The organism is Silanimonas sp. (assembly GCF_027531545.1).
Taxonomy (GTDB): Bacteria; Pseudomonadota; Gammaproteobacteria; order Xanthomonadales; family Xanthomonadaceae; genus Silanimonas.
The window spans coordinates 1-111,793 of sequence record NZ_JAPZSC010000002.1 but is presented as its reverse complement, the minus strand read 5'-3'; the positions used below and the strand labels follow the sequence as shown (position 1 = coordinate 111,793).

General features: G+C 69.0%; 114 protein-coding genes and 1 pseudogene (1 of these 115 cut by a window edge). 57 read left to right on the top strand and 58 right to left on the bottom strand.

All coding sequences use genetic code 11. The features are described 5' to 3' along the window. The 14 genes from bamA to O9280_RS03140 form a co-directional block, all read left to right on the top strand. Positions 1–174, top strand: partial view of an outer membrane protein assembly factor BamA gene (gene bamA, locus O9280_RS03205; protein WP_343228722.1) — the end only. 2,277 nt of this gene lie to the left of the window's left edge; 174 of the gene's 2,451 nt are visible here — the last part of the coding sequence; its start codon lies beyond the left edge, outside the window; the stop codon is at positions 172–174. 6 nt (positions 175–180) lie between these two features. Then, complete coding sequence (lpxD, locus tag O9280_RS03200) at positions 181–1,212, top strand: UDP-3-O-(3-hydroxymyristoyl)glucosamine N-acyltransferase (RefSeq protein ID WP_298338639.1); 1,032 nt, start codon at positions 181–183, stop codon at positions 1,210–1,212. Beyond that, entirely contained in the window at positions 1,209–1,676 is a 468-nt protein-coding gene (gene fabZ / locus O9280_RS03195; RefSeq protein WP_298338636.1) for a 3-hydroxyacyl-ACP dehydratase FabZ, read from the top strand. The genes lpxD and fabZ overlap by 4 nt, the downstream gene beginning before the upstream one ends. Beyond that, positions 1,673–2,458, top strand: a complete 786-nt coding sequence (gene lpxA / locus O9280_RS03190; protein WP_298338633.1) for an acyl-ACP--UDP-N-acetylglucosamine O-acyltransferase — start codon at positions 1,673–1,675, stop codon at positions 2,456–2,458. The genes fabZ and lpxA overlap by 4 nt, the downstream gene beginning before the upstream one ends. Continuing rightward, a complete protein-coding gene (gene lpxB / locus O9280_RS03185; protein WP_298338630.1) occupies positions 2,458–3,615 on the top strand; it encodes a lipid-A-disaccharide synthase in 1,158 nt (385 codons plus the stop codon). The genes lpxA and lpxB overlap by 1 nt, the downstream gene beginning before the upstream one ends. Beyond that, on the top strand, positions 3,612–4,211 hold the full coding sequence (rnhB, locus tag O9280_RS03180) for a ribonuclease HII (RefSeq protein ID WP_298338628.1): 600 nt from the start codon (positions 3,612–3,614) through the stop codon (positions 4,209–4,211). Before lpxB ends, rnhB begins: the two co-directional genes overlap by 4 nt. Before the next feature lie 151 nt (positions 4,212–4,362). Beyond that, positions 4,363–4,545 (top strand): hypothetical protein, encoded by a 183-nt coding sequence (locus O9280_RS03175; protein WP_298338625.1) that lies wholly within the window; start codon positions 4,363–4,365, stop codon positions 4,543–4,545. A 61-nt stretch (positions 4,546–4,606) separates the two neighbouring features. Next, positions 4,607–8,098 carry a DNA polymerase III subunit alpha gene (gene dnaE / locus O9280_RS03170; protein WP_298338622.1) on the top strand — a complete coding sequence of 1,164 codons (3,492 nt, stop codon included), beginning with the start codon at positions 4,607–4,609 and terminating at the stop codon, positions 8,096–8,098. 105 nt (positions 8,099–8,203) lie between these two features. Further along, positions 8,204–9,163 (top strand): acetyl-CoA carboxylase carboxyltransferase subunit alpha, encoded by a 960-nt coding sequence (locus O9280_RS03165; protein WP_298338619.1) that lies wholly within the window; start codon positions 8,204–8,206, stop codon positions 9,161–9,163. Positions 9,164–9,378: 215 nt separating this feature from the next. Beyond that, entirely contained in the window at positions 9,379–10,506 is a 1,128-nt protein-coding gene (locus O9280_RS03160) for a porin (protein ID WP_298338616.1), read from the top strand. A 14-nt stretch (positions 10,507–10,520) separates the two neighbouring features. Continuing rightward, positions 10,521–10,925, top strand: coding sequence for a phosphate ABC transporter substrate-binding protein (locus O9280_RS03155; protein ID WP_298338613.1), 405 nt, complete (start codon positions 10,521–10,523; stop codon positions 10,923–10,925). Positions 10,926–11,027: 102 nt separating this feature from the next. Then, positions 11,028–12,332: a tRNA lysidine(34) synthetase TilS gene (gene tilS, locus O9280_RS03150; protein ID WP_298338609.1), complete on the top strand. Its 1,305-nt coding sequence runs from the start codon at positions 11,028–11,030 to the stop codon at positions 12,330–12,332. Positions 12,333–12,341: 9 nt separating this feature from the next. Then, entirely contained in the window at positions 12,342–12,584 is a 243-nt protein-coding gene (locus O9280_RS03145; protein ID WP_298338606.1) for an exodeoxyribonuclease VII small subunit, read from the top strand. Then, positions 12,574–13,479, top strand: coding sequence for a polyprenyl synthetase family protein (locus O9280_RS03140; RefSeq protein WP_298338603.1), 906 nt, complete (start codon positions 12,574–12,576; stop codon positions 13,477–13,479). Before O9280_RS03145 ends, O9280_RS03140 begins: the two co-directional genes overlap by 11 nt. Here the strand turns inward: O9280_RS03140 and O9280_RS03135 are convergent, their stop codons facing one another. Together O9280_RS03135 and pmbA are read right to left on the bottom strand one after the other, a co-directional pair. Next, positions 13,480–13,860, bottom strand: a complete 381-nt coding sequence (locus tag O9280_RS03135) for a DUF4870 domain-containing protein (RefSeq protein WP_298338599.1) — start codon at positions 13,858–13,860, stop codon at positions 13,480–13,482. 104 nt (positions 13,861–13,964) lie between these two features. Then, positions 13,965–15,305 (bottom strand): metalloprotease PmbA, encoded by a 1,341-nt coding sequence (pmbA, locus tag O9280_RS03130; RefSeq protein ID WP_298338597.1) that lies wholly within the window; start codon positions 15,303–15,305, stop codon positions 13,965–13,967. Positions 15,306–15,346: 41 nt separating this feature from the next. Here pmbA and yjgA point away from each other — a divergent pair, with 41 nt between their 5' ends. Further along, positions 15,347–16,024: a ribosome biogenesis factor YjgA gene (gene yjgA, locus O9280_RS03125; RefSeq protein ID WP_298338595.1), complete on the top strand. Its 678-nt coding sequence runs from the start codon at positions 15,347–15,349 to the stop codon at positions 16,022–16,024. 32 nt (positions 16,025–16,056) lie between these two features. Here the strand turns inward: yjgA and tldD are convergent, their stop codons facing one another. Genes tldD through O9280_RS03105 form a run of 4 tightly spaced genes read right to left on the bottom strand, consistent with a single transcriptional unit; the run spans position 16,057 to position 23,372 of the window. Beyond that, entirely contained in the window at positions 16,057–17,496 is a 1,440-nt protein-coding gene (gene tldD, locus O9280_RS03120) for a metalloprotease TldD (RefSeq protein ID WP_298338592.1), read from the bottom strand. After that, entirely contained in the window at positions 17,483–21,310 is a 3,828-nt protein-coding gene (locus O9280_RS03115) for a YhdP family protein (protein WP_298338589.1), read from the bottom strand. The genes tldD and O9280_RS03115 overlap by 14 nt, the downstream gene beginning before the upstream one ends. 14 nt (positions 21,311–21,324) lie before the next feature. Further along, entirely contained in the window at positions 21,325–22,806 is a 1,482-nt protein-coding gene (gene rng / locus O9280_RS03110; RefSeq protein ID WP_297866858.1) for a ribonuclease G, read from the bottom strand. Then, on the bottom strand, positions 22,803–23,372 hold the full coding sequence (locus O9280_RS03105; RefSeq protein WP_298338586.1) for a Maf family protein: 570 nt from the start codon (positions 23,370–23,372) through the stop codon (positions 22,803–22,805). Before O9280_RS03105 ends, rng begins: the two co-directional genes overlap by 4 nt. Before the next feature lie 50 nt (positions 23,373–23,422). Here O9280_RS03105 and O9280_RS03100 point away from each other — a divergent pair, with 50 nt between their 5' ends. Next, complete coding sequence (locus O9280_RS03100) at positions 23,423–26,497, top strand: ligand-binding sensor domain-containing diguanylate cyclase (RefSeq protein ID WP_298338581.1); 3,075 nt, start codon at positions 23,423–23,425, stop codon at positions 26,495–26,497. Here O9280_RS03100 and rlmH read toward each other — a convergent pair. The 6 genes from rlmH to leuS form a co-directional block, all read right to left on the bottom strand. Further along, a complete protein-coding gene (gene rlmH, locus O9280_RS03095; RefSeq protein WP_298338915.1) occupies positions 26,494–26,964 on the bottom strand; it encodes a 23S rRNA (pseudouridine(1915)-N(3))-methyltransferase RlmH in 471 nt (156 codons plus the stop codon). The two genes, O9280_RS03100 and rlmH, sit on opposite strands and share 4 nt — an antisense overlap. A 4-nt stretch (positions 26,965–26,968) precedes the next feature. Then, positions 26,969–27,313, bottom strand: a complete 345-nt coding sequence (gene rsfS, locus O9280_RS03090; protein WP_297866968.1) for a ribosome silencing factor — start codon at positions 27,311–27,313, stop codon at positions 26,969–26,971. A 96-nt stretch (positions 27,314–27,409) separates the two neighbouring features. After that, positions 27,410–28,093: a nicotinate-nucleotide adenylyltransferase gene (nadD, locus tag O9280_RS03085; RefSeq protein ID WP_298338578.1), complete on the bottom strand. Its 684-nt coding sequence runs from the start codon at positions 28,091–28,093 to the stop codon at positions 27,410–27,412. A 19-nt stretch (positions 28,094–28,112) separates the two neighbouring features. Beyond that, positions 28,113–29,153: a DNA polymerase III subunit delta gene (gene holA, locus O9280_RS03080; RefSeq protein WP_298338575.1), complete on the bottom strand. Its 1,041-nt coding sequence runs from the start codon at positions 29,151–29,153 to the stop codon at positions 28,113–28,115. Continuing rightward, positions 29,153–29,647: an LPS assembly lipoprotein LptE gene (gene lptE / locus O9280_RS03075; protein WP_298338573.1), complete on the bottom strand. Its 495-nt coding sequence runs from the start codon at positions 29,645–29,647 to the stop codon at positions 29,153–29,155. The genes holA and lptE overlap by 1 nt, the downstream gene beginning before the upstream one ends. Before the next feature lie 5 nt (positions 29,648–29,652). Beyond that, entirely contained in the window at positions 29,653–32,406 is a 2,754-nt protein-coding gene (gene leuS / locus O9280_RS03070) for a leucine--tRNA ligase (RefSeq protein ID WP_298338570.1), read from the bottom strand. Positions 32,407–32,562: 156 nt separating this feature from the next. On the opposite strand from leuS, the gene O9280_RS03065 reads away from it, so the two are divergent. The 10 genes from O9280_RS03065 to O9280_RS03020 all read left to right on the top strand — a co-directional run bounded on the left by O9280_RS03065 (position 32,563) and on the right by O9280_RS03020 (position 43,788). Further along, the gene (locus O9280_RS03065) at positions 32,563–33,852 is read left to right on the top strand and encodes an amidohydrolase family protein (protein WP_298338567.1); all 1,290 of its coding nucleotides are present in this window, start codon (positions 32,563–32,565) and stop codon (positions 33,850–33,852) included. A gap of 76 nt (positions 33,853–33,928) precedes the next feature. Continuing rightward, positions 33,929–34,840 carry a thioredoxin gene (trxA, locus tag O9280_RS03060; RefSeq protein ID WP_298338564.1) on the top strand — a complete coding sequence of 304 codons (912 nt, stop codon included), beginning with the start codon at positions 33,929–33,931 and terminating at the stop codon, positions 34,838–34,840. Positions 34,841–34,899: 59 nt separating this feature from the next. After that, on the top strand, positions 34,900–35,415 hold the full coding sequence (locus O9280_RS03055; RefSeq protein ID WP_298338562.1) for a DUF4442 domain-containing protein: 516 nt from the start codon (positions 34,900–34,902) through the stop codon (positions 35,413–35,415). An 85-nt stretch (positions 35,416–35,500) separates the two neighbouring features. After that, positions 35,501–37,864, top strand: a complete 2,364-nt coding sequence (locus O9280_RS03050; RefSeq protein ID WP_298338558.1) for a bifunctional serine/threonine-protein kinase/formylglycine-generating enzyme family protein — start codon at positions 35,501–35,503, stop codon at positions 37,862–37,864. Between the two features lie 18 nt (positions 37,865–37,882). Further along, entirely contained in the window at positions 37,883–38,530 is a 648-nt protein-coding gene (locus tag O9280_RS03045) for a DUF502 domain-containing protein (protein ID WP_298338555.1), read from the top strand. Beyond that, positions 38,527–39,294, top strand: a complete 768-nt coding sequence (locus O9280_RS03040; RefSeq protein ID WP_298338552.1) for a queuosine precursor transporter — start codon at positions 38,527–38,529, stop codon at positions 39,292–39,294. Before O9280_RS03045 ends, O9280_RS03040 begins: the two co-directional genes overlap by 4 nt. A gap of 3 nt (positions 39,295–39,297) precedes the next feature. Then, positions 39,298–39,819, top strand: coding sequence for a hypothetical protein (locus O9280_RS03035; protein WP_298338549.1), 522 nt, complete (start codon positions 39,298–39,300; stop codon positions 39,817–39,819). A gap of 86 nt (positions 39,820–39,905) precedes the next feature. Further along, positions 39,906–41,729: a DUF885 family protein gene (locus O9280_RS03030; RefSeq protein ID WP_298338546.1), complete on the top strand. Its 1,824-nt coding sequence runs from the start codon at positions 39,906–39,908 to the stop codon at positions 41,727–41,729. Positions 41,730–41,739: 10 nt separating this feature from the next. Beyond that, positions 41,740–42,387: a DJ-1/PfpI family protein gene (locus tag O9280_RS03025; protein ID WP_298338542.1), complete on the top strand. Its 648-nt coding sequence runs from the start codon at positions 41,740–41,742 to the stop codon at positions 42,385–42,387. 72 nt (positions 42,388–42,459) lie between these two features. Continuing rightward, positions 42,460–43,788: a hypothetical protein gene (locus O9280_RS03020; protein WP_298338540.1), complete on the top strand. Its 1,329-nt coding sequence runs from the start codon at positions 42,460–42,462 to the stop codon at positions 43,786–43,788. Between the two features lie 16 nt (positions 43,789–43,804). Here O9280_RS03020 and O9280_RS03015 read toward each other — a convergent pair whose 3' ends face one another. Further along, positions 43,805–44,539, bottom strand: a complete 735-nt coding sequence (locus O9280_RS03015; RefSeq protein ID WP_298338536.1) for a superoxide dismutase — start codon at positions 44,537–44,539, stop codon at positions 43,805–43,807. A gap of 131 nt (positions 44,540–44,670) precedes the next feature. Here O9280_RS03015 and O9280_RS03010 point away from each other — a divergent pair, with 131 nt between their 5' ends. From O9280_RS03010 to O9280_RS03000, 3 genes are all read left to right on the top strand, one after another. Then, positions 44,671–45,414, top strand: a complete 744-nt coding sequence (locus tag O9280_RS03010; RefSeq protein ID WP_298338534.1) for an SGNH/GDSL hydrolase family protein — start codon at positions 44,671–44,673, stop codon at positions 45,412–45,414. Between the two features lie 34 nt (positions 45,415–45,448). Next, on the top strand, positions 45,449–46,534 hold the full coding sequence (pyrC, locus tag O9280_RS03005; RefSeq protein ID WP_298338531.1) for a dihydroorotase: 1,086 nt from the start codon (positions 45,449–45,451) through the stop codon (positions 46,532–46,534). 179 nt (positions 46,535–46,713) lie between these two features. Further along, positions 46,714–47,241, top strand: coding sequence for a PilZ domain-containing protein (locus O9280_RS03000; RefSeq protein ID WP_298338530.1), 528 nt, complete (start codon positions 46,714–46,716; stop codon positions 47,239–47,241). A gap of 10 nt (positions 47,242–47,251) precedes the next feature. Here O9280_RS03000 and O9280_RS02995 read toward each other — a convergent pair whose 3' ends face one another. Continuing rightward, positions 47,252–48,664: an MBL fold metallo-hydrolase gene (locus O9280_RS02995; RefSeq protein WP_298338527.1), complete on the bottom strand. Its 1,413-nt coding sequence runs from the start codon at positions 48,662–48,664 to the stop codon at positions 47,252–47,254. Positions 48,665–48,779: 115 nt separating this feature from the next. Beyond that, complete coding sequence (locus O9280_RS02990) at positions 48,780–50,963, bottom strand: S46 family peptidase (RefSeq protein ID WP_298338524.1); 2,184 nt, start codon at positions 50,961–50,963, stop codon at positions 48,780–48,782. A 193-nt stretch (positions 50,964–51,156) separates the two neighbouring features. Between O9280_RS02990 and O9280_RS02985 the strand changes: the two genes are divergently transcribed. The 5 genes from O9280_RS02985 to O9280_RS02965 are packed head-to-tail and all read left to right on the top strand — an operon-like array spanning position 51,157 to position 57,284. After that, positions 51,157–52,317 (top strand): autotransporter outer membrane beta-barrel domain-containing protein, encoded by a 1,161-nt coding sequence (locus O9280_RS02985; RefSeq protein ID WP_298338521.1) that lies wholly within the window; start codon positions 51,157–51,159, stop codon positions 52,315–52,317. 8 nt (positions 52,318–52,325) lie between these two features. After that, positions 52,326–54,347: a GGDEF domain-containing phosphodiesterase gene (locus O9280_RS02980; RefSeq protein ID WP_298338518.1), complete on the top strand. Its 2,022-nt coding sequence runs from the start codon at positions 52,326–52,328 to the stop codon at positions 54,345–54,347. 50 nt (positions 54,348–54,397) lie between these two features. Beyond that, positions 54,398–55,420: an L-threonine 3-dehydrogenase gene (gene tdh, locus O9280_RS02975; RefSeq protein WP_298338912.1), complete on the top strand. Its 1,023-nt coding sequence runs from the start codon at positions 54,398–54,400 to the stop codon at positions 55,418–55,420. Between the two features lie 34 nt (positions 55,421–55,454). Further along, positions 55,455–55,889: a GNAT family N-acetyltransferase gene (locus O9280_RS02970; RefSeq protein ID WP_298338515.1), complete on the top strand. Its 435-nt coding sequence runs from the start codon at positions 55,455–55,457 to the stop codon at positions 55,887–55,889. Then, positions 55,890–57,284 (top strand): hypothetical protein, encoded by a 1,395-nt coding sequence (locus O9280_RS02965; protein ID WP_298338513.1) that lies wholly within the window; start codon positions 55,890–55,892, stop codon positions 57,282–57,284. A gap of 54 nt (positions 57,285–57,338) precedes the next feature. On the opposite strand, the gene O9280_RS02960 is transcribed toward O9280_RS02965, so the two are convergent. Next, positions 57,339–58,073, bottom strand: coding sequence for a response regulator transcription factor (locus tag O9280_RS02960; protein ID WP_298338510.1), 735 nt, complete (start codon positions 58,071–58,073; stop codon positions 57,339–57,341). A gap of 141 nt (positions 58,074–58,214) precedes the next feature. Here O9280_RS02960 and kbl point away from each other — a divergent pair, with 141 nt between their 5' ends. Both kbl and O9280_RS02950 read left to right on the top strand, forming a co-directional pair. Further along, a complete protein-coding gene (gene kbl / locus O9280_RS02955; RefSeq protein ID WP_298338507.1) occupies positions 58,215–59,429 on the top strand; it encodes a glycine C-acetyltransferase in 1,215 nt (404 codons plus the stop codon). Then, the gene (locus O9280_RS02950) at positions 59,429–59,827 is read left to right on the top strand and encodes an HNH endonuclease (RefSeq protein ID WP_298338505.1); all 399 of its coding nucleotides are present in this window, start codon (positions 59,429–59,431) and stop codon (positions 59,825–59,827) included. Before kbl ends, O9280_RS02950 begins: the two co-directional genes overlap by 1 nt. A 15-nt stretch (positions 59,828–59,842) precedes the next feature. On the opposite strand, the gene O9280_RS02945 is transcribed toward O9280_RS02950, so the two are convergent. After that, positions 59,843–60,628, bottom strand: a complete 786-nt coding sequence (locus O9280_RS02945) for a pseudouridine synthase (protein ID WP_298338502.1) — start codon at positions 60,626–60,628, stop codon at positions 59,843–59,845. A 92-nt stretch (positions 60,629–60,720) separates the two neighbouring features. Between O9280_RS02945 and O9280_RS02940 the strand changes: the two genes are divergently transcribed. The 8 genes from O9280_RS02940 to O9280_RS02905 are packed head-to-tail and all read left to right on the top strand — an operon-like array spanning position 60,721 to position 67,832. Beyond that, complete coding sequence (locus O9280_RS02940) at positions 60,721–61,170, top strand: OsmC family protein (protein WP_298338500.1); 450 nt, start codon at positions 60,721–60,723, stop codon at positions 61,168–61,170. A gap of 55 nt (positions 61,171–61,225) precedes the next feature. Next, positions 61,226–62,182: an acyl-CoA desaturase gene (locus O9280_RS02935; protein WP_298338498.1), complete on the top strand. Its 957-nt coding sequence runs from the start codon at positions 61,226–61,228 to the stop codon at positions 62,180–62,182. Next, a complete protein-coding gene (locus O9280_RS02930; protein WP_298338495.1) occupies positions 62,179–63,420 on the top strand; it encodes an FAD-dependent oxidoreductase in 1,242 nt (413 codons plus the stop codon). Before O9280_RS02935 ends, O9280_RS02930 begins: the two co-directional genes overlap by 4 nt. Further along, a complete protein-coding gene (locus O9280_RS02925) occupies positions 63,414–64,178 on the top strand; it encodes a DUF1365 domain-containing protein (protein WP_298338492.1) in 765 nt (254 codons plus the stop codon). The genes O9280_RS02930 and O9280_RS02925 overlap by 7 nt, the downstream gene beginning before the upstream one ends. 2 nt (positions 64,179–64,180) lie before the next feature. Further along, complete coding sequence (locus O9280_RS02920) at positions 64,181–65,455, top strand: cyclopropane-fatty-acyl-phospholipid synthase family protein (protein ID WP_298338909.1); 1,275 nt, start codon at positions 64,181–64,183, stop codon at positions 65,453–65,455. Then, positions 65,455–66,003, top strand: a complete 549-nt coding sequence (locus O9280_RS02915; protein ID WP_298338489.1) for a DUF2878 domain-containing protein — start codon at positions 65,455–65,457, stop codon at positions 66,001–66,003. The genes O9280_RS02920 and O9280_RS02915 overlap by 1 nt, the downstream gene beginning before the upstream one ends. A 47-nt stretch (positions 66,004–66,050) precedes the next feature. After that, a complete protein-coding gene (locus tag O9280_RS02910) occupies positions 66,051–66,794 on the top strand; it encodes a DUF1295 domain-containing protein (protein ID WP_298338906.1) in 744 nt (247 codons plus the stop codon). A gap of 6 nt (positions 66,795–66,800) precedes the next feature. Beyond that, positions 66,801–67,832: a cyclopropane-fatty-acyl-phospholipid synthase family protein gene (locus O9280_RS02905; protein WP_298338486.1), complete on the top strand. Its 1,032-nt coding sequence runs from the start codon at positions 66,801–66,803 to the stop codon at positions 67,830–67,832. 4 nt (positions 67,833–67,836) lie between these two features. Here O9280_RS02905 and O9280_RS02900 read toward each other — a convergent pair whose 3' ends face one another. Both O9280_RS02900 and O9280_RS02895 read right to left on the bottom strand, forming a co-directional pair. After that, positions 67,837–68,241, bottom strand: a complete 405-nt coding sequence (locus O9280_RS02900; protein ID WP_298338483.1) for a hypothetical protein — start codon at positions 68,239–68,241, stop codon at positions 67,837–67,839. A 151-nt stretch (positions 68,242–68,392) separates the two neighbouring features. Beyond that, entirely contained in the window at positions 68,393–69,478 is a 1,086-nt protein-coding gene (locus tag O9280_RS02895; protein WP_298338481.1) for an OmpA family protein, read from the bottom strand. A 256-nt stretch (positions 69,479–69,734) separates the two neighbouring features. Here O9280_RS02895 and O9280_RS02890 point away from each other — a divergent pair, with 256 nt between their 5' ends. Both O9280_RS02890 and O9280_RS02885 read left to right on the top strand, forming a co-directional pair. Next, the gene (locus O9280_RS02890) at positions 69,735–71,756 is read left to right on the top strand and encodes an NADPH-dependent 2,4-dienoyl-CoA reductase (protein WP_298338478.1); all 2,022 of its coding nucleotides are present in this window, start codon (positions 69,735–69,737) and stop codon (positions 71,754–71,756) included. A 323-nt stretch (positions 71,757–72,079) separates the two neighbouring features. Continuing rightward, the gene (locus tag O9280_RS02885) at positions 72,080–72,574 is read left to right on the top strand and encodes a cell wall hydrolase (RefSeq protein ID WP_298338475.1); all 495 of its coding nucleotides are present in this window, start codon (positions 72,080–72,082) and stop codon (positions 72,572–72,574) included. Between the two features lie 22 nt (positions 72,575–72,596). On the opposite strand, the gene O9280_RS02880 is transcribed toward O9280_RS02885, so the two are convergent. Further along, the gene (locus O9280_RS02880; RefSeq protein WP_298338472.1) at positions 72,597–73,043 is read right to left on the bottom strand and encodes an ion channel; all 447 of its coding nucleotides are present in this window, start codon (positions 73,041–73,043) and stop codon (positions 72,597–72,599) included. A 47-nt stretch (positions 73,044–73,090) separates the two neighbouring features. Further along, on the bottom strand, positions 73,091–74,242 hold the full coding sequence (prpC, locus tag O9280_RS02875; RefSeq protein WP_298338465.1) for a 2-methylcitrate synthase: 1,152 nt from the start codon (positions 74,240–74,242) through the stop codon (positions 73,091–73,093). Between the two features lie 123 nt (positions 74,243–74,365). Between prpC and O9280_RS02870 the strand changes: the two genes are divergently transcribed. After that, positions 74,366–75,481: a linear amide C-N hydrolase gene (locus tag O9280_RS02870; RefSeq protein WP_298338462.1), complete on the top strand. Its 1,116-nt coding sequence runs from the start codon at positions 74,366–74,368 to the stop codon at positions 75,479–75,481. A gap of 11 nt (positions 75,482–75,492) precedes the next feature. Here O9280_RS02870 and prpB read toward each other — a convergent pair whose 3' ends face one another. The 3 genes from prpB to O9280_RS02855 all read right to left on the bottom strand — a co-directional run bounded on the left by prpB (position 75,493) and on the right by O9280_RS02855 (position 78,629). Next, positions 75,493–76,380 carry a methylisocitrate lyase gene (gene prpB, locus O9280_RS02865; protein WP_298338458.1) on the bottom strand — a complete coding sequence of 296 codons (888 nt, stop codon included), beginning with the start codon at positions 76,378–76,380 and terminating at the stop codon, positions 75,493–75,495. 63 nt (positions 76,381–76,443) lie between these two features. Next, positions 76,444–77,430, bottom strand: coding sequence for a malate dehydrogenase (locus tag O9280_RS02860; protein WP_298338454.1), 987 nt, complete (start codon positions 77,428–77,430; stop codon positions 76,444–76,446). Between the two features lie 20 nt (positions 77,431–77,450). Then, a complete protein-coding gene (locus O9280_RS02855; RefSeq protein ID WP_298338452.1) occupies positions 77,451–78,629 on the bottom strand; it encodes an aminotransferase class I/II-fold pyridoxal phosphate-dependent enzyme in 1,179 nt (392 codons plus the stop codon). A 146-nt stretch (positions 78,630–78,775) separates the two neighbouring features. Here O9280_RS02855 and O9280_RS02850 point away from each other — a divergent pair, with 146 nt between their 5' ends. Genes O9280_RS02850 through O9280_RS02840 form a run of 3 tightly spaced genes read left to right on the top strand, consistent with a single transcriptional unit; the run spans position 78,776 to position 81,314 of the window. Further along, on the top strand, positions 78,776–79,531 hold the full coding sequence (locus tag O9280_RS02850) for a hypothetical protein (RefSeq protein WP_298338449.1): 756 nt from the start codon (positions 78,776–78,778) through the stop codon (positions 79,529–79,531). Between the two features lie 5 nt (positions 79,532–79,536). Beyond that, complete coding sequence (locus O9280_RS02845) at positions 79,537–80,733, top strand: M48 family metallopeptidase (protein ID WP_298338446.1); 1,197 nt, start codon at positions 79,537–79,539, stop codon at positions 80,731–80,733. Further along, a complete protein-coding gene (locus O9280_RS02840; RefSeq protein WP_298338443.1) occupies positions 80,730–81,314 on the top strand; it encodes a hypothetical protein in 585 nt (194 codons plus the stop codon). The genes O9280_RS02845 and O9280_RS02840 overlap by 4 nt, the downstream gene beginning before the upstream one ends. Before the next feature lie 56 nt (positions 81,315–81,370). On the opposite strand, the gene O9280_RS02835 is transcribed toward O9280_RS02840, so the two are convergent. Next, entirely contained in the window at positions 81,371–81,877 is a 507-nt protein-coding gene (locus O9280_RS02835; protein ID WP_298338440.1) for a peptidylprolyl isomerase, read from the bottom strand. Positions 81,878–82,064: 187 nt separating this feature from the next. Between O9280_RS02835 and typA the strand changes: the two genes are divergently transcribed. From typA to O9280_RS02820, 3 genes are all read left to right on the top strand, one after another. Beyond that, on the top strand, positions 82,065–83,894 hold the full coding sequence (typA, locus tag O9280_RS02830; protein WP_297867692.1) for a translational GTPase TypA: 1,830 nt from the start codon (positions 82,065–82,067) through the stop codon (positions 83,892–83,894). A gap of 37 nt (positions 83,895–83,931) precedes the next feature. Then, complete coding sequence (locus O9280_RS02825) at positions 83,932–84,711, top strand: sulfite exporter TauE/SafE family protein (protein ID WP_298338435.1); 780 nt, start codon at positions 83,932–83,934, stop codon at positions 84,709–84,711. 64 nt (positions 84,712–84,775) lie between these two features. Further along, positions 84,776–86,404 (top strand): amidase, encoded by a 1,629-nt coding sequence (locus O9280_RS02820; RefSeq protein ID WP_298338432.1) that lies wholly within the window; start codon positions 84,776–84,778, stop codon positions 86,402–86,404. A gap of 330 nt (positions 86,405–86,734) precedes the next feature. Here the strand turns inward: O9280_RS02820 and O9280_RS02815 are convergent, their stop codons facing one another. Both O9280_RS02815 and O9280_RS02810 read right to left on the bottom strand, forming a co-directional pair. Beyond that, the gene (locus tag O9280_RS02815; RefSeq protein ID WP_298338429.1) at positions 86,735–89,485 is read right to left on the bottom strand and encodes a winged helix-turn-helix domain-containing protein; all 2,751 of its coding nucleotides are present in this window, start codon (positions 89,483–89,485) and stop codon (positions 86,735–86,737) included. A 4-nt stretch (positions 89,486–89,489) separates the two neighbouring features. Further along, entirely contained in the window at positions 89,490–89,846 is a 357-nt protein-coding gene (locus tag O9280_RS02810) for a winged helix-turn-helix domain-containing protein (protein ID WP_298338426.1), read from the bottom strand. A gap of 85 nt (positions 89,847–89,931) precedes the next feature. Here O9280_RS02810 and O9280_RS02805 point away from each other — a divergent pair, with 85 nt between their 5' ends. Both O9280_RS02805 and O9280_RS02800 read left to right on the top strand, forming a co-directional pair. Continuing rightward, a complete protein-coding gene (locus O9280_RS02805; protein WP_298338424.1) occupies positions 89,932–91,443 on the top strand; it encodes an NADP-dependent isocitrate dehydrogenase in 1,512 nt (503 codons plus the stop codon). Positions 91,444–91,521: 78 nt separating this feature from the next. Next, positions 91,522–92,382 (top strand): DUF6671 family protein, encoded by an 861-nt coding sequence (locus tag O9280_RS02800; RefSeq protein ID WP_298338421.1) that lies wholly within the window; start codon positions 91,522–91,524, stop codon positions 92,380–92,382. A 39-nt stretch (positions 92,383–92,421) separates the two neighbouring features. Here O9280_RS02800 and O9280_RS02795 read toward each other — a convergent pair whose 3' ends face one another. Together O9280_RS02795 and O9280_RS02790 are read right to left on the bottom strand one after the other, a co-directional pair. After that, a complete protein-coding gene (locus O9280_RS02795) occupies positions 92,422–93,816 on the bottom strand; it encodes a 3-deoxy-7-phosphoheptulonate synthase class II (protein ID WP_298338419.1) in 1,395 nt (464 codons plus the stop codon). A 90-nt stretch (positions 93,817–93,906) separates the two neighbouring features. After that, the gene (locus O9280_RS02790) at positions 93,907–94,422 is read right to left on the bottom strand and encodes a disulfide bond formation protein B (protein WP_298338416.1); all 516 of its coding nucleotides are present in this window, start codon (positions 94,420–94,422) and stop codon (positions 93,907–93,909) included. 120 nt (positions 94,423–94,542) lie between these two features. Between O9280_RS02790 and O9280_RS02785 the strand changes: the two genes are divergently transcribed. Continuing rightward, a complete protein-coding gene (locus O9280_RS02785; protein ID WP_298338413.1) occupies positions 94,543–95,529 on the top strand; it encodes a hypothetical protein in 987 nt (328 codons plus the stop codon). Positions 95,530–95,779: 250 nt separating this feature from the next. Next, entirely contained in the window at positions 95,780–96,358 is a 579-nt protein-coding gene (locus tag O9280_RS02780; RefSeq protein ID WP_298338410.1) for a hypothetical protein, read from the top strand. 26 nt (positions 96,359–96,384) lie between these two features. On the opposite strand, the gene O9280_RS02775 is transcribed toward O9280_RS02780, so the two are convergent. The 29 genes and pseudogenes from O9280_RS02775 to O9280_RS02635 form a co-directional block, all read right to left on the bottom strand. After that, positions 96,385–97,497 carry a hypothetical protein gene (locus O9280_RS02775; protein WP_298338408.1) on the bottom strand — a complete coding sequence of 371 codons (1,113 nt, stop codon included), beginning with the start codon at positions 97,495–97,497 and terminating at the stop codon, positions 96,385–96,387. Between the two features lie 244 nt (positions 97,498–97,741). Next, positions 97,742–98,128 (bottom strand): 50S ribosomal protein L17, encoded by a 387-nt coding sequence (rplQ, locus tag O9280_RS02770; protein ID WP_297876030.1) that lies wholly within the window; start codon positions 98,126–98,128, stop codon positions 97,742–97,744. Between the two features lie 28 nt (positions 98,129–98,156). After that, entirely contained in the window at positions 98,157–99,155 is a 999-nt protein-coding gene (gene rpoA, locus O9280_RS02765; protein WP_297867679.1) for a DNA-directed RNA polymerase subunit alpha, read from the bottom strand. 20 nt (positions 99,156–99,175) lie between these two features. Beyond that, entirely contained in the window at positions 99,176–99,805 is a 630-nt protein-coding gene (rpsD, locus tag O9280_RS02760) for a 30S ribosomal protein S4 (protein WP_297867678.1), read from the bottom strand. An 18-nt stretch (positions 99,806–99,823) separates the two neighbouring features. Next, positions 99,824–100,219, bottom strand: coding sequence for a 30S ribosomal protein S11 (rpsK, locus tag O9280_RS02755; protein ID WP_294064754.1), 396 nt, complete (start codon positions 100,217–100,219; stop codon positions 99,824–99,826). Positions 100,220–100,231: 12 nt separating this feature from the next. After that, positions 100,232–100,588, bottom strand: coding sequence for a 30S ribosomal protein S13 (rpsM, locus tag O9280_RS02750; RefSeq protein ID WP_297867677.1), 357 nt, complete (start codon positions 100,586–100,588; stop codon positions 100,232–100,234). 210 nt (positions 100,589–100,798) lie between these two features. After that, positions 100,799–102,175, bottom strand: coding sequence for a preprotein translocase subunit SecY (gene secY, locus O9280_RS02745; RefSeq protein ID WP_298338903.1), 1,377 nt, complete (start codon positions 102,173–102,175; stop codon positions 100,799–100,801). 25 nt (positions 102,176–102,200) lie between these two features. Continuing rightward, positions 102,201–102,635, bottom strand: coding sequence for a 50S ribosomal protein L15 (gene rplO / locus O9280_RS02740; protein WP_298338402.1), 435 nt, complete (start codon positions 102,633–102,635; stop codon positions 102,201–102,203). 10 nt (positions 102,636–102,645) lie between these two features. Continuing rightward, positions 102,646–102,828 carry a 50S ribosomal protein L30 gene (rpmD, locus tag O9280_RS02735; protein ID WP_297867675.1) on the bottom strand — a complete coding sequence of 61 codons (183 nt, stop codon included), beginning with the start codon at positions 102,826–102,828 and terminating at the stop codon, positions 102,646–102,648. After that, positions 102,821–103,348, bottom strand: coding sequence for a 30S ribosomal protein S5 (gene rpsE / locus O9280_RS02730; RefSeq protein WP_297867674.1), 528 nt, complete (start codon positions 103,346–103,348; stop codon positions 102,821–102,823). The genes rpmD and rpsE overlap by 8 nt, the downstream gene beginning before the upstream one ends. A gap of 95 nt (positions 103,349–103,443) precedes the next feature. After that, entirely contained in the window at positions 103,444–103,797 is a 354-nt protein-coding gene (gene rplR / locus O9280_RS02725) for a 50S ribosomal protein L18 (RefSeq protein WP_297876026.1), read from the bottom strand. Positions 103,798–103,827: 30 nt separating this feature from the next. Beyond that, on the bottom strand, positions 103,828–104,355 hold the full coding sequence (gene rplF / locus O9280_RS02720) for a 50S ribosomal protein L6 (RefSeq protein WP_298338398.1): 528 nt from the start codon (positions 104,353–104,355) through the stop codon (positions 103,828–103,830). Between the two features lie 16 nt (positions 104,356–104,371). Continuing rightward, on the bottom strand, positions 104,372–104,767 hold the full coding sequence (gene rpsH, locus O9280_RS02715) for a 30S ribosomal protein S8 (RefSeq protein WP_298338395.1): 396 nt from the start codon (positions 104,765–104,767) through the stop codon (positions 104,372–104,374). A 117-nt stretch (positions 104,768–104,884) separates the two neighbouring features. Beyond that, positions 104,885–105,190, bottom strand: coding sequence for a 30S ribosomal protein S14 (gene rpsN / locus O9280_RS02710; protein ID WP_297867670.1), 306 nt, complete (start codon positions 105,188–105,190; stop codon positions 104,885–104,887). A gap of 16 nt (positions 105,191–105,206) precedes the next feature. Further along, positions 105,207–105,749: a 50S ribosomal protein L5 gene (gene rplE / locus O9280_RS02705; protein ID WP_297867669.1), complete on the bottom strand. Its 543-nt coding sequence runs from the start codon at positions 105,747–105,749 to the stop codon at positions 105,207–105,209. A gap of 11 nt (positions 105,750–105,760) precedes the next feature. After that, on the bottom strand, positions 105,761–106,075 hold the full coding sequence (gene rplX, locus O9280_RS02700; RefSeq protein WP_297867668.1) for a 50S ribosomal protein L24: 315 nt from the start codon (positions 106,073–106,075) through the stop codon (positions 105,761–105,763). Between the two features lie 15 nt (positions 106,076–106,090). Continuing rightward, positions 106,091–106,459: a 50S ribosomal protein L14 gene (rplN, locus tag O9280_RS02695; protein ID WP_294064773.1), complete on the bottom strand. Its 369-nt coding sequence runs from the start codon at positions 106,457–106,459 to the stop codon at positions 106,091–106,093. Positions 106,460–106,473: 14 nt separating this feature from the next. Then, positions 106,474–106,737 carry a 30S ribosomal protein S17 gene (gene rpsQ, locus O9280_RS02690; protein WP_297867667.1) on the bottom strand — a complete coding sequence of 88 codons (264 nt, stop codon included), beginning with the start codon at positions 106,735–106,737 and terminating at the stop codon, positions 106,474–106,476. A gap of 10 nt (positions 106,738–106,747) precedes the next feature. Beyond that, positions 106,748–106,933 carry a 50S ribosomal protein L29 gene (gene rpmC, locus O9280_RS02685; protein ID WP_297867666.1) on the bottom strand — a complete coding sequence of 62 codons (186 nt, stop codon included), beginning with the start codon at positions 106,931–106,933 and terminating at the stop codon, positions 106,748–106,750. Beyond that, positions 106,933–107,346, bottom strand: a complete 414-nt coding sequence (gene rplP, locus O9280_RS02680) for a 50S ribosomal protein L16 (protein WP_297867665.1) — start codon at positions 107,344–107,346, stop codon at positions 106,933–106,935. Before rplP ends, rpmC begins: the two co-directional genes overlap by 1 nt. A gap of 11 nt (positions 107,347–107,357) precedes the next feature. Continuing rightward, positions 107,358–108,053 (bottom strand): 30S ribosomal protein S3, encoded by a 696-nt coding sequence (gene rpsC, locus O9280_RS02675; RefSeq protein WP_297867664.1) that lies wholly within the window; start codon positions 108,051–108,053, stop codon positions 107,358–107,360. Between the two features lie 10 nt (positions 108,054–108,063). Further along, positions 108,064–108,405 carry a 50S ribosomal protein L22 gene (rplV, locus tag O9280_RS02670; protein ID WP_297876021.1) on the bottom strand — a complete coding sequence of 114 codons (342 nt, stop codon included), beginning with the start codon at positions 108,403–108,405 and terminating at the stop codon, positions 108,064–108,066. A gap of 10 nt (positions 108,406–108,415) precedes the next feature. Further along, a complete protein-coding gene (rpsS, locus tag O9280_RS02665; RefSeq protein ID WP_297867662.1) occupies positions 108,416–108,691 on the bottom strand; it encodes a 30S ribosomal protein S19 in 276 nt (91 codons plus the stop codon). A 6-nt stretch (positions 108,692–108,697) separates the two neighbouring features. Continuing rightward, the gene (rplB, locus tag O9280_RS02660) at positions 108,698–109,525 is read right to left on the bottom strand and encodes a 50S ribosomal protein L2 (RefSeq protein ID WP_297867661.1); all 828 of its coding nucleotides are present in this window, start codon (positions 109,523–109,525) and stop codon (positions 108,698–108,700) included. Positions 109,526–109,537: 12 nt separating this feature from the next. After that, entirely contained in the window at positions 109,538–109,831 is a 294-nt protein-coding gene (rplW, locus tag O9280_RS02655; protein ID WP_297867660.1) for a 50S ribosomal protein L23, read from the bottom strand. Further along, complete coding sequence (gene rplD, locus O9280_RS02650; RefSeq protein WP_297867659.1) at positions 109,828–110,430, bottom strand: 50S ribosomal protein L4; 603 nt, start codon at positions 110,428–110,430, stop codon at positions 109,828–109,830. Before rplD ends, rplW begins: the two co-directional genes overlap by 4 nt. Before the next feature lie 10 nt (positions 110,431–110,440). Continuing rightward, positions 110,441–111,085: a 50S ribosomal protein L3 gene (gene rplC / locus O9280_RS02645; protein ID WP_297867658.1), complete on the bottom strand. Its 645-nt coding sequence runs from the start codon at positions 111,083–111,085 to the stop codon at positions 110,441–110,443. Positions 111,086–111,096: 11 nt separating this feature from the next. Next, positions 111,097–111,408 (bottom strand): 30S ribosomal protein S10, encoded by a 312-nt coding sequence (gene rpsJ, locus O9280_RS02640; RefSeq protein ID WP_028771346.1) that lies wholly within the window; start codon positions 111,406–111,408, stop codon positions 111,097–111,099. Between the two features lie 244 nt (positions 111,409–111,652). Continuing rightward, a pseudogene (locus O9280_RS02635) lies at positions 111,653–111,793 on the bottom strand (elongation factor Tu); the annotation flags it as partial.

Below are 111,793 nucleotides of genomic sequence, written 5' to 3'. Positions count from 1 at the left end.
GTGTGGCGCAACACCCGCGAGTTCGGCTCGGGCGACATCCGCGCCTCGACGGGTATCGCGCTGCAGTGGCAGTCGCCGATGGGCCCGATCTCGATCTCGTGGGCGTCGCCGTTCCGCTCCGAGGAAACGGACCGCACCGAGAACCTGCAGTTCACCTTCGGCGGACAGTTCTAACGGCGGATGGAAGCGACGACCCCGCGCTTCCGGCTGTCCGCGCTCGCCGAACGCTTCGGGCTCGAGTGGCGCGGCGAGGACGCGGAGGTCTGTGGCGTGGCGCCGCTGCAAGCGGAGGCGCCCGCTGGCGGTGCACTGGCCTTCCTCGCCAACCCGGCCTATCGCAAGCACCTTGCCGCCACCCGCGTGGCGGCCGTGGTGCTGCACCCGGCGGAAGCCGAGCACTGCCCGGTACCGGCGCTTCTCAGCGCGAATCCCTACGCCACCTATGCGCGCATCGCCGCGCTGTTCGAGCGCGTGCCCACGCGCCCTGCGGGCGTCCACGCCAGTGCGGACATCGACCCGACCGCCGCCATCGATCCCACCGCGCACATCGGCGCCTTCGTCAGCGTCGGCGCACGCAGCCTGATCGGGGCGGGCGCGGTGGTCGGTGCCGGCAGCGTGATCGGCGAGGACTGCGTGGTCGGCGCGTGCAGTGAACTCGTGGCGCGCGTCACCCTCGTCCGCCGCGTGCGCCTTGGCGAGCGCGTCCGCATCCATCCGGGCGCCGTGCTCGGAGCCGACGGCTTCGGGCTCGCGGTGGATGGTGGCCACTGGATCAACGTGCCCCAGCTCGGCGGCGTGGTGGTGGGCGACGACTGCGAGATCGGCGCGAACACCACGATCGACCGCGGCGCCATCGACGACACCGTGCTCGAGGAGGACGTGCGCCTCGACAACCAGATCCAGATCGGCCACAACGTCCGCATCGGCGCGCACACGGCGATGGCCGGCTGCGTGGCAGTGGCGGGCTCGACGCGCATCGGCCGCTGGTGCCTGGTGGGCGGCGCGGCCGGCATCATCGGCCACCTCGAGATCACCGACAAGGTGACGATCGGCGCCATGAGCCTCGTCACCCATTCGCTGGACGAGCCGGGGGAGTACGCTTCCGGGACGCCCCTGCAGCCCAAGCGCGAATGGCGCAAGAACGCCGCACGTTTCGGCCAACTCGACCGACTCGCCAGAATCCTGCTCAAGAAGAACGATTCCAGCCCATGACCCTGCCCCCCTTCCCGCTCGACGTCCGCTGCATCGAACGCCTGCTGCCGCATCGCTTCCCGTTCCTGCTGGTCGACCGCGTGCTGTCCGTCGAGCTGCGCCAACGCATCGTCGCGCTGAAGAACGTCACCGCGAGCGAGCCGCACTTCACCGGCCACTTCCCTGGCAACCCGGTGATGCCGGGCGTGCTGGTGATCGAGGCGATGGCGCAGGCCGGCGGCCTGCTCTCGATGCTTTCGGAAGGCAAGGCCTGCGCGGAAAACAACGGCCCGAGCCAGTTCTACCTCGTGAAGGTCGACAACGCCCGCTTCTCGAAGATGGTGGTGCCTGGCGACCAGCTCATCCTCGAAGTCACGCTGAAGCGCACCATCCGCAACATGGCCCTCTACGAAGGCAAGGCGCTCGTGGACGGCAAGGAAGTGGCCAGCGCCGAGATGCTGTGCGCGGAGACCAAGGCCGCATGAACGCGAACGCCGCCATCCACCCGACCGCCATGATCGACCCGAAGGCCCGGCTGGACGACGGCGTCTCCGTGGGGCCGTTCACCGTGATCGGGCCGGACGTCGAGGTCGGCGTGGGCACGAGCATCGGCTCGCACTGCTCGATCCTCGGCCCGACCCGCATCGGCCGGGACAACGTGATCCATGCGCACGCCAGCCTCGGCGGCCAGCCGCAGGACAAGAAGCACAACGGCGAACCGACGCAGCTCGTCATCGGCGACCGCAACACCATCTTCGAATTCACCACGTTCTCGCGCGGCACCGTCGACGGCGGCGGCGTCACCACCGTCGGCAACGACAACTGGGTGATGGCCTACGTGCACGTCGCCCACGACGTGGTGATCGGCAACCACTGCATCTTCGCCAACAACGCCACGCTCGCCGGCCACGTCGTCGTGGAGGACTGGGCGATTCTGGGTGGATTCGCGGGGATCCATCAGTTCTGCCGCATCGGCGCGCATGCCTTCGTGGGCATGGGCAGCCTGGTCAACGCCGACGTCGCGCCCTTCGTGATCGTCGCCGACAAGTACGCGGTGCCGCGCGGCATCAATTCGGAAGGCCTGAAGCGCCGCGGCTTCGACGCCGAACGCATCGCGGCCATCAAGCGCGCCTACCGCGCCGTGTTCATGTCGGGCGCGCCGCTGGCCGAGGCCAAGCAGCAGCTCGCGGAAGCCGCCACCACGTCGGAAGACGTCGCCCGCATGCTCGCCTTCATCGAGTCGAGCGAGCGCGGCCTGCTGCGCTGATGCCGCCGCTCCGCATCGCGCTGGTCGCGGGCGAAGCCTCGGGCGACCTGCTCGGTGCCGCACTCGTCCGTGACCTGAAGGCCCTGCACCCGGACGCCGAGTTCGTCGGCGTCGCCGGCCCAGAGATGCGTGGCGCAGGCGTCACCGCGTGGCACGACTGCGAGGCACTCGCGGTGATGGGACTCGTCGAGGTGCTGAAGCACCTGCCACGCCTGCTGCGCCTCCGCCGTGATCTCCGCGAACGCCTGCTCGCCTGGCAGCCGGACGTCGTCATCGGCATCGACGCACCCGATTTCAACCTCGGGCTCGAGAAGTGGCTGAAGCAGCGCGGCGTCCGCACCGTGCACTACGTCAGCCCCTCGGTCTGGGCCTGGCGCGAAGGCCGCGCCGCGAAGATCGGCACGTCGGCCGACCGCGTGCTCTGCCTGTTCCCGATGGAGCCGGCGATCTACGCCAAGCACGGCGTCGAGGCGAGCTTCGTCGGCCACCCTCTCGCGGCGATGCTGCCGATGCACCCGGACCGCGACGCCGCCCGCCACGCGCTGGGCCTCGATGGCGACGGCCCGCTGCTGGCCCTGCTGCCCGGCAGCCGCGGCAGCGAGATCGCGCGACTCGGGTCGGTCTTCCTCGACGCGATCGCCCTGCTGCGCCAGCGCCTCCCGGGCCTGCGCGTGCTGGCCCCGATGGCGAACCCGCGCTGCCGCGAGCGCTTCCAAGCCCTGCTCGCAGCGCATCCCGCCTCGCTCGCCCTGCACGAAGCCCTGCACCTCGTCGACGGCCGCGCGCGCGAGGCGATGGTGGCCAGCGACGCGGTGCTTTTGGCCTCGGGCACCGCAGCCCTCGAAGCGATGCTCGCCAAGCGGCCGATGGTCGTGGCCTACCGCATCGCGCCGCTCACGCACTTCATCGTCAAGGCCTTCGGCCTGCTGAAGGTCGAGCGCTACAGCCTGCCGAACGTGCTGGCCGGCGAATCGCTGGTGCCGGAACGCATGCAGGCGGAGTGCCGCGCCGACGTGTTGGCAGAGGACATCGAGCGCCTGCTGCGCGAGGGCCTGACGCCGGCCCAGCGCCTGCGCTTCGAAGGCCTGCACGAGGCGCTCCGGGCCCCGACGCCGCGCGCTGCCGCCGAAGCGGTGTCCGCGCTGCTGGCGCGATGATCGACCCCTCCTGGACCCTGCCCGGCCTCGCCGGCGTGGACGAGGCCGGCCGCGGCCCGCTGGCGGGCCCGGTGGCAGTGGCCGCCGTGATCCTCGATCCGGCGCGACGCATCGACGGCCTCGGTGATTCCAAGGCCCTCACGGAAGCCCGCCGCGAAGCGCTGTTCCCGCGGATCCAGTCCGATGCGCTCGCCTTCGCGATCGTGCTGGTGCACGCCGACGAGATCGACCGCCTCAACATCCTGCAGGCGACGATGGCGGGTATGCGCCGCGCAGTCGCTGCTCTCGCCGTCGCGCCGTCGCGCGTGCTCGTCGATGGCAATCGCGTTCCACCCGGCATCGGCGCGGACGCCGAGGCCATCGTCAAGGGCGATGCGAAGATCGCCGCGATTTCGGCAGCCTCGATCCTCGCGAAGGTCGCCCGCGACCGCTGGATGCGTGAACTGGACGCGGCGCATCCGGAGTACGGCTTCGCGATGCACAAGGGCTACCCCACGCCGGAGCACCTCGAAGCACTTCGCCGTTTCGGCCCATGCCCGGCACATCGGCGCAGTTTCGCGCCCGTGCGCGCCGCGCAGACCCCGGGCCTGCTCTGAAGCGCCATGACTTCCGGCATTGCGCCAGTGGTCATGCTGACTTTTGTGACTTACCGCACGACGGAAGCGCGTGGAGACTGTCGCCACATCGCCACATCGCCACATCGCCGCATTCCGCGGCGATGCCCCGAGACCCGCGACGAGCCCCGCCATGAACGCCCCCAGCCGCCCCTACCCCACCCACGCCCCGACGCCCAACCCGTCGCCGCGCGCCGAGCACCAGCGCCGCGAAGCGGAGTACCTGGCTCTGCGCCAGCTGGCCGACCGGGTGCAGCGCCTCGACCGCCAGTTGCATCGCCAGCGCAGCTACGCGACGGCCCGCTACGCCGGCTGAGTCAAGCCTTGTCCCGCCGCGGCGGGGCACGTAGCCTGCGGCGTCTGCCCCGGACGCCGCCATGCCGCCCCGCTTCGTCCATCTCAACGTCCACAGCGAGTACGCGCTGACGGACTCGACGATCCGACTGCCCGACCTCGCCAAGCGCTGCGCGCAGCGCGGGCAGCCGGCGGTTGCGCTCACCGACCCGACCAACCTGTTCGGGCTGGTGAAGTTCTTCAAGGAAACCGAGGGCAAGGGCCTCAAGCCCATCGCCGGCGCACAGCTCACCCTCGACGACGGCGAGGCCGTGCAGGGCCGCGTCACCGCCTGGTGCCTCGACCGCCGCGGCTATCTCTCGCTATCGCGCCTGATCACCCGCGCCTACGCCGACGGCCAGCGCGGCGACGTGCTCGGCGTGCGGCCCGACTGGCTGTTCGAGGACCACGAAGGCCTGATCCTTGCGCTGGGTGCCGACAGCCCGCTCGGCCAGGCGTTCAGCGGCGGCCGCGACGACCACGCGGCCCAGCTGCTCGACCGCTACGCGCAGCGCTTCGACGACCGCCTGTACCTCGAGCTGACACGCACGGGGAAGCCTGGCGATGAAGCCTTCAACCGCGCCGCACTGGAACTCGCCGCCGCGCGCGGCCTGCCCACGATCGCGACCAATGCCGTGCGCTTCCTCGACCGCGACGACTTCGACGCCCACGAGGCGCGCGTCTGCATCGCAACGGGCCGCGTGCTCGACGACCCGAAGCGCCCGCGCGACTTCACCGCCGAGCAGTACCTGAAGTCGACGGAGGAGATGGAAGCCCTCTTCCATGACCTGCCCGACGCCTTGGCGAACACGGTCGACCTCGCGGCGCGCTGCAACTTCCAGCTCAACCTCGGCACCTACTACCTGCCGGCCTTCCCGGTGCCGGACGGCGAGACCCTGGACACGTGGATCCGCTCGGAAGCCGAGCGCGGCCTCGCCAAGCGCCTCGCCTCGCACGACCCGGCGGCGGGACTCACCGCGCAGGACTACGCCGATCGCCTCACGCGCGAAGTCGACGTCATCATCAAGATGGGCTTCCCCGGCTACTTCCTGATCGTGGCCGACTTCATCAACTGGGGGAAGGAACACGGCATCCCCGTGGGCCCGGGTCGCGGCTCGGGTGCGGGCTCGCTGGTGGCCTACGCGCTCGGCATCACCGACCTCGACCCGCTGGCCTACAACCTGCTGTTCGAACGCTTCCTCAATCCGGAACGCGTGTCGATGCCCGACTTCGACATCGACTTCTGCATGGACCGCCGCGACGAGGTGATCGAGTACGTCAGCCGCAAGTACGGCAGCGACCGCGTCAGCCAGATCATCACCTACGGCACCATGGCCGCGAAGGCCGTGGTGCGCGACTGCGGCCGCGTGCTGGGGCACCCATACGGCTTCGTCGACAGCGTGGCGAAGCTGATCCCGAACGTGCTCGGCATCGCGCTCGACGACGCGCTGGGAGAAACCGAGAAGGGCAAGACCGACGACACCATGCGTTCGGGCGAGCTGATCGAGCGCTACGCCCGCGAGGACGACGTCCGCGACCTGATGGACCTCGCGCGCCAGCTCGAGGACCTCACGCGTAACGCGGGCAAGCATGCGGGTGGTGTCGTCATCGCGCCGACGCCGCTCACCGATTTCTGCCCGCTGTTCTCGGAAACGGGTGGCAAAGGCGCGGTGACGCAGTTCGACAAGGACGACGTCGAAGCCATCGGCCTCGTGAAGTTCGACTTCCTCGGCCTGCGCACGCTGACGATCATCGACTGGGCGGTGAAGGCCATCAACGTGCGCCGCGCCGCGAAGGGCGAAGCGCCACTCGACATCGCGCGCATCCCGCTCGACGACCGCCCGACCTTCGAACTGTTCAGCCGCGCGCAGACGGTGGCGGTGTTCCAGTTCGAATCCTCGGGCATGCGCAACCTGCTGCGCGAAGCACGCCCCGACCGCTTCGAGGACCTGATCGCGCTGGTGTCGCTGTTCCGTCCCGGCCCGATGGACCTGATCCCCAGCTTCAACGCCCGAAAGCACGGCAAGGAGCAGGTCGAGTACCCCGACCCGCGCGTGAAGCCGGTGCTGGAGGAGACCTACGGGATCATGGTCTACCAGGAGCAGGTGATGCAGATGGCGCAGGTGCTGGGCGGCTACTCGCTCGGCGGCGCCGACCTGCTGCGCCGTGCCATGGGCAAGAAGAAGCCCGAGGAGATGGCCAAGCACCGCGCCATGTTCCGCGAGGGCGCGGCGACAAACGGCATCGACGAAGCCAAGGCCGACGCCGTCTTCGACCTGATGGAGAAGTTCGCCGGCTATGGCTTCAACAAGTCGCACGCGGCGGCCTACGCACTGGTCTCGTACCAGACGGCATGGCTGAAGACGCACTACCCGGCCGAGTTCATGGCCGCGGTGCTGTCCTCCGACATGGACAACACCGACAAGGTGGTGAACTTCCTCGACGAGTGCCGCGCGCTGCAGCTCACCGTGCTGCCGCCGAAGGCGAACCACTCGGCGACGATGTTCGAAGCCACGGACGCCCGCACGATCCGCTACGGCCTCGGCGCCATCAAGGGCGTGGGCACCGGCTTGACCGAAGCCATCGTGCAGGCGCGTGGCGCGAAGGGCCCGTTCCGCGATCTGCTGGATTTCTGCGAGCGCGTCGACCCCACCAAGATGAACCGTCGCGCGGTCGAGGCGATGATCAATGCCGGCGCGCTGGACGGCTTCGCGCCGAACCGCGCCTCGCTGCTGCTGCAGTTGCCCGAGGCGGTGAAGGCCAGTGAACAGGCCGCGCGCTCGGCCGCGGCCGGCCAGGTGTCGCTGTTCGGCGGCTTCGCCGACGCGCCGGTGGCGAAGGTCGACCTGCCGGCCTGCGACGAATGGCCGCTGGAGCAACTGCTGGCCGGCGAACGCGAGACGCTGGGCCACTACCTCAGCGGCCACCCGATCGACCCGTGGCGCGCAGAGCTCTCGGAGCTGGTGAACATCCACCTCGGCGAGGTCGAAGCCACCTGGGCGCAGCGCAAGGACCGCCGCAACGAAGCGACGATGATCCTCGCCGGGCTGGTGGGCAACGTACGCAAGCGCGGCGATGCCATGGCCTTCGCGCAGATCGACGACGGCCACGGCCAGATCGAGCTGGCCTTCTTCCGCGAGGCCTGCACCGGCTTCGGCCACCTGCTGTCGCGCGACCGCATCCTCATCGTCGAGGGCCAGGTGGGCGCGGACCGGGTCAGCGGGGAGCTCTCCATGCGGGTGAAGCAGGCCTGGGACTTCAAGGCGATCATCGATTCCCGGGCGAGGCTGTTGGCGGTCTCCGCCGACCTGCGGGGCAAGGGCGCCTTCGAGCAGCTCCAGGCGCTGCTGGCCGAGTACCGGCCCGGCCCCACCCCGCTGCGCTTGGACATCAAGCGCCCCGGGGCCGCCGGCAGCCTCGACCTCGGCGGCCGGGAAGGGGTGCGGACGGCCTCCGACCTGCTGTCCCGCCTCCGCCACCTGCCCTTCGTCGAGGCGGTCAAGCTCCAATTGCACAAACCCTGGCTGCAGGGCTGAAGGCCCGGGCAACCTGCCCCATGGCCGGCACCCCGCCCCGCCAGCTAGACTCTTTGCTCTAGCGGCCCCGGATGTCTCGGGGAACGCCCTCCAAATTCCAAGCAAATGAATCCGAACTTCCTCGATTTCGAACAGCCCATCGCCGATCTTGAAGCCAAGATCAACGAGCTCCGGCACGCGAGCACCGGCCCGGCCGTGGACATCGAGAACGAGATCCGCGGCCTCGAGGACAAGCTCAAGGCCCGCACCGCCGAGATCTTCGCCACGCTGACGCCCTGGCAGATCAGCCAACTGGCGCGCCACCCGCAGCGCCCCTACACGCTCGACTATCTCGGCCTGATCGCCGAGGAGTTCCACGAGTTGGCCGGCGACCGCGCCTTCGCCGACGACGCCGCCATCGTCGGTGGCCTCGCCCGCATCGACGGCCGCAGCGTCATGGTGATCGGCCACCAGAAGGGCCGCGACACCAAGAGCAAGATCCGCCGCAATTTCGGCATGCCGCGACCCGAGGGCTACCGCAAGGCGCTGCGCCTCATGCAGACCGCGGAGCGCTTCAAGCTGCCGATCCTCACGTTCATCGATACGCCGGGCGCCTACCCGGGCATCGGCGCCGAAGAGCGCGGGCAGTCGGAAGCCATCGCCCGCAACCTGCTCGAGATGGCCGAGTTCGGCGTGCCGATTCTGTGCACGGTGATCGGCGAAGGCGGCTCCGGCGGCGCGTTGGCCGTGGGCGTCGGCGACGTCACCCTGATGCTCGAGTACGGCACCTATTCGGTGATTTCGCCCGAAGGCTGCGCGTCGATCCTCTGGAAGTCGGCCGACAAGGCCAAGGACGCGGCGGAGGCCATGGGCCTCACCGCGCCGCGGCTCAAGGACAACGGGCTCATCGACCTCATCGTCAAGGAGCCGCTGGGCGGCGCCCACCGCGATCCGGCGGCGATGGCCCAGACCCTCAAGACCACGCTGATGGCGGAACTGGCGAAACTCGAAGGGCTGTCGAAGGACGCCCTGCTTGACCGCCGCTACGCGCGTCTGCGCAAGTACGGGGCGTTCGCGTCGGCCTGAGCGACCGCTTGATGGTGCGTTGCAGCACGCCGTGAGGGCGTCCTAGCGACACGATGTCGCACCGCGACAAGGGAATGCTGACGGAATCGCAAAATGGCGTGTCTCGCGTATGAAATGCGGGATAGGCGTCAAGTGTTCGCGTGAAGGCAAACGTTAAAGTTTCGCTGCCCGGGGCCGATGCCCTGTTCGCGTCACCACCTCTCGGAGAATTCTCGATGAAGCGCCTGTTGGCCCTCGGCATCCTCGCCGCCCTTACGGCGACGTCCACTGCGGCACAAAGCGTCCAGATCACCGGTTTCGGCCAGATGGTGGCCGGCACCGTCACCGACGGGACCACCTTCCCGGACTTGGGCTACGACTCGGATTGGGACTTCAAGGACGAATCGCTGTTCGCACTGCAGGTCCGCGGCGAACTCAACGACCAATGGTCCGCCACCGCCCAGATGGTCGCGCGCGGCCGCGACGACTTCGAGCCCGAGTTCGCATGGGCCTATGTCGCCTGGGACGGCGGCAACGGCTGGTCGGCGAAGTTCGGCCGACAGCGCGTGCCGTTCTTCAAGTACTCGGACTTCCTCGAAGTGGGTTACGCCTACCCGTGGCTGCGTCCGTCGGGCGCCGTCTACAACGCCACGTTCAGCAACTTCGACGGCGCCAGCGCCAGCTACGCCTTCAGATCCGGCGACTGGTTCAACAGCATCGGCCTTGTCGGAGGCTCGAACGAAGAGGGCCCGCCGATCAGCCAGAAGGTCGACACTCTGGTGGGCATCTACGTCGACTCGACCTACGGCGACTGGCTGTCCCTTCGTGCCAGCTACCTCCAAGCCGATGTCACCGTCGACATCGACGATCTCGTCCCACTGTTGGACGCGCTGAGCAACAATGGCTTCGCCAACGTGGCTGCTGCCATCGACTACAACAAGGACCCCGCGCAGTTCTTCGGCGTCGCCGCGGAAGTCAACCGAGGGAATTGGCTGATCGGCGGAGAGTTCACTCGAACCACCATCGATAACTCCTCGTACGGTGATCGGAACCAGTACTACCTCGCAGCGGCGTACAGGATCAATGCCTTCACGCCGAACGTCACGTGGGGTCGCCGAGACAACAAGGCGAAGACGCGAACCGTCGACTTGCTGCCCAACGTCCCGCCATTGGCCGGGCTGCGCGCCGCCGTGACCGGCGTCGTGCTCTTGGAGGACTTCGATGCCACGTACTGGAGCTACGGCCTCCGCTGGGATGTGGCCAGCAACATCGCGCTGAAGGCGGACTACACCCAATACACGAACAAGACCCCCATCAGCGCCGATGCGGATTCATTCGCCGTCGGCCTCACCTTCACGTTCTGACCGAGAGGACGACCATGAACCGCTTCTTCATCATCGCCGCCCTCGCCTTTGCTGCTGCCTCGCCGGCCTTCGCCGGCAAGGTGGTGGTCGCCGCGAGCTCCAGCCAAGCCAACCTCGACAAGGCCGGCGTGCAGGCCATCTTCCTCGGCCGCAACACGCAGGTCGGTGGCCAGCCGGCCGTCGTCGTGTTCCAGAAAGGGCCCGTCCGCGCCCCGTTCGAATCGGGTGTCGTCGGTCGTGCCGGCGCGCAGCTGACCTCGCACTGGTCGCGCCTCGTGTTCACCGGCCGCGCCAAGGCCCCGGAGGACCTCGCCGACGACGCCGCGGTCAAGGCCAAGCTGGCCTCGACGCCCGGCGCCATCGGCTACATCAGCGACGGCGCCGTGGACGCCTCGGTCAAGGTGCTGTTCGACTTCTGATCGCGCCCCCGTGGCATCGGCAGCGCCCGCCCCCGAGGCGGGCGTTGTCGTTTCCGGCCCCGCGGTTTGCGTGGGCCGGGCGGCAAGCGGCAGGCTTGCCGGATGGACCTGACGCCCTTCCCCGCCAACGCGCCGAGACGACTGCTCGTCGGCTTCAGCGGCGGGCGCGATTCGACCGCCCTTTTGCACCGGCTGGCGACGCTCCCGGAGGCGCCCTGGGCCGGGCTCCGCGCCATCCACGTGCACCACGGCCTGAATGCCGACGCCGACCTTTGGGCGCAGCGCTGCGAAGCGCAGGCGCGGGACTGGAACGTGGACTGCGCCGTTCGCCGCGTGGCCGTGAAGCGCGAGGGCCGCGGCCTCGAGGACGCAGCACGCCAAGCGCGCTACGCCGCCTTCGACGCGGAGCGTCGCGCCGACGAATGCCTGGTGCTCGCCCACCACCGCGACGACCAGGCGGAAACCCTGCTTCTGGCCCTGCTGCGTGGCAGCGGCGAGCGCGGGCTGTCGGCGATGCGCGACTACACCGTCGATGCCCGCGGGCCGATCTGGCGCCCGCTGCTGGCCACGCCCGCCGAGGCTGTCGCGGACTACGCCACGCGGCACGGGCTGTCGTGGATCGAAGACCCCTCGAACCGCGACGAACGGCTGTCCCGGAACCAGCTTCGGCACACCGTCATGCCGCTGCTGCGTCGGCATTGGCCGCAGGCCGACGCGGCGCTCGCCGCCAGTGCGCGGCGCCTGGCGGAGGCGGACGGCCTGCTGCGGGCGCAAGCGCAGCGGGACCTTGCCGCGGTGCTGGGGCTGCGCGATGACGTGGTCGAGGTGTCGGCCTTGCGCGCTCTTCCGCAGGAACGCGCCACGCGCGCGCTGCGGCTGTGGGCGGAATCGCGGAACCTCCGGCTCACCAGCGATGCGATCCAGCGCGTGCTCGGCGACTGGTCGCGACAGCCCACCGGCCGGGCGCTCCAGCATCCGCTCGGCGAGACCACTCTGCGCCAATGGGGCGGACGGCTCTGGCTCAGCCCACGCGACGCCACCGAGGCCCGCGGCGCTCCGGCTGGCCAATCGTGGGACGGCCGCGCCCCGCTGCGTTTGGGCCACGGCGCCGAAGGCACGTTGCGCCTGCTCGGCGCCGAGGGCTTCGAGGCACCGCTCCGGTGGGTCGCGCGACGCGACGCCCCTGCGCGCTTCCGTGCCGCCGGCGACCGGCACGCCCGCTCGCTGCAGACGCATTTCGCGGCGCTCGGCGTGCCGCCTTGGGCACGTGACACCGTGCCGCTGCTCGTGGACGGGGACGGCGACCTGCAGGCCTTGGGCGATCTCGCCTATGGGGCCGCGCTCGACGCTTGGCTTCGTGCCCACGGCGCGCGCCTGCTTTGGCAGCCCGGCGACCTGCACGGGTAAACTTCGGCCATGAGCCCGACACCGACCCCGCTGCAGGATTTCGAGCGCGCCCTCGATGAACTCGAAGCGCTGGTTCAACGACTGGAAGGCGGCGACCTGAGCCTCGAGGAATCGCTCGGAGCGTACGAGCGCGGCGTCGCCCTTTACCGCCAGTGCCAGGGCGCGCTGGAACAGGCGGAACTGCGCATCCGCCTGCTGGCCGATCCGGCCGACCCGTGCAGCGCGCGCGAGTTCCGCGCCGATGCGGAGTAAGGCCACGCTCGATGCGTGGCGCACCCGCGTCGACGCCGCGTTGGCCCGGCACCTCCCCGACGACACGCTCGAACCCCGAACCTTGCACGCGGCCATGCGCTACGCCGTGCTCGGCGACGGCAAGCGGTTGCGTCCGCTGCTGGTCTACGCCGCCGGCGCCGCACTCGGCAGCCCGCCTGAGGCCGCACACGACGATGCGCTGGACCACGCCGCCGTCGCCATCGAACTCGTCCACGCGTATTCGCTCGTGCACGACGACCTGCCGGCGATGGACGACGACGCGCTGCGCCGCGGCCGGCCCACAGTGCACATCGCTTTCGATGAAGCCACCGCCATCCTGGTCGGCGACGCGCTGCAATCGGAGGCCTTTCTCGTCCTCTCGGCCGCGCCGGCCTCGGCAGACGCGGTGCGCGCCGCGCTGCGCGAACTCGCCCACGCCGCCGGCTCGCGCGGCATGTGCGGCGGCCAGGCGATCGACATGGCGATGACCGGCCAATCGCAGGCGTTGGAGGCCCTCGCGACGATGCACCGGATGAAGACCGGCGCACTGATCGAAGCGGCCGTGGTGATGGGCGGCCTGCTGCGCGGTGCGGACGCCGCGACGATCGACGCCCTGCGACGCATCGGCGCCCTGCTCGGCCTCGGCTTCCAGATCAAGGACGACCTGCTCGACGCCGAGGCGGATTCCGCGACGCTCGGCAAGACCGCCGGCAAGGACGAGGCGCAGGGCAAGAGCACCTACGTGACCCTGCTCGGCCTCGACGGCGCCCGCGCCCGGCTCGATGCCGTGGCACGCGATCTCGACGCGGCGCTGGCGCCGTTCACCGGCAGCGGAAACGACAACGGCCAGGCCCTCGCGGACCTGGCCGTCATGGCCGTGCAGCGCTCGCGCTGATTACTTGATCAGGCGGAGCGCGAAGGGATAACGGTAGGCCTCGCCACCGTTCGCCTTGATGGCCGCCAAGATCGTCAGGACGATCCACGCGATGCCGATCAGCGGCAGCAGCAGGAAGCCGATCAGCACGAAGATCAGCAGCCAGGCAACGATGCCGGCGATGGCCATCGTGATGTTGAAGTTCAGGGCTTCCTTCGCCTGGTCGGCGGCGAACGGCATTTCGTCCTTCTTGACCTGCCAGATGATCAGCGGGCCTAGGATGTTGCCCAGCGGAATGATCAATCCGACCAGCGACGACAGGTGGGCGAACAGGCCCCACTGGCGCTGTTCGGCGGAGACTTCACCCCCGGGGGAGGGCGGCGGCGAAAAAGCGTCGGACATTGGGATTTCCTCGGTGGTGAAAACGCCCGTTCACTGTCGAGAAAAGGTGAATGGCTGTCAAGGAATCCGGCCGTGCCTGAGCCCCTGGAACCGCGGGGGCGACTTCAGCTCCCGGCACCACCCGCGACCGTCATCCGGCCGACCAGCAGGCTGCCGACGGCGGTGGCCGAGCGGCGGTCGATGTCGGCGCCGACGGCCTCGACACCGAGGTACATGTCGCGCAGGTTGGAGGCGATGGTCAGCTCGTCCACCGGGTACGCCAAGGCACCGTCCTCGACCCAGAAGCCGGCCGCGCCGCGCGAGTAATCGCCGGTGACGGTGTTGACGCCCTGCCCCATCAGCTCGGTGACCACGAGCCCGCGGCGAAGGCCCTTCAGCATCGAATCGAAACCCTCGGCATTGGCCGCCACTTCGAGGTTGTGCACGCCGCCGGCATTGCCGGTGCTTTCGAGCCCAAGCCGTCGCGCGGAATAGGTGCCGAGCACGTAGCGCTGCAGCACGCCGCCATCGACCAGGGCCGACTCGCGGGTGGCCACACCGTCGGCGTCGAAATCGCCGCTGCGCCAGCCACCGACGAGATGCGGCCGTTCGACGATGCGGAACCACTCGGGGAACAGCCGCTGTCCCTGCGCGCCGAAGAGGAAACTGGCCTTGCGATAGAGCGCCCCGCCCGACACCGCACCGACGAGGTGCGCGATCAGCGAACGCGCCACCTCGGGCACGAACAGCACCGGGAACTCGCCGGTCGGCGCGCTGCGCGGATCGAGCCGCGCCAGCGTGCGCTCGGCGGCCTTGCGCCCGACCTCGGCGGCGGCTTCCAGCGCCTCCGAGCGCAGGGCCGCGGTGTACCAGTACTGGCCCTGCATCGCCTCGCCGGCCCCGGCGATCAGCGAGGCGCTGATCGAGTGGCTGGTGCTCTTCTCGCGGCCGACGAAGCCGTGCGAGTTGGCATAGACCGACAGCCCCTCGTTGGTCGAAACGGAGGCCCCCTCGGAATTGCTGATGCGCGGATCGAACGCGCGGCCGGCCGCTTCCGCCTCCAGCGCCAGCGCCACCGCGGCGTCAGCCTCGATCGCCCACGGGTGCCACTGGTCGAAATCGCGCGATTCGCGCGCCATGCGGGCTTCGTCGGCCAGCCCGTTCGCCGTGTCCGGCTCGGTGTGCTTCGCGATGGCGCAGGCCATCTCGACCGTCCGCTTCAAGCTCTCGGGCTTGAGGTCGGCGGTGCTGGCGTTGGCTTTCCGCTGGCCGAAGTAGACGGTGACGGCGATGCCGCGGTCGCGCGTGCGCTCGACCGATTCGACCTCGCCCATGCGCACGTTCACGTTCAGGCCGCGCTCGTCGTTGGCGCTGGCTTCGGCCTGGGAGGCGCCGAGGCGCCGGGCTTCGGCCACGGCGAGGGCCGAGAGCTCGGCGAGGCGGTCGAGGGTGGCGTCGGTGGTCACTGCGTTATCCTGTGCATCGTTCAACTGTACGGCCCCGGCGCATGCGCGGACGCGACCACGAAACCGGCGAATTCCTCGACGAGAGCCGCAGCGCGAAGCGGCGCGAGGCCCTTGATGTTCTGGCCATGGCCGGCAAGCTGATGGACACCAGCCACGCCGCACTGGCGCTGCTGCCGATGCCCGAAGAACTGCGCGCGCTGGTGGTCGACTCGCAGCGCATCCGCTCGAACATCGCCCGCAAGCGCCAGACCCAATGGCTGGCGAAGCAGATGCGGCGCGAGGACGACGCCGTGCTGGACACGCTGCGCGCGGCGCTCGAGCACACCAAGGAAGATGCGCGCCGCGAAGCCGCGGCCCTGCATCGCGTGGAGCACTGGCGACTGAAGATCGTCGATGGCGGCGATGCCGGCCTCGCGGAGTTCATCGCGCTGTACCCGATGGCCGACCGCCAGCAGCTGCGCACGCTGGCGCGCAATGCCAAGGCCGAGCGGCTGGCGAACAAGCCGCCGCACAGCTTCCGCGAGATCTTCCGCGTGCTGCGCGATCTGATGGCCGAGGCCGACGAGGGCCGTGGCGACGACGCCGACGCGATCGACGACGCGTTGGAAGCCGAGGCGAACAGCGTCGACCATGGCCTCGAGGACATCGACGAGATCGGTGGCCTCGACGGGCTGGACGAGTACCGGCACGACGATTTCGGCGGGCGCCGCGACGACTGAGGCCGCGCCCACGCGGGGCTCCGCCCCGCGCATCAGGCTTTCGTCCCGCCGACGGTCATCTGCGCGATCTTGAGCGAGGGCTGGCCCACGCCCACCGGCACACTCTGGCCGTTCTTGCCGCACACGCCCACACCGGCGTCGAGCTGCAGGTCGTTGCCGATCATGACCACGCGGTTCATCACTTCCGGGCCGTTGCCGATCAGCGTGGCGCCCTTCACCGGCGCGGTGATCTTCCCGTTCTCGATCAAGTAGGCCTCGCTGGCCGAGAACACGAACTTGCCGGTGGTGATGTCCACCTGGCCGCCGCCGAAGTTGGGCGCGAACAGGCCGCGTTCGACCGAGGCGATCATCTCTTCCAGCGTGTGCGAGCCCGCCGCCATCGTGGTGTTGGTCATGCGTGGCATCGGCAGGTGGGCGAAGCTCTCGCGACGTCCGTTGCCGGTGCGCGCCACGCCCATCAGGCGGGCGTTGAGGCTGTCCTGCATGTAACCCTTGAGGATGCCGTCCTCGATCAGCACGGTGCGCTGGGTCGGCTGGCCTTCGTCGTCGATGTTGAGCGAACCGCGGCGGGCGTCGAGCGTGCCGTCATCGATGACGGTGACGCCGGGGGCCGCCACGCGTTCGCCGACGCGGCCCGAATAGATCGACGTGCCCTTGCGGTTGAAGTCTCCCTCCAGGCCATGGCCGACGGCCTCGTGCAGCAGCACGCCGGGCCAGCCGGGGCCGAGCACCACCGGCATCGCGCCGGCCGGGGCGTCGATGGCATCGAGGTTCACCAGCGCCTGCCGCAGCGCCTCTTTCGCGAGGCCTTCCGCGCGGCCGTTGGCGAACAGTTCGACGTAATCGAAGCGCCCGCCGCCGCCGGCGTAGCCGGATTCGCGGCGCCCGCCCTGCTCGACGATCACCTGCACGTTGAAGCGCACCAGCGGGCGCACGTCGGCGGCCAGCGTGCCGTCGGCGCGGGCCACGAGCACCGTATCGACCGCGGCCGACAGCGAGGCGCTGACCTGCACCACGCGCGGATCGGCAGCGCGCACCCAGGCTTCGATCTCGCGCAACTTCGAAAGCTTGCCCTCGGGCGCGAAGCGGTCGATCGGATCGATGGCCGGGTACAGCGAGTGCCCGGCCACATTGATGCGCTGGCCGCGCGCGGTCTTCAGGCCCTCGCGGCTGATCGCGCGGGCGGCGCGGGCCGATTCCAGCAGCGCCGGCAGGTCGATTTCATCGGTGTAGGCGAAGCCGGTCTTCTCGCCGCTGATGGCGCGCACACCCACGCCCTGCTCGATGCTGTGGGCGCCGTCCTTGACGATGCCGTCCTCGACCGTCCAGCTCTCGCGTCGGCTGTGCTCGAAATAGAGGTCGCCGTCGTCGATGCCAGGGCCCAGCAGTTCGGCCAGCGCGCGGTCGACGTCGTCGAGGCCGAGGCCGGTCGGCGTGAGCAGCGTGCGTTCGGCCAGTTCAAGCGGCGTCATTGCGGACTCCTTCGGGGGTTTCGCGATTGGGGCTGGTGCGGCGCGGGCCGCGTTCGACGACATCGACATCAGGCTCGGCCCACGGACCCTGCACGCTGTACACGGTGCGCGTCGCCTGCTTCAACGGCACCTGCAGGACGGCCTGCGCCACGGCGCCCAGCGCTGCGCCCGCCGGCCCGCCGGTCACGGCACCGATCGCGGGGAGCACGCCGCCGGCCTTGGGCAGCACTTCGACGCGCTGGTCGTATTCGCGCGAGGCCAGCGCGGTCGTGCCGCTCACGTTGATTTCCGCGGAGGGCCCGTCGATGCGGAGGTTGGCGGTGCGCGCATCGCCGCCCTTGAACTCGAAGTCGCCGCTCATGCCGTTGAAGGCGAAGCCCTTCGAGAAGAAATCGCTGAAATCGAGCGTCAGGCGGCGCGGGATCTCGGCGATGGAGACGAGCCCGATGAACCGGCCGGTGCCGGGTTCGACATCGAGCAGTCGCCCGGCGCCGACGTCCACGCGCAGGTTGCCGTCAAAGCGGTCGAGCCGGAAGCTGCCCGGCGAGCCCGGCCAGTCGCCAACCATGCGCGACTTCACCGGCCCCTCCTCGACCATGCCCGTGAAGCCGAGCGCATCGAGCATCCCGCCGAGGCTGTCGGCGTCGAAATCCACCGCGAACCGCGAGCGGGTCTGCCCGCCGATCCGCGTCCAGTCACCGCTGGCCATCACCGTCAGCGCCTCGGACGAGGTGCTGAAGCGGTCCACATGCATGCCTTCCGGCGTCGGGAAGGTCTGCAGCTCGGTGCGACCGAGCCGCGCTTCGCCGAGGCGGAAATCCTCGATCCGGAACTGCAGCGGCGGCAGCCCCGAGGGGTCGGTCTGGTCGACCGCCGGCGTGGACTCGGCGCGGCTGCCGGTCATGGCCTTGGTGTCCATCGGCGGCCAGTGCAGGCGCGCGAAGCGGCCGTCCACCGCGGCACCTTCGGCCGAGGGAACGCGGATCTCGCCGGCGATGGCGGCGCCGTCGAAGCCGACCCACAGCCCCTGGGCCTCGCGCCGCAGACGCACCCGGCCTTCGCCGAAGCTGCGGTCGAGAACGTCGATCGCACCGACCTGGACATCGACGGACTGCAGCCCGCCCTGCCCGGTGCCGCCGCCGGACGCCGCCGCCACCCAGCCGCCGATGTCGAGGCTGGGCACCTGGCCGCGGACGGCGATGCCGGCCTCGGGAATCGGCAGCGGGTCGCCGATGCTTCCGAACTCGGCGACGGCAGCGAACGGGCGCTCGCCGTCGGCCATTCGCCCGCGCAGTTGCATCAGACGGCCCAGTCGCAACTGGAGCGCCCCGGCACTGGACGGCAGCGGAAGGTCGAGGCGCAGCGGCAGCGGCGTGGCCGCACTCTTGCGCAGCGGCGCCGGCAACCCGAGGCGGGTGCCGACGAGGTCGGAACGAAGGCTGAGGCGCGCCGGCGGCGGGGGCGCATCGGCGCGCGCCCGCGGCACGTCGACGCGCACGTTCCACAGGCTACGGCCCTCGAGCCAAGGCTGCAGCCACGCGAGCTCCGGGCTGCGTTCGAGCAACTGCGACGGCGCCAGCGCGGCATCGAGCTGCAGTTCGGCCACGTTCGTGGCGTCACGCACCGTATCGCCCACACGCAAGGACAGCGCGCCCTCGCTCTCGCCGTAGCGCACCGGCAGGGCGTCGGCGAGGAAGCCCTTGTCGGTGAAGGGAATCGCGCCGCTCAGGCCCTCGAAACCGATCTTCCAGCGCGCATCGGCGACGCTGGCGTTGTCGAGCGAGAGCGTGCCGTCCACCGCGCGCGCGCCGAGATCCTTCCGCAAGGGCAGGCGCAGCCGGAGGTCGACCGCCGCCGGGCCGCTGATCGACAGGGCATCGATGTTCGCGCGCTGCGGCGCGTAGAGCGGGCTCTGCATCACCAGCGTGCGCAGGCCGCCGGCATCGCCACCGCCGCGCACCCGCAGGTCGAGCCATGCCGACTTGAAATCATCGATGCCGCCGCTGGCCTCGCCCACCACGGTATCGAGCAGGTTGGCGCGCATCCCGGTGAGCGCCATGCCCGGGCCGGTGAACAGCGCCTCGCCATGGAACGCGGTCGCCGCTGGCCACGCGCTGTTGAACTTGAGCGTGACGTCCTCCAGCGAGACGCGCGCATCGAAGCGTCCGCCGCCGTCGCGGAACGGCCAGTGGTCGAGATCACCGCCCATCGCGACCCGTCCACCACGCGCCTGCCCGGCCACCAGCGCGGTGTCGAGCCACTGACGCACCGGCGGCTTCATCGTGGTCTGCAGCCAGAAGCGCTTCGCGTCCACCACGCTGAAATCATCGAGGTCGGCGGCGAGGTCCAGCGTCGGCCGCGTGCCGTCGCCTTGGAAGCCGAGCGCGAAGCGCGTGTCGATCCGGAGGCCCGGCGCCTCGATGCCGAGCGCGTCGCTGCCGAGGCTCCAGCCCTCGCCGTCGCGCCAAAGCGCCAGCTCACCGCGCAGGCCGAGCGGCAGCACCGGCCCGAATTCCGCCGGCCAGTCGAGGCCGATCGGCGCCCCATCGAGGGCCAGCACGCCCCCGTCGGCGTCGAACGCCACCTCGCCCGCCAGGCTGCGCAGGCCGGGACGCGAGCCGACCGGCGCGAAACCGACGTCTTCGAGCGTCGCCCGACCGGCGAAGGCTCCCGGCAGCGACGCGGGCACCGACAAGGCGCGCACGGTGCCGGACGGACGCGCTTCGGCCACCCACGCGGATACACCGCCCGGCAGGCGGTTGCTGAGGGCGCCGAGGGCCAGCAGCGGCCCCATGTCGATGCGCTCGGCCTCGATCGCGAAGCGCTCGCCACCCGCCATCCAGAATCCGTCGATGCGCTGCTCGCTCGAGCCGTTGGCGAACGTGCCGGCCGGCACGGAGACCTGCCAGCCCCGCGCCTCCAGACGCCATTGCGCATCGAAACCGGCGCGCTCGAAGCGCACGGGCGGCAAGGCCGTACCCACACGCCGAAGGCTCACGCCTTCCAGCGCCGCGCGCACCTGCACGCGGGCGATGCGGCGATCATCCAGCTCCACCCACGCGCCCAATTCGCCTCGACCGGCGAGCGGCTCGACGCCCAGCGCCGCGAGCAGCGGGCCCCATGCCGGCAGATCGACCTGCTCGGCGCCCACCCAGAGGCGTCCGAGGCGGCCGTCGCGGGCGACATCGGCGCTGACATCCAGCGGTGCGCGGCCGTCCGCCGACCACAAGCGGACACCGCCACGAACCTGCGAATCGCTCACGCGCAAGCGGCCATCGATGCGCGGCAGCGTGTGGTCGATGTCCCAGCGCTCGGCGAGGATGCGCAACCTCGCGTCCTGCACGCGCAATTCCCCGAAGCCGGCGAGAACGTCGAAGGGATCGATGCCCGGCCGCGCGGGCTCGGGCAGGCCGCTCATGCGCCAACGACCTTCGAGATCCTGGTGCAAGGTGAGCGACAGCCCATCGACACTCAGCTCGGTCAGCGGCATGCCCGGAAAGAGGCCGGAATACACCGACACCTGCAGGTCGGCGCGCCCGATCGCGAGCTGCCGATCGCCCTCGCCGACGACCAGGCCGTCCAGCGCGAAACGCGGGCCTTGCCGGGTCCAACGGGCATCGAGGCCGCTGAAACGCACCGGCTGTCCCACGCGCTCCGACAGCCAGCGCGCAACCTCGTCAGGATGCTTCTCGACGGCCGGCAGGAACTGGTTCGCCACCGCGACGAGCAGGGCCACGACGATCAATACGACCAATACCCCGTAGCCGCCGATGCGGCGGCAGCGACGCCACCAGCGGCGCGCGACGGAGGCCATGGCTCAGGCGCGGCTCACAGCAGGACGACGTCGTACTGTTCCTGCCCGTATTGCTCGTCGGGCTGGAAGCGGATGGTCTTTCCAAGGAACTCCTCGAGTTCGGCGACGGCGACCGACTCCTCGTCGGTGATGCGCGCGACGACGTTCGGCGCGGCGATGACCAGCAGGCGCTCGGCCTCGAACTGCCGCACCGCGCGGGTCACCTCGCGGAAGATTTCGTAGCTCAAGGTTTCCGGCGACTTCAGCATGCCGCGGCCGCTGCAGGTCGGGCAGGTTTCGCAGAGCTGGTGCTCGAGGCTTTCGGTGGTGCGCTTGCGCGTCATCTCCACCAGGCCCAGCGGCGAGAAGTCGTACACCGTCGTCTTCGCATGGTCGCGCGCCAAGGCCTTCTCCAGCGTGCGAAGCACCTGGCGGCGATGGTCGGCGTCGTGCATGTCGATGAAGTCGATGATGATGATCCCGCCGAGGTTGCGCAGCCGGAGCTGCCTCGCCACCGCCTGCGCGGCTTCGAGGTTGGTGCGGAAGGCGGTTTCCTCGAGGTTGCGCTGGCCGAGGAACGACCCGGTGTTGACGTCCACCGTGGTCATCGCCTCGGTCTGGTCGACCACGAGGTAACCGCCCGATTTCAGCGGCACTTCCTTCTGCAGCGCGCGGGAGATCTCGTCCTCCACGCCGTTCAGGTCGAACAGCGGCCTCTCGCCAGCGTAATGCTCGATCCGCCCGGCCAAATCGGGCATGAACTGGCCGGCGAAGCGCAGCAGCCGTTCATGCGTCTCGCGGGAATCGACCAGCACCCGGTCGATCTGCGTGCTCATCATGTCGCGCAGGGCGCGCATCGGCAGCGACAGGTCCTCGTAGATGCGGGCGCCCACCGGCGTGCTGGCGCTGGCCTCGCGGATCAGCTGCCACGCGAGCCGCAGGTAGGCCACGTCGGCCTCCAGCGCGTCGCGATCCAGCCCCTCGGCATTGGTGCGGACAATGAAGCCCATGCCGCTGCCTTCGGCCAGTTCGGTCACCAGCCCCTTCAGCCGCGCGCGCTCGGTGTCGTCTTCGATACGGGCGGAAACACCGATCACCTTCGAGTACGGCAACAGCACGAGGTAACGCGACGGGATGCTGACCTGGGTGGTGAGGCGGGCGCCTTTGCTGCCGATCGGGTCCTTCACCACCTGCACGACGATCTCCTGGCCCTCGTGCACCAGCGAGGTGATCGACGGCGGCGGCGCCGGCGGCCCCAACTCCTCGCTCTCGGAGGGCTGCACCTGCGGGACGCGGACGATGTCGGAGGCGTGCAGGAAGGCGGCGCGCTCGAGGCCGAGCTCGACGAACGCGGCCTGCATGCCCGGCATCACCCGCTGAACGCGGCCCTTGTAGAGGTTGCCGACCACGCCCCGGCGCAGACTGCGCTCGATGTGCAGTTCCTGCAGCATGCCCTGCTCGGCGAGCGCCACGCGCGTCTCGCGCGGCGTGACGTTGATCAGGATCTCGGCGCTCAAATCGTCACTCCGTGGCGGCGCAGCAGCGCGGCCGTCTCGAACAGGGGCAGGCCCATTACGCCGGTGTAGCTGCCGGAGAGATGGGCGATGAAGGCCGCCGCGCGGCCCTGGATGGCGTAGGCCCCGGCCTTCCCTTGCCACTCGCGGCTGGCGAGGTAGGCGTCGAGGGTCGGTTCGTCCAGCGCGGCGAAGGTCACCTCCGACAGCGACGTGGCCGAGGCCTCGCCGCCGGCGTGGAGCAGCCAAACCACCGTAGCAACGGCATGGGTCCGCCCCGAGAGCCGGCGGAGCATGCGCGCCGCGTCCGCGGCATCGGCGGGCTTGCCGAAGACCTCGTCGTCGAGGATCACCTCGGTGTCGGCGGCCAGGACCCTCGCCCCGGGCACCGAGGCCACGGCGAACAGGCCGGCACCGGCCTTCTCGCGGGCGACGCGGTTGACGTAGTCGAGGGCCGGCTCGCCCGCCTGGCGGACCTCCGGCACATCGACATCGAGGAGGCCGGGCTCGACGCCGAGCTGCTGCAGCAGCGCACGGCGACGCGGCGATTGGGACGCGAGATAAAGCATGCCCCAAGCATAGCCGCCCGTTCAGGCCGCAGGCACGCTAGCCTTACGCCATGGAACGGCAGCCCCCCCAACGCCGACGCGCCCGCTTCGCCCTCTGGTTGGGCGTAGCGCTGCTGTGCGTCAGCAGCGCCGCGCTGGCCCTGAGCGAAGATCGTCGTTTCAGCGACTTCGCCATCGACAACTGGACCGTCGCCGACGGCCTGCCGCAAGTGGCCGTACAAAGCCTCGCGCAGGACGGCGATGGCTACCTGTGGGTCGGCACGCAGTCGTCGATCGCGCGCTTCGACGGCGTGCGCTTCGAAGCCTTCGATCGCCGCCGCACGGGCGGCATCGACACTTCGATGGCGGAATCGAGCTATCGCTCGCGCGACGGCGATGTCTGGTTCGCCAACCGCACGGGGGCACTGCGCCTGCGCCGCGACCGCGTGACGCGCGTGGCCGCCGCGGGCACCGGGGTCCCGGTGCAGGCCATCACCGAATGGCCGGTGGGTCGGATGCTCTTCGGCACGGCGCGCGGCCTGTACGAGAAGGAAGGCGAGAGCCTCGTCCCCGCCGGCCTCGAAGGCCTGGACATCGGTGCGCTGGTGTCCGACGGCCCGGTGCTGTGGATCGGAGCGCGTGGCCGCCTGCTGCGCCGTGAAGGTGAACAGACCCGCAGCATCGCCCTGCCCGGCGGCGAGGACCTGCGCATCACCCACCTCGTCGCCGACGGCCCCCGGCTGTGGATCGCCACGCCGCGCGGGCTCTGGCTGCAGGACGGCGACCGAGCGCCGGCGCCGTTCGCGCCGCTTCCGGAACTGGCCCGCCAACCGATCGAAACCCTCTGCACCGACAGCGGCGGCAGCCTCTGGATCAGCACGGCGCCGCGCCTCTACCGGCTGCGCTCGAACGGTGAACTCGACGCCATCGAGGACGCGCAGTTCGTCCGCAATCCCTGGGTGAACGCCTGTTTCGAAGACCGCGAAGGCAACCTGTGGCTGGGCAGCCAGACGGAAAGCCTGTTCCGCGCCTGGGACGGCCTCGTCACGCGCCTGACCGAAGCCGATGGCCTCGTCGACCCCTTCGTCTGGGCCCTGGAGGACGACGGCCGGGGCGGCGTCCTGGTCGGCACGAATTCGGGGCTCTCCCACTGGCGCGACGGCCGCGTGGAGACGCTCGTCCCCGGGAGCGAGCTGCCGGAAGCGGCGGTCTACGAACTCGCACGGCTCGACGCGGAGCGGCTCTGGATCGGCACCCGCGGCGGCCTGCGCGAGCGCTCGAACGGCCAACTGGGCCTCCCGCGCGGCGCCGAGGCGCTGGAAGGCACGCAGGTCAACGTGATCGCCCCGATGGCGGAGGCCGTCTGGGTGGGCACGTCCAACGGCCTCTACCGCTCAACGTCTGACGACGGCCTGCGCCCGGTCGGCGAAGGCGCCTTCGAAGGGTCGGCGCTGCGCATCCGCTCGCTGCTGCCGATCGACGGCCAGCGCGTGCTGGTCGGCACCGAGGACGGCCTGCGCTACGTCGATGGCGCCCAGGTGAGCGTCCCCGACTGGGCACGCACGCTGCGCGGCCGTATGGTGAGCAGCCTGCTGCGGTTGCCGAACGGCCTGCTGGTGGCGGGGACGCTCGATTCCGGCCTGACCCTCGTGGCCGGCGAGCGGGCGATCACCCTCGATGAGGGCCTGCCCACGATGAATGCGTGGACGCTGCGGACCCACGACGACCACCTTTACGTGAGTTCGATCGAAGGCCTGTACCGCATGCCGCTGTCCCGGCTGCCAGACCCGACGACCACCAATGCCGACGCCGCGCATGGGGCCGACGTGGGGGCGTCGTGGGTGCTGTCGATGGCTGGGCGGAACCAGAGCGGCCAGCGGGCGCGCTGCTGCAACGGCGGCGCCCGCTCGCGCGCCCTGCTCGTCGGCGGCCAACTGTGGCTGCCCTCGATCTCCGGCGTGCTGCGCGTCGACCTCGACGCCATCGGCAGCGGCGGCACGGAACCGCTGGTGCACGTCGAAGCCGCCACCGTCGGCGACCGCCGCCACCCCGCGGATGCCGGCCCACTGGTGCTGGACGGCGAGCTGCGCGACCTGCGCTTCGACTTCACCGCGCAGAACTTCCGCAGCCCGCGCGCCATGCGTTTCGACTACCGCCTCGACGGCTACGACCGGGACTGGGTCGATGCCGGCGACCGGCGCAGCGCGTTCTACACCAACCTTCCCCCGGGCGACTTCCGGTTCCGGGTGCGCGCGCGCGACGAGTTCGGAAAGTCCGTCCAAGCCGGCAATCCGCTCGACTTGCGCGTCGAACCGCGCTGGTCGGAGCGGCCCGAACTGCGCGTGCTCGCCCTCGTGGGTGGCCTGCTGCTGCTCGTGGCCGGCGTGGTGCTGGGCCAGCGCCGGCAGCGTTCCCGCATGGCGCGCCTGCAGACGCTCGTCGATGAACGCACGGCGCAATGGCAGCGCGCGAACGAACGCCTCGAGCAGGCCAACGCCGTGCTGGCCGTCGAAAGCCAGACCGACGCGCTGACCGGCCTGCCCAACCGACGCGCGGTGTTCCAGCAGATGCCGGCGATGCTCGCGCGCTACCCGGAAGGCGTGGTGCTGGCGCTCGTCGACATCGACCACTTCAAGCACGTCAACGACGACTACGGCCACGCCGCCGGCGACACGGTGCTGCGTGATTTCGCCGCCTTCCTGCGCCGGGCGACGCGCGAGGGCGACCTGCTCGCGCGCTGGGGCGGCGAGGAATTCATCATCGTTTTCGGCGGCCTGCGCGAGGACGCGGTCGCCGCACGCATGACCCGGCTGCTCAACGACGGCCACAGCCTGAACTTCGATCTCGGTACGGAACGCCCGCTGACGCTGACCTTCTCCGTCGGCTGGACGCAGCACCCGCTCGGCGCCACCGCTCAGTCCGACTGGGCGCACGCGCTGGAGCTCGCCGACGCCGCGCTCTACCAGGCCAAGGCCAGCGGGCGGAACACGTGGGTGGGCCTCACCGCGGGCCCGCACATGGGCGACGCCGCGCTCGGCGGCCATCCGGGCAAGCGCATCGCGGAACTCGTCGGCGAAGGCCGCCTGCAGTGGCAGAACCTCCGCCCCCGGCTGACGCCGGTGCCCCGCGAGGAGCGTTCGGCCTAGGCGCGGTGGTAGGGATGGTTGCCGAGGATCGAGCAGGCCCGGTAGAGCTGCTCGGCCACCAGCAGGCGCACCAGCATGTGCGGCAGCGTCATCGGGCCAAAGGCCCAACGCTCGTCGGCGCGCGCCCAGACATCGGGCGCATGGCCTTCCGGCCCACCGATCAGGAAGGCGAGATCGCGCCCCTGCTGGCGCCACGCCGCGAGGCGCTCGGCGAGTTGCTCGGAGGTGTAGGGCTTGCCGCGGCCATCGAGGGCGACGACCCAGGCGTTCTTCGGCAGCGCGGCGAGCACGCGCTCGCCTTCGTCATGCATCGCACGGGCGGCGTCGCGGCCTTTGCCGCGCATTCCGGGTGCCACTTCGACGAGTTCCAGCGGGAGCTCGCGAGAGAGCCGCTTGGTGTAGTCGGCGTAGCCGTCGGCCACCCAGCCGGGCGGCCGTTCACCGACGGCGACCAGCTTCGCTTTCAGGCGATCAGGCTTCCGGCGGCTGGTCGCCGACCGTCCACAGGCGCTCCAGCGCGTAGAACTCGCGCACGCGCGGCAGCATCACGTGGACCACCACGTCACCGAGGTCGACCAGCACCCACTCGGCTTCGCGCTCGCCTTCGACGCCCAGCGGCTGGTAGCCGGCGTGCTTCGAGGCCTTCACCACTTCGTCGGCCAGCGACTTCACATGGCGGGTCGAGGTGCCGGAAGCGATCAGCATGTAGTCGCAGACCGAGGTCTTGCCGCGCACGTCGATCTCGACGAGGTCCTTGGCCTTGATCTCCTCGAGCGCCGCGGTGGCGAGCTTCAGGAGGTCGGCGGGGGCCGGCAGCGGGTTCGGCGGCTGCGGCTTGATGACGTGCTGCGGATGCGACAACGGGGCGGTCCTGTGTGGGATGGCGCGGAGTATACCCCCGACCCTCCCGCCTCAACCCGGCGCCAGGTCGCGGTACAGGCCCCGGGCGGCGATCACCGCCGCCACGCCCGCAGGCAGGCCGAAGGGCGGCCGTCGGCCGGCCACGGCCTCGCGCACGGCGGTGGCGCTTTCCGGCTGCAAGGGCAGGTCGAGCACCGCGACGCGCCCGGAAGGTGCCGTGTGGAAATCGGCCGGTTCGGTGGCCCAGCGGCCGTCCAGGGCCGCGCGCAACTCGTGCGAAAGGCCGTCGAGCAGGCTGCCCGGGCGGCGCGCCACCAGCAGGTGGGCGAGGTCGAACAGGGCGCGCCACTCGTGCCAGCTGGTGAGGCCGAGGAAGGCATCGGCGCCGAGGACGAAACCCAGCGGGCGGGCCTCACCGTGCTCCTGCCGCCACTCGCGCAGGGTGTGGACGGTGTAGCTGGGGCCTTGGCGCGCCCCCTCGCGGGGATCGATGGCCCAGGTGCCGACGGTCGGCGGCGGCTCGCCGGCCAGCGCGGCGCGAAGGAGGTCGAGCCGATCGGCGAACGCGGCGCCCGGCGGGCCGCGATGTGGAGGATCCGCAGCCGGCAGGAAATCGAGGTGCGCCGCCCCGGTGGTGGCCAGTGCCGCGCGCGCCACCGCTAGGTGGCCGAGATGGACCGGATCGAAGGTGCCGCCGTAGAGCAGATGCAGGGGAGCAGCGGTGGCGGGCGTCATCCGGCGCGCTCCCGGCCGCTCACTTCGCCAGCAGGGTCATCGCCGCGCGCGGCCGCGCGACCGCCAGCAGCAAGCGCTCCAGCGCGCGCCACGCATCGCCGCTGGCCCGACCCTTGGCCATGCGCTCCACCTCGCCGACAGCAATCGCGAAACGCTCCCAGGACGAGGGCGGATGCCGCTCGAGGGCGCGGGTGTACTGCGCCATCTTCGAATCCCAGAGCTTCGCCGCGCGCATCTCGGCCATGACGTTGCCGCCACGGGCCTTCACCGCGGCGAACCCGGCGATCTTCGTGATTTCGCCCAGCGTCCAGCCCAGCAGGCCGGCCACCTGCTCGCCTTCGCCGCGCAGCGCGGCGAGGATGCGCGGCACACGGGCGGCTTCACCGGCCAGCGCGGCGTCGACCAGCTTGAAGACGTCGTAACGCGAGGCCTCGGCGACGAGGCGCTCGAGCGTCTCGACGTCGATCGGGCCGGCGCCCTTGTCGAGCAGCAGGGCGAGCTTGTCGATCTCCTGCGCGGCGGCCAGCAGGTTGCCTTCGACGCGTTCGACGAGGCGGGCCAGCGCTTCCGGCGTGGCGGCGAGGCCCTTGCGGCGCAGTCGCGTGGCCAGCCAATCGGGCAACTCGTGCGCCTTCAGCGGCCACACCGGCACCATGTGGCCCGTCGCGGTGATCGCTTCGCTCCACTTGCCCGCGTGCTGCCGGCTCCAGTCCTGCGCGGTGATCAGCAGCACGGTGTCGGGCGGCGGGTTCGCGCAGTACTCGCGGATCGCCTCGCTGCCGTCCTTGCCGGGCTTGCCGCTGGGCAGGCGCAGGTCGAAGAGGCGGCGCTGCGCGAACAGGCTCAGCGAGGCGAGGCCCTGCGTGAGCCGGTTCCAATCGAAGTTGCCCTCGGCATCCAGTACCTCGCGCTCGCCGTAGCCTTCGGCCTTGGCCTTCTCGCGCACGGCGTCGGCGCATTCCTGCACCACCAGCGGCTCGCCCCCGGCGATCAGGATCACGGACGGCAGCGCCTGCGCCGCCACCCGCTTCATGAAGGCGTCGGGGCGGATCTCCGCCATCAGTCGGCGCGCAAGGCGAGGTCGACGCGGCGGAGGATCGCCGCCCGCATGTCGCGGCGGAGCTCCTGCTGAATGATCTCCTGCTCGCCCGGGTTGCCGAAAGCCTCGGCAGCCTCGTAGACGTAGTCGCGCGTCAGCTCGACCGTCTGCTGGTCCAAGCGCTTGCCGCCCGCGGCATCGACGAGGTCGAAGGTGACGCGGTAGCGGGTTTCGACCTCGCGCACGGCAACGAAGGCGTCGACCGAGATCGGGCGCGTCTCCCAGCTCTCGCTGGTGATCGCGAGGCGCGCCGCGCCCTCGGCCGAGGCCGTGGTGTTCGCGCCCGCGCGCTGCAGCGAGCGGCGCAGGTCGTCGGCCAGCGGGCTGTAGGGATCGGCCGCGGTCACGGCGATGGCGCCGAAACCCTCGGGCACCTTCAGCGCGCCACGCGGGGCGAAGCCGCAACCCACCGCGAGCGCGGCGACGAGGGCGGGAACGAGGAAGCGAGCGCGCATGCGGGTCATCCGACGACGATGTTGACGATCTTGCCCGGGACGATGATCACCTTCTTCACCGCCTGGCCTTCGATGAACTTCACCACGTTCGGCTCGGCCAGCGCCATCGCCTCGATGGCGGCCTTGTCGGCGGCGGCCGGAACCTCGATGGTGCCGCGCAGCTTGCCGTTGACCTGAACGGCCAGCGTCAGCGAATCGCGCACCAGCGCCGCCGGGTCGACGGCCGGGAAGGGCAGCGTCTCCAGCACCGTTTCCGGGTGGCCCAGCACCTGCCACAAAAAATGGCTCGTATGCGGGGTGATCGGGTTCAGCAGCAGGGTGACGGCCTCGAAGGCCTCCTGCCGCAGCGCGCGGGCGGCATCGCCGGCCTCGTCGTACTTCGACAGGGCGTTCAGCAGTTCCATCACGGCCGCGATGGCGGTGTTGAAGCTGTAGCGGCGGGCGTAGTCGTCCGTCACCTTCTGGATCGTTTCGTGCAGCTGGCGTCGGATCGCCTTGCCGGCGGGCGACAGCGAAGCGGTATCGAGCTTCGGCGCCGCACCCGCATCGACGTGCTTCTGCACCTGGTTCCACAGGCGACGCAGGAAGCGCGCCATGCCCTCCACGCCCGACTCGTTCCAGTCCAGCGACTGCTCCGGCGGTGCGGCGAACATCGAGAACAGGCGCACGGTGTCGGCGCCGTAGCGATCGACCATCACCTGCGGGTCGACGCCGTTGTTCTTCGACTTCGACATCTTCTCGGTGCCGCCGGCAAAGACCTCACGCCCCGAGAAGAGAAGAACTCCCTCAACGCCATTCCTGTCACTCGTATTGATCACCCTCAACCCAGGGGCAAAAACGGACATATAGGGCGTAGAACCTTTCCCCTCAACCAGACTGTCAGCGAGATTCAGTGGAACCACATCGGTCCAATGCGTCTTCGTGCCATCTGCGTGGACGTAGGTAACGACCTTCGCGGGATCGATCCAGTCCTTACTCCCATCGGCATTGAGCGCGTAATACGACGGTGCCACCACCATGCCTTGGCACAGCAAGTTGGTCGCCGGCTCATCGCTGTCCACGTAGCCCGCATCGCGCAGCAGCTTGTGGAAGAAGCGGAAGTACATCAGGTGCATCACGGCGTGCTCGATGCCGCCGATGTACTGGTCGACCGGCAGCCAGTACTTGGCGCGATCGTCCAGCATGTCGGTCGCACCCGGGCAGCAGTAGCGCGCGTAGTACCAGCTCGATTCCATGAAGGTGTCGAAGGTGTCGGTCTCGCGCTCGAAGCGCTGGCCGTTCGCATCGGTGTACTGGCGCCACGCCGGGTTCGACTTAATCGGCGAGGCCACGCCCTCGAAGCGCACGTCTTCCGGCAGCACGACCGGCAGCTGCTCTTCCGGCACCGCGTGAGCGTTGCCCTCGGCGTCGTAAAGCATCGGAATCGGGCAGCCCCAGTAACGCTGGCGGGACACACCCCAGTCGCGCAGGCGGTAATTCACGCGGCGCGTGGCTTTGTCGCCCAGCAGCGCGGCGGCCTTGTCGAAAGCGGCCTTGTAGCCCAAGCCGTCCATCGCGCCGGAATTCACCGTGCGCAGCGACGCGGCGGTCTTGTCGCCGTACCAGTCCTGCCAGCGTGTGGCGTCGTAGCTCTCGCCGTCGACCGCGATCACCTGCGTGATCGGCAGGCCGTACTTGGTGGCGAATTCGAAGTCGCGTTCGTCGTGGCCGGGCACGGCCATGACGGCACCGGTGCCGTAGCCCATCAGCACGAAGTTGGCGATCCACACCGGCACCTTGGCGCCGCTGATCGGGTGGATGGCGAACAGGCCGGTGTCGATGCCGCGCTTCTCCTGCGTCTCCAGCTCGGCCTCGGACACGCCGCCCTGCTTGCAGCCCGCCACGAACGCGGCGACCTCGGGGTTCATCGCCGCGGCTTTCGCCGCCAGCGCGTGCTCGGCCGCCACGGCCACGTAGGTCACGCCCATCAGCGTGTCCGGGCGGGTGGTGAACACCACCATCGGCTCAGACTCGCCTTCGACGGCGAAGCTGATCTCGAGGCCTTCCGAACGACCGATCCAGTTGCGCTGCATGGTCTTGACCGACTCCGGCCAACCCGGCAGCGCATCAAGGCCGTCCAGCAGCTCCTGCGCGTAATCGGTGATCTTCAGGAACCACTGCGGGATCTCGCGCTTTTCCACCAGCGCGCCGGAGCGCCAGCCACGGCCGTCGACCACCTGCTCGTTGGCGAGCACGGTCTGGTCGATCGGATCCCAGTTCACCACGCTGTTCTTGCGGTAGACGAGGCCCTTCGCATACAGACGGGTGAAGAACTGCTGCTCCCAGCGGTAGTACTCGGGGGTGCAGGTGGTGACCTCGCGCGACCAGTCGTAGGCATAACCCAGCGACTTCAGCTGGTTGCGCATCTTCCCGATGTTCTCGTAGGTCCACTTCGCCGGCGCGGTGTTGTTCTTGATCGCGGCGTTCTCGGCCGGCAGGCCGAAGGCGTCCCAGCCCATCGGCTGCAGCACGTTGAAGCCCTGCATGCGCTTGAAGCGGCTGATCACGTCGCCGATGGTGTAGTTGCGCACATGGCCCATGTGCAGCGCACCCGAGGGGTAGGGCAGCATGCACAGCGCGTAGTACTTGGGCTTGGACGGGTCTTCGACGACCTCGAAGGCCTTGGCGGCGTCCCAGCACTGCTGGGCAGCGGCTTCGAGGGCCTTGGGCTGGAAGCCGGTCTCGGCGGTGTCGTTCGGGGCGGTGGATTCGGCGTGCATGGGCTCTCGGCGGGGGCGCCCGCGACGGGCTGCCCGGAATTCGGCAAGCCGCCAAGGGTACCGCAGCGGCTGCGCAGGCCGTAGAGTCGGGCGTCGCGCCATGGGCTGTGCCGGGGCCCGCGGTGAACGTCCCACCGGCGTCCAAGGAGAGTGCCGATGTCGCTTCGCCCGGGCCTGCTGGCCACCGCCGTGCTCCTCGCCCTGCCCCTGCAGGCCGCGCCCACCGCCCTGCAATGCGGCGACGTCTTCGACGCCAAGGCCGGCCGCCTGATCGGCGCCCAGACCATCGTGGTCGATGCCGGCCGCATCACGGCACTCCAGCCGGGCAAGGTGGCGGTGGAAGGCGCCACGACCATCGACCTCGCCGGCCACACCTGCTCGCCGGGCTGGATCGACCTGCACGTGCACGTGGGCCAGGAGTCGAACCCGAACAGCTACTCGGAAGGCTTCCGCCTCGACGACGTCGATTTCGCGCTGCGGGCCACCCTCTACACCCGCCGCACCGTGGAGGCCGGTTTCACCAGCGTGCGCGACCTCGGTGGCGAGATCGCCCCGCACCTGCGTGACGCCATCAATGCCGGCACGATCCCGGGCCCGCGCATCTATGCCGCGGGCAAGTCGATCGCGACCACCGGCGGCCACGCCGACCCGACGAATGGCCTGAACAACACCCTGTCCACGCTGATGGGCCCGCCCGGCCCGACCGAGGGCGTGATCAACGGCGTCGACGCGGCCCGCCAGGCCGTGCGCCAGCGCTACAAGGAAGGCAGCGACACCATCAAGATCACCGCCACCGGCGGCGTGCTGAGCTACGCCCGCAGCGCCGATGCGCCGCAGTTCACGGTGGAGGAGATCCGCGCCATCGTCGACACCGCGAAGGACTACGGTTACACGGTGGCCGCCCACGCGCACGGCGACGTCGGCATGCGCCGCGCCATCGAGGGCGGCGTCACCAGCATCGAGCACGGCACCTTCATGAGCGATGCCACGATGCGCCTGATGAAGGAAAAGGGCACCTGGTGGGTGCCGACGCTCAGCGCCGGCCGCTTCGTGGGTGAGAAGGCCGAGATCGACGGCTTCTACCCCGAGATCATCCGACCGAAGGCGCGCGCCGTGGGCACGCAGATCATGGCGACGTTCCGACGCGCCTATGCCGCGGGCGTGCCCATCGCCTTCGGCACCGACGCCGGCGTCAGCCCGCACGGCGACAACGCCCGCGAGTTCGAGTTCATGGTGGAAGGCGGCATGCCGGCCAACGTGGCCCTGCAAGCCGCCACGGTGAATGCCGCCACCGTGCTCGGCGCCACCGACCTCGGCCAGATCGCGCCGGGCTTCCACGCCGACATCGTCGCCGTGCCCGGCAATCCACTGGCCGACATCAGCCTGACCCGCAAGGTCGACTTCGTGATGAAGGGCGGCCAGGTCGTGAAGCCACTCGCCAACTGACCGCCTTGCAAGCCGGCGCCCCCGCCCCCATCCGTGGGGGCATCGGCGCCTTGCGCCTTTCCCTCGTGAGACTTCGATGATCCGCCTCGACGCCTTCGGCACGCCGCCTGCCTCCGCTCCCACCGCCGACGCCGCGTCGCCGCACGTGTTCGACGTGACGCTGGAACGCTTCGAGGCCGAGGTGCTGCTGAAGTCGAAGGACGTGCCGGTGCTCGTGGACTTCTGGGCCACCTGGTGCGGCCCCTGCAAGACGCTCGGCCCCATCCTCGAGAAGCTCGCCGCCGAGTACCACGGGGCCTTCCTGCTGGCGAAGGTCGATGTGGACAAGGAGCAGCAGCTCGCCGGCTATTTCCAGATTCGTTCGGTACCGACGGTGATGCTGCTCAAGGGCGGCCAGATCGTCGACGGCTTCCCCGGCGCGCTGCCGGAGGGCCAGCTGAAGGCGTTCCTCGCCCAGCACGGCATCACGCCGGCGGAGCCTGCGGCCGAGGAGGCAGCCGCCGAAGCGCCGCCGGTCGATCCGGAAGCCGAGGTGATCCGCCTGCGCCACGCCGTGGCCGATGCCCCGGACGACGGCGCGCTGAAGCTCGACCTCGTGCTGGCCCTGCTGAAAGTCGGTGCCGCCGCCGAGGCGGAAACCCTGCTCGACGCCCTGCCCGCCAACCTCGCCACCGACGACCGGGCCGTGAAGGCCCGCGCGCGGCTGGGATTTGCTGCCCTGCTGAAGGACGCGCCGCCGGCCGTCGTGCTCGAGCAGGCCATCGCCGCGAACCCCGACGACCTGCGCGCCCGCCATCTGCTTGGCGCGCGCTGCATCGTCGAAGGCGATTCGGAAGCCGGCCTCGTGCAGTTCCTCGAAATGCTCAAGCGCAACCGGGCCTACGAAGACGGCCTGCCGAAGAAGGCGCTGATCGATGCGTTCCGCGTGGTGGATGACGAGGACCTCGTGGGCGCCTACCGGCGGAAGATGGCCACCGTGCTGTTCTGAGCTCCACCGTACGCCTGCGTATGGCATGATCCGGCACCCGTTGCCGGCCCCGCACTGCCATGCCGCCCCGCCTCCTACGCCACTTCTTCAACGTCTGGCCGCCGTTCCTGCTGTCCGGTATCCACGTGACCCACCTCGGTGCCGACTGGCGCAGCGCCGAGGTGGAACTCCGCATGCGGCCTTGGAACCGCAACTACGTCGGCACGCACTTCGGCGGCTCGCTGTTCGCCATGACCGACCCGTTCTGGATGATCCTCACGCTGCGCGCGCTGGGCGAGGATTACGTGGTTTGGGACAAGGCCGGCGAGATCGAATTCGTGAAGCCCGGCCGCGGCACGGTGCGCTGCCGCTTCGACCTCACCGACGCAGTGCTCGACGAACTGCGCGCCGCGGCAGCCGGGGGCGGCAAGGTGTTGCGCTGGATGGACTGCCCGGTGGTCGATGCCCAGGGCGACGTGGTGGCGCGGGTGCGCAAGCAGCTCTACGTGCGCCTGAAGCCGCGGGTGCGCCGCGAGGCCGCCGCGGAACGTGACGCGGCTCACAGCCCGCAGGGCAGCACCGCCCCGAGGCCCTGATCGACGCGGATCGGGGCGGTTTCCCCGCTGGACAGGCCATGGACGACGCGCGAAGCTGGCCGCCCATACCCCCCGCCCGACCCGCATGGCCATCCTGCGCTTCACGCCGTCGCCCGACGAGGAGATGTCGCCGGAGGAGTTGTCGGCCCTGCTGACCTCCGTGATGCCGGACATCCCCGGCTACCGGGTGATGCGACGCATCGGCAAGGGCGGGATGAGCTTCGTCTACCTCGCGGTGCAGGAATCGCTCGACCGCCAGGTCGCGATCAAGATCACCGCGCCGGACATCCTCCGCGACGAGATCAGCAAGCAGCGCTTCGAGCAGGAAGCGCGGACGATCGCGAAACTCGAACACCCCTGCATCGTCGGCATCTACGAAGTGGGCCGTTCGCCGCAGGGGCTGATGTACTACGTGATGCCCTACCTGTCGAAGGGGCATCTCGGCCAGCGCGACCTGCGCAACGACGAGCCGCGGATCATCGCCGTGCTGCGTTCGCTGCTGTCGGCGCTGGGCTACGCCCACACGCGCGGCATCGTGCACCGCGACGTCAAGGCCGAGAACGTGCTGTTCGACAATGCCGATCGCCCGGTGCTGGCGGATTTCGGCATCGCCCTGCCGTTCCGCAGTTCGACGCGCATCACCAATGTGGGTTTCGCGGTCGGCAGCGCAGCCTACATGGCTCCCGAGCAGGCCCGCGGCGACATCGTCGATGGCCGTGCCGACCTGTATGCCGTTGGCGTGCTGGCCTACGAGATGGTCACCGGCCACCTGCCGTTCCAGGCCAATGACGCGCTGGCTTTGGCGGTGATGCACGCCCACGACCCGATCCCGCCGCTGCCGAGCAACCGCCGGCATTGGCAGCCCTTCATCTCGCTGGCCATGGCGAAGACGAAGGAGCAGCGCTTTCGCAATGCCGAGCAGATGCTCAGCGCGCTCGACGAGCTGGAGCGCCGGCACCGTCTCGGCCCGGCGGCCGGCGAAGCCACGCCCGAACCGGCGGCGGCTCCGGGTCGCACCACCGGCGAAAGTCCGACCCCCTCGCGGCCCGGCGGTCGCTGGCTGGGCGTGGGCGCCGCGGCGCTGGTGCTCGCGGCGGGTGCGACCTGGTGGACCGCGTCGCGCGATCGGGCGCCTGACTTCCTCACCATCGATGGCAGCGCGCCGACGGTGGTCGACGACCCGATCGGCTCCGTCGCAATCGCTGCGGGGGCCGCGCCCGCCCCGGGGGGCGCCGACGCCACGATGCCGACCCCCGCCGCTTTGGCCGGAGCCACCCCCGCGGATCGCGCCGACAACGCGCCGACGCCCACGCCGACGGCTTCGGCCGCCTTCGTCTCGCAGGCCCTGCCCTACGACCCGCGCGTGCCGGCGGCGCGCGAACTCGCCGCGGTTCAGCGGCAGATCGCGCGGCTGCGCCTGTCCACGCCGGCCGGCGACAACGCCATCGAATCCCTTCTGGCGGCACGCACCCTGGCCCCGCGCGACCCCGCCCTGCCCCGACTGGAGGCCGCGCTCATTGCCGCGTTCGGCGCGCAGATCGACAGAGCCCTGGACGACGACGACAACGCCAACGCGGTCGCGCTGTGGCAGCGCGCGCAGCGCTACGTCGAACAGGCCGAGCTGAAGGACAGTGAGTCCTGGACGACGCTGGTCGACGCGCGGGCCGCCGCCGTGGAACGCCGCTTGGCCAACGCCGCCTCCCGCCGCAGTGCGCGGGAACTGAAGCGCGCCACCGACGAGATCGCGATCTACGGCCTCGACGAGGCGCGCTTCGCCGACACCATCCGCACCGCCCGCGTGGCACTGCTGCCGCGACCGGGCGCCCGCCTCGAAGGCGGCGGGCCGGCGATGCGTCTGGTCACCACGCCGAGCGAGGCCCGGCCGGGCTTCGCGGCGATGGAAACCGAAGTGACGCGCGGCGATTTCCTCGCTTTCGTGCAGGCCACCGGCCGGCCGGTGTCGCGCTGCCGCGGTGGCTTCCTCGAGCGCCGCACCTGGAGTGATCCTGGTTTCGCCCAGACCGCGCGCGACCCGGCGGTGTGCGTCACCGCCGCCGATGCCGATGCCTACGCGCAATGGCGCGGCCAGCGCGATGGCGTGCGCTATCGCCTGCCGACGGCCGGTGAATGGAGCCAGTTGAGCCAGGGCGCCGCGGGCGATTGCGCCGGCACCCGGCTGAACTGCGACCGCCGCGAGGGCACGGTGCCCGTGGGCGACGGCAAGGCTTCGTCGCTGGGACTCGTCGACATCGGTGGCAACGTGCGCGAGTGGCTGGCCGGCGGCCGTCAGACGGCCGGCGCCGGTTGGCGCACCAATGCCGCGCAGGCCCGAGCCGGTGCGACGCAGGCGGTCAGCGACGAACGCGGGCAGGACGACCTCGGCTTCCGCCTCGTGCGCGAGGTCTCGCTCGACGAATTGCTGGACGCTTCGCCCCGCCGTCCACGCTGAGCCCGCTACGATGGCGGTATGCGCAAGCTCCGCACCTGGTTCCTCACCGGCCTCCTGACCCTGCTGCCGCTTTGGCTGGCATGGTTCGTGATCAGCCTGCTGTTCACCCTGCTCTCCGACCTTTCGCGGCCGTGGGTGGGCCCCCTGCTCAACGGCCTCGCCGGCGCGCAGCCGGAGGTGTTCGGCTGGGCCACGCACCCGTGGGTGCTGCCCGTGGTGGCCCTCGTCGGCACCCTGCTGATCATCCTCGGCGTCGGCGCGCTGACCCGCCGCGTGGTCGGCCAGACCCTGCTGCGCTGGACCGAAGGCCTGATCGCCCGCGTGCCGCTGGTGAACGTCATCTACTCCAGCGCGCGCAAGTTGCTCGACCTGCTGCAGCATCCGCCGGGGGGCGGTGCCCAGCGCGTCGTGCTGATCGATTTCCCGCACCGCGACATGAAGGCCGTCGGCTTCGTCACCCGCACGCTGCGCGAGGAAGGCACTGGCCGCGAACTCGCGGCCGTCTACGTACCGACCACGCCGAACCCGACCTCCGGCTACCTCGAGATCGTCCCCGTCGACCGCCTGACGCCGACGCAGTGGACCTTCGACGAGGCGATGGCCTTCATCATCTCCGGCGGTGCGGTGGCTCCGAAGGAAGTGCCCTTCGAAGGGCCGCGCCCGTGACCCTGCTCGACGACCGCGCGACGCGGCTTTTCCTGGTGCTGGCCACGTTCTTTGCGGTCAACGCGGTGCTGGCGAACTTCATCGGCATCAAGATCTTCGCGCTCGAGGACACGCTGGGCCTCGCGCCCTTCGAGTGGTCGCTGTTCGGGCAGAGCGGCTCGCTCTCGTTCACCGCCGGCGTGCTGGTATGGCCGCTGATCTTCGTGCTCACCGACCTCGTCAACGAGTTCTATGGCCGGCGCGGCGTGCGCTTCATCAGCCTGCTATCGGTGGGCCTGATCGTCTACGGCTTCCTGTTCGCCTACGCGGCCATCGCGCTGGTGCCGGCCGGCTGGTGGGTGGGCGCCGCGAGCGCACAGGGCGTGCCGGACCAGCAGGCCGCCTTCGCGGCGATCTTCGGGCAGGGGCTGTGGTCGATCCTCGGCTCGACCGTGGCCTTCCTCATCGGCCAGTTCATCGACATCGCGATCTTCGTGCGCATCCGCCGGCTGACCGGCGAGCGCTGGGTGTGGCTGCGCGCCACTGGATCGACCGCGATCTCGCAGCTCATCGACAGCTTCATCGTGCTGTACATCGCCTTCGTGATCGGCCCACAAGCCTGGCCGACCTCGCTGTGGCTGGCGGTGGGCACGGTGAACTACGGGTACAAGCTGGCGGCGGCGATCGCGCTGATCCCGCTGATCTACCTCGCGCGCCGCGCCTTCACCGCGTGGCTCGGTCGCGAACGCGCCGAGCAGCTGCGGATGGCCGCCGCGCAGGGCTGAACCATGCGCGCCTCGCGCATCGGTGAACGGCCCAAGCCGCGCCAGCGCACCCTCACCCTGAACGCCGGTTTCTTCGTCGGCGTCGGGCTTGTGCTGGCCTTGGCGTGGTGGGTGCACGGCGACGAGCCCCCGGGCCTGCGCGGGGAGCCGGACTTCTCGCCCTTGCGCGGCCAGCCCTTCCTCGTGGTCTACGGCGCGCCGTCGTGCAGCACCTGCATCGAGGAGTGGAAGGCGCTCCGCCCCACGTTGCCCGGCGGACTTCGCGTGGTGCACCTGCTCACCCGCGAAGGCACGGGGCCGGTGGCGGACTCGGCGGCGCTCAATGACTGGGCCGCCCGCCTGCGCGTGCCACGCGCCGCCGTCCTGCCTGCCGACCTCACGCGCAGCACGCTCCCTGCCGTCGTGCTGCGCGACGAGCGCGCGCGCTGGCGATTCGAGCATGCCGGCCCGTGGAATGCCGAGGCCCGTACGCGCCTGGAGCGCGCTTTGCGGCTCGAGGGCGCGCTTCCACCCGCCGCACCGTGACCTCAGGCCCATGCGGCCGTCTTCACGTCGGCGGAAGCTCGGCGTTCCTCGACCTTCCTTGTCGAACGCTGCCGGAGTTCCCCGCCATGCCCTTGCGCCCGCTCACCCTTGCCCTGGCGATCAGCCTCGCCGTCGGCCTGCCCGCCGTTGCCCACGCGCAGTCGACGTCCGCGGCCCCGGCGACCACGACGGCCAGCGAGGTTGTGCAGCCGGCGGATGCCGCCGCTGACGCGCTGTTCGCCGAATACTGGGAAGCCTCGCTGAAGCTCTCGCCGCTGCGCGCCACCTTCGTCGGCGACGCCCGCTACAACGACCAGCTGCCCGACCTTTTCAGCGCCGAGAGCCGCGCCAAGGCCTCGGCCTTCAACAAGGCTTGGCTGGCGCGCGTTGAGGCCCTCGACCTCGACACCCTCTCGCCGCAGCGCCGCCTGAGCGCCGAGATCCTGCTGCGCGATCTCAAGCTCGAGATGGAAGGCGAACGCTTCCCCGGCTGGCAGCAGCCGCTCGACCAGTTCCGCAACGTCGCCGCGCTGTTCGCGCAGCTCGGTTCCGGCACGAACGCACAGCCCTTCAAGACCGTGCAGGACTACGACAACTGGCTGAAGCGCGCCTCGCGCCTGCCGGTGCTGTTCACCACGATGCAGGGCAACATGCGCGAAGGCATGGCCAGCGGCGTCGTGCAGCCGCGCGTGCTGATGCAGAAGGTGATCCCGCAGCTCGACGCGCTGATCAAGGACAAGCCCGAGGACACGCTGTTCTGGCGCCCCATCGCCAACCTGCCGGCCGACATGCCCGCCGCGGAGAAGGAGCGCCTCACGGCCGCCTACCGCGCGCTGATCGCCGAGCAGCTGATGCCGGCCTACCGCGAGCTGCGCCGCTTCGTGGCCGACGAGTACCTGCCGAAGACCCGCGACACCGTCGCCATCTCTTCGCTGCCGGACGGTGAGGCTTGGTACGCCTACCTCGCGAAGGTGCAGACCACCACCGACCTCACGCCGGCGCAAATCCACGACATCGGCCTGGCCGAAGTGGCGCGCATCCAGGGCGAGATGCATGACGTGATGAAGCAGATGGGCTTCGAGGGCAGCCTGCAGGACTTCTTCGTGCACATGACGACGGCGAAGGAGTACGAGTACCCCACCGAAGAGGCGCTGCTCGCCGACTACAACTCGCTGCGCGAGCGCATCGATCTGCGTGCCAAAGACATGTTCTCGCTGGTGCCGAAGGCCGGCTTCGAGATCCGCCCGGTGGAGGCCTTCCGCGCCGCCTCGGCGGCCGGCGGCAGCTACCAGGGCCCGAGCCAGGACGGCACGCGCCCGGGCGTGTTCTACGTGAACACGCACGACCTGCCGAGCCGCAAGAACTGGGACCGCGACGCGCTCTACCTGCATGAAGCCGTGCCCGGCCACCACTTCCAGATCGCGCTGCAGCAGGAGCTCACCGACCTGCCGATGTTCCGCCGCTTCGGTGGCGAGACGGCGTTCGCCGAAGGTTGGGGCCTGTACGCCGAGTCGCTGGGCAAGGAACTGGGCGCCTACGACACGCCGCAGCAGTACTTCGGGCGCCTGCAAGCCGAGATCTGGCGCGCCATCCGCCTCGTCGTCGACACCGGCCTGCACAGCAAGGGCTGGACGCGCGAACAGGTCATCGCCTACATGAAGGCGAACTCGGCGACGACCGACACCGAGGCCGTCTCCGAAGCCGAGCGCTACATCGCCATCCCGGGCCAGGCGCTGGCCTACAAGATCGGCGAGCTGAAGATCCTCGAACTGCGCGCCCGCGCGGAAGAAGCGCTCGGCGACGGCTTCGACATCAAGGCCTTCCACGCCGAGGTGCTCGAAGACGGCTCGCTGCCGCTCTCGGTGCTGGAGGCGAAGCTCGATCGCTTCATCGCGGCGCGCAAGGGCTGAGGCGCGCACCGTGGCCGAAGCGGACGCGCGCCGCCGCGTCGCCATCGTGGTGTTCGACGAAGTCGAGGTGCTCGACTTCGCCGGCCCCTTCGAGGTGTTCTCGGCGCTGCGGCTCGACGAAGCCACGCGCCGCGAATCCGCCTCGCCGTACGAGGTGATCGTGGCCGGTGTGCATCCGGGCCTCGCGCATTGCCGCGGCGGGCTCAAGGTGCAACCCGACACGACCATCGCCGAACTCGATCCCGCCTCGCTCGACACCCTCGTGGTGCCGGGTGGCTATGGCGTGCGGCCGCTGCTGCAGGACCCGGATTTCCTCGCCTGGCTTCGCCGGGCCGCGCCGCAGCCGCGCCGGTTGGCGTCGGTGTGCACGGGCAGCCTGCTGCTCGCGGAAGCCGGGCAACTCGATGGCGTGCGGGCCACCACGCACTGGAAGAGCCTCGAATGGATGGCGCGCGACTGGCCGTCGGTACAGGTGCAGCGCGACCGGCATTGGGTGGTGGACGGGCGCATCGCGACGTCGGCCGGGATCAGCGCCGGCATCGACCTCGCGCTGAAGCTCATCGAAGCCGACTTCGGGCAGGACCTCGCGCGCGCCACCGCCGCGCACATGGAGTACCCGTGGCCGGAAAGCGACGCGCGCCGCCTCCCCGAGGCTTGAACGCCCGGTAGTTGTGATTGCCCGGATCGTCGCGGCGTGGCAGCGTTCCGGCGACCACGGAACCCCCGGCCCATGACCCAGACCCCGACGCCCGCCGCGAACGACACCGGCGACACGCTGCCCCAGCGCACCACGCCGACCTGGGAGATGGAGACCCTGCTCTCCGGCGCGACCGTCTTCGCGCTGTTCCAGGCCTACGCCGAACTCAACGTCGCTGTCTTCTGGCTGTTCGAACGACTGCCGAGCGACCTGGGGGGCATCGTCAGCCCGCTGGGCCTGTACGTGCAGGGCGGCGTGCTCGGGCTCGCGCTCGGCTTCCTCGTGCATCTGCTGCTGCGCGCCGCCTGGGTGTCGCTGGTCGGACTGCGATCGGTGGATCCGGAAGGCCGGCTTCGGGAGAACGAGAACCTGGGGCCGGCGCAGCGCGCCCTGCTCGGCGAGGCGCTCGATGCCCTGCCCCAACGGATCGCGGCGCTCGACGACGCCGCCACGCTGGTGTTCGGTGCGGCCCTGGGGCTGGCCAAGATGATGACGGGGCTCACCCTGACGCTCGGCGCGCTGTTCCTGCTGGCGTATGCCTTCGCGAAGGGGCTTGGGCTCGACAAGCACCTTGTCCCCATCACGTTCGCCTTCCTGGCCCTGTGGATCGTGCCGTTGATGCTGGCCACGATGGTCGACAACCATGCTGGCAAACACGGCCGAGCGGCCCCGCGCTGGGTGATGCCGGTCCTGCGGGGCTATGCGCTGGCGGGATTCACGGCGGACCGCAACCTCGGCACGACCATGGCCACCTACCGCGTGGCCGGGGCGAAGCGGGGCTGGCGGGCCCAGTTCGCCATCGCGGCCATCGTGACCAGCGTCATTCTGGTGGCCCTGCTGGTGCCGGTACTGCAGAACCGCGGCATCGGCGGCCTGCTCGACGGCGATTTCCCGGGCCTGCACGGCGGCGATGCCGGCGCGCTGCGCGCCGCGCACTACCTCGACCGCCAACGCCTCGGAGAGAGCCAGAACGCCCCCGCGCTCACCAGCGATGTGCTCACCGGCCCCTACGCCAAGCTCTGGATTCCCTATGTGCCGGAGTGGCACGACACCGCGCTGGCGCGCTGCACGCCGAAGTCGCGCGAGCGCTGGCTCGCCGATGTCGCGGCCAGCCGCGCCGTGCTCGACTGCCTCGCCGCCTCGCAGCCCATCCGCTTGGATGGTCGGCCCGTCGTTGCGCTGTGGTGGTGGAGCGAGGATGCGCGGCACGATCGCCGCGGCTTCCAGGTGATGATCGACCTGCGGGCCCAACGCACCGGGCCCTTCCTGCTCGAGATCGACCAGCCCGAATCGCAGCGGAAGCTCGATGACAACGCCACGGGCGACGACGACCTGCCGTGGCGCATCCCGTTCTGGCGCTGAACCGCCGCGGCGAGGTTCAGGGCGAGCGTGCGGCGGTCGCGGCGGCGTAGCGCCGGTTCACCTCGTTCCAGTTCACCACGTCCCACCAGGCCGCGATGTAGTCACCGCGAACGTTGCGGTACTTCAGGTAGTAGGCGTGTTCCCACACGTCCAGCCCGAGCACCGGCGTGCCGCGCAGCTCGGCCACGTCCATCAGCGGGTTGTCCTGGTTCGGGGTGCTGGTGATGGCCAGCGTGCCGTCGGCCTTGACGATGAGCCACGCCCAACCGGAACCGAAACGGGTGGCCGCGGCCTGCGAGAACTGCTGCTTCATCGCGTCCATCGAGCCGAAGCCCTGCGTGATCGCCGCCGCCAGCTCGGCCGAGGGTTCGCCGCCCTGCCCCGCCGGCGCCATCACCGTCCAGAACAGGCTGTGGTTGTAGTGGCTTCCGAGGTTGTTGCGCACGCCGGCGGGCTGGGTCGACACGGTCGCCAGCAGCGGCTCGATGGCGCCGTCGCGCAGGGCTGGCACGGTCGCGGAGAGGTCGTTCAGCGCCTTCACCGCGGCGCCATGGTGACGCTGGTGGTGCAGCGTCATCGTCTCGGCGTCGATGGCCGGCTGGAGGGCTTCGACGGCGTAAGGCAAGGACGGCAGCGCGTAAGGCGCCTGCGCGGCGCTCGACGCGGCCGCTGCCGGTGTCGCGGTGGACTGGGCGAACGCGGGCGTGGCGGTGGCCAGCAGCAGGGCGATGGCGAGCGGGGCGAGGCGCATGGGAGGGCTCGATCAGAGTCGGAGACGGAATCGCAAGTGTGGGGGGGCGACGCGTCGGCGCGGCGTGATCCACTCGCCCTGCGGCGCCGTCCAAGGCAGCATGTCGGCATTCCCCCCCGATTGGAGTTCCGATGGCCTGGCGACGCGCCCTGTTCTGGGGCCTGATGCCCTTGGGGGCCCCGCAGGGGCTTCGGCTGAAGCGAACGGCGCCGCGATTCGCGCCTGCGCCGGGGCCCCGCGAGGGGCGCGTCGGCGAGGGCCCGCCGCTGCACTTGCTCGCGATCGGCGATTCGGTGATCGATGGCGTCGGCTGCCCGAGCATCGAGCAAGCCCTCACCGGCCACTTCAGCCGCGAGCTGGCCCAGGTGTTCGAACGCGAGGTGCGCTGGCGTGCACTCGGTCGCACCGGCGCCTGCGTGCGCGAGCTGGGCGAAACGCTGCTGCCCGAGGTGCCCGCCGGCCCCTGGGACCTCGTGCTGGTCTCGGTGGGCGTCAACGATGTGTCCGGGCTCACGCGCAGTGCGGCCTTCGAAAGACGCCTCGGCGAACTCGTCGAGGGCCTGCAGTCGCGTGCGCCGCGCGCCACGGTGCTGCTTTGCGGCTTGCCGCGCATGCAGCACTTCCCGCTGCTCCCCCAGCCCCTGCGCTTCGCGGCCGGACTGCGCGCGCAGACGCTGGATGCGCTCGCCGCCAGGGTGGCCGCGCGACGACCGGGCGTGTTTCACGAGCCCACCACCTACGTGCCGCGTCCCGACGAGTTCGCGCCGGACGGCTACCACGCCAACGCCGCGACGCAGGGGGCGTGGGCGGCAGTGCTGGCAAGGCGACTCGCGACACGCTGGCAACCGTCGCCCTTGACGGCAATGGCAGACTAGTGGCCTCGGCCTTGCCTGCCTTCGCTGACGACCCATGACTCTCGCCCACCACTTCACCCAGCCGGCCTCGGTGCCTGACGGCACCACGCTCACGATCACCCGCCCCGACGACTGGCACCTGCACCTGCGCGACGGCGAGGCGTTGAAGGCGGTGCTGCCGCACACCGCCGCGCAGTTCGGCCGCGCCATCGTGATGCCGAACCTCAAGCCGCCGGTGACGACCACGGCGCTCGCCGCGGCCTACCGCGAGCGCATCCTCGCAGCACGCCCGGCGGGCTCGGACTTCGAACCGCTGATGACGCTCTACCTCACCGACAACACGCCCGGCGATGAGATCCGTCGTGCGAAGGACAGCGGCTTCGTGCATGCGGTGAAGCTCTATCCGGCCGGCGCCACGACGAACTCGGATTCCGGCGTCACCGACCTCAAGCACACGTACAAGGCGCTGGAGGCCATGCAGGAGGCGGGCATGGTGCTCGCCATCCACGGCGAGGTGACCGACCGCGACATCGACGTGTTCGACCGCGAAAAGGTGTTCATCGACGAGAAGCTGATCCCGCTGCGCCGCGATTTCCCCGGCCTGCGCGTGGTGTTCGAGCACATCACCACCAAGGACGCCGCCGATTACGTCGCGGGCGCCGAGGGCGACATCGCCGCCACCATCACCGCGCACCACCTGCTCTACAACCGCAATGCCATCTTCACCGGCGGCATCCGCCCGCACTACTACTGCCTGCCGGTGCTGAAGCGCGAGGTGCATCGCCAGGCGCTCGTCGCCGCGGCCAGCTCGGGCAGCGCGCGCTTCTTCCTCGGCACCGATTCCGCGCCGCACGCCAAGGGTGACAAGGAGTCCGACTGCGGCTGCGCTGGCTGCTACACCGCGCTGCACGCCATGGAGCTGTACGCCAGCGCGTTCGAGGCCGCCGGAGCGCTGGACAAACTGGAAGGCTTCGCCAGCCACTTCGGCCCGGACTTCTACCGGCTGCCGCGGCACGCCTCGCGCGTCCAACTGCGCAGGGAATCGAACGTGATCCCGACCGCCCTGCCCTACGGCACGCAGACGCTGGTGCCATTGGCGGCCGGCGAATCGATGGCCTGGCGCTTCCTCGGCGCGGCCTGAGCCCTCCCCCCCCCCTCAACCCGGACCCTCTGATGCCCGCAGACGCCTCCAACACCAGCGCCATCCCGCTCCGACAGTTGCGCCTGCGTCCCAAGACCCTGCTTCAGGCCTAGCGCATCGGCGACACCGGCATCGCGCAGGAGTGGCAATTCTGCGCCGCGATCGAGGGCAAGGGGCTGATGCTCGCGCCGCTGCCCGGGCAGAAGATGGCGCCGGTCACCGCCGGCGCGCGCTACGGCGTGCAGGGCTTCACCGGCCAGTACGACTTCCAGTTCGAGACGCAGGCCGTCGGCACCTTCGATGCGCCCTTCGTTTACGCGCTGCTGGCGTGGCCGGAGGCCGTGCAGGCGCGCCTGGTGCGCCAGGCCCTGCGCGTGCGCACCCTGCTGCCGGCACAGCTCGCGCCCGTCAGCGCGAAGGGCGAAACGCAGGCGGCCTCGGTGCTCGACCTCAGCGCCGCAGGAGCGCTGGTGGAAACCCTGCATCCCATGGGCGACGTGGGCGACACGCTGCGCATCAGCTTCGTCGTCGATGCCGAAGGCGAGAAGACGCAGATCACCACCGAGGCGGTGATCTGCCATCGCCGCGCCATGGAGGCGCCGAGCCGCGAGCGCCTGGGCCTGAGCTTCCGCGCCCTGCCGAAGACCGAGCGCCTCGTGCTGTCGATCTACCTGAAGGACATCGCCGACACGCTGGACGCCGCCTGAGGCCTGCGGCTCAACGGCCCACCGTGCGGGCCATGTCCGGCCGGGCCAGTTCGACGTCGGCGTCGAAGCGGCGACGCAGTTCGCGCGCCATGGCCTCGCGGGCATCGTCTTCGCCGTGCACGAGCACGGTGTCGGGGCGGCCGCCCACGCGGCCGTACCAGTCGAGCAGGCCGGCCTGGTCGGCGTGCGCCGACAGCCCGCCCACCGTGTGCCGCTTCGCCCGCACCGGCACCTCGCTGCCCAGCACCCGCACGTAGGCCGCACCGTCCACGAGGCGTCGGCCCAGCGTTCCCGCGGCCTGGTAACCGACGAACACCACGTGGTTGCGGTCGAACGGCAGGCGATGGCGCAGGTGATGGCGCACACGGCCGCCGTTGGCCATGCCCGAGCCGGCGATGATGATGGCCCCGCTGTCGATGCGGTTGATGGCCATCGACTCCTCCGTGCTGTCGGTCAGATGCAGGTTCTTCAACCGCAGCGGATGGGGCGTCGTGGCGAAAACGCGCGCCGCCTCCTCGTCGAAGAGCTCCGCATGCCGCTCGTAGACGCCGAGCACCTTGGTGGCCATCGGGCTGTCGAGGAAGATCTGCCAGCGGCCCAGGCCCCAGTCGTCGAAGTGCTGGGCGAACGCGTAAAGCAGTTCCTGCGTGCGGCCGACGGCGAAGGCCGGGATGACGACGTTGCCGCGATCGCGCCACGCTTCGTCGAAGATCTCGCCGAGCTCCGTGACGGTGGCCGCGCGCTCGCGGTGCAAGCGCCCGCCGTAGGTGGATTCGAGCAGCAGCAGGTCGGCGTGCGGCACCGGCGCGGCATCGCGGAGAATCGGCGTGCCCGAGGGCCCGAGGTCGCCGGAGAACACGAGGGTCCGGCGCGTGCCATCCGCGGCGGTCTCGACCAGCTCGACGCTGGCGGAGCCGAGGATGTGGCCGGCATCACGCAGGGTGAGCATGAGGCCAGGGAACAGCGCGGTCGGCGCGTCGTAGTCGATCGCACGCACGTGCTTGAGCGTCTTGGTGACGTCGTCGAGCGTGTACAGCGGCTCGAGCTCCTCCTCGTCGTCGCGACCGCCGCGCCCTTCGTGCAATCGCCGACGCGCGCGCTCGGCGTCGGCCTGCGCGAGTTTCGCCGAATCCTCCAGCATCACCTTCAGCAGGTCGGCGGTGGCGCGCTGGGTCCAGATCGGCCCGCGGAAGCCACGCTTCACCAGCAGCGGCAGGCGGCCGCAGTGGTCGATGTGCGCGTGGCTCAGCACCACGGCATCGATGGTGGACGCATCGAAGCCGAAATCCTCGCGGTTGCGCGCCTCGTCGGCGCGGCTGCCCTGGATCAGGCCGCAATCGAGCAGCACGCGATGCCCGGCGGCCTCGACCTCATGGCAGGAGCCCGTCACTTCGCCCGCCGCCCCGTGGAAGATCACCCGCATGCGCTGTCTCCTTTCGATGCCCCGAGCGTAGCCGGAAACGACGAAGGCGGCCTTGCGGCCGCCCCCGGTGCGAGGCCCCGGGCATGCCCCGAAGGGCAGGCCGGGCGATTGCGGCTCAGCGCGCCTTGGCGGCGTCCTCGAGCTCCTTGACGAACTGCGGCGCCGGGTAGGCGTGCTCCATCGTCCACATCATGTAGCGCGAATCGACGGCGATCATGCGGGTCATCTTCGGGTCGAACACCCAGTTCGAGCTCACCGACTCCCAGTTGCCGTCGAAGGCGAGGCCAACGAGACGGCCACGCGCGTCCATCACCGGCGAACCGGAGTTGCCGCCCGTGATGTCGAGGTCGGAGAGGAAGTTCACCGGCACGGTGCCCAGCGCGGCGTCGGCGCGGTTGCCGTGGCGACGCTCGCGGATGGCGTCGAGCTGCACCTGCGGGGCGTCGAAGGGCTCGGTGCCCGTCGCCTTGGCCGCGAGGCCTTCGAGCGTGGTGAACGGGGTGTAGGCCACGCCGTCGCGCGGCGTGTAGCCCGTCACGTTGCCGAAGGTGATGCGCAGGCTGAGATTGGCGTCCGGGTAGACGTGGCCGCCCTTCGACTTGCGGTAGGCCTGCACGGCGGCCAGGAAGGCCGGACGGTGCAGCAGGCTGTCACCGCCGCGCGACTTCGCCTCGTTCTCGAGGGCGAGCATCGTCGGGTGCAGCGCGGCCGCGAGCTTCACCATCGGGTCGGTGCTGGCGTCCAGCGTGGCCTTGTCGGCCGTCAGCAGCGCGAGGCGCGCGTCGGTGCCTTCAAGCTGGGTGCCCGCGTAGAGCTTCTCGAGGCCGGCCTTGATCGCCGCCTCGCTGCCGTCGCCGACGATCGCATCCAGCGCCGGCACGCGCTGCGCGGCCGGCAGCTTGGCGTAGTGGCCCAGCCAGTAGGCCATCAGCTGCGTCTCCATGCTGCGGGCGTAACGCCGCTCCAGCTGGCGCTGGCCGCCTTCGATGCCCGGCAGGTCGCGCTGCTGGAAGCCCGGCGCGCGTTCGAGATCCGGCTTGGCCTTCTCGACGGCGAGGCGGTAGAGCTGGCGCACGCTGCCCAGCAGTCCCGTGTTGCCGACCTGGCCGAGCACGAGGTCGCGCTCGCGGGTCTCGCGGGCCTTGGCGGCGAGGGCTTCGAGCGCGGCGTGCGCATCGAGAGCGGCCTTCGCATCGAGGCCTTCGGCGCCGGCGGCGCCAGCGCGGAGCCAGTCGAGCACGGCCTGCTCCTCGGCCTGCTTGGTGGCCAGCGCATCGATGCGCTGGAAGCCTTCCAGCTGGCCGTCCCAGTTCTTCATCGCGTTCTGCCAACCGCGGATCGTGGCGGCGTACTTCACCTCCACGTCCTTGTCGGCCTTGCCGGCCGCCTCGACCATCGCGACGACGTTCTTCAGGTGCTGGCCGACGACCGGGTACTGCCACCCGGCGACGTTCTGGAACTCGTCGAACAGCGCGTAGCGGTTGGTCTGGCCCGGATAGCCGGCCACCATCACGAAATCACCGGCCTCGAGCGGCTGGTCGGCGAGCTTCAGCCAGTGCTTCGGCTGGTAGGGCACGTTGTCCTTCGAGAACGCGGCCGGCTTGCCGTCCGGGCCCACGTAGGCGCGGTAGAAGGTGAAGTCGCCGGTGTGGCGCGGCCACATCCAGTTGTCGACCTCGCCGCCGTAGTTGCCGATCGAGGACGGCGGCGCGTAGGCGAGGCGCACGTCCTTGATCTCCATCTGGCGGAACAGGCGGAAGGTCTGGCCGCCGAAGAACGAGTACAGCGTGCAGCGGAAGCCGGCCTCGCTCTCGCAGGCAGCGATCAGCGCCTTCTGCTTGGCCTCCAGCGCGTTCTGGCGCGCGAGGCCATCCGCGGCGCCGGCGATCGCGGCGCGCATGTCGGCGGTGACGTCGGTGATCTGGTCCATCACGAACACGCGCGCATTCGGGCCGGCGGAGACTTCATCGGCCGGCGTCGCGGCGTTGAAGCCCGTGGCCATCAGGTTCTTCTCGGGCGTCGAGTTCAGCTGGATGGCGCCGTAGGCGCAGTGGTGGTTGGTGGCGACAAGGCCGTTCGGCGAGACGAAGCTGGCCGTGCAGCCGCCCAGTGCGACGACGGCGCCCATCGGGTCGCCAGTGAGGTTGGCGAGCTGCTCGGGCGAAAGCTCGAGGCCGGCGTCCTTCAGCGGCCCGGCGATCTCGGGCAACTGCTGGGGTACCCACATGCCCTCGCGGGCGGTGGCGGCGGAGGCGAAAAGCGTGGCCGCGACGGCGGCGGCAAGCGGAAGTCGACGCATGAGGGGTTCCCCGGTTCGGACAATTGGGCGCAGCGGAATGCTTGCGAACGAAACTTCCCGAGTCTAGCCCGGCCCCTCCCCCCTCCCCCCTGCCGGAAGTCGGGGGTGCGATTTCACGCGGCGTGGCCGTCGGCGACTTCCGCCGCTGCGCCAAGGCCTCTACTGTGTCCGCTCAACAGAACGGAGCAACGCGATGGGAATCAGCGGGCAAAGCGTCCTTGCAAGCCTTCTGGTCGCGTCGGCCCTCCTGCCCGAGGCGCGGGCCCAGTCCGCGCCCAGCCCCAGCGACGCCCTCCGCGCCGCGCTGCCGACGATCTGCGCCGGCGCAGTTCGTGACCTCGCGACGCGCTGCGCGGCGCTGGGCGCCTTCGGGTCCGGCGGCTTCGACGGCGCGGCCCAGGCGCAGCGGCTCGGGGAGCTGCCCGGGCATGCACGCGTAGCCGACACGCAAGGCGGCACCTCCGATCCGTCGGCGCCCTGGACCGACGAATCGGCCCAGCGCTGGAGCGTCTGGGCCAGCGTGCTGGATCGCGGCCTCGACCGGCGCGAGGGGCGGATCGAAGCCGGTTTCGAGGCCGGACGCACCGGCCTGCTGCTGGGCGCGGGCTGGCAGCCGTTGCCGACGCTCAGCCTCGACGGCGGTTGGCAGTCCGTCCGCGAGACACTCGACTACACCGCATCGGACGGCCGGCTCGACGCCCGGGTCGACGGCCCACTGCTGGTCGCGGCGTGGATGCCCTCGGCGACCTGGCGCCTCGAGGCCCAAGCGGACTGGAGCGAGGGCCGCCTCGAAAGCCGGCGCCGCGTGCGCTACGCCCTGCCTGGCGGGGAGACCATCGACAGCGAAGCCCGCGCACGCACCGACACCCGACGGCGCGGCGCGGCATTGGCGGTCCGGCGCAACGACAGCTTCGGCGCGATCTCGATCGACAGCGGGCTCGGCATCGACGATTCGCGGGTTCGCATCGCGCCCTACGCGGAATCGGGCGGCGCCGGATGGGCGCTGGCGGTACCGGCGCGCGAGCGCCGCACCCGGCGGGTCCAGCTCGACGCGATGGTGTCCGGCGCGATCTCCCGGCCCTCCGGCGTCTGGGTGCCGAGCGCGCGCCTCACCGCCATCCGCGAGCTCGACGACCCGTCGCGCACCCTCGCCGTCCGCTTCGTGGACGACGCGGGCCGCACGCCGGTGCGCTTCGCCACCGAGGAACCCGACGACCAGTGGATCGACGTCGGCCTCGGGCTGGTCTGGGTGCGCCCCGGCGGCCGCTCGTTCTTCGTCGAGACCCGCCATCGGCTCGGCCACCGCTTCCTACGCGAGCACCAGCTTGCCGTGGGCATCCGCATCGAGCGCTGAGTCCGTCGATGGAAAGCAGCGAGATCCTGGTTTTCCTCAGCATCACGCAGGCGGTGATCGCCTTCGCGATGGCGGCCGTGGCGGCGCAGATGGGCGGCGACCGGCTGCGGATGTCGCGCCGCATCCTCGCCACCAGCTTCGCCGCGCTCGGCGCCTTCCAAGCGCTGTCCATGCTCTCGTTCTGGCTGGCCGGGCAAGGGCCGCAGTGGATCCTGACGCGCACGCTGGTGAGCGCAGCATCGCAGTCCGCCTCGATCATCCATCTCGTCTTCCTCGCCCTCGCGCTGTACCTCACGGTGCTGCGGCAAGGGCTTCGCCCCGGCACCTTCCGCCTGAGCATCGCCGCGGCGCTCGTCATCGGCGTCGCCCTCGCATGGCCCGGCGCCTTCGACGTGGGCAGTGCGGAACTGCGGACCACGCTGCGCGTCGGCGTACGCTCACTGATCACGACCCTGGCCTACGCTGCCCTCGTGGTGCTGATGGCGCGACACCGGCCCATCAGCGGCCGAACCCTCGGGCAATGGCTGGTGGTGGGGTCGCTGTCGATCCTCGCCGCCAGCAATGGCGTCAACGCCGTCACCACCCTCGTAAGCGACTGGCAGGCCTGGGGTGCGGACGTGACGGTGTGGCTGCAGCTGTTCGGCCTCGTCGGCGTGATGGCGCTCGCCATCGCGATGCTGGTGTGGGTGCAGGAGCGCACCCAGGCGATGGCCGAAGCCAAGACGCTCACCGCCGAACGCATGGCGCACTTCGACGAGGACACGGGCCTGCCGAACCGGCACGGCTTCCTCCGGCGCATCGACCAGGGGGCCGCGGGCGGTGCCCCCCTCACGCTGATGACCGTGCACCTGCAGCGCTACCCGATGCTGGAACGTACCCTCGGCGCCGCCTGGGCACGCGAGGCGCTGCAGCGCGTGGGCGAGGCCTTGGTCGCGGGGCGCAGCTACCACTTCCTCGCGATCGGCCGCATCGACAGCGACCGCCTCGCGATCGCCATCACTGCCGACGGTTCGCTGGCCGACGCCGACGTGCTGGCCCGCCGTCGCGAAGTGGAATCCGTCGCCCAGGGCCTCGGCCATCCGGTCGGCGTGAGCTTCGGCTATGCCGTCCGCCAGCAGCGCGAGAGCGTCGAAAGCCTGCTGGCCTGCGCCTGCCTTGCGCAGGAGAAGGCCGAAGCCGCCGGCATGCACATGTTGCGCTTCGAGCCCGAGCAGGCGCGCTCCGACGCCGACGAGGTCGAGATCGTCGGCGCGCTCTACCGCGCCATCGGCGAAGACCAGCTCTTCCTCGAATACCAGGGCATCTTCGACGTCGCCACCGGCCATCTCGATGGCGTGGAAGCGCTGATCCGTTGGAGGCACCCGGTGCAGGGCGTGCTCCCGCCGGGCCGTTTCCTGCCGGCCGCCGAACGCGGCGGCCTGATGGGCGACATCGACCGCTGGGTGCTCGACCGCGTCTGCCGGCACCTGCGCGAACGCCAGGAGGCCGGCCTGCCGGAGGTGCCCGTGGCGCTGAACCTCTCCGCGGCCTCGGTGCTCGATTCCGGCCTGCCCGCGGCCGTCGAGGCGCAGTTGCGGCGCAACCGGCTGCCGCCCGCCCTGCTGGAGCTGGAGATCACCGAATCCGCCGCGATGCACGACCTTGCGCGCGCCCGCGACATCGTCGATGCGCTGCGCGCCCTGGGCGTGCGCATCGCCCTCGACGACCTCGGCACCGGCTATTCCTCGCTGTCGCACCTGCGCGAGCTGCGCGCCGACCGGCTGAAGATCGACCGCAGCTTCATCGGCAGCGGCGACCGCTTCGGCAATGCCATCGCCGCGGCCATCGGCGTGCTCGGCCGCTCGCTCGGCCTGGAGGTCGTGGCGGAGGGCGTGGAGACGCCCGAGCAGTTGGCTTTCTGCCAGACCCAAGGCTTCTCGAAGGTGCAGGGCTGGTTGTTCCATCGCCCGGCGGTCGGCTGGCCCGACGGCCTGCGCATCGCCCCAGCGGCCCAGGGCGCCCCCCGCGAGGGCGGAAACGCGCCGGTATAATCGGCAACCTTCGGGCCGAGGGCCCCGGGAGCACGCTGATGGGCATGATGATGAAGGCGCTGGTGAAGCGCCACGCCGAAAAAGGCATCTGGATGGAAGAGGTGCCGGTCCCGCAGATCGGCCCCAACGAGGTGCTGATCAAGCTCGAGAAGACCGCCATCTGCGGCACCGACCTGCACATCTACAAGTGGGACGAGTGGAGCCAGCGCACCATCACGCCGGGCCTCGTCATCGGCCATGAATTCGTCGGGCGCATCGTCGAACTCGGCAACGGCGTCACCGGCTACAAGGTCGGCGACCGCGTCTCGGCGGAAGGCCACATCGTCTGCGGCGTCTGCCGCAACTGCCGCGCCGGCAAGCAACACCTGTGCCCGCACACGGTCGGCATCGGCGTGAACCGCGCCGGCGCCTTCGCCGAATACATCGCCATGCCGGCATCGAACCTGTGGCCGATCCCCGACCAGATTCCGTCGGAACTGGCCGCGTTCTTCGACCCCTACGGCAACGCCGCGCACTGCGCGCTCGAGTTCGACGTCATCGGCGAGGACGTGCTGATCACCGGCGCGGGCCCCATCGGCATCATCGCCGCCGGCATCTGCAAGCACATCGGCGCGCGCAACGTCGTCGTCACCGACGTCAACGACTTCCGCCTGAAGCTGGCCGCCGACATGGGCGCCACGCGGGTCGTGAACGTCTCGAAGCAGTCGGTGAAGGACGTCATGAAGGACCTCCACATGGAGGGCTTCGACGTCGGCCTCGAGATGAGCGGCAACCCGCGCGCCTTCAACGACATGCTCGACTGCATGTACCACGGCGGCAAGATCGCGCTGCTCGGCATCCTGCCCAAGGGCACGGGCGTGGATTGGGACAAGATCATCTTCAAGGGGCTCACGGTGCAGGGCATCTACGGCCGGCGCATGTACGAGACCTGGTACAAGATGACGCAGATGGTGCTCACCGGCTTCCCGCTGCAGAAGGTGCTCACGCACCAGATCCATATCGACGATTTCCAGCGCGGCTTCGACCTGATGGATGCCGGCATCTGCGGCAAGGTCGTCTGCAGCTGGAACTGACCCGCAGCATCCCCCTCCCCACGAGGCCACGCCCATGTGCTCCGCCTCCAGCGTCCGCATCGCCGTCGACCCCGACCTCGACGGCGAGAAGGCCCTCGCCATCCGCGAGATGCTTCGCGACTACAACGCGCGCTTCATCGGCCGCCCCGACTGGCTGCCGATGGTGATCACCGCGCTCGACGCCGAGGACGATCTCGTCGGTGGGCTGGCCGGCCAGTACGGGTTGGGTTGGCTGCACGTCGACATGCTGGCCGTCTTGCCGGAACGCCGGCGCACGGGCATCGGCATGCAGCTGCTCGACCAGGCCGAACACTGGGCGCGCCAGCGCGGGGCGCTCGGCGTGTACCTCGAAACCATCGAGTTCCAGGCGCTGGGCTTCTACGAGCGGCTCGGTTACCGGCAGTTCGGCCAGCAGGCGGACAATCCGCCCGGTTACACCCGCTACTACCTCGAAAAACGCTTCGACTGAATGCCTTCGCTTCTCCGTGAACCCCGCGCCTGGCTGGCGGCGGGCCTGCTGTTCGCCCATGCCGTTGCCCACGCGTCTGCCCCGGATTGCGGCCCGGATGCCCTTCCCGCGGCGGCGCTCGCCTCGCCCACCCTGCTCGGCGCCGAGGACTTCAGCGCCTCGCCCTGCGCGACCATCGTTGGCGGCATGGCGCAGTTCGTGCTGCGCCCTCACGGCCCGGGCGTGGACGACATCGAGCCCGCCCAGTTGCGCGTCGAAAGCCTCGACCTGCTCGAGATCCGCGCCGTCGAGATGGAGGTGGTGCGCCGCCTGCGCGCCCAGGGCGCGGCCGGCACCGCGGGCCGCGCGGCGGCCTCTTCGCTGGTGCAGACCGGCGAGGCCCTGGCCGGTGTGGTCACCCGGCCAGTGGAGAGCGTCATCGGCCTGCCGGCCGGCATGTTGCGGGTGTTCGGCCGTCGTGCCACGCGCTACGGACGACAGGCCTCCGACCTGGGCGAGCGCGCCTATGGAGCCGTCTCCGACGAGGCCCTGTTCGACGCCAGCCTGCGCCCGCGCGAGGCGGAGCCGCTGCCGCCGGAGCCCGAACCCTGGTGGCAGAAGGGCGGCGGCGTCGCGCTGAAGCTCGGGAAGCGCTGGCTCGGCTACAACGCGGCGCGGCGCGAACTGGGCCGCGAACTGGGCATCGACCCCTACTCCACGAACCCGTGGCTCGGCGCCGAGATGGACCGGCTCGCCTGGTCGGCCCTCGTCGGTCGGCGCGGCGTGGGCTTCGGTCTCGGGCAGGTCGGCGGGGCCGCCGGCACGGTGCTCGGCGAAAGCGGCCGCATCCACCGCATGGTGTGGGAAAAGCCGCCGGAGGAAGTCGAGGCCTGGAACGCGGCGCGCCTTGCGCCGCTGGCCTGCCGTGCCGACGTGCAGGACGCCTTCTTCGACAACTCGCGCTACAGCCCGACGCTGCAGACGCAGGCCGTCGATGCGCTGCTGGAGCTGGCGCCGCAGGGCGGCTGCGAGAGCTTCCTCGGCCTGGCGGCGAGCGTGCAGCGCGAGGCCGAAGCCCGTTTCGTGGTCGATGCGCTGCAGCTGATGGTGGCGGCACGGCCGCGCTTCCCGACGCGTTTCGAGATCTTCGGCGAAGCCCTCGTACTGCGCGATGGCGAGGAGCGGCTGTGGCTGGCGCTGCCCGTCGACCTGCTGCAGTGGACGCCCGAGACCGCCGACTTCTTCGCCGACCCGGCGCTCGCGCGGGTGGCCGACAAGCGCCTGCTGCTCGCGCGCGACGCCAGCCCGCGGGCACGCGCCGCGCTGCTGGCGGACGGTTGGGCCGTGGTGGAGCAGTCGATCGGGCCGGCCCGCGAATTCAGCGTGCGGCAGCCGAGCTTCGACGCGGGGTACTGAGCCGGGAGCGCGATGCCGAACCCCCGGCATCGCGCGGAGCCTCCTTCCGAGGACTCAGCCGACGTCAGCTTCGGGGAGGTCGGCCGGATCGTCGTTGCTGCTGCGCACCAAACGGTAACCGTGCTGGTAAATGCCCTCGAGGCGCCATTCGCTGTCGCCCTGCAGGCCGAGGCGCTTGCGCAAACGGCTCACATAGGTGTCGATGCTGCGCGTGGCCACGTTCGGACCGACGCGCCACACCTGCGAAAGCAGGGTTTCGCGCGAAACCACCTTGCCCCGGCGCTGGAACAGGAAGACCAGCAGGTCGAATTCGCGGTCGGTGAGCTCGATCTGCTCGCCGTGCAGCGTGAGGCGGCGGCGATCAAGGTCGAAGCCGAAGGGCTCGACGTCCTCGATGATGTTGGCGTTGCTGAGCGGCGCGGCGCGACGCATGGCCGACTTGATCCGCGCCACCAGCTCGGCGGCGCGCGCCGGCTTCACGATGTAGTCGTCGGCGCCGGCCTGCAGGCCGGTGACGATGTCGGATTCCTGATCGTTGCCGGTCAGGAAGATCACCGGCAGCGTCGCATTCGTCTGCCGGAGTTCGCGCAGCAGATCGAGTCCCGAGACACCGGGCAGATTCCAGTCGAGCAGCAGGAGGTCGATCGATTCCGGCCCCATGCGGCGACGGAAATCGAGCTCGGTGTCGTAGTGGAGGCAATCCATGCCCGAGTTCTCGATCATCGTCGAGATGATCTTGGCCTGGGTGGGATCGTCTTCGACGAGTCCGATTTGCAGAGTGCGAGACATGGTCCCCTGGGTGACCGGATCGGGAAGTCCGGTTCCGCAACATGTTTTACAAGTGTGAATTGTGTCAAGCACCGGGGGACAACGGAAGACATCCCGGCCCGGGTCCATAATGCCGCCCCCGCCCCGTGCACCCCGATCGCCATGGCCCCGAACACCCCCGTCACCCCCGCCCTCACCCGCTATGCCGCCGAGCTGGCCGAGATCCGCGCCGCCGGCCTGTTCAAGGCCGAGCGCGTCATCACCAGCCCGCAGTCGGCCGAGATCGAACTCGAGGACGGCCGCACGGTGCTGAACTTCTGCGCGAACAACTACCTGGGCCTGGCCGACCACCCGGACGTGATCGCCTCGGCCAAGGCGGCCCTGGACACCCACGGCTTCGGCATGGCCTCGGTGCGCTTCATCTGTGGCACGCAGGACCTTCACAAGCAGCTGGAGGCGAAGATCGCCGACTTCTTCGGCACCGAGGACACCATTCTCTACGCCGCCTGTTTCGACGCCAACGGCGGCCTGTTCGAGCCCCTGCTGGGCGAACCCGACGCGATCATCTCCGACAGCCTGAACCACGCCTCGATCATCGACGGCGTGCGCCTGTGCAAGGCCAAGCGCTACCGCTACGCCAACTGCGACATGGCCGATCTGGAAGCGCAGCTCAAGCAGGCCCGCGCCGACGGCGTGCGCGACATCCTGATCACCACCGACGGCGTGTTTTCGATGGACGGCTTCATCGCGCCGCTGGATGAGATCACCGCGCTCGCCGCGAAGTACGGCGCGATGGTCCACATCGACGAATGCCACGCCACCGGCTTCCTAGGCGCCAACGGCCGCGGAAGCGCCGAGGTGAAGGGCGTGATGGACAAGATCGACATCTTCACCGGCACGCTGGGCAAGGCCATGGGCGGGGCGCTGGGCGGCTTCACCACCGGTCGCCGGGATGTGATCGAGCTGCTGCGCCAGCGTTCGCGCCCCTACCTGTTCAGCAACTCGCTGCCGCCGCACGTGGTGGCCGCCGGCATCACCGCGTTCGACATGCTGGCCAAAGCCGGCGACCTGCGCGAGCGTCTGGCTGCGAACACCGCGTACTTCCGCGCGGAAATGGCCAAGCTCGGCTTCGACATCAAGCCCGGCGTGCACCCGATCTGCCCGGTGATGCTCTACGACGCCCCGCTGGCGCAGAAGTTTGCCGCGCGCCTGCTCGAAGAGGGCATCTACGCGATCGGCTTCTTCTTCCCGGTGGTGCCGAAGGGCCAGGCCCGCATCCGCACGCAAATGAGCGCGGCGCACACCCGCGAACACCTCGACCGCGCCATCGCCGCCTTCGCCAAGGTCGGCCGCGAGCTCGGGGTCATCACGGGCTGATGCGGGCGAAGCTCCGCCACCTGTTCCGCCTTGCCGTCGCCACCGACGCCGAGGCGATGCAGGCGGCCGACGGCGCCTGGACCACGCGCTGCCTGCACTGCCGCACGCGCTTGCAGGTGGCGGCCGATGGCGAGGCGCTCGGCGCAAGTTCGCTGGAGCACGTGGTGCCGCAGGCCTGGTTCGGCCTGCGCGCGGCGGCGGCGCTGACCGCCCAGGTGGGCGACGACCGCGACGATCCGCGCAACCTGGCGGTGGCTTGCCGACGCTGCAATCAGGACAAGGGCAAAGGCCCGGACGCCCGGGGCCCGCAGGACGCGCGCGCCCACGACGTCGTGGCGGCGCTGCTCGCCAAGCGCCTCACGCGCTGGCGGCCGCTACCGGACCGCTCGACGCACTGAGGACCGCCCGACGCCTCAGCCTCGAAGGGCCGCGGCCTCGTCGTCGCTCAGCCTGCGCCAGCCTCCTTTCGGAAGCTCGCCCAGGTCCAGCCCGCCGATGGCGACGCGCACGAGGCGCAGCACCGGGAAGCCGGCGGCCTTCGCGAGGCGACGGATCTGCCGATTCTTCCCTTCGTCCAGCACGACCTCGAGCCACGCCGTCTTGCCGCCGCTCTTCAGCAGGGCCACGGACTTCGCCGACAGCCGCTCACCGCCCTCGTCGAGGCCGGCCATCATCGCTGCGAGCGATTCGTCGCCCGGCACGCCCTCCACCTGGACGCGATAGGTCTTGTCCGGCCCGGTAGCCGGATCGGTGATGCGCGCGGCCCACGCCGGGTCGTTGGTGAACAGCAGCAGGCCTTCGCTGGCCTGGTCGAGCCGGCCCACCGGCGCGACCCACGGCAGGCCGGCGCCGTCGAAGCAGCGGTAGACCGTGTCGCGGCCCTTCTCGTCGCTCGCCGTGGTGACAAGGCCGCGCGGCTTGTTCAAGGCGAGATAGACCCGCGCCTCGGAACCCAGCGGCCGACCATCCACGCAGACCTCGTCCACGCCGGTGCGGACCGGATGCTCGGGGTCGTACACGACGCGTCCGTCGACGCTGACCCGGCCCTCGCGCACCCACGCCGCGGCCTGCGTCCGCGAGGCGAGGCCAGCCTTGGAGATGACGCGGGCCACGCCATGCCGGACGACGGTGCCCTGCCCCTGCGCCTCGCGGCGCGGGCCTCGACCAGGGGCCTTCGGAGGTCGCGGCGTCCGCCTCATCGTCACTCTCCCTTCGGATGCCGTTGACGGTTTCCGCATGTGCGACGCGGCGGCGGAGTGTAGCCTTGGCGCGACTTTCCGAGGAAGCGCCCATGTCCGAACACACTGCCGCGCTGCGCTGGTCGCGCCATGGCCGCGACTTCAGCTACGAGACCTTCTCGCGCGACCATGAACTCACGTTCGAGAACGGGCAGAATACGCTCGCTTCCTCGGCACCCGCCTTCCTCGGCAACCCCGAGGCGCTGAACCCGGAGACCCTGCTGGTCGGCTCGCTGTCCTCCTGCCACATGCTCACCTTCCTCGCGATCTGCGCAAAGCGCAGCTACGTGGTCGACCACTACGACGACGCGGCTTCGGGCCTGCTCGACAAGAACGCCGAGGGACGGATGGCCATCACCCGCATCACGCTGCGGCCGAAGGTCGTGTTCTCGGGCGACAAGCAGCCGACGGCCGAAGAGCTGGCGAAGCTGCACGAGCGAGCGCACGCGAACTGCTTCATCGGCAGCTCGATCCGCGCCGACGTCGCCGTCGAACCGCGCTGAACCTTCCGCCGCCGGTTCACCACGCTCTCACCGCCCGCTCCCCTAGGCTTGCGCCATGTCCGAAACCGCCCCTCCCGCCTCCCTCTGGCGTCGTTCGCTGACGGCCGTCCTGCGCTGGTTCGACACCTCCGCGGCCGACCCGGTGGATGCTGAAGCCTCCGCCCGCATCGACTGGCTGCGCGTCGTCCCCTTCATCGGCCTGCATCTCGCCTGCCTCGGGGTGATCTGGGTCGGCATCAGTCCTTTCGCGGTGGGCGTGGCCCTGGCGCTTTACGCGCTGCGCATGTTCGCCATCACCGGCTTCTACCACCGGTACTTCTCGCACAAGGCCTTCCGGACCTCGCGGCCGGTGCAGTTCCTGTTCGGCGTCGTCGGCGCCAGCAGCGTGCAGCGCGGCCCCCTGTGGTGGGCGGCGCACCATCGCCAGCACCACCGCGCCAGCGACACCGAGCACGACCCGCATTCGCCGAAGCACAAGGGCTTCTGGTACAGCCACATGGGCTGGTTCCTGACCCGCGGGGCGTTCCGCACCGACCTCGATGCGGTGAAGGACCTCGCCAAGTTCCCGGAGCTGCGCCTGCTCGACCGCTTCGACATCCTGGTGCCCGTGCTGCTTGCCGTCGGCCTCTTCCTGCTCGGTGGCTGGCTGGAAACCGCCGCGCCGGCGCTGGAAACCAATGGGCCCCAGCTGCTCATCTGGGGCTTCTTCGTCTCCACGGTGGTGCTGTTCCACGTCACGGTGACGATCAACTCGTTCGCGCACCGCTTCGGCCGCCGCCGCTTCGCCACCCGCGATGACTCGCGCAACAACTGGTTCCTCGCCCTGCTGACCTTCGGCGAGGGCTGGCACAACAACCACCACCACTACCCGGGCTCGGCGCGGCAGGGCTTCCGCTGGTGGGAGTACGACTTCACGTACTACACGTTGAAGGCGCTCAGCCTATTCCGCATCGTCTGGGACCTGAAGCCGGTGCCGGACACCTTCCGCAAGCCGACCGCGGAGGCCGCGTGAGGGTCGCCGTCGTCGGCAGCGGCATCGCCGGCCTGTCCTCCGCGTGGTTGCTCTCCCGCCAACACGAGGTCGTGCTGTTCGAGGCCGAAGCGCGACTCGGTGGCCACACGCACACGCATGACGTCGAGCAGGCCGGGAAGCGCTATCGCGTCGACACCGGTTTCATCGTCCACAACACGCACAACTATCCGCTGCTGACGCGGATGTTCGACGAGCTCGGCGTGGCGTCGAAAGACACGACGATGAGCTTCGGGGCGCAGGTCGAGGCCACCGGCCTCGAATACAACGCCACCAACCTCGACGCCCTGTTCTGCCAGCGCCGCAACCTGCTCTCGCCGTCCTTCATCCGGATGGTGCGCGAGATCCTGCGCTTCTACCGCGAGGCTGGCGCCCTGCTGGCCGATCCGGGCCCGGGGCCGTCGCTGGGCGATTACCTCGAGCAGAACCGCTACTCCACCCTGTTCCGCGACGCCCACCTGATCCCGATGGCCTCGGCGCTGTGGTCCTCGCCCTCGGCGACGATCCTCGACTTCCCGGCCAAGTACCTCGTGCGCTTCATGGACCACCACCGGATGCTTCAGGTGGAAGGCCGCCCGCAATGGCGCGTGGTCGAGGGCGGTTCGTCGAGCTACGTCGAGGCTCTGAAAGCGCGCTGGACGGTCGACGTCCGCCTCGCCTGCCCGGTGCAGCGGATCACCCGCGACGAGGCTGGCGTGACGGTCAAGCATGTCGCCGGCGAAGACCGCTTCGACGCGATCGTCGTGGCCACGCACAGCGACCAGGCCCTGGCGCTGCTCGGCGATGCCGACGCGCTCGAGTGCGAGGTGCTGGGCGCCATGCCCTACCAGCGCAACGAGGTGGTGCTGCACACCGACCGCCGGATCCTGCCCACGCGCCGCAAGGCCTGGGCGGCATGGAACGCCTTCGTGCCGGCCGATCCGAAGGCCGAGTGCTCGGTGAGCTACTGCATGAACCTGCTGCAGGGCCTCGAGTCGCCCGAGCCCTTCGTGGTCACCTTGAACCGCAGCGCCGCCATCGACCCGGCCAAGGTGATCGCACGGATGACCTACCACCACCCGGTCTATACCCACGCCAGCGTGGCCGCGCAGGAGCGCCGCACCGAGCTCAACGGCCGCCGCCACACCTGGTTCGCCGGGGCGTACTGGGGCTTCGGCTTCCACGAGGACGGCATGCGCGCGGGCGTCGAGGCCGCGGCAGGCCTCGGCGTGCGATGGTGAACAGCGCCCTCTACGTCGGCCGCGTCCAGCACCGCCGCTTCGCGGTGGCGAACAACGCCTTCCGCTACCGGATCTTCCAACCCTTGCTCGACCTCGCCGAACTCGACCGCGTGTTCGACCGGCGCTGGTTCTGGTCGGTGAACCGCCGCAACCTCGCCGAGTTCCGCCGCAGCGACTACTTCGGCGATGCCGCCCTGCCCTTGGACGTTGCCGTGCGCCGTCGGGTCGAAGCCGAGCTCGGGCGTCCGGCGCCCGGCCCCATCCGCGTGCTGACGCACCTGCGCTACTTCGGCTACGTGCAGAACCCGGTGAGCCTCTACTACGGCTACCGCGAGGACGGCGAGACCCTCGACTGGATCCTCGCGGAGATCACCAACACCCCGTGGGGCGAGCGCCACGCCTACCTGCTGCCCGCCGAGAAGGCCCAGCGGAAGGGCCGTGCCCTGCACTTCGGCTTCGACAAGGCCTTCCACGTCTCGCCCTTCCTGCCCATGGACCGCCGCTACCACTGGGTGTTCACGCCACCGGGCGAGGACCTGCACATCCACATGGACGTCCTGAGCGGCGATTCGCGGGAGTTCGACGCCACCCTCACCCTGGAGCGGCGCCCGCTGCGAGGCAACACGCTGGCTTCATGCCTCGCCGCGTATCCATTCATCACTGTGAAGGTGGCCGCGGCCATCTACTGGCAGGCCTTGAAGTTGACCCTCAAGCGCGTGCCCTTCCACCCCCATCCCAATCCGGACGCCCGCCTGTGAGCCTGCCCGCCGACGCCCTGCCGAACGAAAACGCCTCATCGGGCAGCTACGAGCGCTGGCTGCGCACGCGCCTGTTCGAGCGCCTCGGCGGCCTTCGCCATGGCACCCTGATCATCAGCGACGCCCTGGGAGAGACCCGCCTCGGCGAGACCGAACCGGCGGCAGGCGCGCCCATCGCGCGCCTGCGCGTACACGACCTCGAGGCCTATGCCCGCATGGCCACCGGCGGCTCCGTCGGCGCGGCCGAGGCCTATATGGACGGCCAGTGGAGCTGCGACGAACTCGTCGACCTGATCCGCCTGCTGGTGCTCAACCGCGATCTGCTCGATGCGATGGAAGGCGGCATGGCCCGCCTGTCCGGCTGGCTGCTCAAGGCCGTGCACGCGTTCCGCCGCAACACCCGCGCGGGCTCGCGCAAGAACATCGCCGCGCACTACGACCTCGGCAACGAGTTGTTCCGCCTGTTCCTGTCCGACGACCTGATGTACTCGTCGGCGATCTTCGCGGATCCCACCGAGACGCTCGAAGCGGCCTCGTTCCGCAAGCTCCAGCGCATCGGCCGCAAGCTCGACCTCAAGCCGTCGGACCACCTCGTCGAGATCGGCACCGGCTGGGGTGGCATGGCCCTGCACGCCGCGAAACACTTCGGCTGCCGCGTCACCACGACGACGATCTCGAAGGAGCAGCACGCCCTGGCCACCGAGCGCGTGGCCAAAGCCGGGCTTTCCGACCGCGTGACCCTGCTGCTCGAGGACTACCGCGACCTCACCGGCACCTACGACAAGCTGGTGTCGATCGAGATGATCGAAGCCATCGGCCACCAGTACCTCGATACCTACCTCGCCAAGTGCGCGTCGCTGCTGAAGCCGGACGGCCTCGCGATGGTCCAGGCCATCACCATCGAGGACCACCGCTACGAGCAGGCGTTGCATTCGGTCGACTTCATCAAGCGCCACATCTTCCCGGGCAGCTTCATCCCCTCCATCAGCGCCATCACCGGCGCGATGGGCCGCAGCACCGATCTCCGACTCGTCTCGCAGGAGGATTTCGGCCCGAGCTACGCCCTGACGCTGCGCCACTGGCGCGAGCGCTTCATGGCGAAGCTCGCCGATGTGCGCGCCCTGGGATACGACGAGCGTTTCGTGCGGATGTGGGAGTTCTACCTCGCCTATTGCGAGGGCGGCTTCCTCGAGCGCTCGATCGGCGTCTCGCAGCTGCTGTTCGCGCGGCCGATGAACCGCCGCGACCCGTGGATGCCCGCGCCCGAGTCCGTGTGATGCCGAAAGGGTTCCTCATCGCGAACGTGCTCGGCTTCCAGGCCGTGTGGTTCGCCAGTGTCATCGGCGCCGCGAACGGCCTGCCGTGGGCCGGCCCGCTGGCCGCCATGGTCTACGCCGCCGCCCACTTCGCCTGGACGCCGGACCGGCGCGGCGACCTGCGCATGCTCGCCATCGCCGTGTCGATGGGCGTGGTGGCCGACTCGCTGCTGGCGGCCACCGGCGTGCTGGCCTTCGCCAGCCCGTGGCCGTGGGCAAGCGCCGCGCCGGTGTGGATCCTCGCGATGTGGGCCGGCTTCGCGCTCACCTTGAACCACTCCATGGCCTTCCTGCGCGGCCGCTGGCTGATGGCCGCCGCCTTCGGCGCCCTCGGCGGCCCCCTCGCCTACTGGGGCGCGGCACGTGGCTTCGACGCCGTCGAATTCGGCCTCGGTTTGCCGATCGCGCTGGCCGCGCTCGCCGTGGTCTGGGGCGTGGCGATGCCTGCCCTTTACGCCCTGCATCGCTCGGCGCCCGCCGCCGCCGCGAGCGAGGGCGCGGCGGCGTGAGCTTCTGGACCATCATCCTGCTGACGTGGGTCGGCGCCGCGGCCGGTATGGCGGCCGTCTGGGCCTTCTCGATGCGCGTGCGCAACGCCGGCTGGGTCGACGTGGCCTGGGCCGGCCTGATGGCGCTGGCGGCGATGTTCGCCGGCCTCGCCGGCGAGGGTGATGAATTGCCGCGCGGCCTGGTCGCCGTGTTCGGTGGCGTCTGGGGTTCGCGACTGTGCCTGCACCTGATGCATCGCGTGCTGCGCGAACCGGAGGACGGCCGCTACCAGGCCATGCGCGCCGCCATCGGCGATTCCCCGCTGCGCTGGTTCGCGTTCTTCCAGGTGCAGGCGCTCATCGTCGCGTTGTTCGCGATCCCCTTCACCGCCGCCGCCTCGGGAGACGCCGACGGCATCGACCCGATCATGCTGCTTGCCGTGGTGGTGTGGATCGTCGCCATCGGCGGTGAAACCCTCGCAGACCGCCAGCTCGATGCCTTCCGCAGCGATCCGGCCAACAGGGGCAAGCTGTGCCGCGTGGGCCTTTGGGCGTGGTCGCGCCACCCCAACTACTTCTTCGAGTGGGTGCACTGGTTCGCTTACGTGCTGCTTGCCTGGTGCGGCCCCCACTTCTGGTGGAGCCTGCTGGGCCCGGTGGTGATGTTCGCCTTCCTGTGGCGGGTCAGCGGCATCCCGTGGACGGAGGCGCAGGCCCTGCGCAGCCGCGGCGACGCCTACCGTCGCTACCAGCACGAAGTCAGTGCATTCTTCCCGTGGCCGCCCAAGGCGTCCGACCCTTCTTCGAACTGAGAACCCATGGCGCTGATCGATCTGTGCGAACGCGGCCTCGTGCCCGACTTCCTGACCCGCTACGGCATTCGCAAACTCTGCGAACAGCGCCTTCGAGACGAGCATGACGGCGACCTCGACCGCGCCGATGCCCGCTTCCGCACCCTGCTCTCCGAGCTGCGCTCCAGCCCGATCGCCATCGAGACGGCCGCCGCCAACGAGCAGCACTACGAAGTGCCGACGCGCTTCTTCGAGCTCAGCCTCGGCAAGCGCCTGAAGTACTCGGGCTGCTACTACCCGGACGGCAACGAGACCCTCGACGAGGCCGAGGAGAAGATGCTCGCGCTGTACGGCGAGCGCGCCGAGCTGAAGGACGGCATGCGCATCCTCGAACTCGGCTGCGGCTGGGGCTCGCTGACGCTGTGGATGGCCGAACGCTTCCCGAACTCCCGCATCACCGGCGTCTCCAACTCACGCACGCAGCGCGAGCACATCCTCGCGCAGGCCGCGGTGCGCGGCCTGGCCAACGTCGAGATCATCACCACCGACGTGAACCGGCTCGACCTCAGCCCGGAGACCTTCGACCGCTGCGTGTCGATCGAGATGTTCGAGCACATGCGCAACTACGACACGCTGCTCGGCAACATCGCGCGCTGGCTGAAGCCCGGCGGCAAGCTCTTCGTGCACATTTTCTGCCATCGCAGCCTGATGTACCCGTTCGAGACCGAGGGCTCGGACAACTGGATGGGTCGCTATTTCTTCACCGGCGGCCTGATGCCCAGCGCTGACACGCTGCTGCACTTCCAGAGTGCGCTGCGCATCGAACAGCGCTGGGTGCTGTCGGGCATCCACTACGAGAAGACCGCGAACCATTGGCTCGAGAACCAGGATCGCCACGCCGAGGAAGTGCATCGCGTGCTGGCCGAAACCTACGGCGCGAAGAACGCCGCGGTGTGGGCGCAGCGCTGGCGGATGTTCTGGATGGCTTGCGCCGAGCTGTTCGGCTACGCCGGCGGTTCGGAGTGGGGCGTCGCCCACTACCGCTTCGTGAAGCGCTGATTCCTCAGCAGGACGTCGTCGCCGTCGGCTGGCAGGCCTGGGCGGTGGCCGCGGCCGGAGCGGCGGCGGCCGGCTCGCTTCCGGCGGGCTTGCCGGTCGCCACGCGGATGCCGCGGGCCTTCATCCACGCATCGAATTCTTCCGCGGTCATGCGGCGGCCGTTCTGCGTCATGTCGAAGCGGTAAGGCGAGTTGTCGTGCGCGGTGCGCGGCACGTAGCCGCCCGGCGCCGAGGCGGCGGGCGCGGCCGCCACCGGCGGGCGGATGCGCTCTAGGAAGGCCTGCACCGACACCGGCGACTGGGACGGCTTGGCAGCAGGGCCACCGGAAAGCTCAATCGCCGGCGCGGCGTGGACCGTCGATGCGGCGAGGACCGTCAGGGCGAACGAAAAGACGTGGCGACACGCCATGGCGGTAACTCCGTGCAACTGAACGTGGGCGGGAGCTTACGCAGCGTGACGAGGTGCGGCAAGCCAAGGCCGCGGAGGCCATGCCCGACGAACGACGCACAAAAGAAAAGCCCGGCTTTCGCCGGGCTTTCCTGCCTTGCCGGAGAACGCCTTAGTTCTGGACGTTCAGCTCGGTGCGGCGGTTCTTCGCACGACCCGCGTCGGTGTCGTTGCTGTCGATCGGACGGGCTTCGCCGTAACCGGTCGGGCCGTTCAGGCGGGCAGCGTCGACGCCGTTGCTGGTCAGGTAGTCGAACACCGTGCGGGCGCGGCGCTCCGAGAGGCCCTGGTTGTAGGCGTCGGTACCGACCGAGTCGGTGTGGCCGGCGACTTCAACCTTCAGCTGCGGGTACTTCTTCAGGATGTCAATCGCCTCGTTGAGGATCGTCACCGCGTCCGGACGCAGGGTGGCCTGGTCGAAGTCGAAGTTGACGCCCTTCAGGTCGATCGTCAGCGGCACGGCGCAACCGTCCGGACCGATGGCCTGGCCGGCCTGCGAGCCCGGGCACTTGTCGACGCAGTTGTTGACGCCGTCACCGTCGTCGTCCTGCGTTTCGCAGCTGGCGACCGGAGCCGGGGCCGGAGCGGGCGCCGGAGTCGGGGCCGCGGCGGCCGCCTTCGGGCCCAGCGGCACCAGCAAGATGGCCTTCACGTACGGATCAACGAAGTAGTCCTTGGTACGTGCGATGCGGCTCTGGTCGTCGAAGACGGTCAGCGCACCAGCCTCGAGACGAACGCCGACATTCTCGTAATCGGCCTGGAGTCCGCCGCCGAAGTCGAGCGCGAGGTTGTTGTCCTTGCGCTGCCCCGGGGAATTCGGGCTCGGGAAGGCGTTGAACTCTTCCTCGGCACGCTGGAGGCCAACGCCGCCCTTGACGTAGGGCCACCAAGTCTCGCCGGCGTCGCGGAAGTGGCGACGGAGGTCGAGCGACGCACCGTACTGGCTGAAGTTGAGGTTGGCATTGCCGTCGAAGCTGGCATTCGTCGAATAGATCCCGGCGTCAAGGGACCACTCCGGCGCGAAGAAACGACCAATGCCCACGCCGAACGTGAACTCCGGGTCGGTGGCGCGCTGCGAGCTCTGGAAGTTGATTCCGGAGCTGCCAGCCAAGTACCAGCGGTCATCGAACTCCTGCGCCATGGCCACGTTGGCGAAGGAGGCGGCCAGCACGGCCAGACACAGCAAATTCTTCTTCATGATCGACTCCAAATGGGGGAAGGGACTGCCCTGCAGGCCGAGCCCCTTCCTGGGGTTGCCTTGCGTGGGCGATGTTAACACCGCGCTAAGTCGTGACAAGCCACTCAGCCTACCTTCTTCACTTCGCATGAAGAGAGGCGGACCATGGTGGCCCGCGCGCTTCCCACGTCCGCACCGGCCCGATGGCGCGCGACGCCGCCTTGTGCACACTCGAGTGCCCGGGCATTCTCGCCCAACCCTACGCCACCGTATTGATATGACGGCCGCCGCCTTCCCGCATCTGTTCAAACCGCTCGACCTCGGCTTCTGCACCCTGCCCAACCGCGTGCTGATGGGTTCGATGCATACCGGCCTCGAGGACCGCTCCCGCGACTTCCCGAAGCTCGCCGCCTACTTCGCCGAGCGCGCCCGCGGCGGCGTCGGATTGATGGTGACCGGCGGGATCGCCCCGAACCTGGTCGGTTGGCTCAAGCCCTTCTCCGGGAAGCTCAGTTGGCCTTGGGAAACGCACAAGCACCGGATCGTGACGAAGGCCGTGCACGCCGAGGGCGGCAAGATCTGCATGCAGATCCTGCACGCCGGCCGCTACGCCTACCACCCGCTGTCGGTGTCGGCCTCAGCCATCCAGGCGCCGATCAATCCGTTCAAGCCACGCGCGCTCACTGGCTGGGGCGTCGAACGCCAGATCAAGGCTTTCGTGCGCGCCGCAAAGCTCGCCCGCGACGCGGGCTACGACGGCGTCGAGGTGATGGGCTCCGAGGGCTACCTGATCAACCAGTTCCTGTCGGCACGCACGAACCAGCGCACTGACGGATGGGGCGGTACGCCGGAGAAGCGCATGCGCTTCGCGGTCGAGATCGTCCGCCGCATCCGCGAGGCCGTGGGGCCGGACTTCATCCTCATCTATCGCCTCTCCATGCTGGAGCTGGTCGATGGCGGCGCGGCCTGGGACGAGATCGTGATGCAGGCCAAGGCCATCGAAGCCGCGGGCGCCACGATCATCAACACCGGCATCGGCTGGCACGAGGCCCGCGTGCCGACCATCGCGACCTCGGTGCCGCGCGCGGCCTTTGCCGGCGTAACGGCCAAGCTGCGCCCGCACGTGACCCTGCCGCTCGTCGCCACCAACCGCATCAACATGCCGGACGTGGCCGAGCGCATCCTGGCCTCGGGCGAGATCGACATGGTCTCGATGGCGCGCCCCCTGCTGGCCGATCCGGCCTGGGTCGCCAAGGCGAAGGCCGGCCGGGTGGACGAAATCAACACCTGCATCGCCTGCAACCAGGCCTGCCTCGACCACGTCTTCGAGAACAAGAAGGCCAGCTGCCTCGTCAACCCGCGGGCCTGCGCCGAGACCGAGCTGGTGATCAAGCCGGCCACGCAGAAGAAGACCGTGGCCGTCGTCGGTGCCGGCCCGGCCGGGCTGGCCGCCGCCACCACGGCCGCGGAGCGCGGCCATGCCGTCACCCTGTTCGACGCCGCGCCGGAGATCGGCGGGCAGTTCAATCTCGCCAAGACGATCCCGGGCAAGGAGGAATTCCACGAGACCCTCCGCTACTTCGCCACCCTGCTGAAGAAGCACGGCGTCGACGTCCGCCTGAACACGCGCGTCGGCGCCGACGACCTCAAGGGCTTCGACACCGTGCTGCTCGCCACGGGCATCCGGCCGCGCAAGGCCGGCTTCGAGGGCCATGACCATCCGAAGGTGGTCAGCTACATCGACGTGTTGACCGGCAAGGTGCAGGTCGGCGCCAAGGCGGCCATCGTCGGCGCCGGCGGCATCGGCTTCGACGTCGGGGAATTCCTCGTCCACCGCGGCGTCTCGCCCAGCCTCGACCCGAAGGCCTGGATGGCCGAATGGGGCGTCGCGAGCAACTTCGACGGCCCCGGGGGGCTGGCCAAGCCGCATCCGGAGCCCGCCGCCCGCGAGGTCTGGCTGCTGCAGCGCTCCAAGGGCCGTCCCGGCGCCCGTCTGGGCAAGACGACCGGATGGATCCACCGCGCCGCCCTGAAGATGAAGGGCGTGAAGGCCCACGGCGACGTCGAATACCTGAAGATGGACGACGCTGGCTTCCACGTGCGGATCGAGGGCAAGGACACCCTTCTGCCGGTAGACCACGTGGTGGTCTGCGCCGGTCAGGAACCGCTGCGTGAGCTTCTGGAACCCCTGCAGGCCGCGCAGGTCCCCGTGCAGCTGATCGGCGGCGCCGACGTGGCATCGGAGCTCGACGCCAAGCGCGCGATCGCCCAAGGAACGCGGGCCGCTGCGGCCCTGTAAGCCCGGGAAATCGGACTGCGCGGCCTCGGGCTAGAGTAAAAGCCCGAGCAAATTCAAAAACTTATGAAATCGGCATTCAGCCCGGGTTTGGAAAGACCGGGCTACGGTTCGCCCCGTTCGCCCGACCGCCCTTTGGCCAGTACGGCGTTCTCGTGACTCCCGGGCTCATGGCGCTTCGGGGGCTTCCCACCGCTTCAGCGGACCGGGAAGGCGGGTCAGCACAGAACTCCTGGACCCGTTCATCCCCATTACGCCAAGTCACTGGCTCCGCCCGCGCCGCACATCGCACGGGACGCCACGGACGCAACGGAGCAAGGAAAGCCATGGAACTCTCGTTTTTGATGTGGTTGTCGACGCTGTTGCCCCCGGCCCAGGCCGAACCGCTCTGCCTCGCCACCACGGTTTACCTCGAAGCCCGCAACCAGTCCGAACTGGGCCAGCGTGCCGTCGCCGAGGTCGCACTGCGCCGCCGGGACTCCGGCATGTGGGGTGACGATGTCTGCGCGGTCGTGAAGGCGCCCAAGCAGTTCGCCCCGACCCTGGTTCCCCCGCGCACCCGACTGAACAACGTCGAGGCCTGGGAAGAGGCCGTCGCCGTCGCCTTCGCCGCCCAGAAGGAATGGAACCGCCCGCGCGCCGAGCGCCGCGAGGTCGTGCCCGGTGCCAGCCACTTCGCCGCCATGCGCATCGCCAACCCGAGCTGGGCCAGCTACCCGCAGGTCGCCACGATCGACGACCACACCTTCTTCCGGGTGAACCGCCTCCGCTCTCGCGACGAGGCGGGCGACGACGCCGGCACGGCGGGCGGATCGCGCTGAGCTCCTGGGCGACCTGCCCGGCTCAACGCCTCCAGAAGCGCTCCATCTCCAGATAGGTGAAGGACGCCGACCAGGCGATCAGCACGAAGCCCGTCAGGGCCGTGGTGCCGACCTTGAAGCGGATGGGGCCGACCGGCGTCAGGTCGCCGAAACCCACCGTGGTGAAGCTCACCGCGGACAGGTAGACCGCATCGAACAGGTGCGGTGGGTGCGCACCGGCGATGGTGCCGGTGTTCGGGTACATCAGCAGCAGCCAGGTGCTGGTGCCGAAGATCCAGATCTCGACCACGTGCAGGGCCAGCACCCCGAAGATGCCGTACAGCACCTTGCGGCGACGCTCGCCCTCCTTGCGCTGGTAGAGCCAGCGCGACATCAGCACCAGGCCTTCGTAGTGCACAAGGGTGACGAGGGCGACGGTCAGCACCGTCACCCCGACGATCAGCAGATTGGCATCCCAGTGCGGGTACATCGGCCCACCCTACCCGCCGGCACGGGGCCGGCGGAAGGGGATCACGCTCAACGCTTCTCGATCGGCACGTAGGCGCGGTCTTCCGGCCCGGTGTAGTTCGCGCTCGGGCGGATGATCTTGCCGTCCTGGCGCTGCTCGATGACGTGCGCGCTCCAGCCCGTGGTGCGGGCGATGACGAACAGCGGGGTGAACATCGCCGTCGGGATGCCCATCATGTGGTACGCCGAAGCGCTGTACCAATCGAGGTTCGGGAACATCTTCTTCATGTCCCACATCAGCGTCTCGATGCGCTCGGACACGTCGAACAGCACTTCATTGCCGCCGTCCTTGCACAGTTCGCGCGAGATGCCCTTGATGATCGGGTTGCGCGGGTCGCCGATGGTGTACACCGGGTGGCCGAAGCCGATCACGATCTCCTTGCGCTCGACGCGGGCGCGGATGTCCGCTTCGGCGGCATCGGCGCTGTCGTAGCGGGCGATGATGTCCATCGCGACTTCATTGGCGCCGCCATGCTTTGGACCGCGCAGCGCGCCGATCGCGCCGGTGATGCAGGAGAACAGGTCGGAGCCGGTGCCGGCGATGACGCGCGCGGTGAAGGTGCTGGCGTTGAATTCGTGCTCCGCGTAGAGCACCAGCGAGCGATCCAGCGAACGGGCGTGCAGCGCGCTCGGCGGCTCGCCGTGCAGCAGGTGCAGGAAGTGCGCGGCGACCGAGTCGTCGTCGGTCTGGGTCTGGATGCGGTCACCGTTGCGGGTGAAGTGCCACCAGTAAAGCAGCATCGAGCCGAAGCTGGCGATGAGCCGGTCGGCGATGTCGCGGGCCTCGTTTTCCGGGTGGCCTTCGCGCTCCGGCAGCACCGTGCCCATCACCGAGCAGCCGGTGCGCAGCACGTCCATCGGGTGGGCGGCGGCCGGGACCAGTTCGAGCGCTTCGGCGACGATCGCCGGTAGGCCGCGCAGGCGCTTCAGCTTGGCCTTGTAGGCCTTCAGCTGGCTGGCCGTCGGCAGCACGCCGTGCACCAGCAAGTGGGCCACTTCCTCGAAGCCGGCGTGGTCCGCCAGGTCCTTGATGTCGTAGCCGCGGTAATGCAGGTCGTTGCCGCTGCGGCCGACGGTGCACAGCGCGGTATTGCCCGCGGCGGTGCCGGACAGGGCGACGGATTTCTTGGCCTTGGGGAGGGTGGGCGCGGCGTCACTCATCGGATCGGTTCCAGCAGGGAGTCGAGGCGCGCATGGTATCGCCAGCACGCGGTGCTCGTACCCCCCTCCGACGCCTGCGATACTCCGCCGCACCCCTCCCGCCCCGACCCGAACGGCCCACCCATGCCACGCCTCGTCCGCCGCGCCCTCGCCGCCGCCTGCCTCGTCGCCGCTTCAGCGCTGTCCACCGTGGCACTCGCCTGCACCGGCATCTCGCTCACCGCCGGCGACGGCAGCGTCGTGACCGCACGCACCGTGGAATGGGCCCTGAGCGACGCCAGCCACGACCACCTTGTGCTGTTCCCGCGCGGCCACCAGTTCAACGGGCGCACCCCGGAAGGCGAGAACGGCCACGCCTGGACGGGCCGGCACGGCTTCGTGTCGCTGATGGCCTACGGCGAGCCCTACGGACCGGACGGCCTCAACGAGGCAGGGCTCTATGTGGGTATGTACTACTTCCCGGATTTCGCCCGCTTCGCACCCTTCGAGCCGGCGCGTCGCAGCCAGTCGCTGAGCGTCGGCGACTACATGCAGTGGATGCTCTCCTCGTTCTCGACGGTGGTCGAGGTGCGCGAGCACCTGCGCGACGTCACCGTGGTCAATGTCGAGGACCCGCGCTTCGGCGGCGCCCCGCTGCCCTTCCACTGGAAGGTGGCCGATGCCAGCGGCGCGGCGATCGTCATCGAGATCATCGAGGGTGGCCAGGTCAAGGTGCACGACGCCCTGCTCGGCGTGGTGACCAATTCGCCCACCTACGACTGGCACCTGACGAACCTGCGCAACCACATCGGCCTGTCGCCCGCCGCGGAGAAGCCGATCACGATCGACGGCCGCACCTTCTCACCGCTCGGTGCGGGCACCGGGTTGCGTGGCCTGCCCGGCGATTTCACGCCGCCGGCGCGCTTCGTCCGTGCTGTCGCCCTGACTGCCTCGGCACGCCCGCTGAAGGACGGCCCGGAGGCCGTGTTCGAGGCTTTCCGCATCCTCGACAGCTTCAATCTCACCGTGGGCAGCACGGGCGCGCCCGAGCAGCGCGCCGAGGACATCGTGAGCGCCACGCAGATCACCACCGCGGCCGACCTGCGCAACCGCGTGTTCTATTTCCACTCGATGTGGGACCGCCAGGTGCGGAAGCTCGACCTGAAGGCCATCGATTTCAGCCGGATCGAAAAGACCGTGCTCGACAGCGGCGCCTCGCGCACCCAAACGGTGCGCGAGCTCCGCGTCGGCGAGGGCTGAGGCTCGCCCCCTCAGCCGCCCTTCTTGGCGAACAGCGCATCGAGCTGCTGTTCGAACGCGTGGTAGCCGATGCGCTCGTAGAGCTCCTCGCGGGTCTGCATCAGATCGACCACGGCTTGCTGGTGGCCGTCGCGGCGGATCGCGGTGTACACGGCCTCGGCGGCCTTGTTCATGGCGCGAAACGCCGACAGCGGATACAGCTGGATCGCGACGCCGACCGAGGCCAGTTGCTCACGCGTGAACAGCGGCGTCTTGCCGAACTCGGTGATGTTGGCCAGCACCGGCACCTTCACCGCATCGACGAAGCGCTGGTAGGTCTCGAGGTCGTACGAGGCCTCGGCGAAGATGCCGTCCGCCCCGGCTTCGACGCAGGCGATGGCACGCTCGATGGCCGCATCCACGCCATGCACCTGGATGGCATCGGTGCGCGCGATGAGGAAGAAGTCCTTGTCGGTCTTCGCGTCGGCGGCGGCCTTGACGCGATCCACCATCTCCTCGGTCGACACCACTTCCTTGCCGGGACGATGGCCGCAGCGCTTGGCGCCGACCTGGTCTTCGATGTGGCAGGCGGCAGCGCCGGCCTTGATCAGGCTCTTCACCGTGCGGGCGATGTTGAAGGCGCTCGGACCGAAGCCGGTGTCGATGTCGACCAGCAGCGGCAGGTCGCACACATCGGTGATGCGACGCGTGTCGATCAGCACGTCCTCGAGGCCGCTGATGCCGAGGTCCGGCAGGCCGAGCGAACCGGCGGCGACGCCACCACCGCTCAGGTAGATCGCCTTGTAGCCCGCGCGCTGGGCGAGCAGCGCGTGGTTGGCGTTGATGGCGCCAATCACCTGCAAGGGCGATTCGGCGGCCAAGGCGGCGCGGAAGCGCGCGCCAGCGGAATTCATGCTCATCGTCTTTCCTTGGTGCAATGACAAGAAAGGCGGCCGAAGCCGCCTTTCCGTTGTTCCCGGCGATCAGCCGAGGAGGTGTGCCACGCCGCTGCGCTCTTCCTCGAGCTCGGCCAGCGTCTTGTTCATCATTTCGCGCGAGAAGTCGTCGATGGCCAGGCCCTGGACGATCTCGTACTGGCCGTTCGTGCAGGTGACCGGGAAGCCGTACATGACGTCCTTCGGGATGCCGTAGCTGCCGTCGGACGGGATGCCCATCGTCGTCCACTTGCCGTTCGTGCCCAGCACCCAGTCACGGATGTGGTCGATGGCGGCGTTCGCGGCCGAGGCGGCCGAGGAGAGGCCGCGGGCTTCGATGATCGCCGCGCCGCGCTTGCCGACCTTCGGGATGAAGTCGGTGCGGTTCCAGTTCTCGTCGCCGACCTTGTCCTTCAGCGAGGCGCCGCCGACGGTGGCGAAGCGGTAGTCGGGGTACATGGTCGGGCTGTGGTTGCCCCACACGATCAGCTTCTCGATGTCGCCGACGGCGACGCCGGCCTTCGCCGACAGCTGCGACAGCGCGCGGTTGTGGTCGAGGCGCAGCATCGCCGTGAAGTTCTTCGCCGGCAGCGAGGGCGCCGACTTCATGGCGATGTAGGCGTTGGTGTTGGCCGGGTTGCCGACCACCAGCACCTTGACGTTGCGCGAGGCGACGGCGTCCAGCGCCTTGCCCTGCACGGTGAAGATCTCGGCGTTCTTGAGCAGCAGGTCCTTGCGCTCCATGCCCGGGCCGCGCGGCATGGCGCCGACCAGCAGGGCGACGTCGGCGTCCTTGAAGGCGACCATCGGGTCGGCCGTACCGACCACGCCGGCGAGCAGCGGGAACGCGCAGTCCTCGAGCTCCATGATCACGCCGCGCAGCGCGGCCTGGGCCTTGTCCATCGGCAGCTCGAGCAGCTGCAGGATGACCGGCTGGTCCTTGCCGAGCATCTCGCCCGAGGCAATGCGGAACAGGAGGGAATAACCGATCTGGCCAGCTGCGCCGGTGACGGCAACGCGGACGGGGGTCTTCATGGGGAGGGCTCCGTGGGGAATTAGACGAGGGCGGCGAAGAAGGCCTGGATGCGGCGCAGGCCTTCCTTCAGCGGGGCATCGGGACAGGTGTAGCTGATGCGGAGGGCGCTGGGCTCGCCGAAGGCCGAGCCCGGCACGCAGGCGACGCCCTCGGCTTCCAGCAGCAGGTTGCAGAAGTCGACGTCGTTGGCGATGAGCTTGCCGCCATGCGACTTGCCGAAGGCGCAGCTGATGTCGGGGAACACGTAGAACGCGCCCTGCGGTCGCGGGCACTTCACGCCCGGGATGGCGGCGAGAGCGGCCAGCACCACGTCGCGCTTGGCCTCGAACTCCCGGCACTTCTGCTGCGGCACGTCCTGCGGACCGGCCAGCGCGGCCACCGCGGCGGCGGTGACGACTTCCGGCAAGTTGGTGATGTGGTTCGAATTGAGCGTGGTGATGGCCTGGGCAATGGCCTCGGGGCCGGCCATCAGGCCGACGCGCCAACCCGGCATGCCGTAGGTCTTCGACAGCGAGTCGACGAACACCGTGCGCTCGCGCAATTCGGGCCGGAAATTGACGATGTTGTGGTAACCAAGGCCGTCGAACACCAGCGTGTTGTAGATGTCGTCGCTGATGATCCAGGTGTCCGGGTGCTTCGCGAACACGTCCGCCAGCGCGGCGATCTCGTCCTTCGAATACACCATGCCCGTCGGGTTGGACGGGTTGTTGAACAGGTAGACCTTCGGCTTCTGCGCCAGCGCGGCGTCGAGCTGGGCCGGCGTGATCTTGTAGTCCTGCGAGGCCGGGGCCGGCAGCAACAGCGTCTTGGCGCCGACGATGTCGGCGATGTCGACGTAGGTCGTCCAGTACGGGGTGGCGAAGGCGATGGTGTCGCCCGGATCGAGCAGCGCTTCGGCCAGGTTGTACAGCAGGTGCTTGGCGCCCACGCCGGTGGCGCAGTGCTTGCGCGTGTAGCCGGCCAGCCCGAGACGGCCCATGTGGGCGATGAAGGCGTCCAGCAGCGCGTCGGCGCCGCGGTTGCTGCCGTACTGGCCGCTGTCCTTGGCCAGCGCCTCGCGGGCAGCGGCGTAGACGTGCTCGCCGGGGAGGAAGTTCGGCACGCCGATCGAGAAGCTGATGATGTCGCGCCCCTGGGCCTTGAGGGCTTTCGCCTTCTCCGCCACGGCCATGATGGCACTGGGCTTGGCGTGACCCATTCGATGGCTGAGCTGCGGCATCGGACTCCCCTCGGCGGCGTTGGCGGTAAGCCCGAAAGTGTAGCACCGCGCCGCCCGGCGCCCGCCTTGCGGGGGCGGTGCCGCATCACCGAAGCTCCCGGCCACGCCCCTCGCCGGACCCGTGCATGACCGCCCGCTTCCCCCGCGGCCGCTTCGCCACCGCCCTCGTGCTGGGCCTGCTCTGGAGCGTCATCGCCACGGCCCAGACCCGCCCGTCGACCGCCACCGGGGAAGACGGCCGCCCGCTCCGGATCGACGGCAGGCTGGTGCTGGTCGAGCCCGACATCGAGCTGAGCCTCATCACCGCCGGCGGCCTGCTGGAACCGCGCGAAGCGTGGTCCCGCGACGCCCGACGCTTCTACGCTGAGGCGGTGCGCGCCCACCTCGCCGCCGCCAACGCCCCGCAGGCCCCGGATTTCGACATTCCCGACGACCTCGCCCCGGACTCCCGCCTCGGCCAGGTGGTGCGGCTGAACGAGGCGGTGGCGCTGTCGATCAGCCAATTCCTCCTGCCCGGCGGCGCGCTGGCCACCAAGCGCGACGCCGCCGGCCAGCCCCGTCTGGACTGGACGCTCGGCGACGGCGTAACGGAGCTCCGCGCGGCCACCGACGCGGACTTCGCCCTGTTCACCTACGTGCGCGACAGCTACGCCAGCGGCGGCCGCACCGCGCTGCGCGTGTTCGGCTTCATCGCCGGCGCGGCGATGGGCACGGGCCTCGACATCGGCGGCGGCCGGCAACACGGCATCGCCACCCTCGTCGACCTGCGAACGGGCAAGGTGGTGTGGTTCAACCAGCTGGCGCGCCAGAGCGGCGACTTGCGCGAACGCGACGAGGCGCGGAAGAGCGTGGAACTGCTGCTCGAAGACCTGCCGCTGTGACGCTGTTGGCCAGCCCACTCGCGCTCGCCGTGGGTCTCGGGCTCGGCATCGCCGCGTTCGCACCCGGTGCGGACGCCGCGCCGCCAGCGATCGCGCCGCCAGCGATCGCGCCGGGCGAACGTCCGGCCGAGGGCAGCACCGAGGCCGAGCTCTGGTACGGCATGGACCGCGCCGAGCAGGAACTGCGTGGCCTGCCGCAAGTGGAACGCGATGCCGCGCTCAACGACTACCTGCGCGACGTGCTCTGCCGCGTGGCCGGACCACACTGCGGCGACCTGCGGCTCTACGTGCTGACCGTCCCCGAGTTCAACGCCTCGATGGCGCCGAACGGCGCGACCCTCGTCTTCACCGGCGCCCTGCTGCGGCTGCGCTCGGAAGACGAACTCGCCGTGCTGCTGGGCCACGAGTTCGCGCATTACCGCCAGCGCCATTCACTGCAGCAGTGGCGGGCCAGCAAACGCAGCAGCGCCACGTTGGGCACCGTCGGATTGGCCACGCTGGGCGCTGGCGTCGGGCTGGTGGGCGGTGTCGCACAGCTCGCCGGCATGGCCGGGCTGTCGGGCTTCTCGCGGGAGCACGAACGCGAGGCGGATGCCCTGGGTCTCGAATTCGCCGCCGCGCAGGGCTACGGGCCGGACGCGGGGCTCGCGCTATGGGAACGACTGGCGCGCGAGGAAGCCGCGACGGTCGGCCGACGGCGCCATCCCGTGTTCGCCAGCCACCCGGAGACCGAAGCGCGCGTCGAAGCGCATCGGCGGATGGCGACGGCCGCCGAGGCCGTCCCGCCCCTCGATCTCGTGGCCGAGCGCCGCGAGCGCTACCGGGCCGCCATCGAGCCTTTCCTCGACGGCTGGCTGTCCGACGAACTGACGCGCCGCCGCTACGCCGCCTCGATCCAGATGATCGGCGAACTGCATGCCGACGCACCGCCCGCATGGCGGGGCCGCACCGCGCACTATTTGGGCGAAGCCCACCGCCTTCGTCGTGGGGAAGGCGACGCGGCAAAGGCCGCCGCCCTCCATGCCGAAGCGGTCGCCGCGGCGGATGCCCCGACTGCGGCCTTCCGCGAACACGGCTACGCGCTGCGTGCGGCCGGCGACGCCGCCGGTGCGCGCGACGCCCTCGCCCGTTACCTCCAGCTGCGGCCGGACGCCCCGGACCGCGCGTTCGTCGAACGCGACCTCGAGGCCCTCGCGCCATGACCAACGCTTGCGCCCTGCGCAGCGCCCTGCTGCTGCTCGCCCTCGCGGGGCTTGCCGCCTGCGCCACCGGCGGCCGCCTGCAGACGGCCGGCCGTACCGAGGTGCTGGGCATGACGGTCGAGACCTCACTCGATTGGGCGCGCTATGCCAGCCCGCGCCAGGAGGCCTGGACCATCGATGGCACCGCCCTGAACCAGCTGCGCCTGATCACCGGCACCCGACCGGGCGAGCACGTGTTCCACCTCGGGCGGGAGCGTCGGAACATCCCGCAAGGTGCGTGGTACCAGCCCGGCCTGCGCCCCGACGAACTGCACGAGCTGTTGCTCGCCGCCCTGCGCGAACAGGGCTGGGCCGAGGTCGAGTCCAGCAATCTGCGCCCGGCGAACTTCGGCACCGTCGACGGCCTGCGCTTCGAATTCACCATGGCCTCGCAGCGCGGTCTGCGCTACGCCGGCACCGCCGCACTGTTTGAGCGCGACGGCAAGCTCACCACGATCTACTGGCAGGCGCCGGTGGAGCACTACCACCCCCGCGACGCCGCCGCGGTGGCGGCCCTGATCGACTCGATCCAGCCGCTCTGAGCCCCGGAAACGACAAAGCCGCCCGAGGGGCGGCTTTGTCGGCGATGCGCGGCGGCTCAGCGAGCGGCTTCGTCCATCACCTTGTTCCACTCGGCGACGCGCTCGGCCTTGGCGGCCAGCACGGCATCGACGTCGCCTTCGAGCGTGACCTTCTCGATCAGGTCGCCGGTCTTGATGCTGTCGACGACCTCCAGGCCCGAGAGCACCTTGCCGAACACGGTGTGCTTGCCGTCCAGCCACGGGCAGGGCACGTGGGTGATGAAGAACTGGCTGCCATTGGTCTTCGGGCCGGCGTTGGCCATCGACAGGACGCCGCGCTCATGCGACAGGCCGGTGCCGACCTCGTCCTCGAAGCGGTAACCCGGGTTGCCGGTGCCACGGCCCTGCGGGCAGCCACCCTGGATCATGAAATCGGCGATGACGCGGTGGAAGTTCAGGCCGTCGTAGAACTTGCGGCGCACCAGGTTCACGAAGTTGGCGACCGTCAGCGGGGCCTTGTCGGCGTGAAGCGCGACCTGGATCGGGCCGCGGGCGGTGTGGAAGGTGGCGGTGACGGTGCTCATGGGCGCGCTCCGGCGTGCGGGAAAGGGCGCGCAGTGTACCCGTGCCGCCCTGCCGGCCGGGCCCTAAGCCCCGGTTGACCGGGCCCCACCGGGTCGGGCGGCGTTAACGTCCCGTCAATCCGGACCGGTATACTCCCCGGCTTCCTTTCCGACCGAGCTCCAGCGCCCCCCGTGGCGCCGCCTCCCCATGTCCATCGAGAACCTGCGCAACATCGCCATCGTCGCTCACGTCGACCACGGCAAGACCACCCTCGTCGATTGCCTGCTGAAGCAGTCGGGCACGCTGAGCGAGCGCACCGTGCTGGCCGAGCGCGTGATGGACAGCAACGACCAGGAAAAGGAACGCGGCATCACCATCCTGGCCAAGAACACCGCCATCACCTGGCAGGGCAACCGCATCAACATCGTCGACACCCCGGGCCACGCCGACTTCGGCGGCGAGGTCGAGCGCGTGCTGTCGATGGTCGACTCGGTGCTGATCCTCGTCGATGCGATGGACGGCCCGATGCCGCAGACCCGCTTCGTGACTCAGAAGGCCTTCGCGATGGGCTTCAAGCCGATCGTCGTGGTCAACAAGATCGACCGCCCGGGCGCGCGCCCGGATTGGGTGATCGACCAGGTGTTCGACCTGTTCGACAAGCTCGGCGCCACCAACGAGCAGCTCGACTTCCCGATCGTCTACGCCTCGGCCCTGCACGGCTACGCCAGCCTCGACGACGCCGCCCGCGACGGCGACATGACCCCGCTGTACGAAGCGATCATGAAGCACGTGCCGGCGCCGCCGGTCGCCGCCGACGGCCCGTTCCAGATGCGCATCTCGCAGCTGGACTACAACAACTTCGTCGGCGTGATCGGCATCGGCCGCATCCAGCGCGGCACGCTGAAGAAGAACATGCCGGTCACCGTGATCGGCCGCGACGGCAAGAAGCGCCAGGGCAAGGTGATGCAGGTGCTCGGCTTCATGGGCCTCGAGCGCATCGAGCAGGAAACCGCCGAGGCCGGTGACATCGTCGCCATCTCGGGCATCCAGGACCTCACCATTTCCGACACGGTCTGCTCGATCGACATGCCGGAAGCGCTGCCGGCGCTCACCGTCGACGAGCCGACGATCTCGATGACGTTCCAGGTGAACAATTCGCCGTTCGCCGGCAACAAGGACCTCTCGGGCGGCAAGTTCCTGACCAGCCGCCAGATCAAGGACCGCCTCGAGCGCGAGGCCGTGCACAACGTCGCGCTGAAGGTCGAGCAGCTCGAGGACGCCGACAAGTTCCTCGTCTCGGGCCGCGGCGAGCTGCACCTCTCGGTGCTGATCGAGAACATGCGCCGCGAGGGCTATGAGCTCGCCGTGTCGCGCCCGGAAGTGATCATCAAGGAGATCGACGGCCAGCTGATGGAGCCTATCGAGCAGCTCGTGGTGGACGTGGAAGAGCAGCACCAGGGCGGCGTGATGGAAAAGCTCGGCACCCGCAAGGCCCAGCTCACCAACATGGAGCCGGACGGCAAGGGCCGCGTGCGCCTCGACTACATGATCCCGGCGCGTGGCCTGATCGGCTTCCAGAACGAGTTCCGCACCCTCACCCAGGGCTCGGGCCTGCTGTTCCACGTGTTCGACCACTACGGCCCGAAGGAAGCCGGCCAGATCGCCAAGCGCCTCAACGGCGTGATGATCGCCAACGCCCCGGGCCCGACCCCAGCCTACGCGCTGGGCCCGCTGCAGGAGCGCGGCAAGCTGTTCGCCGCCGAAGGCGACCAGGTGTACGAAGGCCAGCTCGTCGGCATCCACTCGAAGGACAACGACCTGACGGTGAACGCCATCCGCACCAAGCCGCTGACCAACATGCGCGCTTCGGGCAAGGACGACGCCATCCAGCTGTCGCCGCCGATCAAGTTCACCCTCGAGCAGGCGCTGGACTTCATCGACGACGACGAGCTGGTCGAGATCACGCCGAAGGAAATCCGCCTGCGCAAGAAGCTGCTGACGGAAAACGAGCGCAAGCGCGCCGGCCGCGCGGCCTGATCCAAAGCGGGCGCCGGCTTCCCGGCGCCCGTCCCCCATGCTCGCCGAACTCACGCCCGAACTGCTGGCGTTGACCGCGCTGGCCGGCCTCGCCGCCGGCCTGCTCGACAGCATCGTCGGCGGAGGCGGGCTGATCCTCACGCCGGCGATGCTCAACCTGCACCCCGGCCTGTCGATCCTCCAGCTGATCGGCACGCAGCGCACGAGCTCGATGCTCGGCACCAGCGTCGCGGCCTGGAACTACCTTTCGCGCATCCCCGTCGAGCGCAAGATCGTCGTGCCCGCCTGCATCGGCGCGCTCGTGGCTTCGGCCATCGGCGTGCAGTTCGCCAAGCGTCTCGACCCCGAACTGCTGAAGTGGACCGTACTGGCGATCTGCGCCGTGCTCGCGGTCTACACCGCGTTCCGCAAGGACTTCGGCCTCGTCGAATCCCGGCGCTACCCGCTCGAGAAGGAGGCGCTGGTGGCCACCGGCGTCGGCGCGGCCTGCGGGTTCTACAACGGCCTGATCGGCCCGGGCACCGGCACGATCATGGTCTTCGCCTTCGTCAGCGCGTTGGGCCTCGATTTCCTCAAATCCTCGGGCGTGTCGAAGGCGGCGAACGTCGCGGCCGACGTGAGCTCGTGGACCGTGCTCGCCATCGGCGGCTTCGTCGTCTGGGTGCTGGCCGTGCCGCTGATCCTCGGCAACATGCTGGGCAGCTGGATCGGCAGCCACCTCGCCATCCGCAAGGGCCAGCGCTTCGTGCGCTACGTGTTCCTCGGCGTGGTCACCGCGCTGATCGGCAAGCTCGCCTTCGACCTGCTGCGCGGCTGAGCGCTTCACGGCACGGCGGGTGCCGCCGCGATTAGCATCGAGGCTTCCGTATCTGGAGCCCGCCATGCCGAACCGTCCGCGCGCCCTGCCCGTTCTCATCGCGAGCATCCTCGTTACCACCGCCGGTCTTTCAGGCTGCGCCAACCGCACCGAGGGGGACGCATCGAACGCACCGCCCGCCGCTGATGCCGGCACCCCGGCGACGGTCGCCGCGGCACCGAAGGTGGACGTCGTCGAACTCTCCGTGGCCGAGGCACAGGCCGGCATGGTGGCGGGCCGGTTCAGCAGCGCCGACCTCGTCGACGCCTACCTCGGGCGCATCGCCGCCATCGACGATTCGGGCCCGACGCTCAACGCCGTCATCGCGCTGAATCCCACGGCCCGCGCCGACGCCGAGGCCTTGGACGCCGAGCGCGCGGCGGGCCAACTCCGCGGGCCGCTGCACGGCATCCCGGTGCTGGTGAAGGACAACATCGACGTCGCCGGCTTGCCCACCACGGCAGGCTCGCTGGCCCTCGCCAACCACGTGCCCGCCGACGACGCCGCGCTGGTGGCGTCGCTGCGAAAGGCCGGAGCGGTGATCCTTGGGAAGACGAACCTGAGCGAATGGGCGAACTTCCGCTCGACGAACTCGATCTCCGGCTGGAGCAGCGCAGGCGGCCAGACGCGCAACCCCTACGTGCTGGACCGCAACGCCTGCGGCTCGAGTTCGGGCACCGGCGCGGCCATCGCCGCCAGCCTCGCGACGGTCGGCGTGGGCACCGAGACCGACGGCAGCATCCTCTGTCCTTCGGCGGTGAACGGTCTGGTCGGCTTCAAGCCGACGGTCGGTGTGATCCCGGGCGACGGCATCGTGCCGATCTCGGCCTCGCAGGACACCGCCGGGCCCATGGCGCGCTCGATCGCGGACGCGGCCGCGCTGATGGAAGCGATGTCGGGCCTTGAGCCGATCACCACGCCCGACGCTCCGGAAACGACTGACGCGGCCGCTACCGCTCCGCTGGCCGGAAAGCGCTTCGGCCTGCTGCGTCAGGCGATGGGCCGCCACGCCGGCCTCGATGCCGCGACCGAGGCCGCCGTGGCCCGGCTTCGGGCGGCGGGCGCCGAGGTGGTCGATGCGGAGATCCCGACTTGGGGCCAATGGGGCGAGGCCGAACTCACGGTGCTGCTCTACGAGTTCAAGGACGGGTTGAACCGTTACCTCGCCGAGGGTCCGGCGCCGGTGGCCGACCTCGAGGCCCTCATCGCCTGGAACACCGCGAACGCCGATCGGGCGATGCCCTGGTTCGCGCAGGAACTGTTCGAACAAGCGCAGGCGAAAGGGCCATTGACCGAGCCCACCTATCGGGAGGCACGGGCGTCGGCGAAGCGTTTGGCGGGCGAAGACGGGTTGCTGAAGGTGCTCCGGGAGGGCGGATTCGATGCGCTGATCGCCCCCACCACCGGGCCGGCATGGCCGATCGACCCCGTGCTGGGCGACCACTTCACGAGCGCGGGCTACGGCGCGGCCGCCGTGGCCGGGACCCCCAGCCTCACGGTGCCGATGGGCGAGATCCATGGCCTGCCGGTCGGCCTGAGCCTGCTCGGAGCGAAGGATGGCGATGCGGGACTTCTGGCACTCGGAGCGGCCGTCGAGGCCCGATTGGCAGGCGCGCGACGCTCGCCGGACTTCCGGCCCACGCTGCAGCCCTGAGGGCGGCGGTCGTCGCCGACTCGAAAGTTGGAGCCCGGAAAAGTCGAAGGCGCCGGTTCCGAACCGGCGCCTTCGTGGTCATCTGAACCCCTGCAACTCCTCGATTCCACCTCCTGTGGAATCGCCCTGGGGGGCGAACAGCGCGATCGGCATCCTTGCTGGCTCCTTGCCATGCGGGTGTCCCCACCCTTCGAACCGCCACTGCCCGTCCCGGGGTGAGGCGACCATGCCAAACCGCCGCGGCTCCGCGCTTTCCTCAAGCGTGAGCATTTCTGAAGAGTTATGAAAGCCTTATGAAACAACGCGTTGAGTGACATCTGAGCCGCTCGCTCAACGGATCATGGCATCCACGGCCTGTTCCGCATCCGCCAGAGCACGACGCCGGTAATCGTCCGGAGCCAGCCGGGCGAGACCCAGCCGGCAGGCGCTGAGGGCCACACCCGCCTGGTCGAGCTGCCCCCGACGCGTCGCGATCTGGCTTTCGAAGCAACGCGCCATGGCGAGGCGAGGGTGGTGCTCCGGCAGGACCTCGGAGGCCCTCGCCTGGAAGCCGGCCAAGGCCACAGCCGCATCCTCGGTGCGCCCCAACAGCAGCAGGGTTTCGGCCCAGAGCTCGTGGATATCGACAGCCCGCGCATCGCGACCGAAGGTGTCCGGCTGTCCCACCAACTGGAGTCGCGCCATCACGGCGCTCGCGCCTGGGCGGTCGCCCTGCCGGGCAAGGCTGCGGGCCAGCTCGGAACCGGCCAAGACCGTCAGGATGTGGCGCTCGCCCAGCGCTTGGCTCCATCCGCGATGCGCGCGGCCGAACGAGCCCGTCGCCTCCTCGTCCCTCCCCTGCCCAGCCGCGACCAGGCCTTGGCGGTACTCGACGGCCAGAGAGTCCGGATGATCGGGGCCGAGCCGATCCAGGAGTAGACGATCCAGACGCTCGAGGATGGCGTCCGCCTCGGCGAAACGCCCGGCCCGGGCCAGCGCCTCGGCATAGTCGGAAAGCGCCCAAGCGGTGTGCGGATGCTCGGGCCCCGATTCGCGTTCGCGCAGGGCGACAAGCGCGCGGAAGGATTCCGCCGCCGCGCCTTCCTCGCCGATTCGGCTCTGGCACAGGCCAATGAACCAGCGGGCATCGGCTTCCACGCCAGCGGGCAATCCGTTCCGGCGCGGCTCGTCGGCGAGGAGCGACCCGAGTTGGCCGACCACCTCGCCGCATCTTCCGCTTTCGTAGAGCAGTTTCGCGCCCTCCACGAGGCTGGCGTCGGAAACAGCGCCGAGCGTGCTGCGATCGTGGGCGGCGGCGGCGTCGCAGGCGGTCTGCGCCGCTTCCAGGTTCCCGGACAACCTCTCCAACTGGCACAGCCGCCGTTGCTGGCCTGCCAGCGACTCCGTACCGGGGCTGACCCCCTCGGTGCGCTCGATCGCCCATCGCTGGTGGCGCGCCGCCTTCGCGTACTCGCCCCAGGACTCGTAGGCCTCGGCGACCGAGGCATGCACCGCCGCGGCCACCAGCGGGCGTTCGCCCAGACGCTCGTCGATCTTCGCCGCCGCCGCATCGAGCGACCCGCGCAAACTGATCCCGGCATCCCCGCCGCGATAGGGATCAGCTCGCGTGAGCATGTCATCGGTCAGGAAACCGAGCACCGCCTGAGCCTCGCTGCGCCGGAGGCCCTCGTCGCGCCGCGCGTCCCACGCCAGCCAGCCCGCCCAACTGGCGACAGCCAACCCGACGAACAGGGCCGCCGTCGCGGCTCCCAGCAGGCGCAGCCGGACCTGCTGGCGCTGCAGTTGCTGCGCGGCGAGGCGCTCGCGGGCCGCGGCCTTGTCGTGGGCTTCGGCGGCGAGGCGCCGCGCCGGCAACTGGCGCAGGTGCAGCGCCAACTGCTGGGCGCCCAGGGTGCGTTCCTCCACCCGGAGTGCGGCCAGGGCGCGGATGTCGTCGCGCAACAGCGGATCATCGACATCGGCCTCCCAGCCCGGCGCCAGCGGACGCCGAAGGTCCCCGACGACCAGCTGGTAAAGGAGGACGCCCAAGGCGTAGAGATCGCTGCGCTGCGTGGGCAGACCGCCCGCCAGGACCTCGGGGGCGGAGTGGAGGGCGGCGCCCGCGCCCGGTGCGGCGGCCTGGCGGGCATCGACGAGAACATCCGCGTCGAGGAGCGCTTCCGTCTGCTGCGAGAGCGGCGAGGCATGGCCGCCACCGAGGTCGGCCAAGGACGTGCGCCAGCCTTCGGCAAGCGACGAGTCCGGCGAGAGGAAGACATTGCCCGGCTTCAGGTCCTGGTGGACGACGCCCGCGGCATGCAGCTCCCCCAGGGTGTCGGCGATCTGCGCGAGCAGGGCGAGGCGGTGCTCGAGGGGCACGCCGCCACCGAGGGCCCGCGCGGCCATCCAGCGCGCCAAGTCGCCGTCCTCGAAGTACGGGTATTCGACGAACACGGGCGGCTCATCGAGCTGCCAGCCGAGCGCGGGCGCGAGGCCGGGCACGCGGTGGTTGATCGCGGCGAGGTAGCGATGCAGGGCGACCTCCCGGCGCACGTGGCGCAGGCCCTCTTCGCCGAGACCGATCTTGAGTGCCCTCGGCACCTCGCCCGACAGGGAATCGGCGAGTACCACCGTGCTGTGGGCGCCGCGACCGAGCACGCGCCGGAACGTCCATCCCGTCCGGTTCGGCACCGCCGCACCGACCCAGTCGTGCTCGGCGGCGGGAGCGGGCAACGGTGTTTCGGACTCGACCCAATGCACCTCGCCCGCCCAGCGGTAGCCGTAACCGTGCACCGACTGCAACGGCGCACCGGCCTCGTCGCCCAGCTCGCGACGCAGCCGGCTGATGGCCTTGGCTAGCGAGTTTTCCGAGACGACGCGCCCGGGCCAGGCCGCGTCGAGCAGATCGTCCTTGCCGAGCACCTGTCCGGCGCGCAGCAGCAGGGCAAGCAGCACCTCGTACGACGAGCGGTCGAGGGCCAACAGTTGCCGCCCACGACGGACCTGCGCGCTGCGCAAGTCCAATTCGGCCCCCGGCCAGCGCAGCACGCCGCCGCGCGGCACCTCGCCCGAAGCCCGTGGGTTCGAATCCGTTACCGACATCCGGTCATCGGCCCTTGCCGAGGACGAGTGCGAGGACGTCCCCGATGCTGCGGTGCTTCTCGAGCGGGTGGCGGAGCGGCAGCGAGGTGTCGAGCCGGTAGCGGTTGCGCCGACCGTCGCGCTCGCGCGTCAGCGCGCCCGCGGCCTCCAGCTCGGCAACGATGCGCTGCACCGCGCGCTCCGTGATGCCGACCTTCGAAGCGACGTCGCGCAGCGTCTGCTCCGCGTCCGCCGCGAGGCACACCAGCACATGGGTGTGGTTGCTGAGGAAGGTCCATGGGGCGTCGGTGTCGGCCGATTTCGCTCCCGTCTTGGTCGCGGGCGAAGCCTTCGCCGCGGGCTTCGCGGGCGAAGCCTTCACGCGCGACTCACCCGCGGGCTTGCGCCGCACGGGTTTTCGCGCTTCAATATTCACGACATCTTTTTCGTGTTTCGGAGATCGCACAATGTCCGCCGTCCTCGCTGAATCCCTTGCCCCGGCCCGCTACGTCCCCGCCGCGCTGCCGGCCACCACCATCCCGGTCGCGGCCGGCGATGGCATCGGTCCTGAGATCATGGACGCCACGCTGGCCATCCTCAAGGCCGCCGACCCGGCCCTTGCCTTCCACGCCGTCACGGTCGGCCTGAAAGCCTACGAAGGCGGCCTGATGGCCGGCATCGGCGAGGACACCTGGCAGGCCATCGACCAGCACAAGATCATCCTCAAGGGCCCGATCACCACGCCGCAGGGCGGCGGCTACAAGTCGGTGAACGTCACGCTGCGCAAGACGCTGGGCCTTTACGCCAACCTGCGCCCCTGCGTGTCCTACCACCCCTACGTGACCGCGCTGCACCCGACGATGGACGTCGTGATCGTCCGCGAGAACGAGGAGGACACCTACGCCGGCATCGAGCATCGCCAGAGCGACGAGGTGGTGCAGTGCCTGAAGCTGATCACCCGCCCAGGCTGCGAGCGCATCGTGCGCTACGCCTTCGAGTACGCCCGCGCGCACGGGCGGAAGAAGGTCACGTGCATGACCAAGGACAACATCATGAAGCTCACCGACGGCCTGTTCCACAAGGTCTTCGACGAGATCGCGCCGCAGTACCCGGAGATCGCGACCAGCCACATGATCATCGACATCGGCACGGCGCGCATGGCCAGCCGCCCTACCGATTTCGACGTGGTGGTCACCCCGAACCTCTACGGCGACATCCTCTCCGACGTCGCCGCCGAAGTGGCCGGTTCGATCGGCCTCGCCGGCTCGTCGAACATCGGCCACGACTGCGCCATGTTCGAAGCCGTCCACGGCTCCGCACCGGACATCGCCGGCAAGGACATCGCCAACCCCTCGGGCCTGTTGCTTTCGGCGGTGATGATGCTGGTCCACCTCGGCCGCGCGAAGCCCGCCACCGACATCCACAACGCCTGGCTCTGCACGCTTGAAGAAGGCCTCCACACCGGCGATATCTACCGCGACGGCGTGAGCCGCAGGAAAGTCGGCACCCGCGAGTTCGCCGAGGCCGTGATCGCGCGCCTTGGCCAACAGCCGAAGAAGATGGCCGCGGTGGATTACCCCGAGCGCGAGCCGGAATCGCTCGTGCACCCGGACGTCAGCATTCCGCCGCACGTCAATGCGAAGAAGGCGCTGGTTGGCGTCGATGTGTTCCTGAACTGGGATACCGACACCCGCGATCCGAACGAACTCGGCGCAGCGCTCGAAGGCCTCGCTGGCGAGGACTTCCGCCTGGCGCTGATCACCAACCGCGGCGTGAAGGTCTACCCGAACGGCAACCCGCAGACGCTGCGCACCGACCACTGGCGCTGCCGCTTCCCGGCCCTGAAGGAGACGGTGGACGGCCAGGCCATCTCGCGCCTGCTGATGCGCATCGCCGATGCCGGCTTCGACGCGGTGAAGACCGAGAACCTGTACACCTTCGACGGCGTGCGCGGCTACTCGCAGGCGCAGGGCGAGTAAGCGACATCGCGGGAAACCGGCGTGGCGGCGTCCGACACGTCGGCGCCGCCTCGACGCGATGTGGCGGACACTCACGGCATGCCCCTGCCCTACCCCGATCCCCGCGTCGCACTCGCCACCCTGCACGGCAAAGCCGACGCGTTGGCGCCAGCCCTGGCGGCGCTCGGCCTGCAGATCGAGACCGTCGCGATCGATACCGATGCGCTCGGCACCTTCGCCGGCGACATCGAGCGGCCGGGGACCGCGCACGAGGTTGTCATCGAGAAAGCCCGGCGCGGCATGGCCGCCAGCGGGCTGAAACTCGGCATCGCCACCGAGGGCAGCTTCGGCCCCGATCCGCTGCTCGGCTTCTTGCCCCTGCACACGGAACTGCTGACCTTTGTCGATGACATCCACGGCCAGACGGTGGTCATCGAGCACGCGGGCCACGACACCAACTGGGTCTCGAAAGCGCTTCGGCCCGGGGACGACCTCCAGCCCGTGCTCGCCGCGATCGGCCTGCCCGGCCACGCCGCCCTCGTGAAACCGAACCGTTGGGCGCTGCCTGCGAGCGAGCCGCTGCCCGTGGCCAAAGGCCTCATCGACGCAGCCGCCGTCGCCGAAGCGGTCGAGCGCATGGCAGCGCGCTCCGATGACGGCCTCGCGCGCCTCGAAGCCGATATGCGGGCGCACGTGAATCCGACCCGTCTCGCAGCCCTCGCCCGGCTGGGGCAGCGTCTCGCCGAGCGCCTCGCCACGCCCTGCCCCCGCTGCAGCGCGCCCGGCTTCGGCCGGATCGACGCGCAACTCGGGCTGCCTTGCGAACTGTGTGGGGAAGCGACCGACCTCGTCCGCGCCGAAATCCACGCCTGCGGCGTCTGCGGGCATCGCGAAAACCGGCCTCGCGCCGATGGCCTCTCCGTCGCCGACGCGGGCCACTGCCCGGAATGCAATCCCTGAGCCCCCCGCCCCGAACGGGGCGAGGCGACGGTCATCCGATCAGAGCGATGCCGGCTGCGCGATCTGCGACTGCTTGCGCACGATCAGCATGGCGATCTCCAGCGACTGCTCGTAGTTGAGCCGCGGGTCCACCGTGGTGCGGTAGTCGCGGGCCAGGTCGGAATCGACCAGCTCGCGCGCACCGCCCGTGCACTCGGTGACGTTCTCGCCGGTGAGTTCGAGATGCACGCCGGCCAGTCGCGTTCCGGCGGCGGCATGCGCGTCGAAGCTCTGCTCCACTTCCGCACGGATGTTGTCGAAGCGGCGCGTCTTGTAGCCGTTCGCCGCCGTCTCCGTGTTGCCGTGCATCGGGTCGCACATCCACGCCACGCGGCGCCCTTCGCGCTTCATCGCTTCCAGCAGCGGCGGCAGCTTCTCGAGCACCTTCCCGGCGCCCATGCGGTGGATGTAGACGAGGCGGCCCGGTTCGTTCTCGGGGTTCAGCACGTCGGCGAGGCGCAGGGCCTGGTCCGGCGTCACCGACGGCCCAAGCTTGATGCCGATCGGATTGCGGATGCCGCGGAAATACTCGGTGTGCGCGCCATCGAGCTGCGCCGTGCGCATGCCGATCCACGGGAAATGCGTGCTGAGGTTGAACCAGCCCCACTGGCGCGGCACCTGGCGCGTCTGCGCTTCCTCGTAGGGCAGCAGCAGCGCTTCGTGGGACGTGTAGAAGTCGACGCGGCTGAGGTTGTCGATGGGGCCGCCCGTCACCGTCTCCATGAAGCGCACGGCATCGCCGATGCCGCTCACCATCTTCTGGTACTCCTCGGCCAGCGGCGAGCGCGCCACCCAGCCGAGGTCCCAGTACTCCGGGTGGTGAAGGTCGGCGAAACCACCGTCGATCAGCGCACGCACGAAGTTCATCGTCATCGCCGAGCGTGCGTGGCCCTTCACCATGCGGCGTGGGTCGGGAATGCGCGCTTCCGGCGTGAACTCCGGCGCGTTGATGAAATCACCGCGGTAGCTCGGCAGCGTCACGCCATCGCGCTCTTCGAGGTCGGCCGAGCGCGGCTTCGCGTACTGGCCGGCGAAGCGGCCGATGCGCACCACCGGCAGGCGCAGGCCGTGCACCAGCACGACGCTCATCTGCAGGAGCACCTTGAGGCGGTTCGAGATCAGGCCGCTTTCGCAGTCGGCGAAGCTCTCGGCGCAATCGCCGCCTTGGAGGATGAAGCGCTTGCCCACCTCGGCCTCGGCGATCTGCCGCTTCAGCGCCAGCACTTCCCAGGACGTGACCAGCGGCGGGAGGGCCTCCAGCTCGCGCCCCACCGCGGCCAAGGCCTCGGCGTCCGGATAGTTCGGCTGCTGCAGCGCCGTTTTCGTCCGCCACGACGAACGCGTCCAAGCAGCGGGCGCGTTGACGGGGGTGACGGGACGATCCTGCGCGTTCATCGGTGTTCTCTTTGGGGTTGGCCAAAGACTATGCCACGCGAGAATTCGAGTCGCGACTCCATTACATCCGCAACTTCATGAGCTCATGCCTCAGCCGCGGCGGCGAAGGCCCGCCACCAGCGCACCGAGGCCCAGCAGCACAAAGCACAGCAGCGTCCAGGCCGGCATCGACAAGCCGAGGAAAGCCCAGTCGACCTTCGCGCAGTCCGCCGAGCCCGAGAGCGTCTCGGCCAACGCGTCGATGGGGCCCAGCGATTCGAGCATGTAGGAGAGCCCCTGCCCGCTGCAGCTCGGGAAGCCGCTCGGCGGCTGCAACTGCAGCCACACGTGCCGCGCCGCGATGCTGCCACCCACCGCGGCCAGCAGGGCGATGGCGATGCCGTAGGCGCCCCGGCCCGCGCGACCGCTGGGGTTATGCAGGGCCGCGACGAGGCCCAGCAGGCCCATCCCAGCGAAGAAGAAGCGCTGCAGGATGCACAGCGGGCACGGCAGCATGAACATGCCGTGCTCGACGTAGAGCGCGAAACCGAGCAGGGCCGCGCAGACGGCGAAGCCGAACAGCATCTGCAGGCGGAAGGACCAGGTGAAGGGGTTGGCGTTCGGCATGGGAAACACACAGGGAAAGTCAAAAGGGATTGTGCTCCGACTACCGCAATCGCGGCCAGTTCCCTAAAATCGCGCCCGCGGGCCACCCCCGGATCCGCACACCAAGGACGATATCCCCCAATGCACAAACTGATTTCTTCTGCCGCCCTCGTGGTGGCTGGCCTGCTTTCGACTGCCGCATTCGCCCAGACCAGCCCGCCGAATGGGTGGGATGACCATATCGCCGGTTGCTTTGCATCTGACCCAACCTTTGCAGATCCGACGCGCGGCTTTGAGCGCCTTCCTACGCCCGCGAGTGCGCAGCGTGTCGACGTAGCCTTTACCTCCATCGGAACACGCAACATTCGTTTGGCCGTGTGGCGACAGGACTGCGCAAACAATCCAAGCTTTCCGATTCTGATGGTCCGGTTCGAGCAGATTCGCGATCCGAATCTTCCGGGCTTGCCAGTGAGCACGACCTTGGCCAATCGCGACATCGAGCTCATTCAGGGAGGTACGGTTTCCCATGCAGAAACTTTGGGGGCGTGCTCTGGACGCTTCTGCATGGGAATCAATCAGGGCGCTTGGGAGTTCGAGCGCCTGCCCAGCGCGGGAACGATCATCGTCGCCCAAGCCCGAGATCCGAATGTCCTCCTCCGTAACGGCTTCCAGTTCCGCCTTCGTGGCACCACGCAGGCGGTGACCATTGGCGGAACGACCGGCGGCAGCGGCGATCTGCCGATGGCGGGCCGTCTCAACGGCACCTACTTCGACCCGGCACGTAGCGGCGAAGGCATCCTCGTCGACTTTTTCGACGCCGGCGCCAACAAGGGCGTGTTCGTCTCCTGGTACACCTTCGACGATGCCGGCAACCCGTTGTGGCTGGTCGGCAACGCCACGCTGGCTCCGAACGGCACGCAGGTCGACGTCCCGTTGATCGTGACCCGCGGAGGCCGTTTCGGGCCTCTCTTCAACGCGGCTAATGTCACCCGGACGGGATGGGGCACGGTGAATCTCCGATTCCCAAACTGCTCCACCGCCGTCATGCGATACACGCGCACGTCGGATGGCCAGACGGGCCAGTACACGATGTCGCGCCTCGGCCCAGCCAGCGGCGTCAGCTGCTGATCCGCGCCCCAGCGTCAATGCAACGGCGGCCCCTCGGCCGCCGTTCTCATGCCGTTGAAGCCACGCGGCCCCGCTTTTCGAAGGCACCCAGAACCTTGAGTATCGAAACTTCGGATTTCTGCAGGAACCGAGACGCAAGGTGCCGGTTCATTTCCAACAGCTGCGGCGATCGCCGGCGTGCCAGCGATTAAGGTCCGCGGCGTGATCTGCAACCATCACCGCTCCCACCCAAAAAAGAAGACTCCCCCCAATGAAGACCCGCTCACAGATCGCCGCTCTCACCCTAACCACCGTCCTTGCCGGCACCGCCGTCGCCCAAGTCCCGCCGGAACTGCTCGGCCTCGGCAACAGCACCCTCGAAGCCATCGACACCAGCAAGCTGCAAGCCCCGTCGGGCGGCGGCTGGGCGGACATCGGCCAAGGCAACAGCGAAGGATTGGGATGCGTCGTCTCGTTCATCAGCACCACGAGCAACGATGAGATCGGCGACACCTTCGGCCTCATCGGCCCGGCCACGAAAGAGCACGCCGAGAAGGGCATCGGCCTTGTCGTATTCACTGGCCGACGCATTCCTCCTTCAACGCAGGATGGAGCCCTCCAGCGCATCACCATCCTCAGCGACGAAGCGCCCAACACGACCCGCGCCATGCACTACAGCAATGGCGAGATGAATGTCTTCATGGTGCCGGTGCAGATCAACGCGATGCTCGAAGCCAGCAACCCAGAGGAATCGATCGGCATCGTCTTCAACGGCGCGGAGGTTTATCGGGTGAACATCACCTCGTACAACGAGGGCCGAGTGAAGTTGCGCGACTGCATGCGCGGCTGACGCCCCCTCTGGCGTCCAGGCCCCGCTCAGGAGCGCGGGGCCTCGGTCATCTCTGCGCACAGGTTGGGCGACCAGCCGTCGCCGCTCTTGAACGCCGTGACGACGACATCCGCGACCCTGAACTCGCGCCGGCCGTCAGGAATCAGGACGAACTGGATGTTGCAGCTCCGATAAACCCCTTCGACCCAGCTGTGGCCGGTGTAAACGCGCTGAACAACGTAACGGCTGTCGTAATCCTGGCCGTAAGCTAGGAAGCGGATCCCGGCCGCCTCGCTGACCTGCGGGGCCCCCATCGCCACCACGACATCGCGCTCGGATTTGCCTTGCCAAGCCATCAGCATGTCGGCTTCCGTCTTGCTGGTGCGTCGACCTCCGCGCAAGCGCGCGGCCTCGTCACGGAAGTCGAACTCCGCCTGCTGCTCCTCCAATGAGGCAAGCACCGCCGCCTTCTGTGCCTCCAGATTCCGCTGCGCCTCCTCGAGGCGCTGCCGCAACGCCAGCCTTTCCTGCTCCGTCAGCGGGGCGCCGTGGCTGATGGACGGCATCTGCACGTCGGGCCACATCTTCGACCACGTCAGCTCAGCCAGTTCCGTTTGCAGCAGGCTGCTTGGCACGACCAGGGTCTCCCCCAGCCCCAGCGGACTCATCCGCTCGCGGTACACGGCGGGAATCAACACGTTGTTCGCGTCGAACGACCCGTTGATCGCGGCGGTGACCAAAGGCGCATTGCACGCCACCTGATACGCGCGCTTCATGGTTTCGTTGGCGCTGGACTGCCACTCGGCGGAGGCCAGCGGCGTGATGTCCGGCGAATTCTTGGCGCGCGTGCGGCCGTCGTGCATCCGGAACAGCACCGCTTCCGGCATGCGCGTGGGCTGATTGTCGTCACCTGAGGCCGCGCGGCGAGAGCGTCGTTCGAGAGAAAGGCTCGGGCAGCGGATGTCCAAACGCGTCTGCATCCAGAACGGTCGATCCAAGGCCTCGTACACCATCGTCAGCCTGACCCGCTTGATGCTCTCGAGTTCCTTCAAGGCCGAGAGGTTCGAGAGCACAGGTAACGGACTTTCATCGTGGACGAAAGCATCGGCATAGGTGATGACGCGATTGGGCGTAGCTCCTTGTTGATCGATCAGGACCAACCACGATGCAGATGCTGCAGACGAAAACGCGACTGCCAGAACCAGAGCAAGGTACACATGAGCGGGGGGGCGAGCCTTCATGCTTCAAGAAGCCTTTTGAAAACGGGGCCGGGGGGGGGGATGATTGCTCGCGACCACGATCGCGCCGGGAGACCGGCGCTAGCTTAATCCGCCGGCGAACGGCACAAACGAAAAACCCCGGCGTTAGCCGGGGTTTTTCTTCGAAGAACGCGGCGCTCGACGCTTACTCGGCGTCGACAGCCTCGGTGGCACGCGGGCGATCCACCAGCTCGACGTAAGCCATCGGAGCGTTGTCGCCCGGACGGAAGCCGCACTTCAGGATGCGCAGGTAGCCGCCCGGACGCGCCTGGTAGCGCGGACCGAGTTCGACGAACAGCTTGCCCACCGCTTCCTTGTCGCGCAGACGCGAGAAGGCGAGACGACGGTTGGCGACGCCATCCGTCTTGGCCATCGTGATGAGCGGCTCGGCGATGCGACGCAGCTCCTTGGCCTTCGGCAGGGTGGTACGGATCAGCTCGTGCTTGAACAGCGACGAAGCCATGTTGCGGAACATCGCTTCACGATGTGCGCTGGTGCGGCTGAACTTGCGGCCGGCGTTGAGGTGACGCATGGGTTGGGTTCCTTATCGATCGTGGGCCTTAGCCCATCATCACGCCCTGGGTGAGACCGGCCGGCGGCCAGTTCTCGAGCTTCATGCCGAGGGCGAGGCCGCGCTGTGCCAGCACTTCCTTGATCTCGGTGAGCGACTTCTTGCCCAGGTTCGGGGTCTTCAGCAGCTCCACTTCCGTGCGCTGGATCAGATCACCGATGTAGTAGATGTTCTCGGCCTTGAGGCAGTTGGCCGAACGGACGGTCAGCTCGAGGTCGTCGATCGGACGCAGCAGGGTCGGATCGACACCACCGGTCGCGCTCTTGCTCGAGGCCGGACCGCGGACGATGAAGTCACCGAACACCGACAGCTGGTCCGTGAGGATGCTGGCGGCGGTGCGGATGGCTTCTTCCGAATCGATCGTGCCGTTGGTCTCGATGTCGAGGACGAGCTTGTCGAGGTCGGTGCGCTGCTCGACGCGGGCCGCTTCCACGGCATACGCCACGCGACGGACCGGGGCGAAGCTGGCGTCCAGCATGAGGCGGCCGATCGCACGGGACTCTTCGTCCGGGCGACGACGCGCCGCAGCCGGCTGGTAGCCGAAGCCGCGCTCGATCTTGAGGCGCATGTTCAGCGCCGTGTCCTTCGTCAGCGTGCAGATCACGTGCTCGCCGTTGAGGATCTCGACGTTGTGGTCGGTCTTGATGTCCGCGGCGGTGACGACGCCCGGGCCCTTCTTCTGAAGGGTGAGCATCGTCGACTCGACGTTGTGCATACGGATCGCCACGTCCTTGAGGTTCAGCAGGACGTCGAGGACGTCCTCCTGAAGGCCTTCAAGCGTGGTGTACTCGTGCAGCACGCCATCGATTTCCACCTCGGTGATGGCGCAACCCGGGATCGAGGACAGCAGCACGCGACGCAGCGCGTTGCCGATGGTGTGGCCGTAACCACGCTCCAGCGGCTCGATGACGACGCGGGCGCGGGTCGTCGACAGGCGCTCGATCTGCGGACCCTTGGGACGCAGCATCTGGATGGCATTTACCGTCATGGGCGGCGTTCTCCGGAGAATTACTTCGAGTACAGCTCGACGATCAGTGCTTCGTTGATGTCGGCCGGCAGGTCGGCGCGATCAGGCACAGCCTTGAAGGTGCCGGAGAACTTGTTGGCGTCGACGGTGCACCACGACGGCACGAGGTCCATCTGCTGCGACTGGGCCACGGCTTCCTTGACGCGCAGCTGGGCAGCCGCCTTCTCGGTGAGCGTGATCTGGTCGCCGACGCGGACCTGGTACGACGGCAGGTTCACCGACTTGCCGTTGACCAGCACGCCACGGTGCGAGACCAGCTGGCGGGCCTGCGGACGGGTGACGGCGAAGCCCATGCGGTAGACGACATTGTCGAGACGCTGCTCAAGCATCTGCAGCAGGTTCTCGCCGGTGTTGCCCTTCCGGTTGGCGGCCTTCTTGTAGTAGTTGCGGAACTGGCGCTCCAGCAGGCCGTAGATACGCTTGACCTTCTGCTTCTCGCGAAGCTGGGTCGCGTAATCCGACAGCTTGCCCTTCTTGGCGACGGGGCCGTGCACGCCGGGCTTCTGCTCGAGCTTGCACTTGCTGTCCAGGGCGCGGGCCGGGGACTTGAGGCTGAGGTCGGCGCCTTCGCGGCGCGCGAGCTTACAGGTGGGACCGATATAACGAGCCATGTGATTTTCCCCTTGCCCTTAGACGCGACGCTTCTTGGGCGGACGGCAGCCGTTGTGCGGAATCGGCGTGACGTCGATGATGTTCGTGACCTTGTACCCGACGTTGTTCAACGCGCGGACGGCCGATTCGCGACCCGGACCCGGGCCCTTCACGTGCACTTCGAGCGTCTTCAGGCCGTAGTCGAGCGCGGCCTTGCCCGCCTTCTCGGCGGCAACCTGCGCCGCGAACGGCGTCGACTTGCGCGAGCCGCGGAAACCGGCACCACCCGAGGTGGCCCAGCTCAGGGTGTTGCCCTGGCGGTCGGTGATCGTGATGATCGTGTTGTTGAAGGAAGCCTGCACGTGCGCCACACCATCGGTGACGACGCGCTTGATCTTCTTCTTGGTCTTGCTGGCAGCTGCCGGCTTATTCATTTTGGCTGATCCTTACTTCTTGATCGCCTTGCGCGGACCCTTGCGGGTACGGGCATTCGTGCGGGTGCGCTGGCCGCGGAGCGGCAGGCCACGACGGTGACGGACGCCGCGGTAGCAACCGAGGTCCATCAGGCGCTTGATCGACATGCCGACTTCGCGACGCAGGTCGCCTTCGACGGTGTACTTGCCGATCTCGGCGCGGAGGCGCTCGATTTCCGGCTCGGACAGTTCACGGATCTTGCTATGCGGGTTCACACCCGCGGCCGTGCAGACCAGGCGCGAGCGCGTACGCCCGATCCCGAAAATGCTCTGAAGGCCCACCCAGACATGCTTCTGGACAGGCAGGTTCACACCCGCAATACGCGCCATGACGCGATCTCCACTGGTTTTGTCGCCGGCTAGCGGCGCAAGGAATCGAAAAGTTTACACTGGCTCAGGGTTCAAATGAAGCCCGCCCCCTGAACAGGGGCGAACCCGGCATGGGGAGTGTGCCCATGCTCCGGCGACAAATCGGGGTTGGCGACAAGGCCCGAAGGCCCCCTCGCCGCCCGCGCTACTCTTGCGCGGGCCCGCCTCGATTCATCCGCGCGCCAAGCCGCCGCGCGGACCGCCCTTCAAATTGGCCTTCTTCAGAAGGCTGTCGTACTGGTGCGAATAGAGGTGCGCCTGCACCTGCGCCGTGAAGTCCATGACCACCACGACGACGATCAGCAGCGACGTGCCGCCGAAATAGAACGGAACCTGCCACGTCGCGCGGAGCACTTCCGGCAACAGGCAAACCGCGACCAGATAGAGCGCGCCGATCATGGTCAAGCGGGTCAGCACGCCATCGATGTACTCGCCAGTCGCGCGGCCCGGACGGATGCCCGGAACGAGCGCGCCCGACTTCTTGAGGTTGTCGGCGGTTTCCTGGCTGTTGAACACCAGCGCCGTGTAGAAGAACGCGAAGCCGATGATCAGGCCAGCGAACAGGAGCATGTGCAGCGGCTCGTTCGGCGCCAGCGCCGTCGCGACCTTCTGCAAGGCGAGCGTGACCTGGGCCTGCCAGCCCGCGCCGGTCGCCGCGGCGGCGGCTTCCGCCGCGCCGGCGCCACCCGTCCACGCCGTGATGGTGGCCGGCAGCATGATGAGGCTCGAAGCGAAGATCGGCGGGATGACGCCGGCCATGTTGAGCTTCAGCGGCAGGTGCGAGCTCTGGTTGTTGTAGCCCTGGCGCGCGCCCTGCTTGCGGGCGTAGTGCACGGTGATCCGGCGCTGGCCGCGCTCCATGAACACCACGAAGTAGACGACGCCCAGCACGAGCACGGCGATCACGAGGATGGCCGGCCAGCTGATCTCGCCGGCGTTCACCTGGCGCATGGTGTCGATCAGCGCGCCCGGAAGGCCGGCGACGATACCCGCGAAGATGATCAGCGAAATGCCGTTGCCGATGCCGCGCTCGGTGATCTGCTCACCCAGCCACATGAGGAACATCGTGCCGGCCGTCAGCGAAACCACCGCCGTAAAGACGAAACCCATGCCCGGGCTGTAGACGACTGGCTGGCCGCCAGCAGCCGCCGAGCCCTGAAGCGCCGTGGCAATGCTGCCCGCCTGCACGATCGCGAGGAAGACCGCACCGTAACGCGAGTACTGGGTCAGCTTGCGACGGCCCGACTCGCCTTCCTTTTTCAGCGCCTTCCACGGCTCGTAGACCTGCCCGAGCAGCTGGACGATGATCGACGCCGAGATGTAGGGGATCACGTTCAGCGCGAAGATGCTGAAACGCGACAGGGCGCCACCGGAGAACATGTTGAACATGTCCACGATGCCGCCCTGGTTTTCGAACAGGGCCAACATGGCTTCCGGGTTGACGCCCGGGACGGGAATGAAGCTCCCGACCCGGAAGACGATCAACGCAAGAAGCACGAACAGCAGGCGGTCCTTCAGTTCCTTGAACTTACCGAGTCCGCCCATCATCGTCGCCGCGTTCGAGGCCAAGCGATTACTCCACCGATCCGCCGGCGGCTTCGATCGCCGCCTTCGCACCTGCGGTCACCAGCAGGCCCTTGATGGTGAGCTTCTTGGTCAGCTCGCCCTTCTTCACAACCTTCACCTTCTTGGCGTCGACCGAGACCAGCTTGGCGGCGCGAAGGGCGACGATGTCGATCACCTCGACGTCGAGCATGGCCAGCTGATACAGCAGGACCTCGGCCGACTCGTGCGACATCTTGGAGCGGAAACCGATCTTCGGCAGACGACGCTGCATCGGCATCTGGCCGCCTTCAAAGCCCGGCTTGATCTTGCCCTTGCCGGCGCGAGCGAACGAACCCTTGTGGCCGCGGCCGCAAGTCTTGCCGAGGCCCGAACCGATGCCGCGACCAACGCGGGTGCGCTCCTTGCGGGCGCCTTCGGCGTGAGTGATGGTGTTGAGACGCATGGGATTCTCCTTAAGCCTCGACGCGGACGAGGTAGTGGAGCTGATTGATCAGGCCGCGGACCTGCGGCGAATCGATCAGCTCACGGACGTCGTTGAGCTTGTTCAGGCCGAGCGCGCGCACCGAGAGGCGGTGGCGCTGCTGGGTGCCACGGAGGCCGCGCACCAGGCGGACCTTGACGGTCTTGTTAGCCATGGAGGATCTCCTCGAGCTTCTTGCCACGCTTGGCCGCGATCTTGGCCGGCGAGTGCATCATCGACAGGCCGCGCACGGTGGCACGGACCAGGTTGATCGGGTTACGCGAACCGGTAGCCTTCGCCAGCACGTTCTTGACGCCGACCGCCTCCAGCACGGCGCGCATGGCGCCGCCGGCGATCACGCCAGTACCTTCCGACGCCGGCTGCATGTAGACAGCCGCCGCGCCATGGTTGGCCTTGACGGGGTGCCACAGGGTGCCATCGTTCAGGTCGACGTTGACCATCGCCTTGCGGGCGTATTCCATCGACTTCTGGATGGCAACCGGGACTTCCTTGGCCTTGCCGTAGCCGAAGCCGATCTTGCCGGCGCCGTCGCCGACGACCGTCAGCGCGGTGAAGGTGAACTGGCGACCGCCCTTGACGGTCTTGCTGACGCGGTTGACCGCGATCAGCTTTTCGATCATGCCGTCGTCTGCGCCTTCGCGGTCGCGACGATCGCGGCTTTCATTGCTGCTCATGATGGACTCTCGTAATGAGGGAATTTACGGCTTTGCGCCGCTTATAGTTGTTTGAGGCGCGGAATCCACCCCGCGCCTGGGTGCATCGATGACGCTTAGAACTGCAGGCCGCCTTCGCGGGCCGCATCGGCGAGCGCCTTGATGCGGCCGTGGTAGCGGTAGCCCGAACGATCGAACGCGACGGACTCGATGCCGGCAGCCTTCGCCTTGGCGGCGATGGCGGCACCGACCTTGGCGGCGGCTTCAAGGTTCTTGCTGCCCTTCAGGCCCGACTTGACGTCGGCTTCAAGGGTCGAAGCAGCCGCGAGGACCTTCGAGCCATCGGCCGTGAAGATCTGGGCGTACAGGTGCTGACCGGTGCGCAGGACCGACAGGCGGGCGATGCCCAGCGTGCGGATGTGCAGGCGCGTCGACTTGGCGCGACGCAGGCGGGCGATTTTCTTTTCCATGACTGGATACCTTCTGGAAGCTGAAGACCCTTAGGCCTTCTTGGCTTCCTTGATGATGACGTTCTCGCCCGAGTAACGGACGCCCTTGCCCTTGTACGGTTCCGGCGAGCGGAACGCGCGGATCTTGGCCGCGACCTGGCCCACCAACTGCGCATCGGCGCCGGCGATCAGGATCTCCGTCTGCGTCGGCGTGGTGATGGTGATGCCTTCCGGGGTGATGAACACGACCGGGTGCGAGAAACCGAGCGACAGGCTCAGGTCCTTGCCCTGCATCGCGGCACGGTAACCGACGCCGACGAGCTCCAGCTTGCGCTGGAAGCCTTCGGAAACGCCCTTCACCATGTTCGAAAGGATGGCACGCGCGGTGCCGGCCATCGGGATGGCGTCGGCGTTCGCCGCGACCATCGTGACCACACCATTCTCGTTCTTCAGGTCCACGCCCTGCGGCTTGGCCAGGAACAGGGTGCCCTTCGGGCCCTTGACGCTGAACTGCTCGGCGGTGGAGGTGATTTCAACGCCCTTCGGGAGGGCGATCGGCTTCTTGGCGACGCGGGACATGGTCAGTTCTCCTGCATCAGGCCACGAGGCACAGGACTTCGCCGCCCACGCCCTGCTGGCGTGCGTCGCGGTCGGTCATGATGCCCTTGGACGTCGAGATGATCGACACGCCGAGGCCGCCGAGGACCTTCGGGAGCGCGTCCTTGCCGCGGTACTGGCGGAGGCCCGAACGCGAGAAGCGCTCGAGGCGCTCGATGACCGGCTTGCCTTCGAAGTACTTCAGAACGATTTCGAGTTCCGGCTTCTTGGCGTCGCCAGCCTGGCGCACGTCGAGGATGTAGCCTTCGGCCTTCAGGACGTTGGCAAGGGACAGCTTGATCTTGGACGACGGCATTTTCACCGTGGTCTTGCGGACAGCCAGCGCGTTCTTGATGCGCACCAGCATGTCAGCGATGGGATCAGTCATGCTCATGGAGAGTTCCTTATGAGTAGCACCGATATCCGCTTTCGCGAACAGGTTCAGTGGAAAAACCCGGCCGTCTCCGGCCGGGTGGGTTCAGCAAGCCGCCTAGGATAGCAGCTTTTTGTCTTACCAGCTCGCCTTGCGGAGGCCGGGGACGTCGCCACGCATGGTGGCTTCGCGGAGCTTGTTGCGGCCGAGGCCGAACTTGCGGTAGACGCCACGCGAACGACCCGACAGGGCGCAGCGGTTGCGCTGGCGGCACTCCGAGGAATCGCGCGGCAGCTTCGCGAGCTTGTTGACGGCGTCGATCTTCTCTTCGTAGCCGGTCGCCGGGTTGGCGATCAGCTTCTTGAGCTCGGCGCGCTTGGCGGCATAACGCTTGGCAAGCTTCTCGCGCTTGACCTCGCGGTTCACCATGCTGGTCTTGGCCATGATTGGATCCTAAAGGTCAGTTGCGGAACGGGAAGTTGAAGGCGGCGAGCAGGGCCTTGGCCTCGGCGTCGGTCTTCGCGGTCGTGGTGATCGCGATATCCATGCCGCGCAGGGCGTCGACCTGGTCGAAGTTGATCTCTGGGAAGATGATCTGCTCCTTCAGGCCCATGTTGTAGTTGCCACGGCCGTCGAACGCACGACCCGACACGCCGCGGAAGTCGCGGACGCGCGGCAGGGCGACGCTGATCAGGCGGTCGAGGAACTCATACATCTTGGCGCGACGCAGGGTCACCTTCGTACCGATCGGCCAGCCTTCGCGGATCTTGAAGCTGGCGACCGAGACGCGGGCCTTGGTCGTCACCGGCTTCTGGCCGGTGATCGTGGCCAGGTCGGCCACGGCGTTCTCGAGGATCTTCTTGTTGCCGACCGCCTCGCCCACGCCCATGTTCAGCGTGATCTTGGTGATCTTCGGCACCTGCATCGGATTGGTGTAGCCGAACTCTTTCATGAGCTTCGGCACCACGGTGTCCTTGTAGATTTTTTCAAGCCGGGTGTTCATCGGGGCATTCCTCAGGCGTCGATCGCCTCACCGCTCGAGCGGAACACACGCACTTTGCGTCCATCCTCGAGCACCTTGAAGCCAACGCGGTCGCCCTTGCCCGTCGCCGGGTTGAACAGCATCACGTTGGAGATATGGATCGGGGCTTCGCGCTCGACGATGCCGCCGGCCTGGCCGGCCTGCGGGTTCGCCTTGGTGTGGCGCTTCACCACGTTGATGTTGGCGACGATGACGCGATCACCGGCAACGCGGGTGATTTCGCCCTTCTTGCCCTTGTCCTTGCCGGTGATGACGACGATCTGGTCGCCCTTGCGGATACGGTTCATGGTTTCGTCTCCGGCTTACAGCACTTCAGGCGCCAGGGACACGATCTTCATGAACTTCTCGTTGCGGAGTTCACGGGTCACGGGTCCGAAGATGCGGGTGCCGATCGGCTCTTCTTTGTTATTCAGCAGCACGGCGGCGTTCGCGTCGAAGCGGATCAGCGAGCCATCGGCGCGGCGCACGCCCTTGCGGGTGCGCACGACGACGGCGTTGTAGACCTCGCCCTTCTTGACCTTGCCGCGCGGGATCGCGTCTTTCACGGTGACCTTGATGATGTCGCCGATGTGGGCATAGCGGCGCTTGGAACCACCAAGCACCTTGATGCACATCAGTTCCTTGGCACCGGAGTTGTCGGCGACTTCGAGGTAGCTCTGCGTCTGGATCATGGCTCAGGCTCCTCTTACTCGGCCGACTTCGAGACGATCTCGACGACGCGCCAGTTCTTGGTCTTCGACATCGGGGCGCATTCGGTCACGCGGACGACGTCGCCTTCGTTGCAGGCATTGGCTTCGTCGTGGGCGTGCAGCTTCGTCGAACGGCGGATGTACTTGCCGTACAGCGGGTGCTTGACCTGGCGCTCGACCAGGATCGTGACCGTCTTGTTCATCTTGTTGCTGACGACACGGCCTTCGACCGTGCGCAGCGGGGTGGCGTTATCGCTCATGGCCTATCCCTTAGTTCTTCTGGGTCAGCAGCGTGTTGACGCGCGCGATTTCGCGGCGGACACGGCTGATCTCGTGGGTCTTCGCCAGCTGGTTCGTCGTCTTCTGCATGCGCAGAGAGAACTGCTCCTTGCGGAGCTCCAGCAGGTGGGCCTTCAGCTCTTCGGCCGACTTCTGACGCAGTTCCTGAAGTTCCATTAGCGCACCGTCCGGGTCACGAAAGTGGTCTTGACGGAGAGCTTGGCGGCGGCGAGGCGCATCGCTTCGCGGGCCTGGTCCTCCGGGATGCCTTCCATCTCGTAGAGCATCCGGCCGGGCTGGATCTGGGCGACCCAGTACTCGACGTTACCCTTACCGGCGCCCATTCGGACTTCGATCGGCTTCTGGGTGATCGGCTTGTCCGGGAACACGCGGATCCAGAGCTTGCCGCCGCGCTTCACGTAGCGGCTGATCGTACGGCGGGCCGATTCGATCTGGCGGGCGGTGAGGCGGCCGTGTTCGGTAGCCTTCAGACCGTACTCGCCGAAGCTGACGGCGTTCGCCGACCAGCTCAGGCCCTCGTTACGGCCCTTGAACTGCTTGCGATATTTAGTTCGCTTGGGTTGCAACATGGCTCGTTACCTCACTTGGCCTGACCACGCGACGGACGTTCCGCGCGCTCTTCGGTCTTTTCCTGGCCGACTTGCGAGAAGTCGAAGATTTCGCCCTTGTAGACCCACGTCTTGACGCCAATGACGCCAAAGGTGGTGCGGGCTTCGGCGAAGCCGTAGTCGACGTCGGCGCGCAGCGTGTGAAGCGGCACGCGACCTTCGCGGTACCACTCCGAACGCGCGATCTCGGCGCCGTTCAGGCGGCCGGCGACGTTGACCTTGATGCCGAGCGCGCCGAGGCGCATCGCGTTGCTCACGGCGCGCTTCATGGCGCGACGGAACATGATGCGACGCTCCAGCTGCTGGGCGATCGATTCGGCGACCAGCTGCGCATCGAGTTCCGGCTTGCGGACTTCGGAGACATTGATGTGCGCCGGGACGCCCATGATGTCCGAAACCTGCTTGCGCAGCTTCTCGATGTCCTCGCCGCGCTTGCCGATCACGACGCCCGGGCGGGCGGTGTGGATCGTCACGCGCGCCGACTTGCTCGGACGCTCGATCAGGATCTTGGAGATGCCGGCCTGCGCCAGCTTCTCACGAAGCATCTGGCGAACCTTCAGGTCCGCGGCGAGGTAGCCGGCGAATTCCTTCTTGTTCGCGTACCACTTGGAGTTCCAGTCTTTGGCGATGCCAAGACGGATACCGGTCGGATGAACTTTGTGACCCATAATCTCGTCCTTACGCCTTCTTGCCGGAGCCCACGACCACAGTGATGTGGCTGGTGCGCTTGAGGATGCGGGTACCACGGCCCTTCGCGCGGGCGCCGAAGCGCTTCAACACCGGACCCTCGTCGATCATGATCGTGGCGACCTTCAGTTCGTCGACATCGGCGCCAAGGTTGTTCTCGGCATTCGAAGCCGCCGAGTAGACGACCTTGCGGATGATGCCGGCGGCCTTCTTGTCGCTGAACTGCAACAGCGCAAGAGCGCGGGCGACCGAGAGGCCCCGGACCTGGTCGGCGACCAGGCGGGCCTTCTGCGGGGAGATGCGCGTCGAGCGCAGGATGGCTTTCGCTTCCATGGTCATCTCCTTACTTGCCCGACTTCTTGTCGCCGCCGTGACCCTTGAAGGTCCGGGTCAGCGCGAATTCGCCGAGCTTGTGGCCGATCATGTTCTCGTTGACCAGAACCGGGATGTGCGCCTTGCCGTTGTGCACGGCAATGGTCAGGCCGATCATTTCCGGCAGGATCATCGAACGACGCGACCAGGTCTTGATCGGCTTCTTGCTGTTGGCCGCTGAAGCGACTTCCACCTTCTTGGCGAGGTGGTGGTCGACGAACGGGCCCTTCTTGAGTGAACGTGGCATGGCCGATTAACCCCTACGATCGCGCACGATGAACTTGTCGGTGCGCTTGTTCTTACGCGTCTTGTAACCCTTCGACGGCTGGCCCCAGGGGCTGACCGGATGCGGGTTGCCCTGGCCGGCCTTCGCCTCACCACCGCCGTGCGGATGGTCGACCGGGTTCATCGCGGCGCCGCGGACGGTCGGCTTGATGCCGCGCCAGCGGGAGGCACCGGCCTTGCCCAGCTTCTCGAGGTTGTGCTCGGTGTTACCGACTTCGCCGATCGTGGCGCGGCAATCGACCGGCACCTTGCGCATCTCGCCGGAGCGGAGGCGCAGGGTGGCGTAGCCGTGTTCGCGACCGATCAGCTGGACGCCGGCGCCGGCGGCGCGCGCCAGCTGGGCGCCCTTGCCCGGCTTCATCTCGACGCAGTGCACGGTGGCACCGATCGGCATGTTGAGCAGCGGCAGAGTGTTGCCGACCTTGATCGGCGCGTCCTTGCCGGAGATCAGCTGGTCGCCGACCTGCAGGCCCTTCGGCGCGATGATGTAGCGGCGCTCGCCGTCCGCGTAGCACAGGAGCGCGATGTGCGCCGTGCGGTTCGGATCGTACTCGAGGCGCTCGACGCGGGAGGCGATGCCTTCCTTGTCACGCTTGAAGTCGATGATGCGGTAATGCTGCTTGTGGCCACCGCCGATGTGGCGGGTGGTGATGCGACCGTGGTTGTTACGGCCACCGGTCTTGCCCTTCTTCTCGACGAGGGCCGCGAACGGGGCGCCCTTGTGGAGGTCGGGGTTCACGACCTTGACCATGGCGCGGCGGCCAGGCGAGGTCGGCTTGAAAGTCATGACTGCCATGGGTCTTTATCCTCAGGCCTTGGCGGTGACGTCGAGCGTCTGGCCTTCGGCCAGACGGACATACGCCTTACGCTTGTCGGAGCGACGGCCAGCACGCTGGCGGAACGCCTTCGACTTGCCCTTGATGTTCGCGACGTTCACCGCGAGCACCTTGACGTTGAACAGGTGCTCGATCGCCGCCTTGACGTCAGCCTTGGTCGCCGTCTTGGCGACTTCGAAGACGTACTGGTTGCTCTCGGCGAGACGGGCGGTCTTTTCCGACACCTTCGGGGCGCGGAGGACCGAAAACAGGCTCTCGTTGATCATGCCAGCCACTCCTCGATCAGCTTGACGGCCTCGGCGGTGATGACGACCGAGTCGGCACCGACCAGCGACACCGGGTCCAGGCCCTGCACGTCGCGCACTTCCACGTACGGGATGTTGCGCGCGGCCAGGTACAGGTTCTCGCTCGCCTGCTCCGACACGATCAGCGTGCGGGTGCCGACCTTCATGTCGGCCAGCTTGGCAACGAGGCCCTGCGTCTTGGGCGCGTCGACGTCGAAGCCCTCGACGACCATCAGGCGACCCTGGCGAGCGAGCTCGGACAGGATCACGGCCATGGCGCCGCGGTACATCTTCTTGTTGACCTTCTGCGCGAAACTGCGCGGCTTGGCCGCGAAGGTCACGCCGCCGCCCACGAAGATCGGAGCGCGGTAGTCGCCGTGACGAGCGCCACCGCCCTTCTGCTTCTTGAACTTCTTGGTCGTGCCGCGGACTTCCGAACGCGTCAGCTGCGCCTTGGTGCCCGCGCGACCGGCGTTGCGGTAAGCAACGACGACCTGGTGCACGAGGTCCTGGTTGAATTCACGGCCGAAGACGGCGTCGTTGACCGACAGCGCCTTGCCGTTGATGACGGAAAGTTCCATCGTCTACTCCTTAACCCTTGCTGGCCGGACGGACGACCACGTCGCCACCCGGCGCACCGGGAACGGCGCCACGGATCGCGATGAGGCCGCGCTCGACGTCGACCTTGACGACTTCGAGATTCTGGACACTGAGAACCTCGGCGCCCATGTGGCCCGACATCTTCTTGCCCGGGAACACGCGACCCGGCGTCTGGCGCTGGCCGATCGAGCCCGGCGAGCGGTGCGAGAGCGAGTTACCGTGGGTGGCGTCACCCATGGTGAAGTTCCAGCGCTTGATGGTGCCCTGGAAGCCCTTGCCCTTCGTCACGCCCTGCACGTCGACCATCTGGCCGACAGCGAAGACGTCCGCCTTGATCTCGGCGCCCACTTCGTAGGCACCCAGGTCCTTGGCTTCGACGCGGAATTCCCACAGGCCACGACCCGGAGCGACCTTCGCCTTGGCGAAGTGGCCACCTTCCGGCTTGTTCACCAGCGAGGCGCGCTTGTCGCCCGCGGTGACCTGCACGGCGGTGTAGCCGTCGGTCTCGACGGTCTTGATCTGGGTGACGCGGTTGGGGGTGGCTTCGATCAGGGTGACCGGGATGGACGCGCCATCCGCAGTGAAAACCCGGCTCATGCCTGCCTTACGCCCAACGATACCGATGCTGTGCTTCATGATCGTGTACCTCAGGCCAGCTTGATCTGCACGTCCACGCCAGCGGCGAGTTCGAGCTTCATCAGGGCGTCGACGGTCTTGTCGTTGGGATCAACGATGTCCAGGACGCGCTTGTGGGTGCGGGTCTCGTACTGGTCACGCGCGTCCTTGTCGACGTGCGGAGAAACGAGGACGGTATAACGTTCGATCTTCGTCGGCAGCGGGATCGGGCCGCGCACTTGCGCGCCGGTCCGCTTGGCCGTTTCGACGATCTCGCTCGCGGAACGATCGATCAGTCGGTGATCGAACGCCTTCAAGCGAATACGGATTTTCTGGTCCGCCATGGCCGGTTTCCTGAGTTAAAGAGCGACGGGCCGCACGCGTCTGGCGCGAACCCCAAAAAAACATCGACAGAACCATTCGGTTCTGCCGAGACGGGAGAGTATAGAGGGGATGCCAAGCCGCCGTCAACAACAGCAGCTTAACGATCCACGCTTCCCTGTCCGGCGAAGACGAAGCCCATCCTTGGACCTCCTTTCGCTTGGTGCCCCGCCCGGCGTCGGCCAGGCGGGGAGATGCCACCAGGTATTACTTGATGATCTTGGCCACGACGCCGGCGCCGACGGTGCGGCCGCCTTCGCGGATCGCGAAGCGCAGGCCTTCGTCCATCGCAACGGGGGCGATCAGCGTCACCACCATCTTGATGTTGTCGCCCGGCATCACCATCTC

Bases quoted from the DNA above. Each gene is read 5' to 3' on its own strand.
- lpxD (WP_298338639.1), top strand. From the start codon at position 181: ATGGAAGCGACGACCCCGCGCTTCCGGCTGTCCGCGCTCGCCGAACGC.
- fabZ (WP_298338636.1), top strand. From the start codon at position 1,209: ATGACCCTGCCCCCCTTCCCGCTCGACGTCCGCTGCATCGAACGCCTG.
- lpxA (WP_298338633.1), top strand. From the start codon at position 1,673: ATGAACGCGAACGCCGCCATCCACCCGACCGCCATGATCGACCCGAAG.
- lpxB (WP_298338630.1), top strand. From the start codon at position 2,458: ATGCCGCCGCTCCGCATCGCGCTGGTCGCGGGCGAAGCCTCGGGCGAC.
- rnhB (WP_298338628.1), top strand. From the start codon at position 3,612: ATGATCGACCCCTCCTGGACCCTGCCCGGCCTCGCCGGCGTGGACGAG.
- O9280_RS03175 (WP_298338625.1), top strand. From the start codon at position 4,363: ATGAACGCCCCCAGCCGCCCCTACCCCACCCACGCCCCGACGCCCAAC.
- dnaE (WP_298338622.1), top strand. From the start codon at position 4,607: ATGCCGCCCCGCTTCGTCCATCTCAACGTCCACAGCGAGTACGCGCTG.
- O9280_RS03165 (WP_298338619.1), top strand. From the start codon at position 8,204: ATGAATCCGAACTTCCTCGATTTCGAACAGCCCATCGCCGATCTTGAA.
- O9280_RS03160 (WP_298338616.1), top strand. From the start codon at position 9,379: ATGAAGCGCCTGTTGGCCCTCGGCATCCTCGCCGCCCTTACGGCGACG.
- O9280_RS03155 (WP_298338613.1), top strand. From the start codon at position 10,521: ATGAACCGCTTCTTCATCATCGCCGCCCTCGCCTTTGCTGCTGCCTCG.
- tilS (WP_298338609.1), top strand. From the start codon at position 11,028: ATGGACCTGACGCCCTTCCCCGCCAACGCGCCGAGACGACTGCTCGTC.
- O9280_RS03145 (WP_298338606.1), top strand. From the start codon at position 12,342: ATGAGCCCGACACCGACCCCGCTGCAGGATTTCGAGCGCGCCCTCGAT.
- O9280_RS03140 (WP_298338603.1), top strand. From the start codon at position 12,574: ATGCGGAGTAAGGCCACGCTCGATGCGTGGCGCACCCGCGTCGACGCC.
- O9280_RS03135 (WP_298338599.1), bottom strand. From the start codon at position 13,860: ATGTCCGACGCTTTTTCGCCGCCGCCCTCCCCCGGGGGTGAAGTCTCC.
- yjgA (WP_298338595.1), top strand. From the start codon at position 15,347: ATGCGCGGACGCGACCACGAAACCGGCGAATTCCTCGACGAGAGCCGC.
- tldD (WP_298338592.1), bottom strand. From the start codon at position 17,496: ATGACGCCGCTTGAACTGGCCGAACGCACGCTGCTCACGCCGACCGGC.
- O9280_RS03115 (WP_298338589.1), bottom strand. From the start codon at position 21,310: ATGGCCTCCGTCGCGCGCCGCTGGTGGCGTCGCTGCCGCCGCATCGGC.
- O9280_RS03105 (WP_298338586.1), bottom strand. From the start codon at position 23,372: ATGCTTTATCTCGCGTCCCAATCGCCGCGTCGCCGTGCGCTGCTGCAG.
- O9280_RS03100 (WP_298338581.1), top strand. From the start codon at position 23,423: ATGGAACGGCAGCCCCCCCAACGCCGACGCGCCCGCTTCGCCCTCTGG.
- nadD (WP_298338578.1), bottom strand. From the start codon at position 28,093: ATGACGCCCGCCACCGCTGCTCCCCTGCATCTGCTCTACGGCGGCACC.
- holA (WP_298338575.1), bottom strand. From the start codon at position 29,153: ATGGCGGAGATCCGCCCCGACGCCTTCATGAAGCGGGTGGCGGCGCAG.
- lptE (WP_298338573.1), bottom strand. From the start codon at position 29,647: ATGCGCGCTCGCTTCCTCGTTCCCGCCCTCGTCGCCGCGCTCGCGGTG.
- leuS (WP_298338570.1), bottom strand. From the start codon at position 32,406: ATGCACGCCGAATCCACCGCCCCGAACGACACCGCCGAGACCGGCTTC.
- O9280_RS03065 (WP_298338567.1), top strand. From the start codon at position 32,563: ATGTCGCTTCGCCCGGGCCTGCTGGCCACCGCCGTGCTCCTCGCCCTG.
- trxA (WP_298338564.1), top strand. From the start codon at position 33,929: ATGATCCGCCTCGACGCCTTCGGCACGCCGCCTGCCTCCGCTCCCACC.
- O9280_RS03055 (WP_298338562.1), top strand. From the start codon at position 34,900: ATGCCGCCCCGCCTCCTACGCCACTTCTTCAACGTCTGGCCGCCGTTC.
- O9280_RS03050 (WP_298338558.1), top strand. From the start codon at position 35,501: ATGGCCATCCTGCGCTTCACGCCGTCGCCCGACGAGGAGATGTCGCCG.
- O9280_RS03045 (WP_298338555.1), top strand. From the start codon at position 37,883: ATGCGCAAGCTCCGCACCTGGTTCCTCACCGGCCTCCTGACCCTGCTG.
- O9280_RS03035 (WP_298338549.1), top strand. From the start codon at position 39,298: ATGCGCGCCTCGCGCATCGGTGAACGGCCCAAGCCGCGCCAGCGCACC.
- O9280_RS03030 (WP_298338546.1), top strand. From the start codon at position 39,906: ATGCCCTTGCGCCCGCTCACCCTTGCCCTGGCGATCAGCCTCGCCGTC.
- O9280_RS03020 (WP_298338540.1), top strand. From the start codon at position 42,460: ATGACCCAGACCCCGACGCCCGCCGCGAACGACACCGGCGACACGCTG.
- O9280_RS03015 (WP_298338536.1), bottom strand. From the start codon at position 44,539: ATGCGCCTCGCCCCGCTCGCCATCGCCCTGCTGCTGGCCACCGCCACG.
- O9280_RS03010 (WP_298338534.1), top strand. From the start codon at position 44,671: ATGGCCTGGCGACGCGCCCTGTTCTGGGGCCTGATGCCCTTGGGGGCC.
- pyrC (WP_298338531.1), top strand. From the start codon at position 45,449: ATGACTCTCGCCCACCACTTCACCCAGCCGGCCTCGGTGCCTGACGGC.
- O9280_RS03000 (WP_298338530.1), top strand. From the start codon at position 46,714: ATGCTCGCGCCGCTGCCCGGGCAGAAGATGGCGCCGGTCACCGCCGGC.
- O9280_RS02995 (WP_298338527.1), bottom strand. From the start codon at position 48,664: ATGCGGGTGATCTTCCACGGGGCGGCGGGCGAAGTGACGGGCTCCTGC.
- O9280_RS02990 (WP_298338524.1), bottom strand. From the start codon at position 50,963: ATGCGTCGACTTCCGCTTGCCGCCGCCGTCGCGGCCACGCTTTTCGCC.
- O9280_RS02985 (WP_298338521.1), top strand. From the start codon at position 51,157: ATGGGAATCAGCGGGCAAAGCGTCCTTGCAAGCCTTCTGGTCGCGTCG.
- O9280_RS02980 (WP_298338518.1), top strand. From the start codon at position 52,326: ATGGAAAGCAGCGAGATCCTGGTTTTCCTCAGCATCACGCAGGCGGTG.
- tdh (WP_298338912.1), top strand. From the start codon at position 54,398: ATGAAGGCGCTGGTGAAGCGCCACGCCGAAAAAGGCATCTGGATGGAA.
- O9280_RS02970 (WP_298338515.1), top strand. From the start codon at position 55,455: ATGTGCTCCGCCTCCAGCGTCCGCATCGCCGTCGACCCCGACCTCGAC.
- O9280_RS02965 (WP_298338513.1), top strand. From the start codon at position 55,890: ATGCCTTCGCTTCTCCGTGAACCCCGCGCCTGGCTGGCGGCGGGCCTG.
- O9280_RS02960 (WP_298338510.1), bottom strand. From the start codon at position 58,073: ATGTCTCGCACTCTGCAAATCGGACTCGTCGAAGACGATCCCACCCAG.
- kbl (WP_298338507.1), top strand. From the start codon at position 58,215: ATGGCCCCGAACACCCCCGTCACCCCCGCCCTCACCCGCTATGCCGCC.
- O9280_RS02950 (WP_298338505.1), top strand. From the start codon at position 59,429: ATGCGGGCGAAGCTCCGCCACCTGTTCCGCCTTGCCGTCGCCACCGAC.
- O9280_RS02945 (WP_298338502.1), bottom strand. From the start codon at position 60,628: ATGAGGCGGACGCCGCGACCTCCGAAGGCCCCTGGTCGAGGCCCGCGC.
- O9280_RS02940 (WP_298338500.1), top strand. From the start codon at position 60,721: ATGTCCGAACACACTGCCGCGCTGCGCTGGTCGCGCCATGGCCGCGAC.
- O9280_RS02935 (WP_298338498.1), top strand. From the start codon at position 61,226: ATGTCCGAAACCGCCCCTCCCGCCTCCCTCTGGCGTCGTTCGCTGACG.
- O9280_RS02925 (WP_298338492.1), top strand. From the start codon at position 63,414: ATGGTGAACAGCGCCCTCTACGTCGGCCGCGTCCAGCACCGCCGCTTC.
- O9280_RS02915 (WP_298338489.1), top strand. From the start codon at position 65,455: ATGCCGAAAGGGTTCCTCATCGCGAACGTGCTCGGCTTCCAGGCCGTG.
- O9280_RS02910 (WP_298338906.1), top strand. From the start codon at position 66,051: ATGGCGGCCGTCTGGGCCTTCTCGATGCGCGTGCGCAACGCCGGCTGG.
- O9280_RS02905 (WP_298338486.1), top strand. From the start codon at position 66,801: ATGGCGCTGATCGATCTGTGCGAACGCGGCCTCGTGCCCGACTTCCTG.
- O9280_RS02900 (WP_298338483.1), bottom strand. From the start codon at position 68,241: ATGGCGTGTCGCCACGTCTTTTCGTTCGCCCTGACGGTCCTCGCCGCA.
- O9280_RS02895 (WP_298338481.1), bottom strand. From the start codon at position 69,478: ATGAAGAAGAATTTGCTGTGTCTGGCCGTGCTGGCCGCCTCCTTCGCC.
- O9280_RS02890 (WP_298338478.1), top strand. From the start codon at position 69,735: ATGACGGCCGCCGCCTTCCCGCATCTGTTCAAACCGCTCGACCTCGGC.
- O9280_RS02885 (WP_298338475.1), top strand. From the start codon at position 72,080: ATGGAACTCTCGTTTTTGATGTGGTTGTCGACGCTGTTGCCCCCGGCC.
- O9280_RS02880 (WP_298338472.1), bottom strand. From the start codon at position 73,043: ATGTACCCGCACTGGGATGCCAATCTGCTGATCGTCGGGGTGACGGTG.
- prpC (WP_298338465.1), bottom strand. From the start codon at position 74,242: ATGAGTGACGCCGCGCCCACCCTCCCCAAGGCCAAGAAATCCGTCGCC.
- O9280_RS02870 (WP_298338462.1), top strand. From the start codon at position 74,366: ATGCCACGCCTCGTCCGCCGCGCCCTCGCCGCCGCCTGCCTCGTCGCC.
- prpB (WP_298338458.1), bottom strand. From the start codon at position 76,380: ATGAGCATGAATTCCGCTGGCGCGCGCTTCCGCGCCGCCTTGGCCGCC.
- O9280_RS02860 (WP_298338454.1), bottom strand. From the start codon at position 77,430: ATGAAGACCCCCGTCCGCGTTGCCGTCACCGGCGCAGCTGGCCAGATC.
- O9280_RS02855 (WP_298338452.1), bottom strand. From the start codon at position 78,629: ATGGGTCACGCCAAGCCCAGTGCCATCATGGCCGTGGCGGAGAAGGCG.
- O9280_RS02850 (WP_298338449.1), top strand. From the start codon at position 78,776: ATGACCGCCCGCTTCCCCCGCGGCCGCTTCGCCACCGCCCTCGTGCTG.
- O9280_RS02840 (WP_298338443.1), top strand. From the start codon at position 80,730: ATGACCAACGCTTGCGCCCTGCGCAGCGCCCTGCTGCTGCTCGCCCTC.
- O9280_RS02835 (WP_298338440.1), bottom strand. From the start codon at position 81,877: ATGAGCACCGTCACCGCCACCTTCCACACCGCCCGCGGCCCGATCCAG.
- typA (WP_297867692.1), top strand. From the start codon at position 82,065: ATGTCCATCGAGAACCTGCGCAACATCGCCATCGTCGCTCACGTCGAC.
- O9280_RS02825 (WP_298338435.1), top strand. From the start codon at position 83,932: ATGCTCGCCGAACTCACGCCCGAACTGCTGGCGTTGACCGCGCTGGCC.
- O9280_RS02820 (WP_298338432.1), top strand. From the start codon at position 84,776: ATGCCGAACCGTCCGCGCGCCCTGCCCGTTCTCATCGCGAGCATCCTC.
- O9280_RS02815 (WP_298338429.1), bottom strand. From the start codon at position 89,485: ATGTCGGTAACGGATTCGAACCCACGGGCTTCGGGCGAGGTGCCGCGC.
- O9280_RS02805 (WP_298338424.1), top strand. From the start codon at position 89,932: ATGTCCGCCGTCCTCGCTGAATCCCTTGCCCCGGCCCGCTACGTCCCC.
- O9280_RS02800 (WP_298338421.1), top strand. From the start codon at position 91,522: ATGCCCCTGCCCTACCCCGATCCCCGCGTCGCACTCGCCACCCTGCAC.
- O9280_RS02795 (WP_298338419.1), bottom strand. From the start codon at position 93,816: ATGAACGCGCAGGATCGTCCCGTCACCCCCGTCAACGCGCCCGCTGCT.
- O9280_RS02790 (WP_298338416.1), bottom strand. From the start codon at position 94,422: ATGCCGAACGCCAACCCCTTCACCTGGTCCTTCCGCCTGCAGATGCTG.
- O9280_RS02785 (WP_298338413.1), top strand. From the start codon at position 94,543: ATGCACAAACTGATTTCTTCTGCCGCCCTCGTGGTGGCTGGCCTGCTT.
- O9280_RS02780 (WP_298338410.1), top strand. From the start codon at position 95,780: ATGAAGACCCGCTCACAGATCGCCGCTCTCACCCTAACCACCGTCCTT.
- rplQ (WP_297876030.1), bottom strand. From the start codon at position 98,128: ATGCGTCACCTCAACGCCGGCCGCAAGTTCAGCCGCACCAGCGCACAT.
- rpoA (WP_297867679.1), bottom strand. From the start codon at position 99,155: ATGACGGTAAATGCCATCCAGATGCTGCGTCCCAAGGGTCCGCAGATC.
- rpsD (WP_297867678.1), bottom strand. From the start codon at position 99,805: ATGGCTCGTTATATCGGTCCCACCTGTAAGCTCGCGCGCCGCGAAGGC.
- rpsK (WP_294064754.1), bottom strand. From the start codon at position 100,219: ATGAATAAGCCGGCAGCTGCCAGCAAGACCAAGAAGAAGATCAAGCGC.
- rpsM (WP_297867677.1), bottom strand. From the start codon at position 100,588: ATGGCGCGTATTGCGGGTGTGAACCTGCCTGTCCAGAAGCATGTCTGG.
- secY (WP_298338903.1), bottom strand. From the start codon at position 102,175: ATGATGGGCGGACTCGGTAAGTTCAAGGAACTGAAGGACCGCCTGCTG.
- rplO (WP_298338402.1), bottom strand. From the start codon at position 102,635: ATGCGTCTCAACACCATCACTCACGCCGAAGGCGCCCGCAAGGAGCGC.
- rpmD (WP_297867675.1), bottom strand. From the start codon at position 102,828: ATGGCTAACAAGACCGTCAAGGTCCGCCTGGTGCGCGGCCTCCGTGGC.
- rpsE (WP_297867674.1), bottom strand. From the start codon at position 103,348: ATGAGCAGCAATGAAAGCCGCGATCGTCGCGACCGCGAAGGCGCAGAC.
- rplR (WP_297876026.1), bottom strand. From the start codon at position 103,797: ATGGAAAAGAAAATCGCCCGCCTGCGTCGCGCCAAGTCGACGCGCCTG.
- rplF (WP_298338398.1), bottom strand. From the start codon at position 104,355: ATGTCCCGCGTCGCCAAGAAGCCGATCGCCCTCCCGAAGGGCGTTGAA.
- rpsH (WP_298338395.1), bottom strand. From the start codon at position 104,767: ATGAGCATGACTGATCCCATCGCTGACATGCTGGTGCGCATCAAGAAC.
- rpsN (WP_297867670.1), bottom strand. From the start codon at position 105,190: ATGGCCAAGACCAGCATGGTGAACCGCGAGGTCAAGCGCGAGAAGCTT.
- rplE (WP_297867669.1), bottom strand. From the start codon at position 105,749: ATGAACACCCGGCTTGAAAAAATCTACAAGGACACCGTGGTGCCGAAG.
- rplX (WP_297867668.1), bottom strand. From the start codon at position 106,075: ATGAACCGTATCCGCAAGGGCGACCAGATCGTCGTCATCACCGGCAAG.
- rplN (WP_294064773.1), bottom strand. From the start codon at position 106,459: ATGATCCAGACGCAGAGCTACCTCGAAGTCGCCGACAACTCCGGTGCC.
- rpsQ (WP_297867667.1), bottom strand. From the start codon at position 106,737: ATGAGCGATAACGCCACCCCGCTGCGCACGGTCGAAGGCCGTGTCGTC.
- rpmC (WP_297867666.1), bottom strand. From the start codon at position 106,933: ATGGAACTTCAGGAACTGCGTCAGAAGTCGGCCGAAGAGCTGAAGGCC.
- rplP (WP_297867665.1), bottom strand. From the start codon at position 107,346: ATGTTGCAACCCAAGCGAACTAAATATCGCAAGCAGTTCAAGGGCCGT.
- rpsC (WP_297867664.1), bottom strand. From the start codon at position 108,053: ATGGGTCACAAAGTTCATCCGACCGGTATCCGTCTTGGCATCGCCAAA.
- rplV (WP_297876021.1), bottom strand. From the start codon at position 108,405: ATGGAAGCGAAAGCCATCCTGCGCTCGACGCGCATCTCCCCGCAGAAG.
- rpsS (WP_297867662.1), bottom strand. From the start codon at position 108,691: ATGCCACGTTCACTCAAGAAGGGCCCGTTCGTCGACCACCACCTCGCC.
- rplB (WP_297867661.1), bottom strand. From the start codon at position 109,525: ATGGCAGTCATGACTTTCAAGCCGACCTCGCCTGGCCGCCGCGCCATG.
- rplW (WP_297867660.1), bottom strand. From the start codon at position 109,831: ATGATCAACGAGAGCCTGTTTTCGGTCCTCCGCGCCCCGAAGGTGTCG.
- rplD (WP_297867659.1), bottom strand. From the start codon at position 110,430: ATGGAACTTTCCGTCATCAACGGCAAGGCGCTGTCGGTCAACGACGCC.
- rplC (WP_297867658.1), bottom strand. From the start codon at position 111,085: ATGAAGCACAGCATCGGTATCGTTGGGCGTAAGGCAGGCATGAGCCGG.
- rpsJ (WP_028771346.1), bottom strand. From the start codon at position 111,408: ATGGCGGACCAGAAAATCCGTATTCGCTTGAAGGCGTTCGATCACCGA.